This window comes from Bacillus salipaludis (assembly GCF_004358205.1).
The window spans coordinates 1-115,343 of the sequence record NZ_SMYO01000010.1 but is presented as its reverse complement, the minus strand read 5'-3'; the positions used below and the strand labels follow the sequence as shown (position 1 = coordinate 115,343).

Below are 115,343 nucleotides of genomic sequence, written 5' to 3'. Positions count from 1 at the left end.
AACAACAAAAAAACATCGACTGACCTAAAGGTGATGATGATAAATGGTGGTTAAAGAATTAGTAGTTCATGAAAAAAGAATACAGGCTGATTGGGCAGCCAAGTTACGAAAATGGTTCCTAATCGGAATTGCCCTTGTTTTTTTAGGTTTATTTATCCTGCTGCCATTGCTGACCGTGTTCTCTGAAGGATTGAAAAAAGGGATTCAGTTATACTTTTTATCCCTTATAGAGCCGGATGCACTGGCCGCGATTAAGTTAACGTTGCTCATAGCCGTAATTGCTGTTCCGGTTAATACCGTTTTCGGTGTGATTGCAGCTTGGGGGATTGCAAAATTCAATTTCAAGGGAAAAAATATCCTCATTACGCTGATTGATATCCCCTTTGCCGTTTCCCCTGTGATTGCAGGCTTAGTTTTTGTCTTGTTGTTTGGTTCTAGAGGCTTATTAGGTCCTTTTCTTGAAGCTAACAATATCAAGATTATCTTTGGTACACCTGGAATCGTTCTCGCTACTGTCTTTGTTACGTTCCCATTTGTTGTTCGGGAATTGATTCCAATCATGCAAGAACAAGGAATATCAGAAGAGCAGGCAGCTATTACGCTTGGAGCAAGCGGTTGGCAGATGTTTTTTCGTGTCACCCTGCCAAATATAAAATGGGGATTGCTTTACGGAGTGATTCTTTGTAATGCACGGGCCATGGGGGAGTTCGGAGCTGTTTCCGTCGTTTCGGGTCATATTAGAGGAGAAACAAATACGATCCCACTCCAGGTTGAAATTTTGTATAACGAGTATAACTTTTCTGCTGCTTTTGCGGTTGCATCTATACTGGCACTTCTTGCCTTGTTAACTCTTGTCCTAAAGAGCATCGTGGAGTGGAAGACCAAAAGGTAAGTATATGTTTTTGTATAATTGGGAGATGAAAAAATGGGGATTAGCATAAAGGCTGTTTCTAAATCATTTGGTACTTTTTCAGCAGTTAATAATGTAAATTTAGAAGTGCAAACTGGAGATTTTGTCGCATTATTAGGGCCATCAGGTTCAGGAAAAACCACTCTTCTTCGGTTAATTGCCGGGTTAGAGAATATCGATGCAGGAAATGTTCTGTTTCATGGTGTTGATTATACTAATAAAACCGTAAAGGAACGTCAGGTGGGGTTTGTTTTTCAAAACTATGCCCTGTTTGAACATATGAACATCTTTGAAAATGTAGCCTTTGGTCTAAAAGTAAGAGCTAGAAAATTACGTTTGTCCAAAACAAAAATAAAGGAAAAGGTCTTTGAACTATTAAAACTTGTTAAGCTTGAGGAGTTTGCTGACCGGTATCCATCCCAGCTTTCAGGAGGGCAAAAGCAAAGGATAGCGTTAGCAAGATCTCTTGCTGTCGAGCCGGAAGTTCTTCTGCTGGATGAACCGTTTGGGGCATTAGATGCAAAAGTTCGACTCGAGCTTCGGCATTGGTTAAGGGAAATCCATCAAAAACTCAACATTACCACCATTTTTGTCACGCATGATCAGGAAGAAGCCCTTGAAATGGCTGACACGGTCGTTGTTATGAATAACGGGAGAATTGAACAAATAGGCTCACCAGAAGATGTCTATTATCATCCTGTAAATGCATTTGTTTATAGCTTTTTGGGCAGAGTGAATGAATTTAGAGGAGAAGTCTTATTAAATATCAGTAATCAAATGGAGGTAACGGAGGAGGCAATAGGGTACATTAGGCCCCATGAAATTGTTCTTAGCAAGGTGGCGAAGTCAGGCAGCGTTCCATCTGAAGTTAGGCATATTCATACCGTCGGTTCCATTGTCCGGATTGAATTAAGGCGAGTTTTTTCGGAGGATTCTTTTGAAGTAGAAATGAATACGGATAAATACCGGGAAATCGGACCATTTGAAAAAGGGGAGACAGTTTACGCCGAGTTTAAAAATCTAGTAGTGTTTGGGAATAAGAAAGAGGGTCTTTCCATCGAAAATAAACTTCGGGCTATTTACTAAAAGACTAGTGAACTCAGTTTGGCAATCATTATTTAAGACATTACCCTATGGATAAATACCATAACTATAGATGAATATCCTGGTATCTTAGGGAGAACTCTAACTGTAAAGGAGGTTTTCCCTATGTGTGCCAATTTATTTAATAGAGATAAGGGCGAAGAAAAGGAAAAACTTGAAGAAGTTCTTGAGCATTCGATTGAGGTTGAAGAGGATCTAATGCGTACATATCTGATAGCAGCAGAGCGGGTCCATGATGATGAAGAATTGAAAGAACGCCTCGAAAATTTTGCAGAAGGAAATGCGAAAAGAACAAAACAGTTGATGGATGAACTGAATGAACAAAACGAGAAATAGATAAATGCTGCGGGACTATGGAATCTCGCAGCTTTTTTAATATAAAGCTCTGTTAAACTTGGTTGTTGATTTCCGCTCCAGGAGGCTCATCTGTCCCGCTGCTCCCGCAGGAGTCTCGCACCTTCCGCTCCAATCAACGTTTTTTAAAATCAACAGCCTAATTTAAAGAGAATTTTCCCGGGTAGAAGACAATTCCAAAAGGAAACGGAGTTATATTGTCGCCAATAAACCATATAATACCGCCTCAGTTCTTAAATTTACACCCTCTTAAAAATTAGTTAGCAAAATCTTTACAAAGGGAAAATGCTACCTTTACATTCATTTTATTAAATGAATATATAAATAATCGTTTTACGAGGGGGAGTAAAAATGAAGAAAAAACGCTTTAATAAAAAAGGGGCAGCATTGGCACTGGCATTCGCACTAACAATTCCAGCTTTAACACCTGCAGCCGCAGCAGGCAATGGGCATGTGACGATTGACTCTGTCCGTTTTAATGGGATGGATGCACCGAAGACAATTGATCAGATGGTTCAAACCTATACAAACGCATCGCTTGAAGTAAAGTATAGCAATGGTGAAGTGAAGCAATTCCCACTATCATATAAAAAGCTTTTTAAATCTGAAGATAAAGTGGCAATAAATAAAGGGCAGCTAATTCCGGCAGGAACACCAATTGATGTAAACGGTAATCCAATCATCGATACCAGTGTAGAAGGAAAACCTACATACTATGTATCAGATGCTCCCGACTCCAATAGTTTATTGAAACCAATTAATGGACAACTTTATATGGTGACCCATTATGAATATCAAACCATTGATGCTGCAGGTAAATCAGCATATGGTGTGGTTCCTGCATCGATGTCCTTATCAACACTTGAACAAAGTAAGAAAACAGGGGAATTAACACCAAAAGAGGTTAAGAAAATTGATTTTTCAAGTGTAAATGGACTTTGGATCCCATGTAACGGTTCACTGTCTCCTTGGAATACCCATTTAGGTTCAGAAGAATATGAACCTGATGCTCGAAATTTTGAAATGGATGCAAATTCATCAGCAAGAACTCAAACGGAAAGCTTTGCAAAACTTTATTTTGGTGACAAATCAAAAGCAAATCCTTACTTCTATGGATTTGTACCCGAAATTAAAGTCGACAAACAAGGGGATGCATCCGTTGAAAAACATTATAGTATCGGCCGTTTCTCTCACGAATTAATGAAAATGATGCCGGATCAACGGACAGCGTTCTTTGGTGACGATGGTTCTTATACGACGATGTTTATGTATGTAGCCGATAAAGCAAAAGATCTTTCTGCTGGAACGCTTTATGCAGCAAAGTTCCATCAAACTGGTAATGAAAACGGCGGTTCGGGAAACTTGGAATGGATCAAGTTAGGTCATGCATCTGACAAGGAAGTAAAAGCTATTATCGATAGCGGCATTAAATTCAGCGATATTTTCGAAACATCTGCCGAACCGAAAGAAGGTTTCAAAGCGATTAAACAATACTCCTATGGCAAAACTGAGTACCTAAAGTTAAAGCCTGGAATGGAAAAAGCGGCTGCGTTTTTAGAATCACGCCGATATGCAGCACTGCTTGGTGCGACATCTGAATTTAACAAAATGGAAGGTGTCACACTAAACGAAAAGGATAAAAAAGTTTACATCGCAATCTCCGACCAAAGCAATGGAATGCTGGCCAATGCTGCTGATCCAACGGATGATATTCAACTGCCAAAAATTAAATCGGGTGTAACTTATCAATTAAATCTGGCAGGCGGTCAAAAAGACAGTCAAGGACAAAAAATTAAAAGTAAGTATGTAGCCGCGTCGATGAATGGTTTAATCGTTGGTAAAGATATGCCGTCAGCGGATGCTTACGGGAATACAGCAGATGTAAATTCAGTGGCCAATACGGATAATTTAAGCTATTCCGAAGCATTAAGAACCTTATTTATCGGAGAAGATAGCGGCATGCATACGAATAACTTTGTATGGGCCTATAATGTTGATACAAAAGAATTATCGAGAATTCTATCGGTTCCTGCCGGGGCTGAATCGACAGGTTTGTTTGCAGCGGATAACCGGAACGGATTCTCCTATATCATGTCCAATTTCCAACATCCAGGTGATGAAATTGATGGCAAGAAGATTACAGCTGTAGATAAAGGCGATTTAGAAAAGGCAATGGAAGAACAAATCGGAATTAATCGTACGGGTGGAGTCGGTTATATTTCGGGTCTTCCTTCACTAGAAGATTTACAAAATAAAAATCGTGATGTAAAAAGCATCTTTTTAAAAAAATAGTTTTTAAATCAATCATTCAGGAACTCGATCTTTGACATCGGGTTCTTTTTTACTCTTTTTTATTCGTTTAAGCGACCTAAACTAGTCCGATCGTAATAGTTTAAAAGGATGAAATTTCTTTATTTGTAATTTACTTGAACTACATAAGAGATTAACAAATTAGGAGTAATCTATTTTTGTATTAAAAGATAGGAGTGGTGATAATGTTAAAGAAGTTTAGAAAAAAGAAAAGACTTCTGGCTGGATTGACCTTAGGAGCTTTCCTTCTTAGTTCTGCAGGTGTCTATGCTGCACAGGATGGGGCATTTGGAAGCAATTTTGTAGGGGAACAAGCAGATGGTTCTGTTCAGACCCCTGTAAACCAATTGATCACACCTGCGGGAAAACAAATTGAATTTGGCGGGAACCCAATTTCTGTTGCGATTCATCCAAATGGGAAGACGGCTGTAACAATCGTTGGTCGAAATAATTACGGCGGAAAAGGTATCAATGTTGTAGATTTGGCAACGGGAAAAATGGCCGTAACAGATTTTTCCATCGGCCTTACTACTATGTGGGGACTAGCTTATTCCAAAGACGGAAGCCAGCTTTATGCAACCGGTTCTAAGAGTGGTACAGGTAAAGTTGTCGTTATGTCCATTGATGAAAATGGTAATCCTTCAATTAAAAAAACTTATAATCTTCCAAAGCCGGCTGTAGGTGGAAATATCAACCCACTTGATCTGGCAGTGGGACCGCAAGGCCAGTTACTAGTAGCTCTCAACCGGGACAACAGCCTTGGAGTTTTAGATCCACAAACTGGAACATTAACTGCTAAAATTCCGGTAGAAAATGCCCCAACCAGTGTTTTAGTAGATGGAAATACGGCATACGTTACCAACCAGGGTGGTAGAATTGCAAAGAATAGCGACACGACAGTGGATTCCTCCGGAACACAAGTGGTTGTTGACCCGAAAACAGGTGCTACTACTACAGGAACTGTTTCTGTCATTGACCTTGCCACCAATACGGTAGAAAAAAATATTGAAGTCGGCGTCCAGCCAGAGCGGATGACCCAGTCGGGTCAGTACATATTTGTAACCAATACGAATAGTGACACCGTTTCTGTTATTGATACGAAATCAAAAAAAGTTGTCCAAACTATTGATATTAAACCATACCCGGATGCAGCAAAAGGAGCAGCACCGAATGCAGTCAAGGTAATCGATAACAAGTTAATGGTCAGCCTTGGCCGGGATAATGCGGTTGCCGTATATGACTGGCAGGGACCAGATAAAACTCCGGAACTACAAGGGTTATTACCTACTGCATGGTTCCCGGTAGATTTAGCAGTTGATCAGGAAAATAAAAATCTAGTAGTTGCGAATGCAGACGGAATCGGTTCCCGCGGTCCAGCGCGTGATTTAACGATTCAAGGAATCAAAGTATCAGGTCACTCTTCTTATGCACAAATTGGTTCTCTTTCGTTAATTCCTTTCCCAACAAAAGAGGCCCTCATTAAAGGAACCAAGCAGGTATATGCAAATAACAATTGGTTTGGCTTGAAAGACCTGAATGCAAAGCCAAGACATAACAAGAAACCAGTTGCCATGCCTGAGCGGGTGGGCGAGCCTTCTACTATTAAACACGTATTCTATATTATAAAAGAAAACCGTACCTATGACCAAGTCCTCGGGGATTTAGGAAAAGGAAATGGGGAACCGGCATTAACACAATTCCCTAGAGCTGTGACTCCAAACTTTCATAAATTAGCCGAAACCTTCCCGCTTTTAGATAATGTGTATGTTTCAGGCATCCAGTCCGCCAGTGGCCATCAATGGGTCATGCAAGGAACCAATACCGATTATGAAGATAAAGAGACCGATACAGCCAATATCCGAAGCTACCCAGGCGGTGCCGGAGACCCGATGGCATATGCCCCTACAGGACATCTATGGGACCAAGCGATTAAACATGGCGTTTCCGTAGAAAACTTTGGGGAAGATACAATCAGTTTTGTTGGATCAGAACCATTCGGAACATGGACAGATTGGTATAACGATGCCTTAAAGCTTTCTGGCCAAAAAGAAGGCGACTTGCATGTCCCAATTGGAAACTATCAAGCAACCTATGATATACCGTCGCTTGGACCAATTACGCATAAAACCTTTCCAACCTTTGATATGAACATCCCAGATCAGTATCGTTTTGAAATTTTTAAGCAGCAGTTTGAAAAGCATGTTAAAAATGATGATTTACCGGCATTGAATACATTATGGATTACCAATGACCATACTTCAGGTAACGCAACAGGATCCCCCACACCGCAAGCCATGGTAGCGGACAATGATTTAGCTGTTGGTAAAATTGTAGACCTTATCTCCCATAGCAAGTACTGGAAAGATTCCGTCATTTTTATTACTGAGGATGATGCGCAAAACGGTTTAGATCACGTGGATGGCCATCGAGAACCGGCGTATGTAATCAGCCCTTGGGTAAAAAGAGGCATTACGGACAGCCATTACTGGACAGTCATCAATATGGTCCGCAGCATTGAGCAGATTCTCGGGCTTCCTGCCATGAACCAAAATGATGCGGCTGCAGAACCGATGAGTGAGATTTTTACCAATAAGCCTGACTTTACACCGTACAATTTCGAAGCAAATCAAATTCCGCTTGATACCTTAAATGGTTCGCCAAATTCTAATACAGCAGCACTTGCTAATACAGATAAGGTTACACCGGAGGCAAAGGAACTTTCGAAAAAATGGACAGAATGGTCCAATAAGAACAAGAAGAAATTAACTGGACGTCATGCATCACCGGATGATGTGAATGCAAACATGTTGAACCATTCCGTTTGGTACGCGACAGAAGGATTTGATAAACCATATCCTGGTGAGAAAAAGGTTCACACACCGGATGAAGTGGCAGAACAGCCTGAAAGCTTTGCACCATCACCTGCTGATAATGACTAATGTGGCGTGATATTTAAACGAATATAACAATAGCTGCCCAATCGGGTAGCTATTGTTATAATTTGTATTTTAAAAATCTGGTAGTTTTAGTCAAAAAAAGGGGGGACTTTTCCGGCAGCCTTGCACGGAGAAAAGTAAAATGAGCCGAATTATAGATGAAACAATAAAACGTGCCGTTCTGATTGTAACCTTAATCGTCTTAATCCTCGTTTGGGGTGGGATGTCCGCCATACATATTCAACGGGATTATCTTCCCGAAATTAATAATCCAACCTTGATGGTCACAGTGCGTGCAGAGAATTACCAAGCACAGCAAGTAAGAGCAAAGATTACGGAGCCAATCCAACAGGCGGTACGGGTAGTGGACGGCCTGCAAGATATTGAGACAAATTCTTTTAATGGCGGATCACTGGTCAGTCTCAACTTTCCTATGAATTTTGATATGAAAAATGCTGAGGAACAGGTATCGAGAGCTTTAGAAGGGACCTCGCTTCCGGCAGGCATTGAAAAACCGTTAGTGACCAGACTAAGTACCCACTCTCTTCCAATCATGAGAGTAAGTCTAATGAGTTCTTCTGACAATATTACGGAAAATACACTCCGAACATCCATTCAAGAAGATATTGTCAATCGCTTAAAAACTGTTCCCGGTGTTAAAGATGTTCTTGTTTCCGGTGGTGGAATGGCAGGCTATGAGGTTCATCTTCGTACGGACGATTTAAAGAAATCAGGTATATCTATTGCTGACATAAAACAATCACTTGAAGAAAATTATACAACTGAACTGGAGGGCCAGGTGTCAAACCTACAAACTTCTATTCCCATCCAAGTTTCAGGTTGGGGGTTGACGAGGCAAGACTTGATGCAACTTCCAATTCATTCAAATGAAGGCAAAACGGTCCCTCTATCTTCTGTAGCTGACATCTCAAATTCGATTGTCAATTTGCAGACGATTTCAAGAACGGACGGGAAACCTAGTGTCCTTTTAGACATTTTGAAAACACCTTCATCCAATATTACAGATGTATCCAATCGCATTAAAAGCAGAATAAAGGATATTCCGGCATTGAAAAATAAGGATGTACAACTTGCTATTCAATTTGATCAAGGAGAACAGATCAATTCATCGTTAAAAGGACTCATAAAAGAAGGGGTGTTAGGCTGCTTATTCTCGGTAATATGCGTATATCTATTTTTCCGTAAAGTACGTTCAACACTATTAATCGCTATTTCATTACCCATCTGTTTATTGGCAACAACCGGCTTATTAAAAACAATGGGGATCAGTCTTAATCTGCTTACCGTATCAGGACTTATTGTTGCGATGGGTAGAGTGGTCGATGACTCGATTGTCGTTCTTGATAACATGAACCGAAAAGTATTTGAGACAAAAGAGAAACATAGCCTTCATTTGTTAACGAGCGCTGTTTCCGAAATGATTCCTGCGATTGTCTCGTCTACGGCTACAACCACTGCAGTTTATCTCCCAATCGCCCTAATTGGCGGCATGGTGAGTGCGGCATTTTCCGGTTTTGCTTGGTCGGTTGTCATTGCATTAGTGATTTCCTTGTTTGTTTCCATCATGGTGGTTCCGGCTCTTTATCATCTTTTTTGGAGGGGAGAACCTGTTGCCGTAAAAGATAATCTAGAACCATTTGGACATAAAATTTTTACATGGATGTTCAAACAAAAGGGGAAAGTGGCGCTGATTACGCTGGCTTTATTTTTGCTCACATCTCTGGGAGCAGCTTTTCTCCCAGTCAATTTTTTACCAACGACTAATCGTACAGGTCAACTGGGAATTCAAGTGGAAATGCCGCAAAATACTACATTAACAGAGGTTAATGCAGAAGTAAAAAGATTGGAAGCTTTATTGGCAGCAAACCCTAAAGTCGCTTCATTCTCTTCTGGATTAGGCTCATCATTTACACCTCAGTCCGATGATGTTTTTGATGCAGGAGGAGGATGGATTCAGAAGCCAAATATTGCAAATTTATCGATAACAGTTAAGCAGGATATTGATGCTAATTCCTTTATGCAGAATCTGCAGAAACAATTAAACTCCCTATCTAGTAAGGCTATTTACACAGTTTCAAATCAAAGTATTGCCGGCGATGATTCGCAATTAAAAATTAATCTTACAGGGTCGGATAGTCAAACATTGGAAACAATGGCGCAAACGATACGAAACCAGCTTAAGCTTGTACCGGGGCTGTCTGTACAAGGTGTTGCCGATGCAGATAATCAGATCACTCAGTATGAGGTTACACTGAATCGTAAGGCAATTGAAAAATATGGTATTAAACTGACCGATGTATTAACTCGAATCCAGCAATATACCGCGGAAGGAACAAAAGGAGTAATCTCAATTAACCAAGCTGCATTTCCAATTGTGATTCATTCCGATGTGCAAAAAAGCACCGGGAAAGATATTTTTTCTTTGATGGGCGGGGAGAGATTTCAGTCTAGGGACGGACAAGAAGTAACATTAGATCAGCTTGCAATCCTTATACCTTCAGGTTCATCCGTGATCGAAGAGAAGGATGGAAAACCTTATGCAGTTGTTACGGCCAACATCATTTCCAGTGATATTGGAAAGGTAACGAAGGAGGTTAAGAACGCGCTTAAGAGGATTTCGTTGCCTGAGGGGATTCACTATTCTTTCGCAGGTGCACCGCAGCAGGTTTATGAAATGATGTATGAAATGGCACTTGCTTTATTCTTCTCCATATTACTTGTAATGATCATCATTAGTGCTGTTTTCCGAGGATGGAAAGCGCCGCTATCGGTATTACTTTGTATTCCATTCGCGTTTATCGGTTCAGTGATTGGTATGTTTATGTTTAGATTGGAATGGAATCTGGCTGCATTAGTGGGACTCTTGATGCTTACAGGAATTGTTGTTACAAACGGAATTGTCCTTGTAGATAAAATTGAAAGGAATTTAGCAAGTGGGATAAAATTAGATGAATCAATTTTACAAGGAACACTGTCTCGTGTACGACCAATCCTAACAACAGCACTCACAACGGTTTTAACCCTGCTTCCACTTGCATTTTCCTCGAGATCAGATTCAGTGATCTCGCAAACGCTTGGAATTGTCGTTGTCGGAGGAATGATTAGTTCCACTTTTATCAGTTTATTTATGATTCCAATTTGCTTTCGCTGGTTATATCAACTGCGAAAAGGTTCTTCTGTATCGTATAGAAAAGATGAGCAATTAATTTCTTGAATCAATAAATAGTAAAGTATAGGAATGGCTTAATCCCTGAAAAAAATTCAGGGATTTTTTTCGTCTGTATTATTTACATTTTATTTACAATCCTTTTACACCAGGTTTAGAAAAATTCCCGAAAAATCAAATACAATAAAGATAAATAATGTTTGGAGGGATTGGATGAAGATTACCGTTGCAGGTGCAGGATTAGTTGGATTAGTAACTAGCGCTGGATTAGCAGAATTAGGCCATCAGGTGACATGCATAGACATACAAAAAAAGAAAATTGATTTGCTTCAAACCGGTCGTACTCCAATTAATGAGCCTGGGCTTGCTCCTCTTTTAGAAAAAAATCTGAATAACGGAAATCTACATTTTACTATGAGCCCTTATCAAGCCTATTCAAATGCTGAAGTCATTTTTATTTCAGTCGGAACAAAAAATAAACAAGACGATTCTATTGATTTAAGAAACATACATGTAGTTTCAAATACGATTGCCCATTTTATTGAAAATAATGTGGTTTTATGTATAATCAGCACCGTCCCTATAGGGACGAATGATTTAATTAATAAAATCATCGACAGAAGCAAACCTCCTAATCTTCGTTGTGATGTGGTATCGAATCCAGATTTTCTTCGGAAGGGGTCGGCCATTAACGATTTCTTCTATGGTGAACGAATTGTAATTGGGGCTGATAGCCTTGAGTCTGCATCGATAATAAAACAAATTTATGAGCCATTAAAAATCCCAACCATCATCACAGACATCCTAGGTGCAGAAATGATGAAATATGCAATTTAATCTTAAACAGTAGAGTAGAGATAGAATGATAACGGTTAAAAGGGGAATGGACTATGAGCAGAATGTTTCATGTGTTTTATGGATTTGAATGTAGAATATTTCAAAAGGTAAATCGTCATTTTGATAAGAAGCTATTAAATCTTTTTTTTCGTGCCATTACACACCTTGGAGGAGCGAAATTTACCATCATTTCTACTTTCCTCCTTCTGATTTTATCACCTAGAGAGACAAGACTGATTGCTATTTCAAGTGCAGTTGCATTATCAGCTAGTCACATACCTGTTCAAATTGTGAAGCAGATGTTCCCACGAAAAAGACCCTATTTAATGATCGAAAAAACAAAGTTTCCTGATAACCCATTACAAGACCATTCTTTTCCTTCGGGTCATACAACTGCAATATTTGCGGTTGTCACCCCATTTATAATTTTTGTTCCTCCATTAGCTTTTGTCTTTATTCCGTTAGCGATTTGTGTAGGAGTATCTAGAATTTACTTGGGTCTACACTATCCTTCAGACGTATTTGTAGGTGGCATCCTTGGAAGTTTAACTGGTATTCTTAGTTACTATATACTCTATTTTTGAAAGTATGATGAGGAGGGATTATATGAAAATAGCCATTTTCACAGATACCTTTTATCCGGACATTAATGGGGTGGCTCGAACCTTAAAAAGGTTCACCGAATATTTAGAAGCCAAAAACATCACCTTTAAAATCTTTGCGCCTGAATCTGACAATGAGGACTATGCTGCAAGCCATATTCATCGATTTAAAAGCCTATCCTTTTTCTTATATCCTGAATGCCGTTTAGCTTTGCCAAATCTTCTTCACATCAAAGCGGAATTACTAAAGTTTTCTCCGGATTTAATCCATGTCACAACCCCATTTAGTCTTGGCCTTTCTGGGGTTTATTTTGCAAAAAAGTTAAACATACCCCTTGTTGGTTCCTATCATACGGATTTCAATCAATATTTAAACTATTATGACCTTCAATTTCTTTCTAAATTCCTCTGGAAATACATGAATTGGTTTCATCACACATGTGCCAAAGTGTTCGTTCCCTCAAAAGAAACATTTTCCCAACTTAAACAACAAGGTTTTACAAATCTAGAAATATGGCCAAGGGGGGTAGATTGTAAAGTTTTTCAGCCTTTTTATCATAAAAAGACTGTTCGTGAGAAATATAGACTTTCAAAGAAATATCTCCTAACTTTTGTTGGCAGGTTAGCGCCTGAAAAAGACGTCGATAAGCTGCTGGCTATTTCTAAATCTATACCGGCTGAAATAAACGAAAATATTGAGTGGATGGTAATTGGTGACGGTCCGTTAAAGGAAGAACTTCAAGAAAAAGCTCCATCAAATATGAAATTTACAGGGTTCTTAACAGGAGAAAATTTAGCAGAGATCTATTCGGTTTCGGATCTGTTTGTATTTCCTTCTCCGACAGAGACGTTTGGAAATGTCGTACTTGAAGCATTAGCCAGCGGAACACCTGTGATTGGAGCAAATGCAGGTGGAGTGAAAAATATTATTAATCCGGGTGTTACAGGATTCTTATGCACACCGGGAAATGTAAAGGAGTTTACCAACAGAATTGTGGATTTATTAAGTCATGATAGTTTGCGAATTCAAATGGGTTGGGAGGGAAGAAATTTTGCATTATCCCAAAACTGGGATACGATTTTTGAACATTTATTAGGGCATTATTTTCTTGTCATCCAGGAGCAAAGTTTATCCAAATACGCCTGAAAATAAGTAGAAAACATCTTCTAAACAATCTGGCTTTTAAGTAAGCCAGATTGTTTTAGTTTTACATGGGTTGTTTTACCTATTTTTTGTAACTCTCTTTACAAAAAATTAACAATTTTAACGAAGATTCACAATTGTTCACTAACTCTTAATCCCAGCTCAACGAGTCCTCTAAATTCCCTCCTTATAATCTTTCATAACGGGCCGCTTAATGAATTAAATAATCTTTGAAGGTGGGTTTAATTGTGAATACACAAAGAAGCTTAAATCTTTTCCATGATTACACTATGACCCAAACCCCTAAACTGCTTTTATCGAAGGAAGCGGAGCAATATCTTTATTTAAAAAGAGCTTTAGACGTTTTCTTTGCTGTAATAGGGATCATTTTCGCATTACCGATTGTTGTTGTTTTTGCCATCCTTATTGTTCTAGAAACAACTGGTTCCCCGTTTTATGTCCAAGAAAGAATGGGGAAAAACGGAAAAATATTCAACATGATCAAGTTGCGATCGATGACCATAGATGCTGAAAAAGAGGGGGCTAAGTGGGCTGAGGTAAACGATCCGCGTGTTACAAAAGTCGGAGCGTTTATTCGAAAAACTAGGATTGACGAACTTCCGCAATTTATTTCTGTCTTAAAAGGGGATATGTCGATTATAGGTCCAAGACCCGAAAGGCCATGTTTCACCGAACAATTTGAGCGGGAAATTAAAGGATTCTCCAATAGGCTGCTTGTGAAACCGGGGCTGACAGGACTAGCCCAAATTAGCGGGGGATATGACATTTCCCCAAGAGAAAAGCTTCAATATGATTTGAAATACATACAAAATCTTTCGTTTTCACTTGAAATAAAAATTATCTTGAAAACTTTTAGAGTGGTTTTTACAGGTGAAGGTGCACGGTAATGGAGGCAGGGGAGACAAATGTCCGCAATTAGAAGAGAACTGCATAAAGGGATAAAGTGGACAGGAATTTCTACTCTACTTATTACAGGGATTCAAATCTTTCAGTTTGCTATCCTTGGAAAAATTATGAGTATATCCCAATTTGGCCTGGTTGGCATGCTGACTACCATTGTGGTATTTGCACAAATTGTATTGGATTTGGGGCTTGGTTCTGCCGTCATCCAAAAGGAAGAGGTCCATAAAAGGACATTATCAACTTTATTTTGGCTAAATCTGATGATGGGGCTTGGAGTTTGTTTAGTGCTTTTCTTTACAAGCCCGTTTTTGGCTAACTACTTTCATCGCAAGGATCTAACGGATCTTATTAAGATTCTTGCGATGATGTTTCTGATCGCTCCCATTGGACAGCAAAGCCAATATTTAATGCAAAAAGAATTACGGTTTAACATGCTTGGTGCAATTGAGGCAGCGGCAACGATAATCTCTTTTTTTACGCTTGTCATCCTCATTTTTATGATTTCTCCCATAAAAGCCTTTGTCATATCTCAAGTAGTGCTTTATGGGCTTAAAGGGATTCTTTACTTTATCTGTTACCAACGGGTATGGCGACCTTCATTGGTATTTGATCTTTCAGAATGCAGAAGCTTTCTCTCATTTGGAGCCTTTCAGCTGTTTTCAAGAATCGTGAACCGAATTGGATCAAATATCGATGTGATTTTAATCGGTAGGTTTATGGGGGCAGAAGCATTGGGGGTTTATAACCTTGTTTATCAAATCGTTACGATTCCGGTATTGAAAATCAATCCCATTATTACAAGGGTGGCCTTTCCCGTTTTTTCAAAAAATCAACAAAGTCATACTGCTTTAAATGATGGTTTCTTACACATGACAAAGCTTTTAAGTCTTGTTACTTTTCCGCTTTTAATGGGGCTAACGGCAGTTTCAAATGTTTTTATTCCTGCCATATTTGGTGAAAAATGGATGGATGCTGTTCCGATTTTGCAAATCATGTCGATCGTCGGCATTCTTCGGGTTTTGATGAACCCGAATGGCTCTATTATTCTTGCAAAAGGCAAAGCCAATATTGCGTTTTATTGGGACCTTGGTGTGCTAGTTCTTTATGGCTTATCGTTAAATTTTGCCGTTGCATCGAACAGCTTGAAGGTCGTTGCTTGGACTTATGTAATGGTAAGCATCGTGAACTTTCTAATTGGAAGGTGGTTATTAACATGGTTAATCCAGCTGCAATGGAAGCATTATCTGAAAACCATTATGGTTCCACTTTTATTCTCGATTCTAATAACAGCCATTGCGTATGTTACGAAAGTATTTAGCGCTTTGTTTTTTCAAACAACTGCCATTTTGCCGTTAACGATTTCAGTAGGATTTAGTGCTGGAGTATACTTGCTGCTTTTGTTAAAAGTGTATCCAAATTACTTCTTGAGGATTGTAAATAAACTAGCTAGAGGGCGATAAGAATGAAAGCATTATGGATTACAAGTGTGTATCCAAGTGGTTGTCAGCCAGGGAGCGGCGTCTTTCATGAAACGCAGGTGCAGGCGTTACACCGTTTGGGAGTAGAGGTTACGGTCATTAGCCCGGTACCACGCAGTCTGACATTTATTCGGAATTTTCGTAAAGCCGATAAGGCCAATAAACAAATCCCTGCGGTCTATGAGCGAAATGGAGTGAAGGTTTATCGGCCAAATTATTTAGCACTGCCCGGACAGCTTAGATGGGCGCAGCCAGACAGGCGGATTGCGGCAGCAGTTCTGAAGACCATAGAAGATTATGGGCTTGCTCCGGATTTAATTCATGCTCATTTTGCGATGCCATCTGGCGGGGCAGCAAGAATTGTTGCCTCTGAAAAAGGTCTGCCATGGATTTTAACGTTACACGGTAGTGATGTAAACGTATATCCGCATTACAGCTCTAGTGCAAAAAAGGCATTTCTTCAATCAGTCAATATGGCAGATTCGGTTTTAACGGTTGCCGAAAATTTACAAAGGAAAACGAAGGAGCTGGCAGGCAGGGAAAGTGCTGTACTCCCAATTGGGATTGATCTTTCCCAATTTCAGCAGCCGGAACAAACCAAGCAGCAAATGAGACGGCTGCTTGGGCTCCCTGAGGATAAAAAGATTATTACATTTGTTGGCAGGCTAACGGAAGCAAAAGGTGTATTTGAACTTGCCCAGACGCTTAAGTTTCTATCAAATGAAGTCGCCATTGTCTTCGTAGGGGACGGCCCCGCTAAAGATAAATTAAGCCGGAATCCGGAATTCAATAGCAGGCTTTTCATAACGGGGCAGGTTGCAAATGAAAGTGTGAGAGATTACTTGTTTGCTAGTGATTTATTTGCCCTTCCTTCCTATACGGAAGGAATGCCGACTGTAGTACTTGAAGCCATTGCTTTAAAAATCCCTGTTATTTGTACAGCGGTGGGCGGTGTCCCGGAATTATTTGGTGAACATCGTGATCTATTAATCGAGCCGAAGTCTGTATCAAGTCTAGTACAGAGAATTCAGGATGTATTAAACCGAAGTTTATATTCACCGAAAATTCTGCTGGATCTCTATGAGCAGGTACAACAAAATTATTATTCCCATAAGAACGCAATACAACTGAAAGAGAATTATAGAAACCTATTAAATTAAATGGAAGGATGATGAAAATTGAAGAAAGTTACGGTGGTTGGAACAGGTTATGTAGGTCTTGTATCGGGCACATGCTTTGCGGAAGCCGGCAACCAGGTTACTTGCTGTGATATTAATCAAATGAAAATTAATGATCTCCTGCAAGGCGTTATGCCGATTTATGAGCCTGGATTAAAAGAACTTGTCGATAAAAATGTAAAAAGGGGCACTCTTCATTTTACCTATCAAATTACCCAAGCCATTCAAGAAGCCGAGGTCATCTACATTGCGGTAGGAACTCCCATGACATCGTCGGGTAAAGCAGATCTTACCTATATTAAACAGGTGGCCAAAACCATTGGTGAAAATTTAAATGGTTATAAGGTAATTGTTACGAAAAGTACAGTGCCTGTTGGTACGGGGAAACTGATAAAATCTGTCATCCAAGAACATTCCTTTGAACAGATTCCTTTTGATATTGTAGCGAATCCTGAATTTTTACGTGAAGGTGATGCCATTAAGGATTCCATGAATATGGAACGTGCGGTAATTGGCGCAACCAGTGAAAAAGCGTTTCAAATTATTGCAGAGCTGCACCAGCCCTTTACATCCAATATCGTAAAAGCTTCTTTGGAAACAGCGGAATTAATAAAATATGCGGCAAATGCATTTTTAGCTACAAAGATCTCATTTATTAATGATATTGCTAATATTTGTGAACGTGTCGGGGCTGATGTCACCAAGGTTTCGGAAGGTATTGGGTTAGACAGCCGAATCGGCAATAAATTTTTACAGGCAGGAGTAGGCTTTGGCGGATCTTGTTTCCCAAAAGATACATCAGCTCTTCTACATATCGCGAAAGAGTGTGGATATGAATTTAATTTAATTAAGTCTGTAATTGAAACGAATGAGGGACAGCGGGTCCAATTAGTGAAAAAACTCGAGAAGGCTTTAGGAACCTTAAAAGGGAAGACGATTAGTATTTTAGGATTGGCCTTTAAACCAAATACAGACGATATCAGATCTTCACCGGCAATAGACATTATTCCATATTTAGCTGTTCATGGGGCAAATCTCCAAGCTTTCGATCCGATTGCCATTAAGGAAACGAAAAAGCAGCTGGGATACCAGTGTGCCTATTCTGAGAACATATATGAATCGATTCAAAATAGCGATGCCTGCGTGATTTTAACCGATTGGCAGGATGTCAAAGACTTGGATTTAATCAAAGTAAAGGAATTAATGAAACAGCCGCTTATTGTAGACGGAAGAAATGTCTTTGATTTGGAAACGATGAAAGATCTTGGTTTCACCTATCTTTCAGTTGGGAGGCCGGAAGTTCGACAGAAAACTGCCGCGTCAAAGTCACTTTAGGAGTTTTTCAAATGAAAAGATTTTATTTTGTGACAAGATCGAGATAAAAGGGAGAAAAAGGTTTTATGGAAGGTAATAACAGTGTTGCACGAGGAGTTGGTACGCCAGCTTTCCTAATGGTAAGACCTTATGTAGAAACGAACCGGCTGTTTTGTGGTGTGATGTTTTTATTAGTAGCGACCACCTTTCTCAATCAGTCTGTATTAAGTATTCATTTTGGTTTTTTTAGTTTGTTTTTATATCGATTGATATTGATCTCTGCGGCGACTCTCTTCATTGTTTCCATTGTAAAAGAAAAGAACCTCTCACAATATTGGAAGCAAATAAAAGTAAAAGAGGTTCTGCACTTTTTGATGTTTTGGCTTGTTTACGGAACCGTTTCGCTTTTATGGGCGAAATCATACGTTGATGGGATTAAGTATTTATTCCTGCTGGGGACGGGTATCTTATTTGTCTTTTTGGCAGTGCTTACGTTCACAAAAATATCTAGATTGCTCGTTTTTTATGGAATATGGCTATTCATGACACTGATTCTATTGTGTATTGGCTTAATCAATCATTTTACTCATATTCAGCTCCCAAGCTCAACGTTGTATGGAGGGCCGGAATATAAGTTGTCTTATCCAACTGCGGTGTTTTTTAATCAAAACGACTTTGCAACGTTTCTTACTATCTCGTTTTCTTTTTATGCAGCGGCAGCAAAAAATAGTCGGAATGTGTGGATTAAAACTTCAACAATACTACTTGGATTGTTATGTGTTTATATCATTTATTTAACTGAATCACGAGCTAGTTTGCTAGGGGTCTTCGTAGGTTTGATTTTCTATTTATTTATCCACCTGCCTTCCTATTTAAAGAAGGTGACATTGAACATCGGTTTGATTGCAATGGTTCTTTGTTCCGTGTTTTTTTTCAACAAGGTGTCAAATATCATTGCAGCGGATGATGGGCATTCATCGAATGTAGTAAGGCTGAATTTATTGAAAAATGCCTTCCACTTTATATTGGATACATTTGGATTTGGTGTAGGGGCGGGCAATATTCCATACTACTTGAAAAATGAAGCCATTTACGATACCAACCATGTTGTTGAAGTGCATAATTGGTTAATGGAAATTTTAGGTAATTTTGGGATTATTATATTTTTAGGTTATCTCTTTACGTATGTTTATCTATTTTGTTGCCTTTATAAAGCCTTCAAAAAAACGAGGGATGAGAAGGAAAAAGGAATCATTGAAGCATGCATGATTGGGCAAATTGCCTTCCTTATTTCCAGTATAAGTCCGAGCTCCGTAAGCAATCTATATTTCCATTGGGTTTTCCTGGGGTTTGTCATTGCTACGGTAAATGTATATAACAACAAAAGTAGAAAAATTAAGAGTGAAAATAAGCGAAGGAGTAAGCTTCGGAATGGAATTAATCGTTAATAGACTGGCACAAAGAAGTAAAAAATATCTTTTAATTTTAATAGCAATTCCAATTGTTCTCGGATTGGTGGGATGGTTACTTCCTGTTGGGAAAGAAGCAACCACGTATACTGCCGAAGCGACGCTTTCTTTAGGGAGTTATGATTATGATGATTTAAATAATTCCAAAAATGTAATGATTTTATTAACTAACCCTCCTTTCTATCGAGATAATTTATCAGATCTATCGAAAGAGGAACGGGCTGAGATTTTAAGCAAATTACAAGTAACGGCTGTAACGGATAAAATCATTAAACTTTCTTATACAGATTCTCCAAAAGAGAATGCAACTGAAGTAATAAACGATATTTCAAAGGCATTTTTAAAGATGGATCAATTACGTTTTCAAGAGAAAAAGAAAATCATTCAGGATTCCATTCAATCATTAAGCCAGGAGAAGGTCAGCGAAGATACAATAGTTGACCAACAACGCTTTCTTAATGAACTGAAAACGACACTTTTTGAAATTAAACCGGCGCTATTACTAGAATCTTCAGATCCAAGTGAGGTAATGACGGACAATAAGGCCCTCAACTCAAAGGAACGGGCGGTAGCAGGGATTTTAATTGGAATTACACTCGCTTGTGCTTGGGTTTTGATTCCTGAACTGGTTCGGGGACAGTCAGAATAAAGTGAAACTTCAATCAGTGGGGGTTTTTTTCATCCCCCACTGATTGTTAGTTGAACCAATCGGGCTTTTACGGGCAGTTGACCCCCACTTATGCTTCCTGTTTCCGCTAACCCTTGAAGTGGGGGTCTTACTGCCCGTTAATGCGGGATAAAAGGAGGATAACCTTATGATTCAAAAACAGCCAACTATTTCCATTATTACCCCGTCGTATAATGCCAGCAAATTTATCGATAAAACAATCGATTCTGTTTTAATGCAGACTTATCAAAATTGGGAAATGATTATTGTCGATGATTGCTCAACTGACGAAACACCGGATATATTAAACCGTTATGCTGAAGAGGATGAAAGAATACGAGTTATTTTTTCAAAAGAAAATAGTGGTGCTGCGATCGCCAGAAATCTTGCCTTACAGCATGCACAAGCAAGATATGTTGCTTTTTTAGATAGTGATGATTGTTGGAAACCAGATAAATTAGAGCGCCAGCTAACCTTTATGCAGAAAAATGACTATGCTTTCACTTTCACTGGGTACGAATTTATTAATAATGATGGTGTTCGTTTGAATAAATACGTATCAGCACCAGAAAAAATTACCTATGAGGATATGTTAAAGAATACAATTATCGGATGTCTAACGGTCATGATTGATCGCCGTAAAGTAGGCCGAATTCAAATGCCCAATATTCGAACAAGGCAGGATTTGGCAATGTGGCTTGCGATTTTAAAAAAGGGATTTAAAGCCTATGGATTAAATGAAAATTTAGCTGAGTATCGAATTGGAAATCCCTCGATTTCAAAAAACAAATGGAAAGCTGCCAAGATGAATTGGTTTGTGTATCGCAAGATTGAGAAGTTGAATTTTCTTAAAGCATTTTGGTGTTTCTCTCATTATGCTTATCATGCAGTAGTTAAAAGAATATAAAAGAGGTTTTGGATAAATGGAAAAAATTCATATTGTGGTAGCAACAGGGGAATGGGAAAATGATGGGCTCCGTTATCGAAGACATCGACTTGCAGAATTTTTGCAACAACAACCGGATACGAAAGAAGTGATTTGGGTTTGTCCAAGCCCAAATCGTAAGGAAGTTTCTGCAAAAACACTGTCAAACGGAATCGGACAATGGTCGGTACAAGATTTGCTGCCAAATAAGATGTTTCGGTTTGGACGCTATATGGATGGATTCTATAAATCAAAGTTGCTCCCTTTCCTTTCCTATTTAAAAAAATTCAAAGGACAGTATATGATCAATCTTTGGTACACCTTTCCCGGTTTCCCATTACTTTCAGATCTGTTTCCATGGGACAAGGTCATATATGATTGCAGTGATTTATGGGCTTCACCCATGAACGGGAAAAGTTCAGTCGTATCTACTCTTAGACAGAACATTATTGCAAAAGCAGAAAATCGGATTATTCAGAGGGCCGATACCATCTTTTGCACTTCTGAATATTTACGTGATCAAATGATAGAAAAAACAGGTTCGACTCAAAAAGTCTTTACATTTGAAAATGGGGTTGAATTCGAGCTATTTGCAAGCGAACATACTCAAGTTGAACATGTTCTTCCGGAAAACTTTAATGGCACTGTTTTGGGATTTATCGGGGGAATTAAACCGAAGCTTGATTTTGAGCTAATCCAGCAAGTGGCAAGAAAAAAGCGGGAGTGGCTATTTTTGTTCGTAGGTCCAGATGGAACAAATCAAGATTCTGATTTTAAAAAGTTACTAACGGAACAGAACGTATTATGGACCGGCAGTGTTTCTCCTGCTGATGTTCCGAAATATATGAATTTAATCGACATTGGGATCATGCCATATAAACCCTCCCAATACAATCAGGCCGTATTCCCATTGAAATTATTTGAATTTCTGGCAGCAGGTAAACCGGTTGTAGGGATTAATTTACCTTCTACCAAAAAGTATGTTCAAGAATCGGTTTATAGCTATATAGAAAACAATCAACCAAGTGAATTTATCTATGAATGTGAAAAATTAGCAAGTTATAAGAATCAAGATAACAATATGCTTATTCGCAAGCAGGTAGCGAAAGCGAAAAACTGGAGCGATGTATTCGAAAACATGCTTTCTTGTGTTTAGGTTTATTTTGGAAAAGGAGTGAGAGTAGTGAAGCAAATTCGTAAAGCAATTATTCCTGCGGCAGGATTGGGTACAAGATTTTTACCGGCTACAAAAGCTATGCCCAAGGAAATGCTTCCTATAGTGGACAAGCCAACTATCCAATATATCGTTGAGGAAGCAATGGAGTCTGGAATTGAAGATATAATTATTGTAACGGGAAAAGGAAAACGGGCAATTGAAGATCATTTTGACAACTCTTTTGAGTTAGAAGAAAACTTGGTTACAAAAGGGAAATTTGATCTTCTTGAAAAGGTAAAGGAATCATCAAAAGTTGATTTACATTATATTCGGCAGAAGGAACCAAAAGGACTCGGTCATGCCATCTGGTGTGCACGTAAATTTATCGGAGATGAACCATTTGCTGTTTTGCTGGGGGATGACATTGTACAAGCGGAAACTCCCTGCTTGAAACAAATGATCAATGTTTACAATAGAATTCAGACCTCTGTAATTGGTGTTCAAACCGTTTTAGAAAGCGAAACTTCTAGATACGGGATTATTGACCCATCAGAACAAGATGGTCTATTGTATCAAGTGAGGAATTTCGTGGAGAAGCCTTCCTTAGGATCAGCTCCTTCTAATTTAGCCATAATGGGTAGATATATTTTGACTCCTGAAATTTTTATGTTCCTAGATAAGCAAGAAGAAGGCGCTGGAGGTGAGATTCAATTAACTGATGCTATTCAGCAGCTCAACAAAATACAAAGGGTCTTTGCTTATGAATTTGAAGGAAAGAGATTTGATGTAGGAGATAAACTAGGGTTCATTCAAACAACGATTGAGATGGCTCTTCAAACGAATGAACTGCGATCAGAATTAATGACGTTTTTAGATGAAATTTTAATGAAGCAAAATTTAATGATTCCGAATGATTAATTTAACTTAATGGATGAACTCTCTTACATATAGGAGGGTTTTTTATTTTTGGGGCAAAAAAAAAAGAGTCACGCTAAATATTATTTGCATTAGATCCGCTTTTTTCGGGGAGCAAAAAAGGAGTAGTAAAAAATCTTACCAAAGCAAATCACCAGAAATAATTCGAACATACCATTAAGTAAATTTTGCATATTATTCCTCCCTATGGAAAGTTTGGTGAGAATGGGTATAAACTTAATACTGTTATGTCATTTGAACGCTTATGACTTTATCTATACTCTATATTCTAAATTGAAAATACTAAGGCATAGTTAAAGAGATGTAAATCTACTGTAAAAAAGAGACCATGAATCGTAAAAAAAATTTCTTATAATCATAAAAATGGAAGTATAAGGACGTGATTTAAATGTTCATTGCAGGGCAAAAGGAAATGCAGCAAATGGATCAATATACAATGGAAAAAATCGGGGTGCCTGGTATAATTTTAATGGAAAATGCTGGAGGGAGAGTAGTAGAAGAAATTCTCGCATGCACCCCATATGAAAATCCTAGAATTATTGTGCTTGCTGGGGGAGGAAATAATGGAGGAGACGGTTTTGTGATTGCCAGAAAACTGGTTGATGCAGGCCTGAAGCCGCTGCTCTGTTTGTTAGTAAAGCCTGAGAAAATAAAAGGTGATGCAAAAGTCCACTTTGATGTATACATGAATCGGAGGCTTCCAATTTTCTATTTACATGAAAATACGCAAGAGGCCCTTCGGATGAAGTTAGTTCAAGCTGACATTATCGTTGATGCGATTTTGGGAACGGGAGTGAACGGACCTGTTCGAGAGCCTTTCAATCAGGTTATTTCGATGGTAAATGAATTGTCCGATAAGAAATGGGTTATTGCAGTCGATATCCCTTCGGGGGTGAGCAGTGATACTGGAAAAGTAGAAGGAGCAGCAGTGAACGCTGCAAAAACAATAACCTTTGTTTTTCCGAAAAAGGGATTTTTCCTGCAAGACGGTCCCATGTATGTTGGTGCGTGGAAGGCAGTAGATATTTCCGTGCCTCCTTCGGCTTGTGAGGAATTGGGACTTGATATGCCAAGGCTAATTACAGAATCACTGGCTGAAGCTGCAGTGCCGGTGCGTCCGAAAAATGGTCATAAAGGAACATTTGGGCATGCACTTGTTCTAGGTGGATCTTGTCATTATGTGGGCGCGCCCATTTTTTCCGCCAAGGCTGCCCTCTATTCAGGGGCAGGATTGGTGACATTAGCCATTCCAGAATGCATTTACTCCATGGTGTCCGCACAGTGTCCGGAATCGTTAATGTTGCCATTATCTGCTGAAGATGGTCATTTCGCAGGCAGCTCCGTTGAAGAGATTAAGCCTCGTATGGGGCAGTTTGATAGTATTACAATTGGTCCGGGAATTAGTAGATTTTCCAGAGGTGAAGAATGGGTAAAGAATATAATTGGCGGGTTAACAGGTCAACCGATTGTAGTTGATGCGGATGCACTTTACCTACTTCGGAACGAGTTAGAATTCGTTCGTGAATATAATGGAAATGTTATTTTTACTCCGCATCCGGGTGAAATGGCGAGTTTATTAAATTCTTCGGTAAAAGAAGTGGAAGCAAATCGGATAGGGACGGCTAAAAGTTTTGCAAAAGATTTTAATGTTTTCTTGTTATTGAAGGGGCATCGCACGGTGATTGCTAGTCCAGATGGCGAGATTTATATCAATCCGTACGGTCATGACGCTCTTGGGAAGGGCGGCAGTGGGGATGTGCTCACTGGGTTAATTGTTTCATTTCTCGCTCAAGGTGCTACGCCGCTAGCGGCAATGATTGCGGCAAGTTATTTACATGCAAAAGCTGGAGAAGAAAAAGCTAAAACTTTATCCCATTATGGAGTCATGCCTTTTGATATAGTAGATGGGGTTAGAGAGCTTTTAAATAGGTTTTAGCTCTCATCCCCTATTAATAATTTTTTTATTTCACAATCTAAAGCATCGTTTTTTGAATTAAGCCAATGACCAGGAATTATCAGATGTTTGCTGGTGCTGCTTTTTATATAACTGTAGATAATTTGGGCTTCATCGATTTCATCTTTACTGATTTTGTGGGATTCATCTGAATCTCCCTTTTGAAAATAAGTCAAAATGTCTTTTTTAATGAGTGGACAAAGTTCAATTATGCTCGCAACGATATATTTGTCACTGTAAAGAACTCTGTTTCCTTTAATAAGAAAAAGCTTTAATGTGCGATCCTGTAAATATTCGATTACAGCAATATTTTTATTTGCTTCCGTAAATTCGATTACTTTTTCTTTATTTAAAATAAAATTGATGGAATCTATAAAATCCCGATATTTCGAGGCCGTTTCAAAGTCGAAATTTTCGGATGCCTGGGCCATTTTTTCATTCATTTCTCCCAGAATGCTTAGGTCAGTGCCATTTAATAAAGCAATGATGTCATTTATGCTGTTATTGTATTGTTCAAGGGCTGTGGGATGCCCGAGACAAATGCCATTACATAAACCTAATGAATAGTTCAGGCAAGGTTCGTTCCTTTTGGTTAGATTCGTACACAAGATTTTCTTAAATTCTTTTAAGTTTGAGATTGCTTTTTCAACAGTGTACTTGTTGATGTATGGCCCGAAATATAGGTGTTTGTGATTGAAGATTAGATTATGCGTAACATCTATACTCGGAACTTTCTTATCCGTTTTAATCACAATATAGGTATAGGATCGCGGGTTTTTCATTTTTCGATTAAAAAATGGCTTTATTTCCTTGATTAAATGACATTCGAGCATAAAAGCTTCGAATTCAGTGTCGGTAAGGATATAGTCAAGATCCTTTATGTTATTTTTTAGTTTTACAATTTTTTGTGAATGGGCTTTTGAGTTTTGGAAATAAGATTGAACACGGCGTTTCAGGTTTTTTGCCTTTCCAACATATATAATATTGCCGTGGGAATCTTTCATGAGATAGACTCCTGGAGATGTTGGGAGGCTTTTGATTTTATCTTTTAAAATTACGATCTCCACCGTTCACATGAAAATATTCTTTATTATTCTAGCACAAGATTTTTAGGAGTGATTTGATATTTATACGATTACCTTATTCATTTTAGCAGGGATTGCAGAAATCGGGGGAGGTTATCTGATCTGGCTTTGGCTGCGCGATGGCAAGCCTTTTTGGTATGGGATTATTGGCGGGATTGTTTTAATTCTTTATGGTATCATCCCGACGCTTCAGAAGTTTCCTTCATTTGGGAGAGTGTATGCTGCCTATGGCGGTGTTTTCATTATTCTATCTGTATTGTGGGGATGGGGTATGGATAAGAAAACCCCGGATACCTATGATTGGATTGGTGCGGTAATATGTATAATTGGGGTATCTGTTATGCTTTGGGGGCCGAGACACTAACAGTCGTCTAATTTAGGTATAGGGCAAACTTTGTTGAATAAGATTTAGGACAATACGCGTGAAGAGCCATAAAGAAATGCCCCAAAAAAGGATTTTAAGGACAAAACACGTAAAGAGCCAAGTAGAAATGTCCTAAAAAAAGATTTTAAGGACTAAACTCGTGAAGAAACTTGATAAAATGTCTTTAATGAATGGATTCATAGCTTTTCCATGCCTGTAATTAATACATATTCTTAATAAACCATTAGGAGTAAAACCATGAAAGAACATTTATATGACAAACAACTGAACATTAAGACCGGTGCGGTTCAAATGACTCCCACGAAATCATTTCATTATCATCGATACGAGCCAACTCCTTATCAAGCACTAGAAACATTTTTTGGCCAATATAAATTAAAAAGCAGTGATCGGGTTGTAGACTTTGGTTGTGGAAAAGGGAGGCTTCTTTTTTTCACCCATCATTTATTCCATTCAACGGTAATCGGCGTTGAAATGAACGAGGGATTATTTCAGGAGGCCATTGCGAATCGAGAGCGTTATTTGCAAAAAGCAAAACTGCGGACCGAAAAAATTCAGTTCCATTGCTGTTTTGCTGAAGAATACCAGATTAACCCATTAGACAATTGCTTTTATTTCTTTAATCCCTTTACGATTCAAATTTTCATCAAAATCGTAAATAATGTCTTACTTTCAGCAGAAAAATCACTGCGTGAAATCGATTTAGTTCTATATTATCCATCGGAAAACTATATTTACTATCTCGAAAACCATACCCCATTTGAACTCCAGGAGGAAATCGTACTACCGGGGCTTTTCGAACACAATCCGAATGAGCGATTTCTGATCTATCGGCTTAGAAAAATTAATTCTTGAAACCTTCCAAATATTAGAATAATCTTTAATTAATACTTCAATCGTTTGGCAGAAAGGAGTTTCATGTGAAAGGTCAATTAAAAATAATTACCGCTATGCTCATTTGGGGGAGTCTTGGCATTTTTGTGAAAAATATTAATCTATCCTCAAGTGAAATTGCACTCTTGCGAGGAATCATTGGTAGTATATTTCTTATTTTTTTCTTAGTGATTGCTAAACAGAAGCCCTCCATTCAAGCGGTTAAAAAGAATCTTATGCTTTTGATTTTTTCCGGAGCGGCCATCGGCTTTAATTGGATCCTTTTGTTTCAATCTTATCGCTATACAACCGTCTCTAATGCAACCTTAAGCTATTATTTTGCACCAGTTTTTGTCATGGCTTTATCTCCTTTTGTATTAAAGGAAAGACTGACTCCTGCTAAGGTGGGCTGCATCATCACGGCCATGATTGGCTTGTTCCTTGTAGTAAATATTGGGGGAGCTGATAGCGGGGAGAATTACCACCATGTGACTGGAATTCTTTACGGTCTATCAGCAGCAGCCTTATATGCGAGTGTGGTATTAATCAATAAGTTTATTAAAAACTTGTCTGGCTTTGAAACTACATTCGTTCAGTTACTCGTTGCATCTATAGTCCTTTTTCCATATGTTTTCCTAAAGGATCATTTGAATTTTTCTGGTATTACTTCAAATTCGATTGTATTTATTATCATCATTGGGATTATCCATACGGGGATTGCTTATTTCCTTTACTTTACGTCCATTAAAGAATTAAAGGGCCAAAGGATTGCCGTATTAAGCTATATTGATCCGATTTCAGCAGTAATATTTGCAGCGATTTTCTTAGGGGAAGGCATCGGCCTCATGCAAATGGTTGGCGGAATCCTGATCCTTGGTTCAACCTTCCTAAGTGAAAGAATCGAAATTCAGATTCAAAAGATTCATAACAGTAAGGCTTAAAGATTGGAGGAGCTTAAAATGGCAAGAAAAGCGTATAATGCTGAGGGTGCGGCAGCAATCGGTCCTTATTCACATGCTGTTGAGTCAGGTGACTTGATCTATCTTTCGGGTCAAACGCCAATTGACTCCGCAACAGGCGAATTGGTCAAAGGTGGTATTGGGGAGCAAACAAGACAATGCTTTTTGAATTTATTCAAGGTTCTCGAGGCTGCAGACTTAACGCCGGATGATGTGATTAAGGTGAATGTTTATTTAACTGATATGAAAAATTTTAAGGCAATGAACGAAGTATACGGAACACAGTTCAGCCAACCGTTTCCGGCAAGAACGACAGTCGCCGTTGCTGCCCTGCCGCTTGATGCAGAGGTTGAAATTGAATTGATTGCAAAGAAATCATAAGGTATGCTCTAAGTTTTGGGTGCAACATAACAATTCACCTTAAATACGAGAGCTAATCACAAGTAAATTTACGCTCATTTCACGCTTTGAATATCAACAAAAAAGGGCTTTGGACATTCCAAAGCTCATTTTTTGCCTGAATACATAACTAAATAAGGGAGTGACTGCATTGATCAAGTTTTTTGAGTATAACTGGCAAATAAGAGATGAATGGTTTGATTGGTGTAAGCAACTGCCGATAGAAGAATTGTTAAAGGAACGCAGTGGTGGAGTAGGGAGTATTTTATATACTCTTTTTCATATTATTGATGTGGAATATAGTTGGCTTCGTGGCAGTCAAGGTAAAGAAGATGTGGCAGTTCGGTTTGTTGATTATAATACACTTGATAAAGTTAAATTACTATCAGATTCGTATCGAAAAGAAATAGTTGAATTTTTAAAAATAGATTTTGCCAAATTAAAACAGAAACTTGTTAGTGTTCCTTGGGATGAACATACATATACATTTGATGAAATCCTACATCATATCATTTCTCACGAGATCCATCACATTGGTCAACTTTCCATTTGGGCAAAAGAATTAAAACTTAGTCCTGTTCCTGCTAACTTTATAGGGAGAGAGTTAAAATCTATCCATTCTTATTGAGGTAACGGCTACCTCCCTTGATATGATAAACTGTAATGGACTAAATATAGAACTATATAAGAGGTGGCAGAAGTGAAAACAGTCGTAGTAATCGGTGGCGGTATTACGGGGTTATCGGCCATATATGAATTACATAAATGGAAGAAGGCGAATGGGGCAGATGTCAGGCTGATTCTGATAGAAGCTTCCAATCAGCTTGGAGGGAAAATCCGAACCGTCAAACAAGATGGATTTGTAATGGAAGCAGGAGCGGATTCCATTGTCGCCCGTAAAATGGAGAACATAACGGTGATCGAAGAACTTGAGATGGAAAAAGAAGTGGTTTATAATGCGACAGGTATTTCCTTTATTTACAGTGATGGAGAATTGAATCCAATTCCAGAGGATGCAGTGTTTGGAATTCCGGCAAGCATTGAATCGCTGGCGAAGAGCACGCTCGTTTCTGCAGATGGAAAAGTGGCAGCACTAAAGGATTTTTATACAAAAAATGAAACATTTACAAAAAATGACTCCATCGGATCCTTTCTTGAGCATTTCTTAGGAACAGAATTGGTTGAAAAACAAATTGCCCCAGTCCTCTCCGGCGTCTATTCCGGAAAACTCAGTGACTTAACGATCAAATCTACTCTTCCATATTTGATTGATTATAAGGAAAAATACGGAAGCATCATAAAAGGACTTGAAGCTAATAAACAAAAATTTAAAGGCGGAGAAAGGAAGTTTCTTTCTTTTCAAAATGGTATAGGTTCACTGATTGACGCGTATGAGCAAAAGCTGGATGAAGCTGAAATTTTAAAAAATACAAAAGTCAATAAAATTGAAAAAGAGGGCAGCCGTTATCAGTTGTTTCTGAACAATGAGGAAATTATCGAAGCGGATTACATCTTGCTAAGTATTCCAAATACGGCTGCTGAATCGTTAATCGATGACCAGGATCTTCAAAGCAGGTTTTCAGGATTGAAAAATAGTTCGTTAATTAGTGCGTATCTTGGCTTTGATGTACCCGACAGTGTACTTCCAGCGGATGGAACGGGATTTATCACTGCAAATACGGATGAATTATCCTGCAATGCCTGTACGTGGACAAGCCGGAAATGGGACCACACTTCAAAATCCGGAAACCTGTTGGTCAGACTCTTTTATAAAAGCAGTCATCCTTCATTTGCTTCTTTAGAGGAAATGGATGAAGAAGAATTACTAGAGGTTGCGCTTGGCGACATTCGCAAAAGCCTTGGAATTCAAGCAAAGCCAGTTGCCAATGAAATCACCAAATGGACCGATCAAATGCCGAATTATTTAATTACCCATCCAAAAAGTGTTGAAGCACTTGAAAGCAAAATGGCGGCTGATTACCCTGGAATCATCCTTGCCGGTTGTTCTTATTATGGTGTGGGAATCCCTGACTGTATCGAAAATGGGGTGGATTCGGCAAGGAAAATCATTCAAATGTTTTAATATTGAAGAGGATAGCTGATGTGTTTAGCTATCCTTTTTCTTTTTTCTAGGCTTTGTAAAAGACAATGTTGATTTTTAAACAAAGTTGATTGGAGCGGAAGATGCGAGACTCCTCGAAAATGCTAACGCATTTTCTTCGTGCGTGGGTGGATTCAAGGATGTCATTCAATGTCCTGCGGGAGCAGCGGGACAGGTGAGACCCCACAGTCGCTAAAGCGCCGAGGATGCTCACCGCCCGCCCCGCGGAAAGAGAGCATCCTGGAGCGGAAATCAACAACCAAGTATAACACAGCCTCTAAAAAAGAAATCTATTAAGTACTTTTTCCTTTCACCCTATGAATTTGGCTAAATATGTATTTTAACGGTTGCGGAGTAATAAAATAATAAAAAATTATGATGGAGGGGGTGGTCCATGGCGAGCGGGACCTAAGGTAATTTACTATTTAAAGGGCATTATATTTTCTCATTGTTAAACTATTTTTTGATGTTAATTGGTTGTTAGCTTTCTAGAATCTTTTAACAGGAGGAATTAACATGAAGAAATATCTGCAGAGAATTGGTCGTTCCTTAATGTTACCTGTTGCTGTATTGCCGGCCGCAGCCATCCTCATGGGGATTGGCTATTGGATTGACCCAACCGGATGGGGGGCTGGCAGTCCAGTAGCGGCTTTCTTAATTAAAGCAGGAGGCTCAATCATCGATCATATCCCGATTCTTTTTGCCGTTGGAGTTGCATTGGGCATGGCAAAGGAGAGGGATGGTTCGGCGGCACTAAGCGGCTTGGTAGCTTACCTGGTCGTGACCACCTTGCTTTCAAGCAGTTCTGTTGCGATGTTACAAGGTATTGACGCAGCTAAAGTCGACCCTGCTTTTGGAAAAATCGAAAATGCCTTTGTTGGGATTCTCTCAGGTCTTGTCGCTGCCCGTACGTATAATCGTTTTAGCCATGTAAAATTACCGGATGCACTAGCCTTTTTTAGTGGTAAACGGCTCGTGCCGATCATGACCTCACTTGCCATGTTGCTCATTTCCCTCGTACTTTATTTTGTCTGGCCAGTAATTTTTACCGGTCTGGTTTCCTTCGGTGAAGCGATTAGTAAATTAGGTGCTCTTGGTGCTGGTCTATATGGATTCTTCAACCGATTATTAATTCCACTAGGATTACATCACGCCTTAAATATGGTCTTTTGGTTTGATATTGCCGGAATTAACGATATTGGGAACTTCTGGGCGAGTAAAGGGGTTAAAGGTGTTACCGGTATGTATCAAGCAGGCTTCTTCCCTGTAATGATGTTTGGTTTGCCTGCTGCAGGGCTCGCCATGTATCATACGGCAAAAACGAAGCATAAGAAACAAGTTGCCTCTTTAATGATGGCAGCAGGATTTGCTTCCTTTTTTACAGGAGTGACAGAACCAGTTGAATTTGCTTTTATGTTTGTCGCACCGGTCCTTTATTTGGTTCATGCTGTATTAACGGGTATATCTTTAGCCGTAGCAGCTTTATTCCATTGGACCGCCGGATTTGGCTTCAGCGCTGGATTGATTGACTTTGTTTTAAGCTTGAAAATTCCAATCGCCAATCAACCGTATATGCTCCTTGTCCAGGGGTTAGTTTTTGCCGTCATTTACTATTTCTTATTCCGCTTTATCATCGTGAAATTTAATTTGATGACACCTGGAAGAGAAGAGGATTTAGATGAAGAAGCCGTTGGGTCCGTTATAAGCGGAGGGAAATTTGCAGAGCTTGCAGCCAAAATTTATGAAGGCTTGGGTGGAGATGCAAATGTATCTTCTGTTGAAAATTGTGTAACCCGATTAAGAGTTGAAGTAAAAGATATGAGTGCTGTGGATCAAAACAAGATTAAGGCAACGGGTGTTCCGGGTGTGATAGTTGTTGGGCCGCAAAACATTCATGTAGTGGTTGGAACTCAAGTGCAATTTGTGGCTGATGAAATCGATAAATTGAGGAAATAAGATGATAAGGGTGTCCCGAAAGGAATTTTGGGACACTTATTTTTTATAGATTGCTAGATGATATATGTGTTATTGTAGTTTTTACTAGTTGTTAAAATATTCCTTTTTGTTATATGGGGAGGTGCTTCAACATAATAAAATTTGATTTTTCCTTTTCTATGGTCGGTTTATTAATGGGAGCAGTGTCATGGGCTATCATTGTCACCATTGCCTTGCAAATGTATAAAAAACGGACTGTTAAGCCAACGAAATGGAAAGCGATTGTTGCCATCGTTATCGGTATTTTTTCGTTTACGATTAATTGGAATATGTCTGGGACGCAGATTAAGTTTCCAATTTTGCCGCTTGGGGTGTGGATTTTATACTGGATATTAAAAGGAAGGGGGGATTCCTGGACGATTTATCGTCATTTTGCTTGGCTGGGGTTTTGGGCGAATTTTATATTTTTACTTACATCTTTTGTTGCCATCCCTGTTCAGCAAATGTTATATCCTCAAAAAGAGGTATCAACCTATATTTCCAATATTAATCAGGCTTCGCTGGTTAAAATTTATTCCCCAGCAAAAGATGATTCTCTAAATAAGGAGAACTTACAAAAGCAGCTTGATACTATGACACAAGAACCTCTCTATAGTGAAGAATGGTTTTATTCCAACATGGATACAAAGAAAAAATATGAAAGATTTCCTTACCAGCTTATTGGCTCCTCACCTAAGTTTGGCAGCGGCTTGAAAGTAATAGTTTATGTTAAAAATGAAGGTAAAGGATTACTAATTGTTACACCGAATGAACAGCTTTATTTTCGCTCCCAAAATTCGTTGTTAGAAAGGGGGAATTAAGTTGTTGAAAAAAAGTTTATGGGTAGCTGGAAGTCTAGTCTTATTAGTCTTCGCAGCTGTCATGGTTTATGGGTATTACTTTCAAATTCTAAGCCCATTCCCTGCAAAAAAACAATTAATTAGCGAGATTAATAAGCTTTTCCCCGAAGCTGCGGCAAGCAAGATTCAAGATACAATCACCCTTGATAAAAAACATGTATTTGTGCCGTATATATCAAAAGGAGACAAATACGGTGCAAGTTCATGGGCGTGGAATCAGCGTAAATGGGAACTTGAATCGATCAATACAACAGGTGAACCACAATTATGGAAAATTAACCTCGAAGACCCGTCAACGTACTATTTTACTTGGAATATGGATCCGGATAGTAAATTGAGTGATGGTAAGTTTTATATGTTGAGAGACAGGGGATTTTTTATAACAGACGGGAAAGAACATTATTTACCTAGGATTCAAATGGAGAAGAACATCTCATTCCAGACCAAACCATATGGGGTGTTGAAAATCCCAAGGGAATGGGTGGTAGTATTGAATTCATTTATTGACCAGGGTACATCTAAAAATGATCAGCTGAATTTTGGCTGGGTTCCCTATGATTCTAATAACAAGGTGCTGTCTCCTAAAGATCTAATCGGTAATGGATTTTCAAATTATGGAGATCACATTGAAATGGTAAGATTTTTGGCTAAAGATGAAATCGAATGAGGAACAGGACTTGAGAACCTGTTTCTTTTTTTAAGCCTCATCAGCGCGAAGAAATTGACTCCAATCACTGTGGAAATTCTGAAATCAAAATAGCTATACTTATGCGGTACTGCATAGAAAAAGAAATTCCCCATATTTTGAGGGGAATTTCTTTGCTTTAATCTACCTTTTGAAATAAATAAAAAACGTATCCATAATACTCATGATAGTTTTGATATAAATCGATTTCCTGTTGGATATGGTTAATTACTTTTAGAGCATCCTCATGGTCTTTGTATTTTTCACGAAGCAATGAGAGCCGTTCTTCCAAAGGAGTATAGTAATCTTCCCACCAAGCGGACTCAGGTAAAACAAAGGAATCAATGAGTCGATATCCCAGCGACTTAGCCAATTGTACATTCGAGTCAATGGTACCCGCTCCAGGATAGGCTTCGTCCCAAAAATCTCTTGCTTCCTTTGGGGCATTGTCTTTCAACCAGGTAAATTCCGTAACGGCCACAATCCCATCCTGTTTAACAAACCGTTTCCATTCCTTTAATCCCTTTTCAAAACCAATAATGTAAATGGCTCCTTCCGACCAAATTACATCGAATTTTTCCTCTTCGAATGGAAGATTGCACATATCAGCTTTTTGAGGGTCAATTTTTTTTTGAAAATCCTTGTTGTTCAGCACGCACAGAAAGGACCTTCAAAAAATCTTCATTTAAATCAGCAGCTAAAATACTGCCGTCCGTTATACCGGCAAGCTCAATCGTTTGCATACCAGGACCACAGCCAATATCTAAAATTACGGGTTGAGAAACATACTGTTCAATTAATTGATAGGCTTTTCTAGTAGACTCATTATTTCCAGGACCTTCTCTAGGAATATCTCTGTGTATTTCAAAAAAATCTTCATTTCTGACTCTCCAATCGTTTACACTTATTTTACAATGGGTGTCCGAAATAATGACGGATTCTATCTAAAATCGTTCAAGGATTTTTCTAGTAAAAAAGCAATTATGCATTTTTACATATATTATTTAATTATGCATAACTAAGGGGCTCGAAATATAAAATGTTTTCTGAAAAGTCAGTCACCTATTACTTTCTTGGGATTGGCACAAAAATTGCATTTTTATTTTTAGGCTGTGTTAAAGGACATTGTTGATTTTGAACAACGTTGATTGGTGCCTGGAGCGGAAATCAACAACTAGGTTTAACAGAGCCTATTTTTAAAAAGGAGGAATGATAGATGCAAAAACCCGTTCAATTACAACGGTCGTTAACTTTCTTTCATCTTGTATTGTTAGGCCTTGCTTACATGGCTCCATTGACCGTCTTTTCCACCTTCGGAATTGTTGAGTCCATTTCGAAAGGTGCAACACCCTCTGCTTACATAGTTGCCCTTATTGCCATGCTGTTTACCGCTTACAGCTATGGAAGAATGGGAAAGGTTTTTCCGATTGCAGGTTCTGCTTATTCCTACACACAAAAATCGATCAGCTCACACCTAGGCTTCATGGTTGGCTGGGTTATTCTAATGGATTATTTATTTATCCCGATGATTAACTTTCTCATCATAGCTCTTTACTTGACAGATTATTTTCCGTCCATTCCCTTTAGTGTCTGGATAATTAGTATGATTGTTCTTGTAACCGTCTTCAATGTGATTGGTACGAAGGTAACGGTGACCATGAACATGCTTCTTCTCGGATTCCAATACCTCGTACTGATTTTTTTCGTTATCCTAAGTGTAAAGGCTCTTTTAGGTGGAACAGGGCAAGGAACGTTGTTCTCAGTAACACCATTTGCGACTGAACATACTTCATTGATTGCCGTATTTTCAGGGGCATCGATTCTCTGTTTATCGTTTTTAGGGTTCGATGCCTTAACGACGTTTGCCGAAGAAACGATTAAACCGGAAAAAACGATCCCGAAGGCCATCATGTTTGTAACACTTTTTGCCGGAGCTTGTTTTATCTTCATTTCATATCTTTCACATTTAATTCACCCAGATTTTACTTCATACAAAAATCTTGATACGGCTGCGATTGAAGTAGCAAAATTGATTGGCGGAACCTTTTTTAATGCACTTTTTATCGCTGCAATGGTCGTTTGTGCATTTACCTCTGCAATGGCTTCCCATGCGAGTGTATCAAGAATTTTATTCGCAATGGGCAGAGATTCCGTTATTCCGAAAAAGTTTTTTGCTTATATCCATCCAAAATTTAAAACACCTGTTAACAATATTGTCTTAGTGAGTATTTTTGCCTTAGCGGCGTTGTTTACTGACCTTGTCACAATTACTTCCTTTATCAATTTTGGGGCCTTAATCGCTTTTACCTTTGTAAATTTAAGTGTAATTGCTCATTATTTTATAAAAGGGAAGCAAAGGTCGTTAAAAGGAATTGTATTGTATTTGATTGTTCCACTAATTGGAGCCGTCATTTCGATAAAACTATGGAGTGATTTGGATAGTAAATCAATGACTTTAGGAGGAATTTGGACTGCTGTAGGGATTGCCTATCTGGCATATAAAACAAAATTATTCCGTGTTCAGCCGCCACAACTTGATTTTACTGAAGATTCTAGCAATGATTTAACTATATAGGGAGAGATAGAAATTGGAACTTAAAGCAGACATTGTGATTCGTGGGAACGCAGTTTTCACAGGTACCTCAGATGTACCGGTACCAGCGTCCATCCTCATAAAAGAAAATAAAATTGTTAAAGTCATAGAATCAGAGGATGTTTCTGATTATATTGATCATCAGACGAAGATTTACGATTTTGAAGATCAATTAATTATGCCTGGTTTTCATGACTTTCATATTCATCTCCTAATGGGAGGTTTATTGAATGATAGTGTCAGACTTCATTTAGCCAGATCGGCAAAGGAAGCGGCGCAGATGGTTAAAGAATATGCCGATTCAAAAAATGATGATCCCTTTGTTATTGGCTGCAGCTGGGAGCAGAATGAATGGGACGAAGGGGAACCACATCGATTCTATTTGGACGAGGTTATTCCAGATCGCCCAGTCCTTCTGTATCAAGCAGAATTCCATAGTGCCTGGGTGAATTCAAAGGCACTGGAATTAGCGGGTATCGATCGATATACGGAAAATCCGCCATATGGGGAAATCGTTAAAGATGAAAACGGTGAGCCGACTGGATTATTACTAGAACATGCTGTTGGACTTGTTACGAAGGTACTGCCGATTAGTCTCGAAGTAAAAGAGAAGCTGCTAAATAACTTTTTATCGGAGGCCGTAAAATGCGGGGTGACTTCGGTACATGACTTATTGCGGATTCCGGAAATGAGTACAGAAGAAGCAGAACTCTACGCCGGCTATGAAATAGAAGGAAAACTGACGACACGGGTTCATTTCGTTGCTCCGTTAAACGGTGATCTGGAGCTCGCTAAAAGTTTACGAGAAAAATATAAAAGTAATATGGTTCAATTCTGCGGTTTTAAGCAGTTTGCTGATGGCGTAACCACCAGCTATACTGCTTATTTGCTAGAACCTTATACCAATAATCCGGAAACCAAAGGGAGCACGGTTTTTCCGGAGGAAACAATTAAAAGGTGGACAGTTGAGGCGGATAAGGAAGGGTTCCGGGTGCGGTTCCATTGTATTGGGGATGGCGCTGTTCAATTGGCTTTGGATTCATTTGAAGCAGCACAAAAGGAAAATGGGGAAAGAGATTCCCGCCATGCGATTGAGCATGTGGAAATGATTGATCCGAATGATATTGAACGTTTTCATCAATTAGGTGTGATTGCCTCCGTACAGCCAGAGCATATTAATGTGACAGCAAGAGATGTTTATGAGGAATTAATTGGGCCGGAAAGAATGAAACATAATTATTTATTAAAGACGATGCTGGATCAGGGTACAAAGGTTATTTTTGGCACGGATTATCCTGTCGTTAAATTGGATCCGTTTCCAGGAATCTATCGCGCGGTTACTAGATTGGATGATGATGGAGTAGTGTGGGATGGGAAGGAGAGAATTTCTCTAAAGGATGCACTCCTTTCCTATACGTCTGTACCAGCATATGGCTCATTCCGTGAACATGAACTTGGGACGATAGAAGCTGGTAAATTAGCAGATATTATTGTCCTTGACCGGAATCTATTTGAGGTTCCGTATGAGGAAATCAAAAATACAAAAGTAGTTTTTACCATGGTTGACGGAAAGGTTGTCCATGAAATAGTTGAGGAGGTTTCTTTATGAGTACTGTGAAAATTGGATTGGTGCAAATGACGTGTGATGAGAGAGTCGAAATCAATATCGAAAAGGCAAAAGCAAAGGTGAGGGAAGCAGCAGCCCAAGGTGCAAACATTGTCTGTTTGCAGGAACTCTATCATGCGCAATATTTTGCCCAGACAGTTTCGGTGGATCATTATCAGTTAGCTATCCCCCATGATCATGAAGCGATTGTGGAAATGCAGGAGCTTGCCAGAGAACTTGGAGTCGTGTTAATTGTCCCATTCTATGAATGGGCGGCAAAAGGAGTTTATTTTAATAGTGCAGCAGTTTTTGATGAAGCAGGCAATCATTTAGGAACAACCCGAAAAAATCATATTCCGGATGGTCCGCAATATCATGAAAAGTATTATTTTACACCGGGAGATACTGGTTACCCGGTATATGATACGAAATTTGGAAAAATCGGGATCGGTATTTGTTGGGACGAGTGGTTTCCTGAAGTTGCTAGGATTTTGACATTGAAGGGTGCGGATATCCTTTTCTATCCATCTGCAATCGGATCCGAGCCGGATCATCCGGAGCTTTCGACAAGGACTGCATGGACGAAGGCGATTTCCGCACATGGAATTCATAATGGTGTCTTTGTTGCTGCAGTCAACCGGGTTGGCCAAGAAAAAGACATGAACTTTTACGGGGGCAGCTTCATCAGCAACCCGATGGGAGAAATCATCCTTTCCTTGGATGAACAAGAAGGAATACTAGTTCAAAGCATCAATTTAAAAGAAATCGAATTTGCCAGAAACCTATTACAGTTTTTACGAGATCGACGAACCGATACTTATGGGCCGATTCTTGAAAAGTCATTGGTGCCTGTCACCACTCGAAATTTGTAGGTTTATGTCAAAAAAATCCCCCTTGGCAAAGGGGGATTTTTCAATTTGGATTCCGATTATATAGAACAATAAGCAGGATTAGCATGACAATATCCAAGCGTGCATTGAAGGCAAACTGTAAAATACTTGTGTGGATAGTTGGTACTTTGGTTAGAATGATAGCAGCGATCATGATAGCGATTAACGGAATCACTGCATTTCGAACGCTCTTGTTGAGCATGATTAGGATCCCGCAGACAATCTCAAGGAGAATAACAGTGTTCAGTAGAATATACGGATAAGGCAAGCCTAATCCGATAAAATGATTGGCTAAGTCTGTATTCAGTAATTTCATAAAACCGGAAGTAATAAATACGTAGGCGACAGCATAACGAATAAGTTTAAAGGTTGTAAATGAACGAAACATGGCAATCCCCCTTTATAAAAGGGTATGCAATAAGGAGGACAAACCATTACAGAAAAATTATTTGAATGATTTCTGATCATACTGGAGTGAAAAAAGTTGAAGAATGAGAAGAAATGGGTTATTTTTTAACATTAACAAAGGAATAATAAAAGATTTTAAAAAAACATGAGGCGACATACGTTAGGAAAAGAACATTCAGAAATTGGTGCAAGCCCCTATCCCTCCTTAGAAATCTATCTTTATAGTTTCATTTTAACCAGAAAATGCAAATTAATAATCAAAGCAATGTAAATATTTGGTTAAGTTTAGCTGAGGATAGGAAAATAAATTGATTGAGAGGACCCAGAGAAGGATGAATATTCTGTCTTCTTTAATATATACCTTATTCATTAGTTTTATAGAACTGTTATATCTTGTAGGAGCTATAATTGTTGTCGGTTTGATCCTTGGGATACTTGAGAAATACTCGAACAAATTTTTGATTCGGACTTTTGGAGTAAGAGGTGTGCTTTGGACAGCCTGGATTGGTACACCGATTCATGAACTCGGTCATCTAATCATGTGCTTTATATGGGGGCACAAAGTGTCTAGAGTGAAATTCCTGCAGTTTAATAGCCCGGATGGTGTCCTAGGATATGTAGAGCACTATTACAATCGCGATAGTACCTATCAACAGATAGGGAACTTTTTTATTGGTTTAGGGCCAATCTTTAGCGGTATTGGTTCCTTGCTTTTGGGAATGTACCTTTTGCTGCCGCAATCCTTTGACGCCGTAAGATCTGAAATACATTTGCATGTTTCTTTTGAAACCATAGACGTAAATGTTTTAAAAGCAGTAGGAGCTTCCGTTATTGCAATCATCAAAAGTATTTTTACTCCTGAAAATTTAATCAATCCATTGTTTTGGATTTTCCTAGTTCTTGCTGTCTGTATTTCCGGGCATATTGGCTTAAGTAGGGCAGATATCCAAAATTCAACAAAAGGACTTCTAATGATCTTCTTTGTATTAGTTTTAGTTAATTTTGCTGCAGGAATTTTACAGATGGATACGTTTACAATTATTAGCAGAATCTCAGAATACAATGCCTATGTGCTTGCATTCTCAAGTATCGCCGTAATCCTTTCACTTCTAACCTTTTTGCTCAGTTTCGCTCTTTATAGAAGTTTCATTTACGCGAGGAAGATTTAAATTAGAAAACAGTTGTGGGAACTTTTTCAGAATTATCAATTGTTTTTACTATCATCCAAGGCTTATACTTTATACAAGTTGCTATTTTAGGCTTTCGGGAGTGAAAAATTTTGCAAAAAGAAGAAAAAAGCATTGTTTTAATCGGTTTTATGGGTGCTGGAAAAACCACGGTTGGAAAAATCCTAGCTGAAAAATTGAATCGGGAATTTATTGATATAGATGAAGAAATCGAGAATGAATTCAATCTACCTGTATCGCAAATATTCAAGCAATATGGAGAGAGTACCTTTCGTTCAAAAGAAAAAAGTCTTATCACGGAAAAATGTAATCTGGGCAGACAGATTATTTCGGTTGGAGGTGGGGCATTCCTGCAAGAGGAAATCCGTAAAATCTGTTTATCCACTTGTACGGTTATATTCCTAGATATATCCTGGGAGTGCTGGAAGGGCCGCATTAGCCTTATTATCGATAGCCGTCCTGTATTGCAAGGAAAGTCTTTGGAGGAAATGGAAGAACTATTTTATAAACGGCAGGAAGTTTATGTACAGCACCATGTTAAAATTCAAACGGATTATAAGGGGCCGGAAGAAGCTGCCGATGAAATCATCGACTTATTAAAGTTAGTCGAAAAAGGGAATGGGTTGTAATGAAAAAAACGATAACGGTTCGGGGGATTACACTTGGAGAAGGCGCTCCAAAGATTTGTGTGCCATTAGTGGGAACCACATTAGCGGAATTAATGGAAGAAGCCAGATATATAGACACAATTGATGCTGATCTCGTGGAATGGCGTGTTGATTTTTTTAATCATGTTGAGCAGATTGAAAAAGTGAAGGAAGCACTTAGTGAAATCCGAATACTTCTTAAGAATAAACCGCTAATTTTTACCTTTCGAAGTGCCAAAGAAGGCGGAGAAAAGGAAATCAGCCTGACTGATTATCTAGAATTAAACAAAAGAATTGCTGAAACAGGTTTAGTTGATATGATTGATGTTGAGTTATTTAATGAGGAATCAACGGTTAAAAGCTTAATTGAATTTGCCCAAGCACATAATGTGTTGGTCATTCTATCAAATCATGATTTTGAAAAAACGCCGCCAAAAGAAGAAATCATAGCAAGATTGCAAAAAGCTCAGAAATTAGGTGGTGATTTACCGAAAATCGCCGTAATGCCAAAAAGTCCTGCAGATGTATTAACTCTATTAGATGCAACCAACACTATGAATGAACAGCATGCTGATCGCCCTTTTATCACTATGTCAATGGCTGGAAAAGGCGTAATCAGCCGTTTAGCAGGAGAACTGTTCGGTTCAGCACTGACTTTTGGAGCCGCAAAGAAATCTTCTGCTCCAGGTCAAATTGATGTGAATGAATTAAGAAAAGTATTATCACTTTTACACAATAATTTATAATCAGTAGGTTAAAAGAAAAAACTCCATTTTTAAACGTTATATCAGAATTAGATTAAAGATTAATCCACTAGAAAATAATAGAAAAAAACAATTAGATCTGTCTCCAGCGCTTTAAAGTGAAAACGCGTTGGAGCAGGTCTTTTTTATTTTATTCAAATAAAAATAATTATATTTTTAAAATTATTGCTATATTCAGAAATTGTCGATATAATAAATTATGTCATAATTCCCACAATAATCATTATATTATAATATCTTCAAAGCTCAGAAAGACATAAAATAATTTACTTACAGGTAGGTGTAAACGTGAGCAAAGACCCTATTCTAAAAATTAAAGACCTAAAAGTTTCCTTTCTATCAGGAAAGAAATACGTACCTGCGGTAGATGGAATCAGCTTCGAGTTAAAAGAGGGAGAAATTCTTGGAATTGTTGGGGAGTCAGGCAGTGGAAAAAGCGTAACCTCCTTAACCACCATGGGCTTAATTCCAATTCCTCCGGGAAAAATTGAAGCCGAAGAAATTTCCTTTGAAGGAAAGGATCTAACATCCTTATCGGAAAAAGAGTGGCGAAAAATCCGCGGGAATCAAATTTCAATGATCTTCCAGGAACCGATGACATCACTAAATCCGTTATTTACGATTGGGAATCAACTGATTGAAGCCATTCAATTACATACTGATCTTTCCAAAAAAGAAGCAAATCTGAGATGCATTGAATTATTAAAGCTAGTTGGTATTCCACGGGCTGAGGGAATTCTTAAAGAGTATCCACACCAGCTCTCCGGTGGGATGAGGCAGCGTGTGATGATTGCGATGGCCATGGCCTGTAACCCAAGAATGCTGATTGCCGACGAACCGACAACTGCTCTGGATGTAACCATTCAGGCACAAATCCTTGCATTAATGAAGAATTTAAATAAAAAAACAGACACATCCATCATTCTTATTACCCACGATTTAGGAGTAGTAGCCGAAATTTGTGAACGAGTCATTGTAATGTATTCCGGCCAAATCGTCGAACAAGGCGATGTACGAACCATCCTTAAAAATCCGCAGCATCCGTATACAAAGGGATTACTAAAATCCGTACCAGATCTAAGAGGAAAAAAAGAAAGATTGTACAGCATCCCAGGAAATGTTCCAGCACCCGGAACGATAAATAAGGGATGCCAATTTGCGGCGAGATGTTCGGAAGCGTTTTCACAATGTTTTGAAGAATCACCGAAATTGTACAAAATGGAAAAAGATGGGCATGTTGTGAGATGTTTATTACATTCATCAGGGGAGAGGAGTGACAAACATGTCGGAGTTACTTCTTGAAGTTAACGGTTTAAAAAAATACTTCCCAATAACGGGCGGCCTTCTCGGCAGAAAAGTAGGAGAAGTTAAGGCAGTTGATGATGTTTCTTTTTATGTTAGAAAGGGAGAAACGCTAGGAATCGTCGGCGAAAGCGGCTGTGGCAAATCCACAACCGGAAGGCTGTTGATGCGTCTGATTGAGGCTAGTGATGGGAAAATTATTTTTGAAGATAAAGAGATTACCAGCATGTCGAAATCTGATTTGCGAAGAACGCGTAGGGACATCCAAATGGTGTTCCAGGATCCCTATGCATCTTTGAATCCCCGCCACTCTGTTGAACAGATTCTTGAGGAGCCGTTGATTGTTCACGGCATTGGAACAAAAGAAGAAAGACAGAAGCGGGTAAAAGAAATGCTTGAAGTAGTCGGGTTAAGCAGCTATCACGCAAAGCGCTATCCACATCAATTCAGCGGCGGCCAGCGTCAGCGGATTGGGATTGCAAAAGCATTGATGACGAAACCGAAGCTGATTATCGCTGATGAACCTGTATCCGCTCTCGATGTATCGATCCAGGCTCAGGTATTGAACCTGATGAAAGATATCCAACAGGAATTTGGCCTTACATACATATTTATCGCCCATGACTTAGGGGTTGTCCGGCATATTAGTGACCGGGTAGGCGTAATGTATTTGGGTAGATTAATAGAATTAGCAGATAGTGAAGAACTATACGAAAATCCATTGCATCCTTACACAAAAGCACTTCTTTCAGCCGTACCCATTCCGGATCCTGATATTAAACGGGAAACCATTTTAATTGAGGGGGAGCTGCCAAGTCCGGCCAATCCTCCTTCAGGTTGTGCTTTTCACACAAGATGTTCGGAATGTATGGACATTTGCAAAACAGCTAGACCAGAAGAACGAAATGTGAATGGTCATTACGTAGCATGCCACTTGTTTAACGAGTAAAGCATGAGGCGTTTATGATAAAAATTTTTAAAGAGAAACCGGGGGTAAAAGAACGCATGAAGAAAACAATGAAATTGTTACTGATTTCGATTTTGGCCATCAGCATGTTCCTTGTTGGCTGCAGCAGTAAAACAAGCAATAATACTGATGGCAAAAAAGACACTGCAGCGAGCGGCGGGTCGAAGAAAGATACGCTTGTCTTTGCGCGCGGCGGTGATTCCACTTCATTGGATCCAATTACGACAACTGAAGGGGAAACGTATCGTGTAACTGAAAACATTTTTGAAACTCTTCTAGATTATGGTCCACAGGATACAGTTGTACAACCAGGATTAGCTGAGAAGTGGGAAGTGTCGAAAGATGGGTTAACCTACACATTCCATCTTCGTCAAGGAGTTAAATTCCATGACGGTACAGACTTCAATGCAGATGCTGTTGTGTTTAACTTTGACCGCTGGATGAATGGGGATGCTGATAAATTCCCTTACTATACAATGTTCGGCGGCTTTAAGAAGGACAAAGGCCATGTGATTAAAGAGGTAAAAGCAGTTGATGCAAATACCGTTCAATTCGTTTTAAAAAGACCACAGGCTCCATTCTTAAAGAACTTAGCGATGTCGCCATTTGGAATTGCCAGCCCGGCAGCTGTTAAAAAATATGGTGATAAATTCAGAGAACATCCAGTTGGTACAGGTCCATTTAAGTTTGTTGAGTGGAAGCAAAATGACCGTATTGTTCTTGAAAAGAACCCTGACTACTGGCAAAAAGGTTTACCTAAGTTAAACAAAGTGATTATCCGTGTTATTCCTGAAAATACTGCGCGTCTTAATGCTTTAGCAAATGGTGAAATTGATATCATGGATGGATTGAACAACTCTGATGAAGAGCAAGTAAAATCCAATGCGAATTTGCAGGTAATCGAGCGCCCTTCTATGAATGTAGGTTACATCGGTTTAACTGTGACACGTAAACCATTTGATAACAAGCTTGTCCGTCAAGCATTAAACATGGCAGTTGATAAGAAGGCGATTATTGATTCCTTCTACGGCGGTAAAGCAGTTGCGGCGAAAAATCCAATGCCTCCTTCCATTGAAGGCTATGATGATGCGATTCAAGAATATCCATATGATTTAGAAAAAGCGAAAAAACTATTGGCAGAAGCAGGATATCCAAATGGATTTAAAATGGATCTTTGGGCAATGCCTGTAGCTCGTCCTTACATGCCTGAAGCACAAAAAGTAGCTGAGGTTATTCAAGAAAGCTTTAGTAAAATTGGTGTAAAAGCTGAAATTAAATCAGTTGACTGGGCTACTTACCTGGACAAGGCAAACAAAGGTGAATTTGACGCCTATATGCTTGGCTGGACTGGTGACAACGGAGATGCTGATAACTTTATTTACACATTATTAGATAAAGACAGCATTGGAAGTAATAACTATTCACAGTACAGCAATGACAAATTACATGACATTCTAATCAAGGCTCAACAAGAAAGTGATCAAGCAAAACGTAATGAGCTTTACAAACAAGCTCAAGAAATCATTCACGAAGATGCACCGTGGATCCCACTTGTTCACTCAACGCCATTAATGGCAGCTGCAAAGGATGTTGCTGGATATCTTCCACATCCAACAGGATCTGAGCCATTTACAAACGTATACTTCAAGTAATTTTGTTGCGGAAGGGGAGCGTGGCCTCCCCTTTTGTTAACTACAGCATCGGACTCATAAACCATCATTGAAAAAAGAGGGTGAGAAAGTGTTTACATATACGGTCCGCCGTGTCTTTTCATTAATCCCAGTATTATTTGGAATGACTCTAGTCGTTTTTGCCATTATCCACGCTATTCCCGGAAACCCTGCACAGGTAATCCTCGGCCAAAGAGCAACAAAAGAAGCGATCGCTACGCTTACCGAACAATTAGGCTTGAATAATCCTTGGTACATACAATATTTTGACTATATTAAAGCACTCCTTCATGGTGACTTGGGAACTTCATTACGGACAAGGGGTCCAATTAATGAAGAAATTTGGCCCTACCTAGCAGCAACGATTGAACTTGCCGTTGTGGCAATGATTATCGCTGTTGTTGTTGGGGTGAATGCAGGGATTATCAGTGCATGGTTTTCAAAATCATGGTTTGATTATGTAGCAATGGTCCTTGCCCTTGTAGGAGTATCCCTTCCGATCTTCTGGCTTGGTTTAATGGAGCAATGGGCGTTTTCTATCCACTTAGGCTGGTTTCCAACCACTGGACGCGAAGATGTCAGAGACCCGGTTTCGGCAATTACAAATTTATATCTGGTCGACACCTTACTGCAAGGTAGGTTTGACCAATTTGCTACCGTTTTAAAGCATTTGGTTTTACCAAGTTTCGCCCTGGCAACCATTCCAATGGCCATCATCGCAAGGATGACACGGGCTACTATGCTTGAGGTTATGCGGTCTGATTATATTCGAACAGCGCGGGCAAAAGGGCTTAGAATGTTTTGGGTAGTGTACAAGCATTCATTGAAAAATGCCGTTATCCCTGTTTTAACTGTAATCGGTTTACAAATGGGACTTTTGTTAGGCGGAGCAATCCTAACCGAAACCATTTTCGGCTGGCCTGGAATTGGACGTTACTTATACGATGCCATTGCCTATCGGGATTATCCGGTAATACAGTCAGGAATCCTGATCATCGCTGCAATCTTTGTTTTAATTAACTTAATTGTCGATCTGTTGTATGTATTTGTTGATCCACGAATAAAGTACACGAAGTAGGAGGGATTTTAAGTGGCTGAACTTGCAAAGAATACAGTCGAGATCAATTCGGCAGCCGTTGAAGAAGAAAAGCTTACACCTCCGTGGAAGGAAGCAGTACAAGCGTTTTACAAAAATAAATTAGCTGTTATTGGTTTGGCGATTGTTCTATTTTTCATTGTTTTAGCGATAGTAGCGCCTTTAATCGCACCTTATAGCTATAAAGAGCAGGTGCTGGCTGAAAGGCTGCAGGCTCCATCCGGAAAACATTGGTTTGGAACGGATGATTTTGGACGCGATATTTTCTCACGGATTGTCTATGGAGCAAGAATCTCTTTATGGGTAGGATTTTTCTCTGTGTTAGGATCCGTAGTTATTGGGACACTTTTAGGAATTGTCGCTGGATATTACGGCCGCTGGGTAGATACGATTATTTCTCGTATTTTTGATATTATGCTGGCTTTCCCTAGTATTCTATTAGCGATTGCGGTTGTGGCAATTTTGGGACCTTCATTGCAAAATGCGTTAATTGCGATTGCAGTTATTAATATCCCAAACTTCGGCCGACTTGTACGTTCAAAGGTTCTTAGTGTTAAACAGGAAGAATATATTATGGCGGCACGGGCTGTAGGAATGAAGGATACGAGAATTTTGTTAAAGCATATTCTGCCAAACAGTATCTCGCCAGTAATTGTACAGGCAACACTTGCAATTGCAACAGCGATTATCGAAGCGGCAGCATTAGGTTTCCTTGGTCTGGGTGCTCAAGCACCAACGCCAGAATGGGGGAAAATGCTTTCGGATTCCAAGCAATATCTTGTACAGGCACCGTGGACATTGTTTTTCCCTGGTATCGCCATCATGCTGACTGTACTGGGATTCAACCTAATGGGTGATGGACTGAGGGATGTCCTGGATCCGAAGATGAAGCAATAAAAAAAGAGACTCGATGAGAGTCTCTTTTTTTATTTGGCTAAATCTAAGATTTCCACTCAATAAGGGAGAAGCAGAAGGTATTTTACCAAAAGCGGTGAGTAAAAGAGGAGAACCGGTTTGTAAATGCTCCAAAGTGGTAGGTAAAGAGACAAAACTGGTGGGTAAACGAAATGAGGTTTCAAAATCCCAATGTTATTTTACTAAAAATGGTGATTTTCTATTCGAAAAGGTATTTAAATAAGAAAGATAACTTAGTTTTCAATAGATTAAATGATAAGCGGAAGGTATTTTACTAAAAGCGGTGGGTAAAAGGAGAGAACCGGAATGTAAATACTCTAAAGTGGAAGATAATGAAGAAAAACCGGTGGGTAAACAAAATGCGTTCAAATTCTAAACAGATGTTTACTAAAAATGGTAATTGTCTCCTTCAAAAGTAACTTTAAAAGAAAAGATGCTTTGGTCTTAAAAAAACTAAATTGGATACAAATAAAAATAATTGTATCCAATATTATAAAAAATATATTGAAAATTGCCATTTTTGCTGATATATTGATTATATTGTATCCAATCTAAAGAGGAGTGGATAAAATTTTGGGTAAAACAAGTGAAGATAAGTCAACAATCGTAAAATTTGTAACGAAGAGCCTCCGAAAAGCGATTTTGAATGGAACATTGAAAAAAGGCGACCGTCTAATCCAAGAAGAGTGGGCAGAACGACTAGAAGTTAGCCGAATGCCGATTCGTGAAGCGCTAACACAGCTTCAGATGGAAGGCTTAGTAGAAATGATTCCCCATAAGGGAGCCGTAGTTACTCCGATTACAAAAGACAACATTGAAGAAATCTACCATACACGTGCATTATTAGAAGGATTGGCTGTTGAAAAATCACTTCCTTTTTTAACAGAAGATGATAAAAAAAGATTAAAAGATATCCTTATCCAAATGGAAGAACTGGAAATATCAGATGCTACCAATGATCAATATATTCAGTTGAATGCTGCTTTTCACGAAACATTGCGGAAGGATTGTCCATGGCCGAGGGTTCAAAAAATGGTGGAAACTCTTGGAATCTCACCAATTGCACCGAATCTACTAGTTGATTATTACTGTGAAACACAGCGGGAGCATCGGATGATTTATGAAGCTGTTTTACGGGGGGATGCTGCAGAACTCCGTGCAGCCGTGGAATTTCATATTTTACGAACTAAGAATAATTTAATTCAGTATATGGAAGAGCTGAATAACTAAAAAGGGGGATTAGCAATGTTTGATTTTGCGATTATTGGAGGGGGAATTGTTGGTCTATCAACAGGTATGGCCATTTATCAACGTTTTCCTGATGCAAGAGTGGTTGTAATTGAAAAGGAGTCCGCTGTTGCACAACATCAAACCGGGCATAATAGCGGGGTAATCCATTCTGGTATTTATTATAAGCCAGGCAGCTTTAAGGCTCGCTTTGCGCGCCAAGGAAGCCAATCGATGAGGGAATTCTGTGAAACGCATGGGATTGAACATGATATTTGTGGAAAAGTCATTGTTGCTACCAAACAGGAAGAAATTCATCTTCTAGAGAATCTACATAAACGGGGACTAGAAAACGGTTTGAATATACAGCGCATTGGATCCGATGAATTAAAAGAAATTGAACCCCATGTAAATGGAGTTGGTGCTATACGAGTACCGATGGCAGGGATCGTAAATTATCGCCAAGTCAGTGAGAAATTTGCTGAGATCATTAAAGCAAACGGCGGTGAGATTCAATTAAATACAAAAGTAGAAAAAATCCACGAGGAATCAGATCAAGTGACGATTGAAACCTCACGAGGCACAATTAAAGCAAATATGGTTATCAATTGTGCCGGACTGCACAGTGACCGTGTTGCTGAAGCTGCAGGCTATAAAACAGACATGAAAATTGTCCCGTTCCGTGGTGAATACTTTAAATTAAAACCGGAAAAACGCTACCTTGTAAAACACCTTATTTATCCTGTTCCTAATCCTAAATTCCCATTCTTGGGTGTTCATTTTACCAGGATGATATCCGGTGAAGTCGATGCAGGTCCTAATGCTGTATTAAGCTTTAAACGGGAAGGGTATAAAAAAACGGATTTTAACGCGAAAGACCTTGCCGAAGTTTTAAGTTACGGAGGGTTTTGGAAACTTGCTGGTAAATTTATGAAAGAAGGATTAGAAGAATATGTCCGTTCCTTTAGTAAAAAGCAATTTACCAAAAGTCTTCAAGAATTAATACCTGAAATTCAGGAAGATGATCTGATTCCGGCTCCGGCGGGTGTGCGTGCCCAGGCCTTAAAGTATGATGGGAATATGGTAGACGACTTCAATATTATTATGGGAAAACGCTCTATCCATGTATGTAATGCTCCATCGCCGGCAGCAACAGCTTCGATTGAGATTGGGAAAGAGATCGTAAGGCGGATTCCTGCAGAAACAAAAATAATAAAATCCGCTATAATCGTTTAAATATTAAAAAGAGTTTGACAAGTAAGTTTTTAAGGTTTATACTATAAGTAACTTATATTTATAGTATGCTTTCCTTTTGAAAACTACCATTTCAAATTCGGGAACAATTATAAATAATCGAAAACAGGAAAAATAATAACAGACTGCCTATTCGCTACGATTCTATTTCCGTAGAACGACCAAGTGAACCCAAGCCAGTTGCAAAAAAGTAAATTCCTTATTGTTTAGGAATCCTTTTGCAACTGGCTTTTTTATATTTCCTGTTTTTAAAATATTAAATTCATTAAAAATCGGAGGAATGAAAGATGAGTATTGCACAAAAAACATTTGCGAAATTTGAAAGGGTTACGGAAAACTATGAAGTAAAGGTTCATCCACAGACGAACCGTTTATACCACATTCAGCTGTCAAAAGATAGCATTGTTAAATTCCTTAATCGTGTAGCCCAGGAAAATTATTCTGTTCAGCACTTGGAATACACACCATATGCTCGTATTCTTGTAGCTTCCTATTTATTAGACCAGGTAGGAGAAGAGTTTGGTGAAATCCTTCGCGGCATTGTTCATGACAGGGAATCAGGTGGCTTTACCCTTGGTTTAGAAGGTGTCACCGAAAATACAGACGAATATGTTATTTTTGCAACAGCCATCTCTCATTTATTAGGAAGTCCTAACCATGATTCTATGTCAGGAAAATATTATGCACGGTTTAGCGTAAAGGATACAGATAGCAGTGATTCGTATTTGCGCCAAGCGTATCGTTTATTTACCCTCCATACGGATGGTACGTTTGTGGATGAACCTACCGATTGGTTATTAATGATGAAGATGGTGGAAGAAAATGCAGTTGGCGGGGAATCACGATTATTACATCTTGATGACTGGAAGGAGCTCGACTATTATACTAGCCATCCGTTAGCAAACTACAAATTTACCTATAAAGCACCAAGAAGTAAAAATGTCGACCAAGAGATTGAGCGCCTAACTTTTTTCAATTATAATAACAAACCTGGTATGTGTTTTATCGATCAATTTGTGTACCCTGAAACAATTGAACAAGCAAAATATCTTCGTGACTTGTCTGCCTCAATGGAAAATGACGAGAGTGTAACGGAGTTGGAACTTCCAGTTGGAGATCTTGTTGTTGTTAATAATATTTTCTGGCTTCATGGCCGTGCAGCGTTTGAAAAGAATCCAAACTTAAATCGGGAATTACTTCGTCAGCGCGGACGATTTAATCAATAAAAATCATTATTTTGTACCCAACCCCTTTGGGTAAATATACAGACAAATTCATTTTCCTGGACCTTTGTTCAGGAATTGAATTTGTCTTTTTTATTTAGCTGTGTTAAAGGACAATGTTGATTTCGAACGACGTTGATTGGAGCGGAAGGCACGAAGACTCCTGTGGGAGTACGGGACAGGGGAGACCCCGCAGGAGCGAAGCGACGAGGAGGCTCCCCGAACCGCCCACGGAAAGCGAAGTGCCTGGAGCGGAAATCAACAACCAAGTTTAACATAGCCTTTAAAGAAACATTTGTTGAAAAATAGAACACAATAATATATTGTATTTTTAAAATATTTTTATTGAGTAAAAATACATATAGTTGTATATTTATAATATTATTGCAAAAGGAGCAATCAGATGGATATTTATCATGCAGTTACCAGTGATGTAAAAGATATTTATAAATTAATTCAAATTTATGCGGAAAAAGAAATTGTATTGCCGCGTACGTACTTATCACTTTATCAGCACTTACAATGTTTATATGTTATGAAAGAGAATAATAAAATACTAGGTGTAGCTGGTTTACATGTTTTAGGTCAGGATCTTGCAGAGATTCGTTCTTTAGTTGTATCTCCGGAGCATGCCGGGAAGGGGATTGGCCGTAAACTGGTAAATCGCCTTGTAGAGGATGCACCTGAACTTGGAATTAGCCGTGTAATGTCCTTCACCTATGAAACTGAGTTTTTCAAAAAGTGCGGCTTTGAAATTGTGGCAAAGGAGACTTTGCCTGAAAAGGTTTGGGTGGATTGTATGAACTGCCCTAAGTTTAATTGCTGTGATGAAGTAGCCATGATCAAATATATCGGATAAACGAAACACCTCATTTAGAACGAATGAGGTGTTTTTCATAACTAGGTTTATTAGAAATTATCTAAGTCTTCTTTGTGTTTTTTTAGTTTACGAATAACCGATGGCTGGCTGATACCAAGATATTTAGCTATTTCATAAGTGGATTTACAATGCTTTTGAGCTTTTTCCAGCATCCATTTTTCCACCAGATCTAATACAGTTTTAAGATCCGTTTCTTCTGTTATCAGATTTTCAATTAGGGAGACATCCTCCTCGTGTGTGGATCCATCACCCAAAATGGAAGTGGGGAGTGAATGCTGACGAATAATGGGTTCTTCGGTAGTTAAAACAAGTCTTTCAAGTAAGTTCTCTAATTCCCGAACATTCCCAGGCCATTTATAATTAAGTAGTTTTTCAAATAAGGAAGGGTGTAATTTTTTCGCCGTTTTATATTTCTTGTTCATTAACTCGATATAATGGTTAATTAATAGAGAAATATCTTCCTTTCGATTGCGTAGGGGAGGTATGGGAAGAGGAATTACATTTAATCTATAATATAAATCAAGACGGAATTCCCCTTTTTGCACCATTTCTTCTAAATTTTTATTTGTAGCTGTTACTAACCTAAAATCAACATGCCGCTCTTTCGTTCCGCCCACTCGGATAAACTTTTTTTCTTGTAAAACCTTTAATAATTTTGCTTGGATAGACAAGGGTAGTTCACCGATTTCATCTAAAAATAGCGTCCCTTCATGGGCTTGTTCAATCAATCCTGGTTTCCCATTTTTTTGTGCGCCTGTAAAGGAACCGGATTCATAACCGAACATTTCCGATTCAAATAAACTTGCTGGGATGGTTGTGCAATTTACTTCGATAAAAGGCTTCTTATGCCGGTTGCTATAAGAATGCAGTTTTCGGGCTAGCATGCTTTTTCCAACTCCAGACTCTCCTAACATCAACACTGTAGCATCGGTAGGGGCTACCCTCTGGATGGTTTTCGCGATTTGCTGCATTTCCTTACTTCGATAGAGGATATCCTCTCTGCCCTTTAATTCCTCCATCTCGATTTGATACTCTTTTAACTTTCTTTCTAATTGTTCGTATTGAGCCTGAAGGCTGCTAATTTCCGTTCGGTCAAGAGCGTAACTAATAACGCGGATGATTTCCCCCTTATCATTGTAAATGGGATAAGCGGTCGACATGATGACTTTTCCTTTTTTTGTGTTTTGCATAATTTGAATGGGTTTTTGTTCTGTGAGTACTTTTGCTGTAATCGAGGGCGTTAAGATCCCTAGTTCCTGAAGTTCAAAAATAGATTTCCCAATGTATTCTTTTGGTCCGTCTTCATAAACCGTCCAATGCTCACTATTGGTATACAAAATAACCCCTTTTTCATCCGTGATGGTGATATTGTTATTGGAAGTTTTTACAATGGTCTCTAAAATAATTTCTGCTATCGACATGGGCGCTCCTTTTCTACCTTGTAATCTACTATAAATATAATTCAGAATCGAATTAATAATCAATAAGTGAATCAAAATAATCTACTTTTAATTCGAAAATGAATCGATTTTTTAAAAAAGTTCGACTTTTTTGTCTAAATTAAGGGAAATTACTGTTGGCACGGTAATTGCATTAAATATAGATGTATATCGATAAAATTGGGGGGGGATGTTTAGTGGGGATTCAAAATCATGAACTGAAACATGATCTGAAGACAAGGCATGTAACCATGATTTCGATTGGCGGTGTTATCGGTGCCGGCCTATTTATAGGAAGTGGAACGATGATTATGTCGGCAGGACCGGGTGCATTGATTTCTTATATCATTGCAGGATTAATGATTGTTCTAGTCATGCGGATGCTGGGAGAGATGGCAGTTGTAAACCCTGATAGTGGTTCGTTTGCTACTTACGCGCAGCAGGCCTTTGGTCCGTGGGCCGGGTATACGATTGGCTGGTTATACTGGTTCAATTGGGTGATTATTGTAGCGATTGAAGCAACCTTATTGGGAACGTTTGTTCACAATTGGATTCCTTCCATACCTGCGTGGGTGGCAAGTTTAGTCTTTCCTATTTTAATGACTGCTACGAATGTCTTCTCGGTTAAAGCCTATGGGGAGTTTGAATACTGGTTAGCTTTTATTAAGGTTTCTGCCATTATTATTTTTCTATGTGTAGGTACAGTAATCATTTTTGGTTGGTTTCCAGGAGTTAAAGCGACAGGGATTACCAGCCTGATGTCAGGTTCAGGCTTCTTCCCGCATGGATGGATGCCTGTACTACTAAGTGTCATCTTTATTACCTTCTCACTATCAGGGAGTGAGGTAGCAGCGATTGCAGCGGGAGAGTCCGAAAATCCGGAAAAGAATATTATTAAGGCGATCAATGCTGTAGTTTGGCGGCTTCTGCTTTTCTTTGTCGGTTCCGTAGCTATTTTAGTTATGATTATTCCGCAAAATGCCAAGGATTTGTTGCAATCACCTTATGCCAGTGTTTTCGATATGGCCGGTCTTCCCGCTGCTGCTCAAGTCATGAATGGAATTATTTTCATTTCGCTTCTTTCTGTTTTGAATTCCGGACTTTATACAAGTTCGCGGATGCTATACTCTCTATCAAAAAAGGGAACGGCGCCAAAATTCCTATCACGAGTCAGCAAAAGGGGGATTCCGCTTTGGGCCTTAGCTGTAAGCGTTATCTTTACCTATATATTCACAACGTTTAAATTTGTCTCGCCGAATGGATTGTTTGTATTTTTGGCTAATGCTTCTGGTGGTGTAACCATCGTGATGTATATTTTTATAGCCTTCTCCCATATACGCTTGAGATTAAGAGCAGAAAAAAATGATCCTAAGAAACTTAAAGTGAAAATGTGGTTATTTCCTCACTTAACCTATGCTACGATTATCGCCCTATTTATTATATTTGTTGCCCAAGCTTTTATCGATTCAATGCGTGAACAATTCTATCTTACTTCACTTCTTACGATCCTCGTAATTGGTTCTTACTTTCTTTTTTTTCGAAAAAAGGAGAAGGTCAAAAACCAGTCGGATATTGGATTTAATTCTGAAAAAATAGTAAATGATTAATTATTTTATGAACGAAAGGATGAGCATAATGAGTTTTGCAAAAATGAATACAAATTTACCAGGGGAAAAATCAAAAAGTTTAGTTGAAAGACGTGAAAATATCGTACCAAAAGGCGTGAGCTATGGGGTTCCGGCTTTTGCTGAATCAGCCGATGGGGCGCTGATCAAAGATGTGGATGGGAATACCTTTATTGATTTTGTTGGAGCAATCGGAGTACAAAACGTAGGACACAGTCATCCGAAAGTGAAACAAGCATTACATGAACAAGTGGATCAATTTATCCATACAGGTTTTAATGTAATGATGTTCGAATCCTATATTGAGCTTGCTGAAAAACTTGCTAGTCTCGCACCAGGGCAACATGAGAAGAAAGTACTTTTACAAAATAGCGGTGCAGAAGCGGTTGAAAATGCCGTGAAAATTGCACGAAAGTATACTAAAAGACAAGGGATTATTTCTTTTTCAAGGGGATATCACGGCCGGACCTTAATGACGATGACCATGACAAGTAAGGTTAAGCCTTATAAATTTGAATTTGGACCGTTTGCTCCTGAGGTTTATAGAGCGCCGTTTCCGTATATGTACAGACGCCCTGATGGGTTAACAGAAGAGCAGTATGAAGATTTTGTGCTTGAGGAATTTCGTAATTTCTTTGTAAGTGATGTGGCACCGGAATCAATTGCAGCCGTTGTGATGGAGCCGGTCCAAGGTGAAGGTGGATTTATTGTTCCTGGAAAACGCTTCGTACAGGGAGTCTCTCAATTGTGTAAAGAAAATGGAATTCTTTTTATCGCAGATGAGATTCAAACTGGATTTGCCCGTACCGGCCGTTACTTTGCTATTGAGCATTTCGATGTGGTTCCAGACCTGCTTACGGTATCAAAATCCATGGGAGCGGGCGTACCAATCAGCGGTGTGATTGGACGTAAAGAAATTATGGACGCAGCAGATCCAGGGGAACTTGGCGGAACCTATAGCGGCAGCCCATTGGGATGTAAAGCGGCCTTAGCTGTCTTGGATATTATTGAAGAAGAAGGGTTAAATCAGCGCGGGGAAGAAATCGGAAAAATCGTCATGGATAAGTTTAAGGTATTCTATGACAAATTTGATTGCATTGGTGATATAAGAGGACTTGGGGCCATGTGTGCCATTGAGATTGTAAAGGATCGGAAAACAAAAGAGCCGGCAAAAGATTTGACCAATCAGATTATTAAGGAAGCGAACAAACGAGGATTGTTAATCTTAAGCGCGGGTATATATAGCAATGTCCTTCGTCTGCTTATGCCGCTGGTCATTACCGATGAGCAATTGGCGGAAGGGTTAACCATTTTAGAGAATTCCATTGAGGCAGCGCTCGTTTCTTCTGGCAGCGTTAGTTTAGTATAAACGTATAATTTTTATGAGAAATAATAGAAAAGGAGAATTCTTATGAGCACACATTTAATGCAGATCAACGGGGAAAGTGTTGAAAGTGAAAGTAAGGAAATGATTAAGGTAATTAACCCCGCGAATAATCAGGTGATCGCAGAAGTTCCAAAAGGGGGAATGGTTGAAGCGAAAAAGGCGGTAGATGCAGCATTTGCCGCTTTTAAGGAATGGTCTGTTAAAACGGCTGAGGAACGCAGTCAATTATTAATGAAATGGTTTCAATTGATAGATGAAAATAAAGAAGAACTCGCACGGATTATGACAGAAGAGCAAGGGAAGCCCTTGAAAGAGGCGTTGGGTGAGATTATTAATGCGAACAGCTATGTTTCCTGGTATGCAGAAGAAGGAAAACGGATTTATGGCGAAACGATTCCATCCTCCCATCCGAATAAACGAATTCTTATTCAGAAACAACCGGTAGGTGTAGTTGCAGCGATTACACCATGGAATTTCCCTGCCTCGATGATTACTAGAAAGGTAGCACCTGCACTGGCAGCCGGTTGTACGGCTGTTATTAAGCCGGCCACTCAAACTCCGTTAACGGCCTTAAAGATGGTTGAGCTTGGACATTTGGCTGGAATTCCAAAAGGCGTGTTAAATGTCGTGACTGGAGATTCCCGGGCAATTGGTGATGCTTGGCTGCAAGATGAGCGCGTTCGTAAACTAACATTTACCGGTTCGACAGAGGTTGGTAAGATGCTAATGAAGGGTGCGGCAGATACCGTTAAGAAAATTTCTTTAGAATTAGGCGGTCATGCGCCGTTTATCGTGATGGATGATGCAAATATTGATAAGGCGGTTGAAGGGGTTGTTGGCTCGAAGTTCAGGAATGCCGGTCAAACTTGTATTTGTACGAATCGTATCTATGTTCATGAATCAATTGAAGCCGAATTTAATGAAAAATTCCGTGAAGCCGTTGCAAAATTAAAGATTGGAGATGGATTAGATCAAGGAACAGACATTGGTCCAATGATTGATTCACATGCAATTGATAAAGTAAAGGAACAAATTGATGATGCTCTTAGTAAGGGCGGGAAACTGCTTCAAGGCGGCAGCAGAGCTAATATTGCAGAGGGTTACTTTTTTGAGCCGACAATTATCACAAATGCTGGGGATGAAATGCTTTGTATGAAAGAGGAAACGTTTGGACCGCTGGCACCGGTGGCAACGTTTAAAACAGAAGAGGAAGTACTTGAGAGAGCGAATAATTCAATATACGGATTGGCTGCCTATGTTTATACGGAAAGCCTAAGCAGAGCGATTCGGATTAGTGAAAAGCTTGAGTATGGAATCGTCGGGCTAAATGATGCACTTCCAACGGTTGCACAGGCACCGTTCGGAGGATTTAAAGAAAGTGGTCTAGGACGCGAAGGCGGACATTACGGGATTGATGAATATCTCGAAGTAAAATATGTATCGATTGCGTTTTAAAATATTAATGCAAGGAACCTCATATATATAGGGGTTCTTTTTTTTATGGGAATAAAAAGGGGAGAACTAAATATTGACTAAAATTGAAATACTCAATATAATCAGAAAAAAGTAACATTTCATGTGAGGAGATATAACATGGACGTCATTGATGAATTATATCGCACTTTAGAATTTCAATTTGATCCCAAAGAATTAGTTCATATCTTGCAAGAAATAAAGATTTATAAGGAAAAAGAAATAGTTCAAATTAAAAACAAAATTATAAAGTACGAAGAAAAAAGAAGAACACATGAGGCTTGGTATCAATCATTACCAGCTATAAAAAAGTTTTTCACAGGACGTCCCCCCAGCCATCATCAAGCAGTTGAGTACCTTGTTAATGTGAAACAGCGATTAATGAACATAGAAGATATTAAGAGAAAAATTAATGATTTAGAGAGAATTATAGTTATGGTGCAAAACGAGGAGAAACAAGCTATTGTTCTTTCTCATAGTGTTATAGAGGAACTTAAAAGCTATAAAGGAATAGGGGGACAATCGTAATGACAATACATGCCATTCATACAGGTCTTGATACGATCTGGGTTGTTCTGACTGCAGCCATGATTTTATTAATGGAAGGCGGATTTGCTCTGCTTGAAGCAGGCTTTGTTCGCTCGAAAAACAGTGTGAATATTATTATGAAGGTATTTGCCGATATTACGATTGGTACACTTTGTTATTACTTAGTCGGCTTTGCACTTATGTATGGTTCAGACCTTTTGGGTGTAATTGGTACGGATGGATTCATGTTAAAAGGGAATTTTACCCATTTAAAATTATCTATTTCGACGGATACCTTTTGGCTTTTTCAAGGTGCTTTTGTTATCGCAGTAATTTCCATTGTTTCTGGTGCTGTAGCGGAGAGAATTAATTTCCGTGCCTATCTTTTATATGTCCTATTGATGACGATGTTCATCTACCCCATTGCCGGGCATTGGGTGTGGGGAGGCGGCTGGTTAGGGAAATTGGGGATGGAAGATTTTGCAGGCTCAGCCGTTATACATGCGTTGGGAGGATTCTCGGCATTAGCCGCAGCCATTTTAATCGGACCAAGGAAAGGTAAATTTACGTCAAAAAACTCCTCGTCCATTGCTTTGCCTAGCAACCTGCCTCTTGCTTCAGTAGGAGCATTTTTATTATGGTTCGGCTGGTTTGGATTTAATGCTGGAAGTACACTGACAGCTACTGATGTGAGAATAGGTCACATCGCGATTGTAACCATGTTATCAGCTGCTGCAGGCGGAGCAACCGCATTAATCTATACTTTATTCCGATACGGTCGCTCGGATGCCCCGTCTGTCATTAATGCCTCCCTCGCCGGGCTTGTGGGAATAACAGCTGGCTGTGCCTTTGTAAGCGACCAGTCATCCATCTTAATAGGGGCAATTTCTGGTTTGTTGATGATGGGTGCGGCGAATTGGTTGGAAGCAAAGCGGATCGATGACCCAGTTGGCGCATTTCCAGTGCATGCTGTTTCTGGTGTATGGGGAACAATTGCTGTCGGTCTTTTCGCAACAAAAGGGGGCCTTTTAGAAGGAGGGGGCTGGCATTTATTATTGATTCAGTTGTTAGGATTAATCATATTATGCGGATGGGGATTCCTGCTTACATGGGCAGGTTTAAAGCTCATCAATAAATGGGTACCAATTCGAGCCTCAAATGATGAAGAAGATCTTGGTCTGGATATAAGTTACCATGGTATCATGGCAACCCATACATCCCCTGAGTTCCTCCAAGTGAATGATTATTTAAATAGAAATGAAGATTAAAGGTAAAAATGAAAAAATCGTTAAAGCTCCAAGCTTTAACGATTTTTTTATTCGCCTCTCTAAAAAGTGGAAAGTTTATTGTGTGTACAAAACGAGATAAAATGGATAAAATATTAGTAATATTAAACCGATAAATCCAATAAGAAAGGTTAGATTAAATTGTCAAAATCTATCCGCTCTATACCACGACCGCTTGTCAGGACAAATCAATCGGTCATTGTTATATGTTCTGTTTTAACATTATTTTCGGGCCAAGAATGGTTTTTACTGATACCATTTATATCTGGTCTCCTTGGACTGTTTTTTGGGTTTAATCCCATTATGCAGATTGCAAAGAGATTTTTGCGTAAAGAGCCAAAGGCTTACATTCCTGAAGATTGGGATCAACAGCAATTTAACCAAAAAATTGCCGTTATATGTTTAGGATTAAGCTTCATAGGCTTTATTACAGGATGGAATACAGTCGGTTATGTATTTACTATTCTTGTTGCAATAGCAGCTTTCGTTGCAATATTAGGATTTTGTATTGGATGCTTCATCCATTATCAATGGAAAATGTACTCTTATAGAAGAAACAAAAACCACTCTAATTAGAAAAGAGAAAGCAGAATCCTGCAAACTGTGGGCGTTCTGCTTTTTTATTTGTATAAAAAATGTATAATCTAACAAGGAAAAATGAAAGCGTTTTCAGTATATTTTTATTAAAATTTCAATTAAAACTGATAATTTAGTACTTTTGATATTGAATAATTATTAATCTGTAAGTATAATAATTCATTAAGAAGACGAATTCGGGAGATGAAAAGATTGAAGGTTGCGATTATCGGTGGAACGGGATACGGGGCAATTGAATTAATCAGATTAATTAATAAACATCCATATTTAGAAATTGGTACCGTTGTATCTAACTCGCAAGCAGGTACCCAATTTAGTGAAGCATATCCGCACTTGTTGAATATAGTAGATTTATCGCTCGAAACATTTGACCCAAGTGAATTAAGCAAAAATAATGAAATGGTTTTTCTTGCAACTCCTTCAGGTGTAAGTAAGGACATGGTTCCGCAGCTTTTAAAAGCCGGAATCAAATGCGTAGACTTATCCGGTGACTTCCGACTAAGGTCTACTGTTGAATACGAATCGTGGTATAAACATTCACCCGCAGATGAAAATTATTTAAATCAGGCTGTCTATGGACTTAGTGAAATTTACACAGAAAATATAAAGAATGCTAATCTGCTTTCCAATCCGGGGTGCTACCCAACGGCAGCTACACTTGGGCTTTTACCAATTTTGAAAACAAGTTTAGCAGATTATAAGTCTATTATCATTGATGCAAAATCGGGGGTATCTGGAGCAGGAAGAGGGCTTTCATTAACCTCACACTACGGAGAAATAAATGAAAACATAAGGGCCTATAAACTTGGAGCCCATCAACATATACCGGAAATTGAGCAAACTCTTAGTGATGAAGCGCAAACACCGATCACAATCTCCTTTACAACTCACTTAGTGCCCATGACAAGAGGAATCATGTGTACGACTTATATAAACTTAAAGGATAATATTTCAACTGAAGAAGTGCATGAATTATATGATGAATTTTATAAAAATAAGCCGTTTGTAAGGGTAAGACCAATAGGTAACCTTCCTTCAACTAAAGAGGTCCTTGGCAGTAATTATTGTGACATCGGGTTGCATGTTGATCCACGGACCGCCCGTCTAACCATTATTTCGGTGATTGATAACCTAGTAAAAGGGGCTGCAGGGCAAGCAATTCAAAATGCAAACATTATGAACGGTTGGGATGAACAGACTGGGCTTAGCGATATTCCAATGTATCCATAGAACATTATTTTTGGGAAGCACAGGAGGGAAAACTTGATGCAAGCAATTTCTAATCATAAAGTGGTTGTCTTAAAAGAAAAAGGCGTTACCTTACCAAAGGGATTTAACGCAGGCGGGATGAATTGCGGGATTAAAAAGGGAAAACTGGACTTAGGCTATATCGTTTCGGAAGTTCCCGCTACAGCGGCCGGGGTATATACAACAAACATCTTTCAGGCAGCGCCGTTAGTCGTTACACAAGAAAGCATTGCGAAAGAACATAAAATTCAGGCTGTGCTTGTGAATTCTGGTAATGCCAATGCTTGCACAGGGGAACAGGGACTAAAAGATGCCTCCACAATGCAAAAGGCTTTTGCCAATGAATTGGGAATACCTGAACACCTTGTTGCTGTAACTGCAACGGGCGTAATCGGAGAATTGCTTCCAATGGAAAAAATCAATCCGGGAATCGGCCAAATTTTACAGGCAGAAAATGAGGCTGAAGAAAACTTTATACAAGCGATTTTAACAACAGATACGGCTGTGAAGCATATTGCGGTCCAAACTCAAATTGACGGGAAAACAGTCAGTATTGGCGGAGCTGCAAAGGGCTCGGGAATGATACATCCAAACATGGCAACCATGCTTGGTTTTATTACAACTGATGCAAATATAGCCCATGAGGATCTTCTTTTTGCCCTTAAAGAGGTGACAAATCAAACCTTTAATATGATTACCGTTGATGGGGATACAAGTACAAATGATATGGTGTTGGTTATGGCCAACGGACTTGCAGAAAACAATCTACTAACTAAAGATCATCCTGATTGGGATGGATTTGTAACGGGTTTAAAAATCGTTTCCGAGGAGCTGGCTAAAAAGATTGCCCGTGATGGTGAAGGAGCAACAAAATTAATCGAGGTAACCGTTGAAGGAGCACAAAATCAGAAGGATGCAAGCATAGTCGGGAAATCTATTATTTCTTCCAGTCTGGTTAAAACGGCTATCTTTGGAACGGACGCAAACTGGGGCAGAATTGTTACGGCGATTGGTTATAGTGGTGTGCAAATTCAGCCTAATGCCATCAAGGTAGCGATTGGGCCTTACCAAGTGTTTGAAAATGGCTTGCCTTGTCCATTCGATGAAGCGGAAGTTAAAAACTATTTAGAGCAGGAAACCATCAAAATTTTTGTTGAATTAAATCTAGGAAATCACAGTGCTACAGCCTGGGGATGCGATTTAACCTATGATTATGTCAAAATCAATGGATCCTATCGCACATAGAGGAGGGGCACAAAAGTGAAATACCTAGTTATCAAGTGTGGCGGCAGTGTGTTAGAAAATCTGCCGAGATCATTTTATGAGGATATCGTAAAAATCCACGAATCGGGCGAGTGGACTCCTATTATTGTCCACGGTGGAGGCCCTTTAATTACAGGATTACTTAAAAACTTAAATGTTGAAACCACCTTTGTGAACGGCCTGCGCGTAACGAGCCTTCAGGTTCTGGATATCGTGGAAATGGTACTAAGCGGGTCAGTTAATAAACAAGTGGTTAGAAATATTATTGAAGCGAGCGGTAATGCTTATGGTGTCAGCGGGGTAGATGGCTCTCTTTTAAAGGCGAAACCGGTGGGGAATTCCGAAGTAATTGGTTTTGTCGGCGAAGTTGTCGAAGTGAACAAAAGTGTAGTGGAAGGCATCATTGATCAGGGATATATTCCCGTCATATCACCAATTGGAATTGATGAAAATGGGCAGCGTTACAACATAAATGGGGATATTGCTGCAAGCGCCGTTGCGAAAGTGTTAGAAGCAAACCTTTGCTTTATCAGTGATATTCCAGGAATTTTAATTGAAGCAAATGGTGAAAAGAAGAAGCTTGATCAAGTATCGAAGGCGGCAGTTGAGGAATTGATTCAAAATAAAACCATCTATGGAGGAATGATTCCAAAGGTTACCGCCGCAATTGACGGACTTGTTCACAATATACCAGAGGTTGCCATTATCAACGGCTTTGAGAAAAATAGTCTAATAGACTATGTAAACGGTAAAAAGATTGGTACGAAAATCGTTCTAGAAGAGGAGATTGTGTAATGGCAAATAACACTTCCGTTTCCCTTGAATCGCCACTAATGGCTACATACAATCGTTTCCCAGTTACATTAGTAAAAGGAAAAGGAAGCTATGTGTGGGACGACAAAGGAATTCAATTTTTAGATTTCACTTCTGGTATTGCTACATGTAATTTAGGTCATGTACCGGATTCAGTTAAAGAAAAACTTGAGGAACAAGTCCAAAATTTATGGCATTGCTCCAATCTCTATAATATACCGAATCAACAGGAACTTGCTGCCCTTTTAACAGAAAACAGCTGTGGGAATCAAGTTTTCTTTTGCAACAGCGGCGCGGAAGCAAATGAGGCAGCCATTAAATTGGCACGTCGATATGCACAAAAGGTAAAAGGGACGGACTCTTATGAAATTGTCACTTTCGAGCAATCCTTTCACGGCAGAACCTTGGCGACCCTCTCAGCTACGGGCCAAGAGAAAATTCAACAGGGATTCTTGCCTTTGGTTCAAGGCTTCCGCTATTTACCTTTTAATGATAACGAAGCAATTGAACAGCTGGCGGAAATCAAACCTGCTGCCGTTTTACTTGAACTTGTTCAAGGTGAAGGAGGAGTCATTCCAGCAAACAAGGAATGGGTAAAGAAACTCGCATTAATTTGTGAAGCGAACGATATTTTATTGATGGTTGACGAAATCCAAACGGGCATCGGACGGACCGGTACATTGTTTGCTTATGAGCAATACTCCATTGAACCGGACGTAATAAGTGTTGCCAAAGGTCTTGGCTCCGGTTTTCCAATCGGGGCAATTATCGCTAAAGAAAAGGCGGCAAAAGGGTTTGATCCGGGCAGCCACGGCAGCACCTTTGGTGGAAATCCTTTGGCCACTGCTGCAGGTGTTGCAACCATCACCCATATTGTAGAAAGCCAATTATTAAAACATGTTGAAGAAATCTCAACTTACTTGGATGTTGAGTTCCAAACTTTAAAAGATAAGTATTCGTTTATAAAAGGTATTCGTGGAAAAGGCTTGCTGAAGGGGATTGTCGTCGAAGTGAATGCGGCGGAAATCGTACAAAAAGCAATCGGCAACAAGCTTCTTATTCTTACAGCGGGGCCAAATGTGGTTAGGGTACTGCCACCATTAACGGCAACAGTAGAAGAAATCAATGAATTTATCAACAAGTTAGAAAAGACATTCCAAAGTATATAGAAAGGCGAGTGAGGAAAGTGGAGCAAGGATATCTTACTTTGGAAACTGGAGAAGTTTTTGAAGGAATTTTAATTGGTGCAAATAAGGACTCTCTTGGAGAAGTCGTTTTTAATACAAGTATGACCGGTTATCAAGAAATCATCACCGATCCATCCTATGCAGGACAGATCATTACCTTTTGCTACCCAATCATCGGGAATTATGGAATTAACGCAAAGGATGATGAAAGTGTCCATCCGGCCCTTTCCGGGGTAATCATTGGGGATTTGTGTGAAACGCCAAGTCACTATCAGTCTATCAGTAAATTCTCAGAAAAGCTGATGGAGGCAGGTGTTCCCGGGATTGCAGGGGTAGATACAAGACTCTTAGTCAAAACCATCCGCAGCCGCGGAACAGTAAAAGGTTTTTTAAGTACTAAAAAGGTGGAAGGGATTGCTTCAACACTGAATTCTTCCCTCTGGGTGGAAAAAGTATCAACGAAAAAAATTCAATATTTTAAAAACAATGGACCACATGTAGTGTTAATGGACTTTGGATTTAAAAAGTCGATTTTAACAGCATTGTTAGCGGAGAATTGCTCGGTGACCATCGTACCTTATAACACTCCTTTTGAAAAAATAAAAGCCTTAAATCCAGATGGAGTTCTTTTTAGTAATGGACCTGGAGATCCAATGGAATTGAAAAAGTGGTTCCCGGAAATCAAGAAAATTTGCCAGCACTTCCCGACATTAGGGATTTGTCTTGGGCACCAGCTAATAGCGCTTGCCTTCGGTGCAAAAACGGAAAAACTTGCATATGGACACCGCGGAGGCAATCATCCAGTGAAAGAATTAATGACTGGAAAGGTGAAAATCACTGCACAAAACCACGGCTATGTAGTGGTTGACAATAGTATTGACACAGATGTATTTGCTGTAACCTATCGCAATGTCAATGACAAGTCTATCGAAGGGCTAAAGCACCATCAGTACCCTATTCAAACGGTTCAATTTCATCCGGAGGCACATCCTGGACCAAGCGATACAGCACATATCCTTACAGAGTTTGTAAAAGAAATTACTTCCTTGGGAGAGACACGTTATGCCGTTAAATAAAAATCTAAAGAAAGTTCTCGTCATTGGCTCTGGACCAATTGTGATCGGTCAGGCCGCAGAATTTGATTATGCGGGAACACAAGCATGTATAGCCCTTAAAGAAGAGGGAATCGAGGTTGTTTTAATCAATAATAATCCGGCTACAATCATGACGGATGAAACGGTTGCTGACAAGGTTTATATTGAACCACTCAATGTTACAGCCATTGAAAAAATTATTATGAAAGAAAAGCCGGATGGTATTATCGGAACACTTGGCGGGCAAACAGGTTTAAACCTGACTGTTGAGCTATATGAACAGGGCATTTTACAAAAATATGGTGTGGCGTTGTTAGGGACTCCTGTCGAATCGATTAAAAACGGTGAGGATCGTGAAAAATTCCGTAATTTAATGATTGAAATCGATGAGCCGATTCCTGAATCAGCCATAATTCATAGCTTTGAAGAGGGAGTACAATTTGTCAAAGAAATCGGCTATCCAGTTATTATTCGACCTGCCTATACCCTTGGAGGGGATGGCGGTGGTTTTGCCCATAATGATGATGAACTCGAAAGTGTTCTTAAAAAAGGGCTAGCAGCTAGTCCAATCCATCAAGTGTTGGTAGAGAGAAGCATCAAAGGTTGGAAAGAAATTGAGTACGAGGTTATGCGTGATGCAAATGATACCTGTATCATTGTCTGCAATATGGAAAATATGGACCCTGTTGGCGTTCATACGGGTGATTCAATTGTAGTCGCTCCATCGCAAACCTTGACAGATGTACAATACCAGATGCTCCGTGATTCTTCGGTCAAAGTCATTCGTGAATTGGGGATTATCGGCGGCTGTAATATTCAGTTCGCTCTTCATCCTGAATCCAATCAATATTATATTATCGAAGTAAATCCGAGGGTCAGCCGTTCATCTGCATTAGCCTCGAAAGCAACCGGTTATCCGATTGCCCGGATGGCAGCAAAATGCTCAATTGGCTACCATTTAGATGAGATTATCAATCCGATAACAGGAAATACCTTTGCTTCCTTCGAACCAGCAATTGATTATATCGTTGTCAAACTGCCGCGTTTTCCATTTGATAAATTTCCCGAGGCAGATCGTACATTAGGCACGCAAATGAAGGCAACTGGGGAAGTAATGGCGATTGACCGCACGTTTGAAGGGGCTTTAAATAAAGCAATTCGCTCGATGGAAATGAATATTTTTGGGCTTTGCACAAAGACTTATCAGCACCTAGGAGAGGCTGCTCTGTTTGAAAAACTGAAGACAGCCAATGATCAGCGTCTATTTGTCATTGCAGAGGCGTTTAAAAGGGATATTTCTTTTAATAAAATTCAGGAACTTACCCAGATTGATCCGTGGTTTTTATATAAAATTTGCTTGATTGTTGATTTAGAAAAGGATTTAGCTTCCTATACCTGGGATGAGGTTCCGGCCTCACTGTTAAAGGATGCGAAACGGAAAAATATTTCTGACAAACTGCTTTCGCAAATTTATGATATTCCGGAAAAACAGATCAGACTTAAATGGAAGGTTCTTAACTGGAAACCAGGCTATAAGATGGTTGATACCTGTTCGGCGGAATTCGATGCCGTTACACCATACTATTATTCTACTTGGATGGGCTATGACGAGGTTGAGGTGTCTAATAATAGAAAGATTCTTGTTATTGGGTCCGGTCCGATTCGAATTGGCCAGGGAATTGAGTTTGATTACTGTTCGGTTCATGCTGCAAAAGCAATAAAGAAAATGGGCTATGAAGCGGTTGTGATTAATAATAATCCTGAGACTGTCAGTACAGATTATTCTGTTGCGGATCGTCTTTACTTTGAACCGTTGGCTGCAGAGGATGTTCTCCATGTCATTGAAAAGGAGAATATCGAAGGAGTTCTCATCCAATTCGGCGGGCAAACAGCGATTAACTTGGCACATACTTTACAAGAAGAAGGAATAAAGATTCTTGGAACGCCAGTTGAAAATGTCGATCGCTTGGAGGATCGTAAAGAATTTTATCAGCTTCTTGAAGACCTGAAAATACCTCATATCGAAGGTAAAACGGTCTCCCATGCAGATGAGCTGGTGGAAGCCGCAGAAAAATTAGGCTATCCTGTTTTGGTTCGTCCATCTTATGTCATCGGCGGGCAATCGATGTTTACGATTTTTTCAGAAGAGGAACTTCAAAGTTATATCGAACAATTACAGGAAAATTCGCAGGAGAGTATGTGGCCATTATTAGTTGACCGATATTTGCCAGGATTAGAATGTGAGATTGATGTCATCAGCGATGGCGTAAATATTGTCGTTCCGGGAATATTTGAACATATTGAAAAAGCCGGGGTTCACTCTGGGGATAGTATCTCGATTTTCCCACCGATTACGATGTCTCATTCGGTGAAGGAAACGCTCATTGACTATGCAAACCGAATTGCAATGTCTGCTGAAATTATTGGGATGATGAATATCCAATTTGTCATCTATGAAAATCAAGTTTTTGTGCTTGAAGTAAACCCACGTTCATCAAGAACGGTGCCGATTATCAGCAAAGTAACAGGAGTATCGATGATTGAATGGGCGGTCAAGGTCCAGCTTGGTGTTTCTCTTACTGAAATCAGTGCCATATCGGGGCTGCTGCCGGAACCAAATTATTATTCAGTCAAAGCACCGGTGTTTTCTTCTACTAAATTAAAAGGTGTTGACCATGTTCTTGGACCGGAAATGAAATCGACGGGTGAGATTCTAGGTCTAGGTGCCAGTTTCAAAGAGGCATTGGCAAAGGCTGTCCCTTTCAAATCGCAAGATGAGGAAAAATATATTTTCTGTTCAATTTCAGACCGGGAAAAGTCCGCCAGCCTGCCAATCATACAGGGAATGGTGAACAATCAATATAAAATTGCTGCAACGGAAGGAACAGCATTATTTCTCGAAAAAAATGGTGTTGCCGTTGCAAATATCATAAAAGATGAAAAAGATGTAAATGAACTTTTCCGCCATCAAAAAGTAAGTGCGGTTATTAATATTCCAAATCAGGGACGGAACAAACTGAAATTTGGTTTTTATATCCGTGAACAAGCAACCCGCTACAATGTAAAAGTATTTACACATTTAGATACGGTAGAAGCGATGATGGGGCTTGATGATCAATTACGATCAGATTTTGAAGTTCTTACTGTAAGCGAATATTATAAAATTGGGATAGAGGTGTAATCGATGATTGAGACAATGCAAAAAAATGATTCAAAACAGTTTAACTTTAAAGGGAAAAACTTTTTGCAACTCTCGGATTTTACTACAGATGAAATTCTGTATTTACTAGATGTCGCCGTGGAACTAAAAGCTATGCAAAAACAAGGAAAGCCACATCCATACTTAAGCGGACAGGTATTAGGAATGATTTTTGACAAGTCCTCTACACGTACAAGAGTTTCCTTTGAAGTAGGGATGATGCAGCTAGGTGGACAGGCAATTTTCTTGAGCTCGAAGGATAGTCAGTTGGGAAGAGGGGAAAGCATTTCAGACACTGCGAAAGTGCTTTCCCGTTATGTGGATGCATTAATGATTCGTACCTTTACCCATGAATCGATTGAGGAATTTGCCCATCATGCTGAAATTCCAGTCATCAATGGCTTAACGGACTTACAGCATCCAACCCAGGTGATGGCAGATCTTCTTACGATTCTTGAACACAAAGGCAAGTTAGCCGGTTTAAAGATGTGCTATATTGGTGATGGGTATAATAATATGGCCCATTCCTTGCTTGAAGGGGCGCTTAAGGTAGGAATCGATATCAGTATTGCTAGCCCTGAAGGATATATGCCAAATCAAACGATTGTTGAGAATGCAAAGCAAATTGCCAAGGAAACAGGGGCACAAATCACGATTACTCATAATCCGGTTGAAGCCATTCAAAATGCTGATGTTGTGGTAACAGATGTCTGGACCAGTATGGGGCAAGAAGCTGAAACAGAAAAACGTCTAAAGGCATTCGAAGGCTTTCAGGTAAACGGAGATCTTTGTAAACATGCAAAAAGTGATTTCATCTTTTTACACTGTCTGCCGGCACACCGCGGGGAGGAAGTTACAGCTGATCTTATTGACGGTCCTCATTCAGTTGTTTTTGATGAAGCAGAAAATCGTCTTCATGCACAAAAAGCGATTTTAAAAGAATTCTTGCAAAAATAGTCTTTATTTTTTTGAATATTGATGTATAATAATACTATCAAATGAATTTAAATACAAAGATAGTGCGAGGAGATTAGTCATGGCAAAGGAAAAAATCGTATTAGCCTATTCAGGCGGTTTAGATACATCAGTATCAGTTAAATGGATTCAAGAAAAATATGGGTATGATGTTATTGCTTTAGGTCTTGATGTAGGGGAAGGAAAAGATCTTGAGGCAATCAAAAACAAAGCGTTAAATGTCGGCGCTATTAAAGCGATTATGATTGATGCCAAAGAATTGCTAGCAAAAGAATATATTTTACCAGCTTTAAAGGCGAATTGTTTATATGAAGGAAAATATCCACTTTCTTCTGCGATTTCTAGACCACTCATTTCTAAATTATTGGTCGAAGTTGCTGAACAAGAAGGGGCAGCAGCTGTTGCACACGGTTGTACCGGTAAAGGGAATGACCAGGTCCGTTTCGAGGTTTCGATTCAAGCATTAAATCCAAGCTTAAAGGTTGTAGCTCCAGTACGTGAATGGGGTATGACCCGTGATGAAGAAATTGAGTATGCCGAGAAAAATGGTATTCCAATTCCAGTAGATTTAGATAATCCTTTCTCGATTGATGCAAACATTTGGGGACGTGCTTGTGAAGCGGGAGTTTTAGAAGATCCTTGGGCGGAAGCTCCGGAAGCAGCTTATGACTGGACCAATCCAATTGAATTAGCGCCAGATGAAGCGGAATATATTGAAATTGAGTTTGAACAAGGTGTTCCTGTAGCTCTAAACGGTGAAAAACTTCCATTGGTTCAATTGATTGAAGCTTTGAATCTACTTGGCGGCAAGCATGGTATTGGTCGTATCGATCATATTGAAAATAGATTAGTAGGAATTAAATCAAGAGAAGTCTATGAAAATCCGGCAGCATTAATTTTAATTAATGCACATAAAGAATTAGAATTTTTAACCTTGCCTCGTGAAGTAACCCAATTTAAAACACAGGTTGACCAGCACATGGCAAAAATTGTTTATGAAGGTCTTTGGTATTCACCACTTAAAGGTGCTCTTGATGCATTTATTGATGAAACGCAAAAAGTAGTTTCTGGTACTATCCGCGTTAAGCTTCATAAAGGCAATCATATGGTTGTCGGCCGTAAGTCTGTGCACAGCCTTTACAATGAAGAATTGGCAACTTATGCAAAAGGCGATGCATTTGATCATAATGCAGCGGTTGGTTTTATCAAACTTTGGGGTCTTCCAACAAAGGTGTACTCTGAGGTTAACCAAAAGGACACAGTAGTAAAATAATTTTTTAGTCTGCTGAAATACGTTTTTTCAAATAATCATTTGAAGCCCTCGAAATATTTCGGGGGCAATCTTGTTCATATTTAAGGGGGAGCAGCAATGTCTAAGCTTTGGGGCGGCCGTTTTACAAAGGAAACAAATAAGCTCGTTGAGGAATTCACAGCCTCTATTCCATTTGATCAAAAATTAGCATTAGAGGATATTGCAGGGAGTATGGCACATGTGCAAATGCTCGGGGAGTGCGGCATTATTCCGGTAGAAGATGCGGAAACAATTAAACAGGGGCTTCTTTCCATTAAACAAATGGTTGAAAATGGGGAAGTTGAATTTTTAGTAGAAGATGAAGATATTCATATGAATATCGAGAAACTATTAATTGAAAAAATCGGACCTGTTGGCGGAAAGCTGCACACAGGGCGGAGCCGTAATGACCAAGTAGCTACAGATATGCATCTTTATTTACGAACAAAAACAACTGAATTGATTACGTTAGTTGAAAATGTTCAACAAGCCTTAGTTGAGCAGGCGAAAGTGCATGTAGAAACATTAATTCCTGGATACACACATCTGCAGCGTGCTCAGCCTGTATCGTTTGCGCATCATTTAATGGCTTATTTTTGGATGTTTGAGCGCGACAAAGAAAGATTGATTGATAGTTTAAAAAGAATCAATTGGCTGCCTCTTGGTTCAGGAGCTTTGGCTGGAACAACCTTCCCGATTGACCGAGAAAAAGTGGCGGATCTATTAGGGTTCGAAACCATCTATCCAAACAGTATGGATGCTGTCAGCGACCGCGATTTTATCCTGGAGTTTTTATCAATCGGTTCTATTATTATGACACATATCTCGCGTTTTTCTGAAGAGCTTGTGATTTGGTCAAGCCAAGAGTTTCAATTTGTTGAACTCGACGATTCATTCTGTACAGGCTCAAGCATCATGCCGCAAAAGAAAAACCCGGATGTACCAGAGTTACTAAGAGGAAAAACCGGACGTACGTATGGGAATTTAATTGGGCTGTTAACCGTTTTAAAAGGCTTGCCGCTTGCTTACAATAAGGATCTTCAAGAAGACAAAGAGGGTATGTTTGATACGGTTGAAACCCTTGAAGGTTCACTAAAATTATTAGCTCCTATGATTGAAACGATGACCGTCAATAAGGATGTCATGCGCAAGGCCATTAATAACGATTTTTCCAATGCTACCGATATTGCCGATTATTTAGTGCGTAAAGGTTTGCCGTTCCGTGAGGCGCATGAGGTGATTGGGAAGACTGTATTATATGCCATTCAACAAGGAAAGTTTTTGCTTGATTTAACGATGGAAGAATATCAAGAATTCAGCCCGTTATTTGAAGATGATATTTATACAGTCTTAGCACCTGAGCATGTGGTGGCGGTTCGTAACAGCTTTGGCGGTACTGCACCTGAGCAAGTTCTAGGACAAATTAAGCTTGCTGAAGGAAAACTGCAGAAATAATCGATTTGAGAACAGAATAGTGATAGCAAGCCGGCAGCCAGGGGCTGCCGGTCTTTGTTATGTATTTATTACTGAAATGTGGAAAAGGATTTATTCAAATGTTACAGGTTAATTAGTAATTTAGATCAGCGATGGCATATGCTAATCGCTGTTTTTTCTTGGGGGGATTTTTTTGAAATGGAGCATAAAGCAGGTGTTTCATATTGTGGAAGAAGGCTGGGGGCGCTGATAAGAGCGCCATTTCGATGTCTTTACGGGAATCGAAATTTACCCAGGAAAATCATTTGACTTAAATTACTTTTCTAGTAAATCATTTAACCGGCCCCATATTTTATATCATATCGATATGAGTTATTTTCCAATGTTCATTCTTAATCAGGTGCTCCAAGTTTTCTTTGTCTTTATTCTTAAAGTAATCAATAATTTGTCTATGCTGTTCATTCATTTGTTCTAATGCTGTAAAGAGTTTCTCTTCATCTTTACTTAAATAAATCTGCCTGACAAAACTATTCTGTAAAGAATCAAGAAGCTCAATTAATGTAGGGTTGCAACACTTCTCAATGTATACTTTATGGAATTGGTTTTGGTATTTTTGATAATCTGAATAATTTTTCTGAGAAATGGAAAGGTCGATTTTCCTAACCAACTCTTCCATTAGTTCCATATCATCTTCGGTCAAATTCTCCAGAGCTAAAGTTGCTGCAAAGGCATCTAGTACACCAACAACACTAAAAACATCTAGCTTTTTCTTTGTGTCAATTTCCTTAACGATAAATCCTCTTCGGGGAAAGAACTCTAGTAAATTTTCAGAAGCTAGTTGGATTAAGGCTTCCCTCACAGGGGTTCTGCTTACTTCTAATTTCTCGCTTAGTGCTATTTCATTTATTTTTTGTTTGGGAAGTAATGTTCCATTCTGAATTTCTGCGGCGATATAATCATATACATGGTCTTTTAGTGATCGGTACCTCTTTTTGATAGTTATTCCCCCTAAGTAAAAAAAGTGGAAATTCTTGTTTTTTATATTAGCATGAGCATCCAAATCCTTCAATATCGTCCCCAAAGTAACTCATTATTCTTTTAAATCTATTATCTTCAAGTCTATTATGTTTTAAAGTAGATTCCTATTTGAGGAAAGTTAAAAGAATAGCAGAAGAAACGAAGCGGTGGTTTTTTAAGACCGGTTAATACAAATATATCTTAATTATTAAAACAAGACAGTTAAATTTTAAAATATTTTTTTAAAATTTAACATTGAAAATACAAAAGGTCCATTATATAATTTTTACATGGACAATTTTCAGATAATTCAGCGTATTATACATTACGCAATATATTGTATAATTTAAAGTGTCTTAATTAGAAGGTGTCCAAAGAACGCACTGCATTAAAAAAAGAAGTACAAAATTTAGCATAAAGGGGGTACTTTTTTAAACGAAATTTAGTTGGGATTCAAAAGTACATATTTTTAGTTTTATAAAAAATGAGAGGTGGTAGAAACATGAGCAAAAGAAACTTTAAAGATATACAAGACGGTACAAAAGCTGTATGGGCAGGAGAAAAGGAATCTCTTGCTTACAATGCAACCCAAGTACCGGTGGTGCTTAGTGTAGCCTACAATTACGATGACGTGGATGAGTGGCAAGAAGTTGCTATCGGAAATAAACCTGGACATATTTACAATCGAATGACAAATCCAACTGTACAAGCTTTTGAAGAAAAGGTACGAATTCTTGAGGGGGCAGAGGAAGCGATTGCTTTCTCATCGGGAATGGCTGCTATTAGCAGTACTTTATATACCTTTTTAAGACCAGGCGACCGGGTAATATCCGTGAAAGATACATATGGAGGGACCAATAAAATCTTTACTGAATTCTTGCCGAATATCGATGTAGATGTAACGTTATGTAACACTGGAAATCATGAAGAAATTGAAGCAGAAGTGGCCAAAGGATGTAAGGTTTTATATTTGGAATCTCCTACCAACCCTACCATGAAAATTACGGATATTGAAAGAATGGTGAGAGCTGCAAAATCGATGGGGGCATTGGTGATAATAGACAATACTTTTGCTACTCCTATTAATCAAAATCCAATTCAATTAGAAGTTGATATCGTCATCCATAGTGCCACTAAATTTTTAAGCGGGCATGCCGATGCGTTAGGGGGTGTGGTGTGCGGCTCCAAAGAACTGATGAAAAGAGTATATCACTATCGCGAAATTAATGGAGCAACCATGGATCCATGGTCAGCTTATCTGATTTTAAGAGGGATGAAAACGTTAAAACTTCGTGTCAGACAACAAGAAAAGAGTGCAATGGAGATTGCAAAGTATTTGCAAAAGCAAAAGCTTGTGGAAGCAGTTTATTATCCTGGATTAGAAACACACCCACATCACCATATTGCAAAGAAACAGATGAAGGGATTTGGCGGAATTTTAAGTTTTGTATTGAAAGATGAAATGGAGGCGATAAAAATTTTATTGCCAAAATTACAGTATGCAAACAAAGCTGGAAATCTTGGAGCTGTCGAAACAATATACGGACCGGCAAGAACCACTAGCCATGTTGAATGTACTCTTGAAGAACGGAAAGCTCTTGGTATTCCAGAAGGTTTGGTTCGTATCTCCGTAGGGATTGAAGATACAGAAGATCTTATTTCGGATTTAGAACAAGCTTTTTCCCTTTTAGAATCGCAATTGCCTGTTAATAGCAGCAAGTGAAAATATAACAATGGAAGAGGTATTGAGTATGACACATAAAATTGCGTTGCTTGGTTTTGGTGTAGTTGGTCAAGGATTTGCAGAAATTTTAGAAGAAAAAGGTGAATTGTTACGCAGCGGACTTGGCTTTGATGCCAAAATTGTTGCGATTTCCGATTTTGTTAAGGGATCTCTTTATCATCCAGAAGGCTTAGATATTGCTAAAGCATTGCAAGCTGTAAAGGAAACTGGGAAACTTGATTGCTATCCGGAAAGCCCTGGTTTGGTAAGAGGATGGGATAGTTTTCAGACCATTCGTGAAAGTAATGCTGACACCGTTGTAGAAATTACTTTTACAGATGTAAAAACAGGCCAACCTGCCATCAATCATTGTAAGGCAGCATTTGAAAGTAGAAAGAATGTAGTAATGAGCAATAAAGGTCCAGTTTCTTTAGCTTACCAAGAGCTGATTGGGTTAGCCAGAAAGAATCATGTTCGATGGGGCTTTGAAGGAACCGTTATGAGCGGAACACCTGCATTGAGAATGCCCCTCGTGGCATTGGCAGGAAATAATATTACAGAAATACGTGGGATTTTAAATGGAACGACCAATTATATTTTAACCAAAATGGAAGAAGGCTTGAGTTATGAGGCAGCATTGGCTGAGGCACAAACTCTTGGCTATGCAGAGGCAGATCCTACAAGTGATGTCGAGGGGTATGATGCCCAATATAAAGCTACTATTCTAGCTAATATTGTCATGAACGTTCCGATGAAACGAAAAGAAGTAGAATGTGAAGGAATTAGTCATCTTACACTACAAGATATCCAATGGGCAAAATCTGAGGGTAAAAAGTGGAAACTTATTGCTAAATGTATAAAAGATGGTGATAAAGTCATCGCAAAGGTGGGTCCCGAAGCGATACCGATTACAGATCCTTTAGCTGGAGTCTCAGGTGCACAAAATGCCATTACATATGATTGCGATTTAGCCGGTCCAATCACGCTTATTGGTGCCGGAGCCGGCCGAAAGGAAACCGGATTCTCGATTCTTATTGATTTAATTAATATTAGCCGCGGTCAATTGTAATCTTTTACACTATTAATTTACAAAATGAAAAATTAGTTATATGAGGTGGTTACACAATGACATATATAGAGACACAGACAAAAGAAAATAAGATGTTTCTGGCTGGAAAGTGGGTATCCCGATCCAAAAGCATTAAAGTCTTCGACCCCCAAGATAATCGATTAATCGCAACTGTCCCTGCCGCTAATGAGGAAGATGTACTTCATACTATAGGGGAGGCAAAAAAGGGAGCAAAAATTGCTGCTGACATGTCGACGCACGAAAAAATCACCATTTTAAATCGTGCTGCTGACTGGATTTATGAGCATAAAGAAAAGTTCGCAGCCACCATTGCATGTGAGGGAAGTAAAACAATTAAAGAGGCAAGGAAAGAAGTATTGCGCTGTATTGAGACTCTTCGTATTAGTGCTGAAGAGGCAAGGAGAATAAATGGAGAAACGATTTTATTTGACCAAATGCCGGGAAGTGAAGATCGCATGGGATATTATTATCGTTTTCCTATTGGAATCATTTTGGCGATCACGCCTTTTAACGATCCATTAAACCTTGTTGCACATAAAGTGGGGCCAGCTATTGCTGCTGGAAATGCGATCATCGTTAAACCAGCACCAGCTACACCATTAAGTGCTCTATTATTGGCAGAAGCATTTGAAAAAGCAGGTTTGCCTCCTAAAGTTTTATCCGTCATTACTGGCTATCCAAGTGATATGGGAGAAAGCCTGATTACCCATCCAGCGATAAGAATGATATCTTTTACAGGGGGACTTTCCACTGGCCAAGAGATTATGCAAAAGGCGGGCATGAAAAAGTTCAGTATGGAGTTAGGATCGAACTCACCGGTTATCGTTCTGGAAGACGCTGATTTAGAAGAAGCCGTTGAATCAACTGTTTCCGGAGCCTTTTGGGCTGCAGGTCAAAATTGCCTCGGAGTGCAAAGAGTCTATGTTCAAGAAGGGATTTATCAAAACTTTGTCGGAAGGTTCCTTGCTCGTACTCTAAAATATCGAGTGGGTAATAAATTTTCAGAGGAAACCGATATGGGGCCAATGATATCAGAAAAGGAAGCAAAGCGGGTGGAGAGTTGGGTTAATGAAGCCGTTGAAAGTGGAGCAAAATTGCTTTGTGGCGGCAAACGAAAGGGATCTTTTTATTATCCAACTGTTCTAGAGAATGTACCAACTGATTGCAAGCTGGCAACGGAAGAAGTGTTCGGACCAGTTGTTACCCTTTATAGTGTTCCTGATCTTGATACAGCTATTTTTCAATCTAACAACGTGGCTTTCGGCTTACAAGCAGGTATTTTCACTCAAAATTTAGATTATGCTTTGGGGGCTGTACGTAAGCTGGATGTAGGCGGGGTTATTGTAAATGACAGCTCCGATTATCGAATAGATGCGATGCCTTTTGGGGGTGTAAAAGGATCTGGTATAGGTCGTGAAGGAATTAAATTTGCACTTCAAGAAATGACAGAACCAAAAGTTGTTTGTTTTAAGGTTGCCGTTAAAAGATAATAAAGCAATGGAGTGGTAAATGCTAGTTTAATAGGAATTGACCTAATAGGTTTTGAACACGCGGTTACCTATACCAAAGGAGGAAACTGGATGCTACAGGTAAAAAATTCTGATCAAAATCAGTTAAAACGTACAATGAAAAGCAGACATTTGTTTATGATTTCGCTAGGAGGGGTAATTGGCACAGGCCTTTTTCTAAGCACGGGCTATACCATTAATCAAGCTGGACCAGGAGGGACGATTCTCGCTTATTTGGTTGGGGCACTCATTATGTATCTTGTTATGCTTTGTCTTGGTGAATTAACTGTAGCCATGCCGGTAACCGGTTCATTTCAAACCTATGCTACAAAGTATGTCGGTCCTGCTACCGGATTTACTATTGGTGTAATGTACTGGCTTACCTGGGTTGTAACAGTAGGATCGGAATTTACCGCCTCCGGTCTATTAATGAAGAGATGGTTCCCTGATACCTCCGTTTGGATATGGAGTGCCATCTTTGCGATTGCCCTTTTTCTACTAAATGCCTTTTCAGTAAAATTTTTTGCCGAAGCAGAATTTTGGTTTGCCGGAATTAAAGTAATTACCATTATTTTATTTATCGTATTGGGGGGAGCTGCGATGTTTGGTTTCATACCAATGAAAGGCCATGCATCTGCCCCGATGCTCTCACATTTTACTGGTGAAGGAGGTCTTTTTCCTAATGGGATGCTTCCAGTTTTAATGGCTATGATTTCCGTAAACTTTGCCTTTTCAGGAACAGAGCTTATTGGAATTGCCGCTGGAGAGAGCGAAAATCCGGAAAAAGACATTCCCCGTTCCGTCAGAAATGTAATTTGGAGAACCGTTTTTTTCTTTATCGGAGCTATATTTGTATTATCTGGATTAATCTCTTGGAAAGAAGCAGGAGTTATTGAAAGTCCGTTCGTTATGGTCTTTGATAATATAGGAATTCCTTATGCAGCTGACATCATGAACTTCGTTATTCTTACAGCTTTATTATCCGTAGCAAATTCCGGTCTCTATGCATCTACTCGTATGTTATGGTCTCTTTCCAACGGAAAAACAATAAGCCCCCTCTTAGGAAAGGTAACATCAAAAGGAGTGCCGCTTAATGCGTTAATTTTAAGTATGGCAGTAGCCTGTTTGTCGTTATTCTCTAGTGTAGTTGCACCAGATACAGTTTATTTAGTGCTTGTAGCTATTTCAGGATTTGCCGTGGTTACTGTATGGATGGGAATTGTGTTATCGCAGTATATGTTTCGAAAGCGTTTTATTAAAGAGGGAGGGGATATCACACATTTGAAATTTCGTACACCTCTGTATCCCTTTGTGCCCATTACTGCTTTTGTTTTATGTTTTGCTTCTTGTGTAGGCCTTGCTTTCGATCAAAGCCAACGAATTGCTCTATATAGTGGAGTACCCTTCATTGGCTTATGCTATTTTTTCTACTATATTAAACATCGCGGAAAAAAGAATCTATTAGATTCTTATGATCAACACAATCAGTATATAGATAATATTAAGTAGAGAGGGCTTGGTTTAAAAGATCTATTAAACTGGAAAATACTATTAATAGTGTTGTGAAAAAATTCAATTAAAAATACTACAAATATCTTGCGGTTGTCAGACTGTTATTCTATTAATCCAATCCATTGCTGAATGAATTTCACCTGCCCTTGGACAGACCTCTTTCGCAGGAGGATCTGTCCTTTTTAACCAAATTCATCGCCTCGACGCTACCTAAAATCTGTTTAACTTAAGTACGGCTAAGACATTTTTCTAACTTAGGTCTATATTGATGAACTCAATGAACACTGATTATATAAGAAATAAAAAGTTCTCGTCTTTTCATCATTTCTACGGAATCACAGAAAATTAACTGTATCGGAGGTACTATAATGAATCCTATTGAAAACATATTAGAGAAATTCCCGTTAGTTATATTAGATGGTGCAATGGCAACTGAACTTGACCGTCATGGCTGTAATTTGAACGACAGTCTTTGGTCGGCAACCATACTTATCGAAAATCCTGAGCTTATCAAACAGGTACATACGGATTATTTTAAAGCGGGAGCTGACTGTGCTATCACTGCAAGTTACCAGGCAACTGTCGAAGGATTCTCCCGGCGCGGTTTAAGCGAGGCTGAAGCGCTCATTCTCATCCAGAAATCCGTGCAGATAGCCTTAAAAGCACGCGATGAATTCTGGGGAATACCCGAGAACCGCTCAAACCGGCCGAAGCCTTTAGTAGCCGGTTCTGTAGGGCCATATGGCGCATTTCTTGCTGATGGATCTGAATATCGAGGAGATTATACGTTGACCGAAGAAGAACTTATGAATTTCCATAGGCCCCGTATGAAAGCCTTGATCGATGCCGGTTCCGATATCCTGGCCTGCGAAACTATTCCATGTCTGATGGAGGCCAGAGCAATCGTTAGGTTACTAGAAGAGTTTCCCAAAACCTATGCATGGATTAGCTTCAGTGCAAAAGACGGGCTTCATATTAGTGATGGAACCCTGGTTGCTGAGTGTGCAGAATGGCTGGATAAATATGATCAAGTGGCTGCCGTCGGCATAAACTGCACGCAGCCCCAGTACATTTCTTCGCTGATAAATAAAGTGCACAGTCATACAGTTAAACCTATCATCGTATATCCAAATTTAGGCGAGCAGTACGATGCAGTCACTAAAACTTGGAATGGGGCATCATCTGATGAAACTTACGGCGACAGTACCCTTCACTGGTATGAATGCGGTGCCCGATTGATTGGTGGCTGCTGCAGGACAAAACCGGAGAATATAACGACCATTTCTGCATGGGCGAGGTAAGATATAAAAGGGCAAGGATTTTGGTTTTGGAGATTGAGTTAATGCACTTAAATGTAGTGTTTTAGGAAGTTTATAAGTTATATTAAAATATTCCAATATGATGTTAATAAGGACTTCATAAAAAGCCGCTAAAATTAGCCCAAAGAGATTTAGAAATCCTCCCCCTTTTTTATAATCATTCCCATTGAAGAAAATACCAAAATGATAGATAATTCTCATAAGTGTCATTTTAAATCAGTAACAGGGGGAGAAAAATGAAATTAAGAGTTTCAGCGGTCCAGTACCATCTGCATACCATACAATCCTTTGAAGAATTCGCCCAACAATGTGAGCATTATATAAAAACTGCTGAAGAATTTGGTGCCGAATTCGTCCTTTTTCCCGAATTCTTTACCACTCAGCTCCTATCCATCGGAAAGGGAAAGAAAATTGACGAACTTCCAAGCTTTACAGACCAATACCGTGAACTATTTTCCAACTTCGCAAAACAAACCAACATGCATATCATCGCCGGAACCCAAGTTTTGGAAAGGGACGGCAAGCTTTTTAATACCGCTCATTTATTTTATCCGGATGGAAGAATTGGCGAACAGGCGAAGCTCCATATTACACCGACTGAAGTAAACGAATGGAATATGGAAGCAGGGGAATCCTTTCAAATTTTTGAAACGGAAAAAGGGAAGATTGCAATCCTTACCTGCTACGATATTGAATTTCCAGAAATCGTACGGATGGCAAAAGCAAAGGGTGCGGATGTTATTTTCTGTCCATCCTGTACCGATGACCGTCATGGATTTCACCGCGTTCGTTACACAAGCCATGCTCGTGCGATTGAAAATCAAGTCTATGTTGTTTTAACAGGAACGGTCGGCTCCCTTCCGACGGTCGATTTTATGCGCGCAAATTTTGGCCAGGCAGCCATTATTACACCAAATGATATACCTTTTCCACCCCAAGGAATCTTAGCAGAAGGCGAAATCAATCATGACATGATCGTCACGGCTGACCTGGACCTTGAGCTCCTTTATGAAGTGAGAGACCGTGGCTCAGTCACAACTTGGCGTGACCGAAGAACGGATTTATATACGGATTGGGAAAAATAGGGGGGATCCTATTGTATCGGAGTGAATTTTATGTTTTTGATAAAAATCTGCCTGTTCCGGTGATAGTCCGCAATTACACAAAGAATGATTTTTCCCAGCTCATTGACATTCAAAAAGAATGTTTCCCACCGCCATTTCCTTCAGAATTATGGTGGAACGAGGAACAATTAATAAATCATGTAACCCTTTTTCAAGACGGAGCATTATGCGTTGAAGTGAATGGTGAATTAGCAGGATCCCTGACGGGGGTGTGCGTCGATTTTGATCCCAACCATCCAAGCCATAAGTGGGAGGAGATTACTGACCACGGCTATATCCGCAATCACCAACCGAATGGAAACACGTTGTACATTGTCGACATTGGTGTCCGCCCCAAATATCGTAAGCTGGGAATTGGTAAATTAATGATGCAGTCCATGTATCATATTGTGATTCAAAAAGGCCTTGATCGGTTGCTTGGCGGCGGGAGAATGCCGGGCTATCGTAAACTCGCAAATAAAATGACGCCGGAAGAGTATTTGCAGGCAATCATAAAGGGAGATGTTAAGGACCCTGTAATCACTTTCCTGCTGCATTGTGGCAGAGTTCCAATCGGACTTGCAGAAAACTATCTTGAGGATGAAGAATCCTGTAATTATGCTGTTTTAATGGAATGGAAAAACCCATTCAAATAAAGGGGGAATGAATGAAAATGGATTATAAACGCATTACGAGTATTAAGGATCCGAATTTTAAAAAGTTGCATCAATTAATGGGAGAAATTTTCCCCCAAGAAGAAGTATTAGAGTATGAGTTATGGAGAGAACCATTAGAGGATCCAAGTATTCGGGTGTTTGTTGCGTTACAGGAGGATGAGGTTGTAGGAGCAACTGAATATCGATATTATCCCGAATGGAATATTGCTATGACAGATTTTACGATTATCGGTAAGCCTGGGCTTGGACTTGGCCGATTCTTAGCTCAAAATAGATTAAAAGACTTAAAAAAACTAGCACTAGACAATGGAAACGAACTATTTGGTATGTTTGCTGAAATCTATGACCCGTATCGTGTTCAAAATCACGAGTTTGGCGGAGTAAAAGTGATGGATCCTTATGTTCGCAGGGAGGTATTGTCTCATTTGGGCTACAAACGTCTTGACCTTTCCTATGTCCACCCTTCATGGGAGAATAATGGCGAAGCGGTAAAAGGATTGGATTTATGCTTTATGCCAATGGATGATGAATTGGAACATTTACAGGCAGCTTTAGTAGTAGAGTTTCTGACTACCTATTACTCAATTCTTTCAAATAAACCTAAAGAATGGCTTGAAATGATTAATCAAGTGAAGGAACGGGACATAATTTCTTTATTACCCCTGTAAAAGGAATTTTCAAAAAAGATTGACAGCTTTGCAGGAATCAACTACAATTTCATTCATAACATGGAAATTCAACTAACAATTTTATAAATACTCTTATCCAGAGCGGCGGAGGGACTAGGCCCGATGAAGCCCGGCAACCTTCAAGGTAATCCTTGAAAAGGTGCTAATTCCTGCAGGTTATGTTTAACCTGAAAGATAAGAGGAGGATGACGACCCTCTTCTTATGAAGAGGGTTTTCTTTTTTCCATTTTTTAATAGCGGGGGGATCAATCATGACAGTAAAGGTAGCCATTTTAGGGTTCGGAACAGTAGGCGAAGGAGTTTATCGAACCATTCAAACACATGAAAGTGAACTGGAAGCACTATTGGGAAAGAAAGTGGAGGTTGCGGCCGTTCTAATTAAAAATAATCAAAAAGAAAGAAAAATCGCAAAGGATGTTCTTATCACAACGGATTTCAATGAAATTATCAATCTTTCACAACTTGATATTGTGGTTGATGCGATTGTGGGCAAAGACCCAGCCTTTAACTATTTAAAACAAGCAATTGAAAGAGGCTGCCATATTATTACTGCGAACAAAGAAATGTTTGCACACCATGGAAAAGAGCTATTGGATCTTGCTGAAGAACACCAAGTATCGATTGGCTTTGAAGCGACTGTTGCGGGTGGAGTTCCAATCATTCAAACCTTAAGACAATTGTTAAAGGTCAATCGTGTTCAGCAAATTCAAGGAATTGTTAACGGGACATCTAATTTCATTTTGACTGAAATGCGTGAGAAAAAGCAGTCATTTGCTGATGCCTTAAAATTGGCTCAGGAAAAGGGATTTGCGGAAGCAGACCCAACCAATGATGTGGAAGGCTTTGATGCTTTTTATAAATTAATGGTTTTAAGCAGAGTGGCCTTTGGAAATGCACCGAATTGGAAGGCTGTGGAACGAGTTGGAATCACTTCTATTACAAGTGACTTAATTGAAACGGCAGACCAGCTTGGTTTTCGGTTCAAGCATGTTGTGAGTATTCAAAAAGAAGGGGATAAACTTATTGGAAGTGTAAGGCCAGTGCTTGTCAGTAAGTCCCATCCATTCTATCATGTGGAAGGGGTAGAAAATGCGGTAAATGTATTCTCAGACATCGTGGGCAGGATAACTCTGCAAGGTCCTGGCGCGGGAATGTTTCCGACCGCAAGTGCAGTTATCGAGGACCTAGTTTATGTAAGCCAAAGTAATCAGCAAAATAAGCTTCAGACTAATCCTGTAATAGAAGTTTTACCCCTTGCTGCCGGTTCAGTAAATAATTTCTGGCTAATAAGCGGGGTGAGTAAAACGGAATTAAGCCCATCCATCCACCCTGTAGATCAAGTGTCAGATCAAACTTTTATTGTGGAGACCACTGATGAGGAGATCTTACAGAAAGCTAAAGAGTTTCCATCATTAAGTTATTACCCAATCCTGGATGGAACGCAAATCCTTCAAAATAAAAAAGAATACCTAACCGTTACAATATAAAAAATTTCCTTAGACAGCAGGCCTTATTTTGAGGCTGCTGTCTTATTTTTTTTATGAAAAAATAAAAACCAACAGATAAATGGGAGATAGTCTAGTCCAATTTATACCCTTGTACATATTGTGTAAAAGCTATACTAAATCGGACGTGGTTTAGCATAAAGAAGGAAAAGGGGTGCAACATGTCAGGAAACATCACTGACCGATTGATCAGAAATATAAAAAATTCGTTTACCTATGAATTTATGGTTAAGCCTGGAAACATACATCAAATCGATAAACAGTCCAGGGAAGTTCCAGTAAACAGCAATGGAAAAAATTATATTATTGGGCCTGCTAGAGGAGAGGACCAAAATAGCTCCGGAATCTTCGTCTCCATTGGCATGAATGGAGTATCTGTCTATGAATATACACAAAACAATATTTACGCCACTTTAGTTTATGAGACCTCCATTAATGAGTGGGTACATGTGGCAGTTGTTTATAAGGAGAAAAGACCCTTTCTTTTCATAAATGGTACTTTCGTAAAAGAAGGGGAAAAGAGTCCTAAAAAGTATGTCTCTCCATCAGGTTCCATTGTTTATCCGCCTGGAGTGTTCTTTATAGGGGATATTAAAGAAGTTAGAATTTGGAATCATTGCAGAAGCGAAAATCAGCTGAAAGTAAATATGAATGTTAGAATGAAGGGGCGAGAGAACGGTCTATATGCCATTTGGCCTAAAAAAATCACTAGAGAAATTAAGAGAGAACCAGTATCAGCGAATAATGAAACAAAGACTGATAATTATAGAGGTTTGACGAATAATCAGAATAAAAAAATAGAGGTAAGTATTATTATCCCTTCCTACAATAAGTATCCACTAAACCTATTCACCCTATATTCTCTTGAAAACCAGACATTCAATTCGGAAAAAATGGAAGTTATTTTCATTGATGATGCCTCTACAGATCAAACCGAAGACTCCCTTAAAAACTATCAAGCGCCATATCAATTCAAATATATTCGAAACAATGAAAATCTTGGAAGGGCAAAGGTGCGCAACTTAGGAATTCAAGCATCGAGTGGAAACATCCTGATATTTTTAGACGCTGAAATGCTTGTTGACCCTAATTTTGTTACCAATCACGTTAAGTATCACCAAGCAAAAAGTAATCTTATTATGTCTGGGGTTATGTATTCTAGGAATATAATTACTTGTATTTTTCCAAAATATGATCGTGATAAACTTGGCCAAATCGCTGAGATGGTAAAAGGGAATGAAAACCTTAAAAGTAAATTCGATAATTATGAAAAAACAACTGAAAAGCCTTATCCTCTCATTAATAAAAGTGATATTACAAATCAGGCCTATGGTGCTTTAATTAAGGATGCGAACTCGTGGTTTCGCAACCTTACCAGCAAATATGGAACGGATTTAGAAGGGTTTGAATTTCCATGGATGGCCTTCCTGACAGGGAATGTTTCTTTGAGAAGAGAGCTTTTAAATAAAGCAGGGGTTTTTGATGAGGAATTTGTGAAATACGGTTATGAAGACTGGGAATTAGGATACCGCTTATATAAGGCAGGGGCGAAGTATCTTAATGCCGAGAATGTTATATCCTATCACCAAGAACATCCAGTCGCAAAAAGCAAGTGGAAAGAGGCCATCGAGAATTATCATTTATTTATTAAGAAGCATCATGAAGTGGACATCCTTATTCTTGGTTTAGAACTATCGAGGATAACGGGTTTAACAACCATGAATGATATTCTGCAAGAATATAAGAATTTGGTTGAAAAATACGGCGATAAAACCAAAAAATTTCAAAACAGATTCATCTTGGTCCTTGAAACGATTGCGATCTTACTGAAAGTGGATATTCGCCATTTTAATATTTTAGGAGCTGCCGGTTTTGGAATAGACCAAATAAACGGCCTTAAATCTGATCTCCGGAAACTAAGTAACCTAGGCAAATATAAAAACCTGGCTAATTTCATTGAAAAAGTTATTGCTTCCTAAAAGCATTCGGAAGGAAAGGAGGAGAAAAATGGTTTCCATTATTACTTGTACCATAAGAGATGAATTTATCAATAATGTATTTAAAAATTATCAACAGCAAACATGGAAGGATAAAGAGTTAATCATTGTCCTTAATAAGGATTCAATGAGTATAGACAAATGGATGGAAAAAGCAAAGAATTACCCAAATGTACGTGTTTTTCAACTTCATGAAAAAGCAACATTGGGAGATTGCTTAAATTTTGGGGTTTTAAAGGCAACTCATGATATTATTGCTAAATTCGATGATGACGATTATTATGGCCCAGAGTATATTACCAGTTCCATGCAGGCCTTTAAAAACGAAAAGGTTTCGATTGCCGGCAAAGGTTCATATTATATTTATTTTAAGAATAAAAAGGCCTTGGTCTTAGTCCCTGGTGAAGAAAATTCATTCTCAGACACGGTTGCCGGAGCAACGTTAATGTTTCGAAAAGCAGTTAGTGAAAAGGTTCAATTTGAAAAAGTAAATCGTGCGGAGGATTACTTTTTTATCGATCAATGTAAAAAAGCCGGCTTTGAAATTTATTCTACTGATTGTTTTCATTTTGCAGTAGTCCGTCACGATACAGAAAAACATACCTGGAAGGTGTCGGATGAGGATTTTATGGGGTGGGGGGATATCGTAGCCCATACCGAAGATTTTTACCCAATTGTCTCGAATTCCAATTAATGTTTATTTTAAATTGTAATAAATGAATGAAAATTCATTTATTAACTGTACTATCCACATCAAAGGTCCTATATTATAAGCATTCCACAAACTTATGCACATTATCCACAGGGTTACCCACAAAATTTGTTAACAAAATGTGAAAAGCTTTATAGCTTGTATTTTAAGAGGTTTTTACGCTGAATCCACATTATCCACATTATCCACAAAATAGAACGAAAAAGAAGCAGGGCACCTGCTTCTTTTTCAAATTCAAACTTTTTTAAAAGAGGTTAGCTATTTCTTTTGGTATTTACACGCTGATTTGCTGCATTTGCTCGTGCTTGTGCCTCTAAATCTGCCTGATCGGCTAATTCAGCAGAATACTCTTCATCGATTCCATCTGATTTAAGATTTTTTGGCACCTGTGGAAGTGATGCTTTATTTTTACCACGAGACCCATGCCCACGTGAACGACCCATTACGAAAACCCCTTTCATTGATAACTTTCAGGAACCTCCTTGGTTCCTTTCTTAGTGTTAGCAAAAAACAAAGGGCCATGAATGGGAAATGCTTCAAAGTTTTAATTACAGTCTGGTTTTTCTGTCTGAAAATCCTCCAGCCCGATCTGCCATTTTAAATTCCCTTTGATAGCTTACTTCCTGCATACTGGTTAAGGAATATTTTCCCCGATCCTTATCCTTTTTCTTTTTTTCCGCCATATTTGCTCATTCCTTTCAACATATTTTTGCTAAATGTCATTAAGCGTAGTGGATTTTAATTAAGCACAATATGTACTTATTTCCATTTTTACCTTATAGGGGAGGAATGATACTGTGTATTTTCAATTCTTTGCGATATTTCATGAAAAACATGGTAAAGTAGTATTGAGGTGAGGAAAAATGGCAATCATTACGAAAATCACCACGCAGCAGAAAAATCAGGATCGCTATAATGTTTTTATGGATTATGGAAAAGGCGAGGAATTTGCATTTAGTGTTGATAGTGATGTCTTAATAAAATTTCAGCTAAAAAAGGGTATGGAGCTCGATGACTTTTCCTTTCTAGAAATTCAGTATCAGGACGATATTCGTAAAGCTTATCATCATGCTATCCAATATTTATCCAAAAGAATGCGGTCCGAAAAAGAAATAATGGATTATTTAACGAAAAAAGAAATTGATGAGCCCATTATTAACGAGGTTCTTTATAAATTAACCTCCCAAAAATATATTGATGACTGGGAATATGCTCACGCATTTGTCAGAACCCAAGTAAATACAACCGACAAGGGACCAGATTTAATTTGGTTGGAATTAAAAGACAGGGGAATAAAAGAGGACTTTGCAAGACAAGCCCTACAGGATTTTCCTTATGAACTGCAGGTTGAAAAAGCTTCGATACTTGCTAGGAAATTTTTTGAAAAGAATACAAAGGACTCTGAGCGGATTGTAAAGCAAAAGCTTGAAGGATTACTGCTTCGAAAAGGGTATCCATTTGGGATTATTCAAATTGCTGTAAATGAAAGTGAACTGGACAAGGATAATGATGCAGAAATGGATGCAATCAGGTTTCAAGGAGAAAAGGTTTATCGGAAATACTGTCATTTTAGCGGTTTTGAGTATAAACAAAAGATGAAACAAGCCCTATATCGAAAAGGTTTTTCGATGGATTTAATTGAAAAATTCTTAGCCGAAAAAGAAGAATCATGACAAAATGTCATGATTTTTTGCTTTCAATGATAATGGAATCTTGATTGATTTGTTGGACAATTATTTCAGCTACTTCTCTTGGGGAACGGAAACGGGAAGGGTCTTTCACATGATTGCCCTCATTCCAAAATGGAGTATTCATACCACCCATGTAAACGGCGGTAAATTGGATCTTGCTTCCCTCAAATTCTTTTTGAAGACTTTCAGTAAAGCCGCGTATCGCAAATTTACTAGCTGCATAAATGGCTTCATTAACCTTACCGCGAAGCCCGGCTGTTGAAATAATATTGATAATTTTTCCTTCACCTCGATGAATCAAGTAGGGTAAAACTGATTTTGTCATCAGGATGGTTCCAAGAACATTCGTGTCCAGCATCTCCGCAATTTCCTGCTGTGTCATCTCCGGGAAAGGCCCAAAATGTCCTACTCCTGCGTTGTTGACCAATCCATAAATTTCATAAGACTGGCTAATATCAGCGATTTTTTCTTGTACCTCTTTATGGTTACGAATATCTAATTGGAGATAATCTGCACTCCCGCCAGTTGCTTCAATTTCCGTTTTCGTGCTCCTTAATTTTTCTTCGTTCCGCCCCGTTAATATCAGATGATAATTTTGCTCAGAAAATAATAAGGCCATTTCTTTCCCTAACCCTGAACCAGCACCGGTAACCATGATTGTTTTCATTTGCTAAACTCCTTTATTAATTCTACAAAAATAATTATACTTAAATGTGGTGGATAACGAAACTTTGGGAGTGGATTACATGCACCAGGAGAAACGATATAGTGAATTGAGCGAACATGAATTACGCCAAGAAATTGCGACTCTTCAGGAGAAAGCACGGAAAGCGGAGCAATTAGGAAGGGTAAATGAGTTTGCTGTCCTTGAAAGGAAAGTATTGATGGCTCGTGCCTATTTAATAAGTCCCGATTCCTTTGAGCCGGGTGAAATTTATGAACTTGAAGGGGATCCGGGGCAATATTTTAAGATCGATTATCTAAATGGAGTTTTTGCCTGGGGATACCGTTTGAAAGGTGATGGAAAAGAAGAAGCTGTGCCAATTTCCATGTTAAGGCGGGTAAAATAAAACACAAACCAGAGAGCAGCTCTCTGGTTTGGTTGTTTTCTAGGACTGCTTTCTGGTTTGGTGCTTTAAAATAATGAGGTCTTGGGTAAGTTTGCTTTCGCCATTTATCTGAGAATGTTGGTGTTTTGCACTCGCCCATGGTGTTGAAAATGGCTTATTTTGAAAAAATTTCTGTTTACCCATAGTAACGCCTCCCTAGGTTAAAGAATCAGGTGTATCATTATCATTGGCACGCTGACCAGAAGCCCGCATCCGTTCCTGTGGATGCGTATTAGTGGTTCCATCTGCTCTTTTTGAAGCATACTCTGCTTTTGCTCTTGGCTCTCCCTCTAACTTATTGTTATTTTGGTTTGGGAAATTTTTTGCTTTGTTTCTCATGCTATACCTCCATCTAAAGGAATGAGAAATCGTGAAAAGCAAAGCATCCAAAAGATCAATGCTAACCACGTAACAATATTATTTGCTTAATTAGATTCAGTTATGTTATAAGAAAATGGCAAAGGAGTGAATGTATGAACGAGTATCATGAGCGATTAATCGATTATTTGCTGGCTAAAAATAACCAACTCACCTATGACGAGGCCCAAACATGGATTGAATTATTATGGGATGATTTTGAAACGACCTCAGCAAAAGCAGGCAGAGACTATCTTGGCAGCGAAATGACGGAGCGGATTGTAAAACAATGGATTGAAAATTATGGAAATCGACTTCATGACTTTATCGCAACGAATCCGAAATATAAGGATTTTATAAATAAAAAGCGATGACAAAATAAAATGTCATCGCTTTTTTATTTATCAGCTTGGTATAATACTTAATTTTTTCCGCAGTTTCTTTTCGCTGAAGACCCATCCAGTATAGGAGCTGATTCGGTTTAGGTCACAATCTAATTGGACAACTGCAACGAAAGGGTAATGGCCATTGCTTCGATACCTGAGATCAATAAACCTGACTTCATAAAAATCATCATATTCATCCACTTCCCAGCGATAAACAGGTGAGAAGGATAAAAATGCAGAAAGGTTTTTGTCTTTTTTAGCTGCCTTAATGACGGGGGTTTCAGGTACTGGGATCCGATTAAATAAATCTAATATCTCCACTTTATCCTTTACGGCTTTTCCGACAAAGAATTGTTTCTCATTCATCGCGGCAATCCGCCATTGGTGGAATTTCATTGTTGGTGCAATGATAATTTCCGTTGCATCCGGAACAATTCTACGGACCTCCAATAAAACCTTATGTCGGACACGGAACCTTAGTAGATAATAACCAATAATAACAAAATACATAATCAAAAAGGTGTATCCTGGATTTGCTCCAAATATCCAAATAAAAATCCCCACAACATGAATCGCAAAAATATAAGGATCGAATGTATTAATGACACCTAACGCCACCCATTTATTCGAAAATGGTCTAAGGGCCTGGGTGCCGTAAGCATTAAAGATATCAACAAATACATGGAGAAATACTGCAAAAAATGTCCATGCCCATAAATGCAGTAAATTGACGGCTGGGAAAAATGGGAAAATCACAGCTAAAAGTACAAGCGGCCAAAGAATCACTGCCGGGATGGAATGGGTAACCCCCCGATGATTGCGAATATAAATCGCATTATTTCTAAGTTTTAAAACAGTATCAATATCAGGTATTTGTGACCCTGCAATTGTGGCAATTAAAACGCTGGTTGTTGCTGCATGGCTGCTTGCTACAACGGGGTCAAGTGTTGCCAGACCTCCAAGTGCAATCCCCATGACAACGTGAGTTCCTGTATCCAAAAGGAAGTTCCTCCTTTAATCTAATCAATTCTTGTCAAAAAGACTAATATGGATTATCGTAATACAATGCATACTATTATATTCCCTCATTTTGTAGTGTTTAACAAGTTGGAGGCCCAAATGTAATGAAAAATGTTCTGAATAATTTAACGAAAGTAAATATAAAAGAATTTCAAGATGATTTAATCACTTGGTTTAAAAATGAGCAGCGTGACCTGCCTTGGAGAAAGGATCAGGATCCATACAAAGTATGGGTATCTGAAATCATGCTACAGCAAACAAGAGTGGATACGGTTATACCTTATTTCAACCGTTTTATTGAGTGGTTTCCAACGATCGAGACCTTAGCCGAGGCAAATGAAGATAAGGTTCTGAAGGCATGGGAAGGTCTTGGGTATTATTCAAGGGTAAGAAATTTACATTCCGCAGTTAAGGAAGTAAAAGTAAAATATGATGGGGTTGTTCCTAATACACCAAAGGAAATATCCACTCTTAAAGGGGTTGGACCTTATACGGCTGGAGCGATTTTAAGCATTGCATATGGAGTACCCGAGCCTGCAGTGGATGGGAATGTGATGAGAGTTTTATCAAGAATTCTCTCCATTTGGGAGGATATCGCCAAGCCCTCTTCCCGAAAGGTTTTTGAGCAAGCTGTAAGAGAACTCATTTCCCATGAAGAACCATCAGAATTTAATCAGGCATTAATGGAATTAGGTGCATTGATTTGTACTCCAACCTCCCCGTCTTGTTTGCTTTGCCCTGTACGTGAACATTGCCATGCATTCCATGAGGGAGTACAGACGGAACTTCCAATCAAATCTCAGAAAAATAAACAGCGTGAAGTACAGCTTGCTGCAGTTGTTCTCGCTAATGAAAAAGGAGATTTGCTTATTCATAAACGACCTGAGTCCGGACTTCTCGCTAATTTATGGGAATTTCCGAATTTGGAAATCAACCATCCGATTCAAAATAACCGTGATCAAATCACCCGCCTTTTTGAACAGGATTTAAGTCTCAATCTTCATTTGGATAAGATGATTGGTCAAGTGGAGCATGTTTTCTCCCACTTAATTTGGAAGATAAAAGTCTATACTGGAATGATTTCAACGGATTTTACTGAAAGTCAAGAGTGGAAATTTGTTTCACTAGATCATACAGATGATTACGCCCTTCCAGTTTTTACCCAAAAAATCTTGAAGCTTTATCAAGAATATAAAAAAGAATGAACGCCGTACAATTACGGTGTTCATTCTTTTTTTAGTCCCCCGCGATCCATGATTTCTTCGATAATTTCCCGATGAATCGTTTGTCCTTCACTATTTAAGTATGGGACCATTTGCTGCAATGAATGATGAAAAAAGGATAATTCTTGATCATCCCACTCTTTAATCGACATCATTGAAAGTTCTGTCATATCCCGCCCATTATACATTTACCTCTTCCTTTCAATCATGTTATTCAACTTAGTGTTTTGTTATCAATTGTCTTCTATTCATGGAAAAGATAAAATAAATAGAAAAGCGGAAGGGCCCGTTTAACACACGACAGGACTGGAGCGAGTCGACTGAGATAAAGGAAACAGGGAGCTCAAGTCGATTCGATGTTAACCTATCGTGGGAAGGCGAGTGAAGTACACTAGTCACTGGGTCTGGAGCTAGACAGTAATCAAATTAGAGTGAAGGGGACAAATACATATGTCACAAAAAGTAGCATTAATTACAGGTAGCAGCAGGGGAATTGGAAAAGCAACGGCTCTCAGATTAGCCAAAGAAGGATATGATATTGTCATCAATTATGCCAGAAGTAAGAGTGGTGCCCTAGAGACCGCCGAACAAATCGAAGCACTTGGTAGAAAAGTACTGGTCATTAAAGCCAATGTTGGGGATGTAAATAAAGTAAAAGATATGTTTGCTCAAATTGATCAAGAGTTTGGACGGTTAGATATTTTTGTTAACAATGCTGCATCAGGTGTACAGCGTCCGTTAATGGAGCTTGAAGAATCTCATTGGGACTGGACGTTGAACATTAATAGTAAGGCATTATTATTTTGCGCGCAAGAAGCAGCAAAGTTGATGGAGAAGAACGGTGGCGGAAAAATTGTCAGCATAAGCTCACTAGGTTCCATTCGCTATCTAAAAAATTATACGGTAGTCGGTGTATCTAAAGCTGCACTTGAAGCTTTAACAAGATATTTAGCGGTCGAGCTTTCTTCGAAAAATATTGTCGTGAATGCTGTTTCCGGTGGAGCGGTTGATACCGAGGCACTGAAGCATTTTCCAAATCGCGAAGAACTCCTTCAGGAAGCAAAAGACAAAACACCTGCGGGAAGAATGGTCGAAATTGATGATATGGTGAATACGGTTATGTTCTTATTATCAGATGCATCAAGCATGATTAGAGGACAAACCATTATTGTGGATGGCGGTATTTCCTTATTGGTTTAAGAAAAAGTTATTTTTAAAAAATAATTTGGATAGTCCACGCACCTCGGGGGTATATTAATCTCGTGGAGGTGATTAAAGTTGGCAAAATTCAACCAACAAGCTAACAGAACATCTGCTGGAACTAACATCCAGGAAGTAAGACAACAAAATGCACAATCTCAAGCAGGTGCAGGTGCTGCAGGATCATTTGGAACTGAATTTGCGAGTGAAACAAATGCTCAAGAAGTAAGACAACAAAATGCTCAATCAGCTCGTGCTAATGCTGGTGCAGGTGCAGCAGGTGCAGCAGGTGCAGCTGGAGCATTTGGTACAGAATTCGGTAGCGAAACAAATGCTGCAGAGGTTAGAAAGCAAAACCAAGCTGCAGAAGCTCGTAAAAACCAGGGTTCTGGCCAATTTGGTCAAAGCTAATATAAGTTAACACAGATGGAAGGCGCTCTCAATCGGAAGAGTGCCTTCTTCTTTTTGTATTTATCACAGGAAGCTGGGGGATATGGTCTTCATCATGTACAGGAAGACCAAAACGAAGCGGGAAGCTGGAAGATATGGTCTTCATCATGTACATGAAGACCAAAACTAAGCGGAAGCCGGGAGATAGGGTCTTCATTACGTACATGAAGGACAAAACTAAGCGGAAGCCAGGAGAAATGGTCTTCATCACGTACATGAAGGCAAAAACGAAGCGAGAAGCTTGAAGATATGGTCTTCATCACATACATGAAGGACAAAACGAAGCGGGAAGCTGCAAGATATGGTCTTCATCTCGCACATGAAGGATAAAACTAAGCAAGAAGCAGCGAGATTTGGTTTTCATCACGTACATGAAAGCCAAAACGAAGCAAGAAGCCGCGAGATTTGGTTTTCATCACGTACATGCGGGACAAAACTAAGCGAAAAGCTGAGAGAAATGGTCTTCATCACGTACATGAAAGCCAAAACGAAGCAAGAAGCCGCGAGATTTGGTTTTCATCAAGTACATGAGGGACAAAACTAAGCGAAAAGCTGAGAGAAATGGTCTTCATCAAATACATGAAGGACAAAACTAAGCGAGAAGCTGGAAGATATGGTCTTCATCACATACATGAAGGACAAAACGAAGCGGGAAGCTGGAAGATATGGTCTTCATCTCGCACATGAAGGACAAAACTAAGCAAGAAGCCGCGAGATTTGGTTTTCATCACGTACATGAAAGCCAAAACGAAGCAAAAAGCCGCGAGATATGGTCTTCATCACGTACATGAGGGACAAAACGAAGCGAAAAGCTGAGAGAAATGGTCTTCATCATGTACATGAAGACCAAAACGAAGCGAGAAGCCGGGGGATATGGTCTTCATCACGTACATGAAGGCCAAAACGAAGTGGGAAGCTTGAAGGTATGGTCTTCATCATGTACAGGAAGGCCAAAACGAAGCGGAAGTCGGGAGATATGGTCCTCATCACGTAGATGAAGGCCAAAACGAAGGGAGAAGTTGTGGGATATGGTCTTCATCAGGTAATCGTAAAATAGATCAAATAAGTCCCTTTTAGAAACATCTTCTCAAATTCGACAAATGTTCCATAAAGTTTACATAAATAGTCAAAGGATAAATGGATTTGTTCAAGAATATTTATAAAGTACAAAATATAAGGCGGTGAGGGAAATGGATCAATTTAACCGATTAGTTTCCGAACAAATGATCACAATGGAAAAATTATTATACCTTCAAGCCGAGCTGGAACGCTGTCTTGAGATTGAAGCAGAATTGCAAAATCTGCAAAATGAAACGGAGCTTGAGAGTATTCAGACTGATATTCAACAAATGAAAAAGGAATTAAAAGAGATTCAATTAATATTTGAAAAACAAACAGAAGAAGTCATCCAGTCCTATCAAGTAACAAACTTAACCCCTTCAAGGTAGAGAAAAAAGGATAAATATAAGAAAATACGTAAATTTTTCCTTAAGAGTCATTGAATTCAATGGCTCTTTTGTTTTAAAATCCTTGTTCAACCGTTATAATAATATAAAAGAGGAATTGTACTTTGTTGCCATTTACCGGTATTTAAAAATTTTTTCGAATAGGTTACAAAGCGTTCAGGAATGAAGGTAGGGGAGAATATGGGCGTACCCATCGAAGGAGAACCAGTACAAATACATAGCTATAAACACAATGGGCACATCCATCGGGTCTGGGAAGAAACAACCGTTTTAAAAGGATCGCAAAATTTAGTGATTGGCGGAAATGATCGGACGATTGTAACAGAATCAGATGGAAGAACATGGATTACTAGGGAACCGGCTATTTGTTACTTTCACTCCCAATGCTGGTTCAATGTGATTGGAATGATTCGGGAAGACGGGATTTATTATTATTGTAACTTAAGTTCTCCGTTTATTTTTGACGGGGAAGCGCTGAAATATATTGATTATGATTTGGATATAAAGGTGTATCCTGATATGACATTCAATTTATTAGATGAAGATGAATATGAGCGCCATCGCCGAGAGATGAAATACCCTGAAGTAATCGACCAAATTCTGAAGAAAAACGTAGATAAGCTCATTCGCTGGATTCGTCAGCGAAAAGGTCCTTTTGCGCCAGACTTCATTGATATTTGGTACGAACGTTATTTAACATATCGACGCTAGATAAAAAATGCTTTTTAGACCTGTTGAAACAATCATCAACAGGTTTTTATTTGGATGGAAAAGCATATGTAGAACAGGGGAGAATTCTTTGAATAGTATACGCAGGTACCTACAGTTTGTTAAGCCATACAGGGTGCAAATCCTTGGAACCATTATGATCGGGGTTATAAAATTCGGAATCCCGTTAATCATCCCAATGCTGATTAAATACGTGGTCGATGATATTATTAACAATCACTCATTAGCCGATGAGGCGAAAATTCATAAGTTAATGACCATGCTGGGAGCAATGATTGTAATTTTCGTCATTCTTAGGCCGCCAATTGAATATTATCGACAATACTTTGCACAATGGACTTCAAGTAAAATTCTCTATGATATCCGCGATCAGCTATATACCCATATTCAAAAATTGAGCTTTAGATATTATGCAAACACAAGAGCCGGTGAAATTATATCTCGTGTGATAAATGATGTCGAGCAAACGAAAACCTTCGTTATTTCCGGTTTGATGAATCTATGGTTGGATATTGCAACCATTGTCATTGCCATTATTATTATGTTTTCGATGAATGTGAAGCTGACGATTGTATCCATCCTGCTATTCCCGCTTTACGCTATTTCTGTAAGATACTTTTTTGGAAATCTGCGTAAATTTACCAGAATTCGTTCACAGGCTCTTGCTGAGGTCCAAAGCTATTTACATGAACGGGTCCAAGGGATGCCTGTTATTAAGAGCTTTGCGATTGAGGACTACGAGCAGACTCAATTTGATAAGCAGAACAAGAACTTTTTAGAAAAAGCACTACAGCACACAAGCTGGAATGCAAAGGCGTTCTCTGCAGTTAATACGATTACGGATATTGCCCCCTTAATTGTCATTGGTTATTCTGCCTATTTGGTCATCCATCATGATCTTTCTTTAGGGACAATGGTGGCCTTTTTCGCTTATATCGATAAGCTTTATAATCCATTAAGAAGATTGGTTAACTCTTCAACAACCATTACTCAATCATTCGCATCGATGGACCGTGTGTTTGAATTTATGGATGAAAAATATGATATTGTCGATGCACCGAATGCCATTGACTGTACAACCGTTAATGGAGACCTTTCATTCGAAAAAGTTAATTTTTCGTATGGAGCAGCAGAAGAGAAAGTATTAAAGAATATTTCCTTAGATGTTAAAAAGGGGGAGACCATTGCCTTAGTTGGGATGAGCGGCGGTGGAAAATCAACCTTCGTAAGCTTAATCCCTAGGTTTTATGATGTAACAGAAGGAAGAATCATTCTAGATGGGGTTGATATCCGTCACTTTAAAGTTCAATCCTTACGAGACAAAATTGGAGTGGTTTTTCAGGATAATATTCTTTTTAGTGAATCGGTGAAAGAAAATATATTGTTAGGAAAACCAGATGCTTCAGATGAAGAGGTCATTCAAGCGGCAAAAGCGGCAAATGCTCATGAATTTATATTAAATCTTACAGAGGGGTATAACACTCGGGTAGGGGAAAGGGGTGTAAAGCTTTCTGGCGGCCAGAAACAACGAATTGCGATTGCCCGCGTATTCTTAAAGAATCCGCCTATCTTAATTTTGGATGAAGCAACATCAGCCCTTGATTTGGAAAGTGAACATCTTATTCAAGAATCCCTTGAGGAGCTTGCAAAGGACAGGACTACCTTTATTGTTGCTCACCGATTATCAACGATTACCCATGCCAATCGGATTGTTCTCATCGAACATGGTGAAATTGTCGAAATAGGAAGCCATGAAGAATTAATGGCGAAACAAGGGAATTATTATAAATTATTCCAGGTACAACAGCTGGATCAAAAGGAAAAAACCGAAGCATAAATCTGCTTCGGTTTTTTATTCATGGCTTTTTTCTTCAATGGGAACCTCGTTATCATGATAGGAATAGAAGCTCGAGATTAATGTGTCAAGATGCTCAAGTTGTTCTCCGTAGTCAATAATAAAGGCAGTGATTTGCATGATATGGTAAAGATGCGGATTATCTGGATCTGTGTACTCCTTTTGGTGAGTGATAAAAAGATCGTAAAGCTCTTTTTTATTTAGAAAATCATTTCCGCCTGATTCGGTTGCAGGTTCCGGCACTTTCCCAATAAATCGAAGCATGAGTTGTTCATGGTGGTAAATGAGGTTATCCAGCTGCTCTTGAATCGCCTGTTGAAAATGTTCCGGCAGCAGGAGAATTTCATTTTCAAAGCGATGAAGTTTTCTTAAGGTATCGACACCTTTTTTTGCCGTAAAAATCATTTGCCGGTAAACCACCAGCTTGCGTGATTTTTCCAAGTTTTTTTTCTTAAAATAATTATGTTCTTCCTTGTACATCCCATAAAACTGTTCCATTTTAATGAGACTATCTTTGAGCTTTTCAATCTCTTCTTTCAGAAGATGATGTTCAAAATCATGCCGGGTACTTAGGCGAATCCACCGGATTAATTCCTCGGTGGTGCTCGATATTTTAAAATAAAGCTTACTTTCATACTTTGGCGGCATAAACACTAAATTGACAATAAAAGCTGAAAATACCCCGATCATGATGGTAGAGAACCGGATGGCCGCAAACGGTATGAAATTCCCGCCAGTGGTTTCCATAATCGAAACCAATGTGACGAGGGAAAGACCGATGGTATTTTCTAGTTTCAGCTTAAGATTGATACTTATGGCAATAATGGCTGCTAATCCAATGACAGTAAAATGATTTCCTAATGTGAGAACGAAAAATACCGCGAGTAATGCCCCGATGATATTTCCTTGAATTTGTTCAATAATAGTTAAATACGAACGATAAATGGTTGGCTGAATCGCAAAGATGGCAGAGATGCCGGCAAATACCGGTGATGGCGAATGCAGCAGCTGACCAAGATAAAGGGACAAAATGATTGCTATTCCCGTTTTTAAAATGCGGGCGCCTAACTTCATAAAAAAATGAATTCCTTTCAAAAAATTGTCTAATACTAGTTTGTTCAATGTGAAACAATAAATGACTATACATGGATTAAAACATATAATCAAGAGAATTAATATGAATTTTATGTTATATTTTTCTACAAAAAAAACGTCCGCTGTATGATGCGGACGTTTTTTGTATCATTCTGTTGAAACGGATGGATCTGCTTGCTCTTTAACCGGAACAATTTGTACGAAATGGCCTTCGAGATTAGCGAGAAGGGATTGAAGCTGTTTTGCTTCTTCAACCTGGCCATCATTCTCGAGTAAGCTGATGTATTGACCTAAAAGTTCATTCACATCATTTTTTCCATTTTCGTTTAATGGGTTAACAGAAACCTTAGCCCCTTTGGCAATTCTTCTTTGAATCGCCTCTTTTGTTAATCCCATTTCAGGTTGAAGGCGTGTATACACGACACCGCCGGTCATACCTGCGCAAATCCATGGACCTGGGTCTCCTAGAACAAGACCACGGCCGTTTGTCATATATTCAAATGCAAATCCCTTAATGTTTGCATTGGCGCCGATGTTTCCATTTTCCTGCTCAGGGATTTGTTTTTTAACTGAACCGCCGATGATTAAATCAGCCCCTGACAGACGAATTCCAGCACGGGCATCAGCATTCCCCTGTGCAATTAAAAGTCCTTTTTGGGCACCGTATCCAAAGCCTTTTCCAACTGAGCCATTGTAATAACGGCCATTCTTACCTTTCGCTTTCAGGATTTGAATATTACCTCCGAAGGATGTCTTACCAACACCATCTTGACCGCCGCCATTAACGGTTATTACGATGCCTTCACTGTTATATGCCCCTAATCCATTTCCTGGAATGGAACCTTCCCGATATTTCAACTGTACAGGCTTTAACTGTTTGTATGAACCATCAAGTCTGCCTCTAACACGGTGGCAAGATACACGGCTTCCCAGTACCCTTTGCTCTGATGTAACACTTTCAAACTCACGGGAACTATGCAATTGATCAATGCTTGCATCAAGATATTCTGCACCAACGGCTACCTGCATATGTGCTTCAGCAATTGTTTTTGATACCTCGGCCTTCGTAAATTGGCTGATTTCAAGAGTTTTTAGCAAATAAGAAAGGTCTAAGTTTTGGTGTCCGCTTGTTTGGACTAATAAATCCGAGCGGCCGACTGCTTCCTGCAGGTCACGAATTCCAAGGGAAGCTGCAAGCACCTTTAATTCCTGCCCGAAAGCAGTGAAAAGATTCATAATTCCTTGTACAGCTAAATCCAATTGGCGTGGAACAAAACGTCGTAGTCCATGTTCCTTCGCTTGAACCTCTGATTCAATTTGAGTTGCAATCCCAACATGACAAGTATCTAAGTGGCATCCGCGGCATGTTGTACAGCCGATTGACAGCATGGCTAATGTTCCAAAGCCAACACGGTTTGCCCCTAAAAGCATGATTTTGATTACATCCATTGCACTCTTCATACCGCCATCTGCCCAAATTTCAACTTTATGGCGGAGGCCGCTTTCTAATAGGGCGTTATGTGCTGCTTTTACACCAATTTCTACTGGCAAGCCAACATGTTGTAAAGCATGAATTCTTGCGGCACCTGTACCACCGTCAAAACCACTTAATGTAATAATATCTGCGCCTGCTTTCGCAATTCCAACTGCAATCGTACCGATATTTGGAACAACAGGAACTTTAACAGCAATTTTTGCCTGATCGTTTGCTGTTTTTAATTCTAGAATCATTTGCGCTAAATCTTCAATCGAATAAATATCATGGTTGTTTGATGGCGAAATCAAATCAGAGCCTAATGTTGCATTACGTGCAGCAGCAACCTTTGCTGTTACCTTTGAGCCAGGTAAATGTCCGCCTTCACCAGGTTTTGCACCCTGACCAATTTTAATTTCTAACAGGTTCGAAGAGTTTAACAGCTCGGCATTTACTCCAAAACGACCGGAGGCGATTTGCTGTCCCCGCGTTTTTGGATATTTACCAAGCATATCTTTAATTTCGCCGCCTTCACCATTTAAGCTCACCATATTTAAACGGTCAGCGCCTTCTGCATATGCTCTAAAGGCAATTTCATTCTGCGACCCGAATGACATGGATGAAATTAAAAACGGTAAATCATGATCACCTACACGAATATCTACTTCATCAGGTGAAATTGGATGATTGGATACTTTTAAGCTAGCCAAGTGACGAATGGTCGTTGGATTTTCCAACTCCTGCTCTGAGATTTTATCCCGGTACAGATTATAATCACCGGTTGCGGCTACTTCACCGATTGCTTTCCAAATCCGCGGGAAGAGGTGGAAGGTCTTTCCGACTCTTTCCTTTTCATTCTGGTAATCTTCAGCCCTAGAAAATGCATCCAGTTTCATAGCCTCGTAGCCAAATTCGAGTTCCTTTGAACCAAAGAAGTTTACAATATTTAAAACTTTTGCGATATCTTCGTGAAGACCGATACTTGAAAACAGTCTTCCATAACCACGCAACTCATGAATTCCAATGGTTGAAATTACTTTTTCCAGTCCTTTTGTTAATGCACTGTACAAATTGGTCAATGGCTTAGTCGATTCATCGAGAACAGTCATAAACATGTAGTAAGGACTAATTAAATCAGCGCCTAACCCTAAAACAGTGATAATATCGTGCAAGGAACGGATAGCAGCAGAACGTAAAACTAAAGAGCAGTCTCTTCTTAGTTCAGCTTTTACCAATGCCTGATCGATTGCTGAAGTTACTAAATGTGGATCAATCCAATAAAAATCGTCTTGATGTGCTTTGGCATCATCGAGAACAAGTAATGTTTTTCCCGATTGAACAGCCTGAACCGCTTCAGAGGCAATTCTTTCAAGTGCCAAGTTGATTTCTTCATCTTTACGGAAGGTCGTTGAGATAAACGAAGCTAGTTTTTGTTCATTAAAATATTGAATCACTTGGTCAAAGCTTGGCTGTCCGATTTCTCCAGAACAATTAAAACCTGCTTTTCCTTCTACTAAGACAGGAGTGATTAGTTCTAGAACGGTATTCGTTTCCTCTTTTACGAAAAGAGAAGGACGTTTGCCAATTACCACACGTGTCGAAAAATGTTCTGTTTCACGATCCCGGTCAATCGCAGGGTTTGTAACAACCGCTACACTTTCTTTAAAGTAATCAGCGATATTTTTTCGTTCTGGGTTTAAAGCTGCTAGTGGTGCATCATGACCTAATGAACGGATTGGCTCGACCCCTTTTTCCGCCATTTGTTCGATTAATTGGATATGGTCACGTTCCCATCCGAAAGCCTTATATTGTCCATTATGGATTTTATCCGGATAATTCATGGTTACTGTTTTATTTAAGCTAGGTGCTTGTAATCGATTCCGTGAACTAGCAATTGTTAACCGCTTAGAGATTCGATTATAGACTTCATTTTGGAAACGATTTTGCTCATATACATCCAATTGATCTCCATGCCATTTAAAGCCAACCTTTTCACCAGGTGCAAGCGGTTTTGGATCATTTACATATTCGCTTGAAGGAATAATCCCTGGTTCTGAGGAAAACAGATAGGAGGTTTCCGTTTCAAGCATCCATAGCGGTCTGAGACCAAGTGCATCCACACTAAATACAGCTTCATCGCCATATCTTGAGATGATTCCGGCAGGACCTTGTGCGTAATGCCCCCAAGCTTCGCGAAGGTAGGTATATAAATCCTGCAGTTTTTCAGGATAGGCTTTGATTTCATTAATAATTGGCGGAAATAGAAGATCCATGGCTTCAAATAAAGAATATCCATCCCTTGAGATTAAGGTTTCCATTGTCCGGCTTAAATCCTGTGAGTCACTGCCATCCTTTACAAGTGGAATCCCAATCATTCTTGCTTCATCCCGAAGCTTAGCAATTGTATTGATTTCACCATTATGTCCAAGTACACTAAATGGCTGGACTCTGAAGAAGCTGGAAAGGGTATTTGTTGAATAACGATTGTGCCCTAAAGTGATAGTTGAAGCGGCAAGCGGGTTAGAAAGGTCCTGATAATAACGCGGGAGAATATCACCTGCCCCCATTACTTTGTAAACTACATGGCTCTGACTAAGTGATGCAACATGGATTTGATCGTTGATTTCAAAATCAACCAATGCCTCAAAGAGGACCTTTGTTAATTCTTGGCCGCTTTTTTTAGAAAGACATGCAAATTGCCAGAAAACAGGGTTTTCCTGGATGGCAATGGGTCCAAGTGCAGAAGGGTCTGTAACTTCTGTTGTTTCAAAAATCATTTCTAATTCATATTTTGCAAGTTTTTGAAGCAATTCATTTTTAGTAGAATTCCAGTTTGCTTTTTGACTGATAAAAACATGCCCGACAGCAAACTCCTCTTTTTCAGCGAGCACAGGATCAATTCCTGCGTTTTGTAATTTTTCTTTCCAAAGGGCAACAGGGATATCCATATGAATACCAACGCCATCCCCTTCACCGTTAATAAAGCCGGCCCGGTGATTCATCGTTACAAGAGCATTGATACAATCGAAGATATTCTTTCTTGTTGGGATCTTGCTTTTTTCAAGGCAGGCAACAATACCACATGAATCGTGTTCATGTTTATGGAAATCTTTAAAAATGGAAGGATTATATTTTTGTGTCATTTGTGGTCGGGCTTTAAAAGGGTGTCCTCTAAAGCCGATTCACCTCCTAAGAAATTTCTAGATTGAGAATGATATTTGTGGTAAGCCACTGATCTGAGGCGTAAAGTATAATGGGAAAATTAATAATCTTATAGTATCATATGAATTTTCAGAAATCAAATAAATATACAGAAAATTGCATATCAATATTAGATTAAAATCATATCAGATTGAGATGGTAATATATTGTTGTAAACGTTTTCATGGGGTTTTTAAGAAAAAGGGAGTGGGAAATACTCCCTTTTGGTGCATAAAAAATGTATAATTATTCATTTCGAAGTGAGGAAAATGCATTGTGAACCGCGTGTAACGTTGCTTCAACATCTTCTGCTGTATGAGAAATGGTTAAGAACCATGCTTCATATTTAGAAGGTGCTAGATTAATTCCTTGGTTAAGCATTAGCTTGAAAAACTTGGCAAATGTTTCGCCGTCGGTATTTTCCGCCTGCTCGTAGTTTTCAACTTTTTCTGTTGTAAAATAAACGGTTAAAGCCCCTTTTAATCGATTGATCGTGATTGAAACTCCGTGTTCCTTTGCTGCCGCTAAAATTCCCTCTTCAAGTTTCGCTCCTAATCTGTCTAAATAATCATATACTCCATCTTGTTTCAACACTTCAAGGCATGCGATTCCAGATAGCATTGAAGCGGGATTTCCTGCCATTGTTCCAGCTTGATAGGCAGGGCCAAGCGGTGCCACTTTCTCCATAATTTCTTTACGTCCGCCATAGGCTCCAATTGGCAGACCCCCGCCGATAATTTTTCCAAGTGCAGTCAAATCAGGCTGGATTCCTAAAAGGTCTTGTGCACCGCCATACATGAAACGAAACGCCGTGATGACTTCATCATAGATGACAAGAGCACCTGCTGCATGCGTTAACTCATTAACCTGCTGTAGGAAGCCCGGTTTTGGTTCAACAATCCCGAAGTTACCGACAATCGGTTCTACTAGTACTGCCGCAATTTGGTCGCCCCATTTTTCTAATGCTTCTTTAAGTGGCTCAATCTCATTAAATGGAACAGTTATGACTTCTTGAGCGATACTTTTTGGCACTCCGGCTGAATCAGGTGTTCCTAGAGTGGAAGGTCCGGATCCTGCTGCAACAAGGACCAAGTCAGAGTGGCCGTGGTAACAACCGGCAAATTTAATAATTTTATCTCTTCCTGTGTAGGCACGCGCTACGCGAATGGTTGTCATAACCGCTTCGGTTCCAGAATTGACAAAGCGGACTTTATCCATTGATGGTATGGCTTCCTTTAGCATTCTTGCAAGCTTTACCTCATGGAGTGTAGGAGTACCGTAAAGTACGCCTGTTTCAGCTGCACGTTTGATTGCTTCCGTAATATGTGGGTGTGCATGTCCTGTGATAATGGGGCCGTATGCTGCCAAATAATCGATATACTGGTTGCCATCGACATCCCAAAAATAAGCGCCTTGACCGCGTTCCATAACCACTGGGGCACCACCACCTACAGCTTTGTAGGAACGGGACGGGCTGTTTACACCGCCAACAATGTGCTCAAGCGCTTCACTATGTATTCGTTCTGAATTAGTAAATTGCATAATATTTCCTCCTGAAATTCGATTCTTTCTTATTTTAGCACTTATTTTAGTGTTTTCCTGCTATTTTTTTGATCATTGCATTGGCGGATTTGTGATTAAAATGAAACAGCATTGGGGGTTCGGTTGCCAATGGGGGGCTGTGCAACCGAAAGAAGGTTTCTTTTCCCTTTTTCGGGTGAAACCAGCACTGAAGGGCAATGAACCAAAGTTCCTTTTCCCTTTTTCGGGTGAAACCAGCCGGAACGGGCAATGAACCAGAGTTCCTTTTCCCTTTTTCGGGTGAAACCAGCACGGAAGGGCAATGAACCAAAGTTCCTTTTCCCTCTTTCGGGTGAAACCAGCCGGAACGGGCAATGAACCAGAGTTCCTTTTCCCTTTAATAGGTGAACCAGCTGGAACGGGCAATAAAACCAAGGGGTAGCCAATTGGGGGTCGAAGCGACTGAAACCACAAACCATAAGGGGTTTGGGGATCAAGCCAGTTTCCCTTATAAAATCAATCCTAAAATCAAGCAGAACGGTTGTTTTACTGTTGTGATTTGGCTAAACTAACACATTAGGGAAAGTTTCAGGAGGAAGATCGATGGAAAATGCAATAGAAGTTAATAAATTACGAAAAGAGTTTAAAGCGTATTCAAGTCGAACGGGGTTAAAAGGTGCCTTCCGAGATCTTTTTACCCGTAATTATAAAGTGGTTCCTGCAGTCAATGATATCCACTTCACCGTAAAACAGGGAGAAATGGTTGGATATATTGGCGAAAATGGAGCAGGGAAATCGACGACAATTAAAATGCTGACAGGGATTTTAACGCCAACGTCCGGTCAAATCACTGTCAATGGAATGAACCCGCATAAGGAGCGGGAGAAATTTGTTCAAACGATTGGTGTTGTTTTTGGCCAGCGCTCACAGCTTTGGTGGGATATTGCTGTTCAGGAATCCTTTCGTCTTTTGAAAAAGGTCTACAAAGTATCGGACGAAGATTACGACAACCACATGGGACACGTGATTAAAACATTGGATATTGAACCGCTTTTAGATAAACCAGTACGGAAATTATCGCTTGGCCAAAGAATGAGATGTGAACTCGCTGCAGCACTCATCCACAATCCGCCGTTATTGTTTTTAGATGAACCGACGATTGGGCTGGATGTGCTGGTTAAATTAAAAATCCGGGAATTTTTAAAGGAAATAAATGAGAAATATAATACAACCATCCTTTTAACGACACACGACTTGTCAGATATTGAAGCGCTGTGTGAACGGGTGATTATGCTCGATGAGGGGAAAATCATTTATGACGGTGCTCTTAGAAACCTTAAAGAAAAATGGGGGGAACGTAAGGAATTGCAATTTCAATTTCTTGAAAAGATTGAGATTGCGAAACTTAAAGATATAACTGGGGGACTTCCTGTTAAATGGGAGTTAGATGAAAAGGAAGCCATTTATATTGCCAATATTGAGGATACGGAAGAATTGATTTCCCTGCTGATCGCTAGAGTGGTCAGTGCATTTAAAATTAAGGACATTAAAATTAATGAAATCTCTACTGAGGAAATTATCCGTAATATTTATGAAAAAGGTATGGTGGAAGTAGAAGGGGGCAATTAATCTTGGATAAATATCTTGAAATGATCCGCATCCGTTTTTTAATGATGCTTGCCTACCGGACTAATTATTATACGGGGATTGTGATTTACAGTATTAATATTGGTGCCTATTATTTTTTATGGTCTGCTATATATGGGTCGAAGGAGCATATTGAAGGCCTTTCCGTTGTTCAAATGACTACCTATGTTGCCGTTTCATGGATGGCCCGTGCCTTTTACTTTAATAATCTGGATCGGGAAATGGCGCTAGAAATTATGGAAGGAAAAGTGGCCATTGAATTAATTCGTCCCTACAGTTATCTTGGCATGAAAACGATGCAGGGATTGGGCGAAGGGATTTTTCGGCTTTTCTTTTTCTCGATTCCAGGATTAATCATTGTTTCGTTTATTTTTCCAATTAAATTCACTTGGGACCCGGGGATTTGGGGGTTATTTGCGTTATCTACGATATTAAGTTTTTTCATTAATACACAACTGAATTTACTAACTGGAATTACAACCTTCTTCTTATATAATAATGCTGGATTGATTCGGGCTAAACGAGTGGTTATTGATTTATTTTCCGGTCTCCTCCTTCCCATCAGCTTTTTCCCTGGATGGGCGCAGGGAGTCATGAAATATCTTCCTTTTCAGGGGATTAGCTATATTCCAAGTATGATTTTTACTGGCGGTTTTTCCCATTCACAGGCAATGGAGGCCATCTTTCAACAGATCCTCTGGGTAGTAATCTTAATTATTCCTATTCAGTTCCTGTGGTCTGTGGCAAAAAAACAGCTAATCATACAAGGGGGGTAAGCAAGTGTTTTACACATCCATGTTTTTTCAATATATTTCTCAATATTTAAAGACAAGATTTCAATATCGTGGTGATTTATTTGTAGAATTTTTCTCGGATTTATTATCTCAAGCGATCAATCTAATCTTTATATTAGTGGTATTTGGTCATACAAGTTTACTAAACGGCTGGAATCGAGATGAAATTATTTTTATTTATGGCTTTTTCCTTGTTCCGTATGCTGTTTTTTCAGCCTTCTTTAATATCTGGGATTTTAACGAACGCTATATTGTGAAAGGGGAGCTAGACCGGATTTTAACAAGACCTATTCACAGTCTTTTTCAAATTATCCTTGAGCGGATCGAACTCGAATCGTTATTAGGTGCTATTACCGGTCTTGCTGTTATGTTTTACTCGGGGGCTAAACTCGGTCTTGATGTGAAATGGTATGATCCCTTCTTGTTCCTGATTTTTGTCGTTGGCGGTGCCCTAGTTTATGGTGGAGTCTTTATCATGATCGCCTGCATCAGTTTTTGGGCAGATGCAAGAACTTCACTTATGCCGATGATGTACAACATTAGTAATTATGGCCGTTATCCTGTTGATATTTACAATAAAATTATTCGTTTTGTGTTAACATGGGTGCTTCCGTTTGCCTTTGTGGGAGTGTATCCGGCGGCGTATTTTCTTGGAAAAAAGGAATGGTTCGTTTATGCCTTTTTAACTCCAGTAATCGGTATAATCTTTTTTGCCCTTTCCATCCTGCTTTGGAATCAAGGAGTAAAAAAATATCGGGGAGCAGGGAATTAAATACATTTGGAGAAAACCAGGCAAAATGTCTGGTTTTTGATATTTTATGGGCCAAGCCTGCATAGAGATAGTGTAACGGATGTTTCTTATAGAGGTGGTTTAACATGATCTATTTCTTGCTTCCGATTGTGGTGTTTTGTATTTTTATGAGTTTAAAAACTCTCTTTGTTCCAAATACAGTAAAAGGGAAATTTGTTTCTGTAGAAAATTTTTTATACCTGGGGTGCATTTATTTAACAGTCATCATCGGTTATGGTTTGATTTATGTGCTTTTCGAGCTAAAGGGTATACCACTACTTAAAGAAATCAATCATGAACACGGGAATAATATATTTGAATCCAGTTTTTACTTTAGTGCGATGATGCTGTTCTCAGTTGGAAACGGGGACATTATACCTTTGGGGATTGGGAGAATTATTGCGGTAACGGAAGCGTTAATCGGCTATACCCTTCCTGCGGCATTTGTGGCAAGAGCGATGCTTAATCGGGAGAAGTGATTATCGTTTGCATTGTTTCCTATAATTGGATAGTCTATCAATATAAACGAATGAATTGGGGTGTTTTTAATGACTGTAGAATTGGGTGTAACTGCGCCGGATTTTGAGTTGGAGGCCAGTAATGGTGAAAAAGTAAAGTTATCGGATTTCCGCGGAACAAATGTCGTTGTTTATTTTTATCCAAAAGATATGACCCCGGGATGTACGACAGAAGCTTGCGATTTTCGTGATCGAATTCAAGACTTTACAGATGTAGATGCTGTAATATTAGGAATCAGTCCAGATCCGATTGATAAGCATCAAAAATTTATTGAGAAATACGGACTGCCATTTTTACTTCTTGCGGATACAGAACATGCAGTCGCCGAAAGCTTTGATGTATGGAAGCTAAAGAAGAACTTTGGAAAAGAGTATATGGGGATTGAGCGTTCAACTTTCATCATTGATAAACAAGGAAAATTGGTGAAGGAATGGCGAAAGGTGCAAGTAAAAGGCCATGTTGACGCAGCATTAAGCTACATACGCGAAAATCTTAAATAATTTTATTTCAATTTCAAGCCTATTTTCATCAGTAAAGGCATTTGTCCAATGCAATAATACAAGGTTTGAATATCATTTTATTAGGGCATACCTCCTCAGATAAAAATTTCGGGTCCATAGTGGCCCCTTTTTTTATGCCGTTCTATTCAATCATGATTTCAAGCTTTATAATATGTTTATAAAAGTATTCATGACGAATTGTTTTTTTTTGATATTACATCATACATATAAAACAGGAGTAAAAGGGGGTACAAGGAATGAAAATTTATACAAAAACAGGGGACAAGGGAACTACCTCGTTAATTTACGGTCAAAGGGTGGCTAAAAACGATCTGCGCGTCGAAGCTTACGGAACCTGTGATGAAACCAATTCGATGATTGGGCTTGCAATAAGCTATTTAAACAAGGAAATTTTTCAAGGGAAAGAAATAATTGAAAAAGCGTATCATAAAATACAAACAAATCTTTTTCATGTCGGTGCAGAATTAGCTACACCAAAAGGAAGGGAAGTAAAATGGTCCCTTTCAACTGCTGATATCGAAGAGATGGAAAAACAAATCGACGAATGGAATGAAATTCTCCCACCATTAACCAATTTTATTTTACCAGGGGGACATCCCGCAGGAGCTGCCTTTCATGTGGCCAGAACCACGGCAAGACGTGCTGAAAGATGTGCTGTAACGCTAGGGGAAGATGTGAATCCGATTGTTTTGGCCTACTTGAATCGTCTTTCGGATCTGTTGTTTGTAACAGCGAGGTATGTGAACCATCAGCTCGGACAAAAAGAGCAAACCTTGCATTCTTGATCAAATGTGGACCTATTTGTGAGGTAACAATATTGACAAAAGTATAAAAAAATTAGTAAACTAATTATAACAATTATAATCTAATAATATTTTTTAAGAAAAGAGGTGCATGGCGATGAATCAGCTAAAAGAAGCGTTGGATACCTTGAAGGAAACTGGGGTAAGAATCACTCCGCAACGTCATGCGATACTTGAATATTTAATAAACTCGATGTCACATCCTACTGCAGACGATATTTATAAAGCTTTAGAAGGGAAATTCCCTAACATGAGCGTGGCGACGGTTTACAATAATTTACGAGTATTTCGTGAGGTTGGTCTTGTCAACGAATTAACATATGGTGATGCCTCTAGTCGTTTTGATTTTATAACCACACAGCATTACCATGTTATTTGTGAAAGTTGTGGAAAAATTGTCGATTTTCACTATCCTGGCCTAGATGAAGTGGAACATTTAGCTTCACATGTAACAGGCTTTAAAGTAGATAACCACCGTATGGAAATTTATGGAATCTGCCCGGAGTGTTCCGATAAAGAAGTTCATTAATAAAAGCAAAGAACTAATTCGATGGAATTGGTTCTTTTTTATGGAAAAAGATGTCCCGAAAGTATAACTTTTAAGGGCACCCCTTTTTGTGTATGGTTCTCTTAACTTGTCCGTTGATTTCCGCTCCAATCACCTTGGTTTTAAAATTCAACATTGTTATTTAACACAGGGATATGAAAAAAGGTGTCCTTTTTATGTGGACACCTTTAGTTTATGTTCTTGATTTTCTATTATAGGATTCGTCGAATTCTTTTCCTTCGAGGTTTTGGTCGAGGGTAAGAGGTTCACGGCAATACATGCACATATCCACCCGGCCTAGCATTTTTGTAGGTTTGCCACAGCTGGGACATTTTACTTGAATGGTTTTCGTTGATAACATTCCAATCCAAAAATATACAACCGTGCTTGCTATAATAAAAAGAAGACCAAAAAGCATAAAGATGGTCATAATAAGTGGTGAAGTTCGAAAATAAATTCCTCCGTACATAACAATGAATCCAATAAAGATTAGAGCTAGAGCAAAGGTTCTTATTTTATTTATTTTACTTGAATATTTAGCCATATTACCCCTCCTAATGAAACTATACCATATTTATGAAAATAGAAAAATTACTACGGGAAAGAAATGTCGAAATTTGTCTCAATTTTAAGAAGGAGTTTTCGTGTTATTGTCGAAAATATTATGCTACCTGAAAAAAATGGAGGAATTAAGAATGGAAGATATCCTTCGGCCGATTTATCAAGAAAGAGCAAGCCAAGCCAATACTCTTGGAGTTTTGATGGTGGAGAAAAAACAAAAATCAAGCCATACAACCGACTCGTTTGACGATATTCTTTTGATTATTGTAAAAAAGGCAGAAAAGCCGTTACTTATAAAGCATTATACTTATCAAGACAAAAAAGCGGCCATGCATATAATAGTTGAGGATTTATTAAAGGAATGGATCCTACTTGGTTCGAATCGGAAGATATTTGAATGGATCGATGATGCTAGAATTTTATTTGATCGTAATGAATATGTTGTAAATCTAAAAAAAGAGTTGCGGGAATTTCCGTTTTACGGAAGAAAAATTAAAATGGGGATGGAATTCGCCAAATTAATTCGGCGGTATGTGGATGGAAAAGCGTTATTTGAAAATCATCTATATTTAGATGCTTATAACTATGTTGTTCACTCTTTGCACCATTTAGCAAGATTAGCCATTATTGAAAATGGACTTCATCCGGAATTAACGGTTTGGCACCAGGTAAAGCAAATTGAGCCGGAAATCTTTAAACTATATGAAGAACTTGTCAATAGTGAAGAAACGCTTGAAAAGAGATTAGAATTACTCTTCCTTGCCAGTGAGTTTATGATTCATTCCAGAACAAAGATTGGTTCTACTCATTTATTAGATATTCTTAGTGAGAAGGAATTTTGGTCATTTAATGAAATCATGAATGAAAAAGAATTAATCCCTTATTCTGTTGATATGGCTGTGCTCCTTGAATATTTGATTGATAAACATTTAGTAGAAGTGGTGAATGTGGAGACAAAAGGGGCAGGGATTTTTCACAGATGTTATCGTGTTAATAAAAAATGATCGTAAAAAAACAAAAAACATATTGACCTTTTTCTAGATCCTTGGTATATTAATAACCGTCGCTGCGAAATGATTGCTTAAAACTTTTCGTGGGTGACGGTTTTAAAAAAAGTGTTGACATTAAGTAACACGCTGTGATATATTAATAAAGTCGCTTCTGAGCGATGCTTGAGAAATATTGATCTTTGAAAACTAAACAAACAAAAACGTCAACAAACAATAATATTCATTTCTTTTGAAATGAAGCCAACGTAACATTCGAGCTAAATCAACTTTCTTGGAGAGTTTGATCCTGGCTCAGGACGAACGCTGGCGGCGTGCCTAATACATGCAAGTCGAGCGAATCGATAGGAG

At 39.0% G+C, this 115,343-nt stretch carries 105 protein-coding genes, 1 rRNA gene and 1 riboswitch (1 of these 107 running past the window's edge); of the genes, 89 read left to right on the top strand and 17 right to left on the bottom strand.

The window, feature by feature from the left end; translation table 11 throughout:
* From cysT to E2K98_RS20460, 20 genes are all read left to right on the top strand, one after another.
* A protein-coding gene (cysT, locus tag E2K98_RS20555; RefSeq protein WP_133337437.1) for a sulfate ABC transporter permease subunit CysT crosses the window boundary here: on the top strand, positions 1–28 show its final stretch. It extends 809 nt beyond the left edge of the window; 28 of the gene's 837 nt are visible here — the last part of the coding sequence; its start codon lies beyond the left edge, outside the window; its stop codon occupies positions 26–28.
* Between the two features lie 15 nt (positions 29–43).
* The gene (cysW, locus tag E2K98_RS20550; RefSeq protein ID WP_133337435.1) at positions 44–892 is read left to right on the top strand and encodes a sulfate ABC transporter permease subunit CysW; all 849 of its coding nucleotides are present in this window, start codon (positions 44–46) and stop codon (positions 890–892) included.
* 33 nt (positions 893–925) lie between these two features.
* Complete coding sequence (locus tag E2K98_RS20545; protein WP_133337433.1) at positions 926–1,996, top strand: sulfate/molybdate ABC transporter ATP-binding protein; 1,071 nt, start codon at positions 926–928, stop codon at positions 1,994–1,996.
* Positions 1,997–2,119: 123 nt separating this feature from the next.
* Positions 2,120–2,350 carry a hypothetical protein gene (locus E2K98_RS20540; RefSeq protein WP_133337431.1) on the top strand — a complete coding sequence of 77 codons (231 nt, stop codon included), beginning with the start codon at positions 2,120–2,122 and terminating at the stop codon, positions 2,348–2,350.
* A 369-nt stretch (positions 2,351–2,719) separates the two neighbouring features.
* Positions 2,720–4,660: a PhoX family protein gene (locus E2K98_RS20535; protein WP_133337429.1), complete on the top strand. Its 1,941-nt coding sequence runs from the start codon at positions 2,720–2,722 to the stop codon at positions 4,658–4,660.
* A 203-nt stretch (positions 4,661–4,863) separates the two neighbouring features.
* The gene (locus tag E2K98_RS20530; protein ID WP_133337427.1) at positions 4,864–7,617 is read left to right on the top strand and encodes a bifunctional YncE family protein/alkaline phosphatase family protein; all 2,754 of its coding nucleotides are present in this window, start codon (positions 4,864–4,866) and stop codon (positions 7,615–7,617) included.
* A 139-nt stretch (positions 7,618–7,756) separates the two neighbouring features.
* Entirely contained in the window at positions 7,757–10,849 is a 3,093-nt protein-coding gene (locus E2K98_RS20525; protein WP_133337425.1) for an efflux RND transporter permease subunit, read from the top strand.
* Between the two features lie 165 nt (positions 10,850–11,014).
* Positions 11,015–11,638 (top strand): nucleotide sugar dehydrogenase, encoded by a 624-nt coding sequence (locus E2K98_RS20520; RefSeq protein WP_133337423.1) that lies wholly within the window; start codon positions 11,015–11,017, stop codon positions 11,636–11,638.
* A gap of 62 nt (positions 11,639–11,700) precedes the next feature.
* A complete protein-coding gene (locus E2K98_RS20515) occupies positions 11,701–12,222 on the top strand; it encodes a phosphatase PAP2 family protein (RefSeq protein ID WP_235824896.1) in 522 nt (173 codons plus the stop codon).
* A gap of 22 nt (positions 12,223–12,244) precedes the next feature.
* Complete coding sequence (locus tag E2K98_RS20510) at positions 12,245–13,387, top strand: glycosyltransferase family 4 protein (RefSeq protein WP_133337419.1); 1,143 nt, start codon at positions 12,245–12,247, stop codon at positions 13,385–13,387.
* Between the two features lie 287 nt (positions 13,388–13,674).
* Positions 13,675–14,292: a sugar transferase gene (locus E2K98_RS20505; RefSeq protein ID WP_133337625.1), complete on the top strand. Its 618-nt coding sequence runs from the start codon at positions 13,675–13,677 to the stop codon at positions 14,290–14,292.
* 18 nt (positions 14,293–14,310) lie between these two features.
* Positions 14,311–15,768: a teichuronic acid biosynthesis protein TuaB gene (gene tuaB / locus E2K98_RS20500; RefSeq protein ID WP_133337417.1), complete on the top strand. Its 1,458-nt coding sequence runs from the start codon at positions 14,311–14,313 to the stop codon at positions 15,766–15,768.
* 2 nt (positions 15,769–15,770) lie between these two features.
* Positions 15,771–16,946 (top strand): teichuronic acid biosynthesis protein TuaC, encoded by a 1,176-nt coding sequence (tuaC, locus tag E2K98_RS20495; protein WP_133337415.1) that lies wholly within the window; start codon positions 15,771–15,773, stop codon positions 16,944–16,946.
* Positions 16,947–16,964: 18 nt separating this feature from the next.
* Positions 16,965–18,299: a UDP-glucose 6-dehydrogenase TuaD gene (gene tuaD / locus E2K98_RS20490; protein ID WP_133337413.1), complete on the top strand. Its 1,335-nt coding sequence runs from the start codon at positions 16,965–16,967 to the stop codon at positions 18,297–18,299.
* Positions 18,300–18,364: 65 nt separating this feature from the next.
* Entirely contained in the window at positions 18,365–19,726 is a 1,362-nt protein-coding gene (gene tuaE, locus E2K98_RS20485; RefSeq protein WP_133337411.1) for a teichuronic acid biosynthesis protein TuaE, read from the top strand.
* Positions 19,710–20,396 (top strand): YveK family protein, encoded by a 687-nt coding sequence (locus E2K98_RS20480; RefSeq protein ID WP_133337409.1) that lies wholly within the window; start codon positions 19,710–19,712, stop codon positions 20,394–20,396. The genes tuaE and E2K98_RS20480 overlap by 17 nt, the downstream gene beginning before the upstream one ends.
* A 166-nt stretch (positions 20,397–20,562) precedes the next feature.
* Positions 20,563–21,321 (top strand): teichuronic acid biosynthesis protein TuaG, encoded by a 759-nt coding sequence (tuaG, locus tag E2K98_RS20475; protein ID WP_133337407.1) that lies wholly within the window; start codon positions 20,563–20,565, stop codon positions 21,319–21,321.
* 16 nt (positions 21,322–21,337) lie between these two features.
* A complete protein-coding gene (gene tuaH / locus E2K98_RS20470; RefSeq protein ID WP_133337405.1) occupies positions 21,338–22,495 on the top strand; it encodes a teichuronic acid biosynthesis protein TuaH in 1,158 nt (385 codons plus the stop codon).
* A 27-nt stretch (positions 22,496–22,522) separates the two neighbouring features.
* Positions 22,523–23,413 carry a UTP--glucose-1-phosphate uridylyltransferase GalU gene (galU, locus tag E2K98_RS20465; RefSeq protein WP_133337403.1) on the top strand — a complete coding sequence of 297 codons (891 nt, stop codon included), beginning with the start codon at positions 22,523–22,525 and terminating at the stop codon, positions 23,411–23,413.
* 406 nt (positions 23,414–23,819) lie between these two features.
* Positions 23,820–25,367, top strand: coding sequence for an NAD(P)H-hydrate dehydratase (locus E2K98_RS20460; RefSeq protein WP_133337401.1), 1,548 nt, complete (start codon positions 23,820–23,822; stop codon positions 25,365–25,367).
* On the opposite strand, the gene E2K98_RS20455 is transcribed toward E2K98_RS20460, so the two are convergent.
* Positions 25,364–26,452, bottom strand: a complete 1,089-nt coding sequence (locus E2K98_RS20455; protein WP_328591988.1) for a GIY-YIG nuclease family protein — start codon at positions 26,450–26,452, stop codon at positions 25,364–25,366. The two genes, E2K98_RS20460 and E2K98_RS20455, sit on opposite strands and share 4 nt — an antisense overlap.
* A gap of 58 nt (positions 26,453–26,510) precedes the next feature.
* On the opposite strand from E2K98_RS20455, the gene E2K98_RS20450 reads away from it, so the two are divergent.
* The 9 genes from E2K98_RS20450 (at position 26,511) to E2K98_RS20410 (ending at position 34,688) form a co-directional block, all read left to right on the top strand.
* Complete coding sequence (locus E2K98_RS20450; protein WP_133337396.1) at positions 26,511–26,834, top strand: YnfA family protein; 324 nt, start codon at positions 26,511–26,513, stop codon at positions 26,832–26,834.
* Positions 26,835–27,092: 258 nt separating this feature from the next.
* Positions 27,093–27,710: a class I SAM-dependent methyltransferase gene (locus E2K98_RS20445; protein WP_133337394.1), complete on the top strand. Its 618-nt coding sequence runs from the start codon at positions 27,093–27,095 to the stop codon at positions 27,708–27,710.
* A 65-nt stretch (positions 27,711–27,775) separates the two neighbouring features.
* Positions 27,776–28,669: a DMT family transporter gene (locus tag E2K98_RS20440; protein ID WP_133337392.1), complete on the top strand. Its 894-nt coding sequence runs from the start codon at positions 27,776–27,778 to the stop codon at positions 28,667–28,669.
* A gap of 18 nt (positions 28,670–28,687) precedes the next feature.
* The gene (locus E2K98_RS20435) at positions 28,688–29,068 is read left to right on the top strand and encodes a RidA family protein (RefSeq protein ID WP_133337390.1); all 381 of its coding nucleotides are present in this window, start codon (positions 28,688–28,690) and stop codon (positions 29,066–29,068) included.
* Positions 29,069–29,237: 169 nt separating this feature from the next.
* Entirely contained in the window at positions 29,238–29,714 is a 477-nt protein-coding gene (locus E2K98_RS20430; RefSeq protein ID WP_133337388.1) for a DinB family protein, read from the top strand.
* Between the two features lie 72 nt (positions 29,715–29,786).
* Positions 29,787–31,169 carry a protoporphyrinogen oxidase gene (hemG, locus tag E2K98_RS20425; protein ID WP_133337386.1) on the top strand — a complete coding sequence of 461 codons (1,383 nt, stop codon included), beginning with the start codon at positions 29,787–29,789 and terminating at the stop codon, positions 31,167–31,169.
* Positions 31,170–31,703: 534 nt separating this feature from the next.
* Positions 31,704–33,143, top strand: coding sequence for an N-acetylglucosamine-specific PTS transporter subunit IIBC (nagE, locus tag E2K98_RS20420; protein WP_133337384.1), 1,440 nt, complete (start codon positions 31,704–31,706; stop codon positions 33,141–33,143).
* A 173-nt stretch (positions 33,144–33,316) separates the two neighbouring features.
* Entirely contained in the window at positions 33,317–33,982 is a 666-nt protein-coding gene (locus E2K98_RS20415) for a hypothetical protein (RefSeq protein ID WP_208025399.1), read from the top strand.
* 1 nt (position 33,983) lies between these two features.
* Positions 33,984–34,688: a hypothetical protein gene (locus E2K98_RS20410; RefSeq protein ID WP_133337382.1), complete on the top strand. Its 705-nt coding sequence runs from the start codon at positions 33,984–33,986 to the stop codon at positions 34,686–34,688.
* A gap of 157 nt (positions 34,689–34,845) precedes the next feature.
* Here the strand turns inward: E2K98_RS20410 and E2K98_RS20405 are convergent, their stop codons facing one another.
* Both E2K98_RS20405 and E2K98_RS31770 read right to left on the bottom strand, forming a co-directional pair.
* A complete protein-coding gene (locus E2K98_RS20405) occupies positions 34,846–35,361 on the bottom strand; it encodes a class I SAM-dependent methyltransferase (RefSeq protein WP_235824884.1) in 516 nt (171 codons plus the stop codon).
* The gene (locus E2K98_RS31770; RefSeq protein ID WP_235824883.1) at positions 35,327–35,449 is read right to left on the bottom strand and encodes a hypothetical protein; all 123 of its coding nucleotides are present in this window, start codon (positions 35,447–35,449) and stop codon (positions 35,327–35,329) included. The genes E2K98_RS20405 and E2K98_RS31770 overlap by 35 nt, the downstream gene beginning before the upstream one ends.
* 473 nt (positions 35,450–35,922) lie before the next feature.
* Between E2K98_RS31770 and E2K98_RS20400 the strand changes: the two genes are divergently transcribed.
* The 3 genes from E2K98_RS20400 to E2K98_RS20390 are packed head-to-tail and all read left to right on the top strand — an operon-like array spanning position 35,923 to position 39,777.
* A complete protein-coding gene (locus tag E2K98_RS20400) occupies positions 35,923–37,281 on the top strand; it encodes an APC family permease (protein WP_133337380.1) in 1,359 nt (452 codons plus the stop codon).
* Positions 37,282–37,294: 13 nt separating this feature from the next.
* Complete coding sequence (locus E2K98_RS20395; protein WP_133337378.1) at positions 37,295–38,908, top strand: amidohydrolase; 1,614 nt, start codon at positions 37,295–37,297, stop codon at positions 38,906–38,908.
* Positions 38,905–39,777 (top strand): carbon-nitrogen hydrolase, encoded by an 873-nt coding sequence (locus tag E2K98_RS20390; protein ID WP_133337376.1) that lies wholly within the window; start codon positions 38,905–38,907, stop codon positions 39,775–39,777. Before E2K98_RS20395 ends, E2K98_RS20390 begins: the two co-directional genes overlap by 4 nt.
* A gap of 40 nt (positions 39,778–39,817) precedes the next feature.
* On the opposite strand, the gene E2K98_RS20385 is transcribed toward E2K98_RS20390, so the two are convergent.
* On the bottom strand, positions 39,818–40,183 hold the full coding sequence (locus E2K98_RS20385; protein WP_133337374.1) for a DoxX family protein: 366 nt from the start codon (positions 40,181–40,183) through the stop codon (positions 39,818–39,820).
* 505 nt (positions 40,184–40,688) lie between these two features.
* Here E2K98_RS20385 and E2K98_RS20380 point away from each other — a divergent pair.
* From E2K98_RS20380 to E2K98_RS20325, 12 genes are all read left to right on the top strand, one after another.
* Positions 40,689–41,372 carry a hypothetical protein gene (locus E2K98_RS20380; RefSeq protein ID WP_133337372.1) on the top strand — a complete coding sequence of 228 codons (684 nt, stop codon included), beginning with the start codon at positions 40,689–40,691 and terminating at the stop codon, positions 41,370–41,372.
* A 149-nt stretch (positions 41,373–41,521) separates the two neighbouring features.
* A complete protein-coding gene (locus tag E2K98_RS20375; protein ID WP_133337623.1) occupies positions 41,522–42,019 on the top strand; it encodes a shikimate kinase in 498 nt (165 codons plus the stop codon).
* Complete coding sequence (gene aroD, locus E2K98_RS20370; protein WP_133337370.1) at positions 42,019–42,783, top strand: type I 3-dehydroquinate dehydratase; 765 nt, start codon at positions 42,019–42,021, stop codon at positions 42,781–42,783. Before E2K98_RS20375 ends, aroD begins: the two co-directional genes overlap by 1 nt.
* Positions 42,784–43,089: 306 nt before the next feature.
* Complete coding sequence (locus tag E2K98_RS20365) at positions 43,090–44,103, top strand: ABC transporter ATP-binding protein (protein ID WP_133337368.1); 1,014 nt, start codon at positions 43,090–43,092, stop codon at positions 44,101–44,103.
* A complete protein-coding gene (locus E2K98_RS20360; RefSeq protein ID WP_133337366.1) occupies positions 44,084–45,052 on the top strand; it encodes an ABC transporter ATP-binding protein in 969 nt (322 codons plus the stop codon). The genes E2K98_RS20365 and E2K98_RS20360 overlap by 20 nt, the downstream gene beginning before the upstream one ends.
* A gap of 56 nt (positions 45,053–45,108) precedes the next feature.
* Positions 45,109–46,722 carry an ABC transporter substrate-binding protein gene (locus E2K98_RS20355; protein ID WP_133337364.1) on the top strand — a complete coding sequence of 538 codons (1,614 nt, stop codon included), beginning with the start codon at positions 45,109–45,111 and terminating at the stop codon, positions 46,720–46,722.
* An 88-nt stretch (positions 46,723–46,810) separates the two neighbouring features.
* Entirely contained in the window at positions 46,811–47,818 is a 1,008-nt protein-coding gene (locus E2K98_RS20350) for an ABC transporter permease (protein WP_133337362.1), read from the top strand.
* A 12-nt stretch (positions 47,819–47,830) separates the two neighbouring features.
* Positions 47,831–48,733, top strand: a complete 903-nt coding sequence (gene nikC, locus E2K98_RS20345) for a nickel transporter permease (RefSeq protein WP_133337360.1) — start codon at positions 47,831–47,833, stop codon at positions 48,731–48,733.
* A 591-nt stretch (positions 48,734–49,324) separates the two neighbouring features.
* Positions 49,325–49,981 (top strand): GntR family transcriptional regulator, encoded by a 657-nt coding sequence (locus E2K98_RS20340; RefSeq protein ID WP_235824882.1) that lies wholly within the window; start codon positions 49,325–49,327, stop codon positions 49,979–49,981.
* Positions 49,982–49,996: 15 nt separating this feature from the next.
* Entirely contained in the window at positions 49,997–51,214 is a 1,218-nt protein-coding gene (lhgO, locus tag E2K98_RS20335) for an L-2-hydroxyglutarate oxidase (RefSeq protein ID WP_133337358.1), read from the top strand.
* A gap of 305 nt (positions 51,215–51,519) precedes the next feature.
* On the top strand, positions 51,520–52,458 hold the full coding sequence (gene glaH / locus E2K98_RS20330) for a glutarate dioxygenase GlaH (RefSeq protein ID WP_133337356.1): 939 nt from the start codon (positions 51,520–51,522) through the stop codon (positions 52,456–52,458).
* Positions 52,459–52,858: 400 nt separating this feature from the next.
* Positions 52,859–53,314, top strand: coding sequence for an N-acetyltransferase (locus E2K98_RS20325; RefSeq protein WP_133337354.1), 456 nt, complete (start codon positions 52,859–52,861; stop codon positions 53,312–53,314).
* A 50-nt stretch (positions 53,315–53,364) separates the two neighbouring features.
* On the opposite strand, the gene E2K98_RS20320 is transcribed toward E2K98_RS20325, so the two are convergent.
* On the bottom strand, positions 53,365–54,756 hold the full coding sequence (locus E2K98_RS20320; RefSeq protein WP_133337352.1) for a sigma-54 interaction domain-containing protein: 1,392 nt from the start codon (positions 54,754–54,756) through the stop codon (positions 53,365–53,367).
* Between the two features lie 215 nt (positions 54,757–54,971).
* On the opposite strand from E2K98_RS20320, the gene E2K98_RS20315 reads away from it, so the two are divergent.
* The 15 genes from E2K98_RS20315 to argH all read left to right on the top strand — a co-directional run bounded on the left by E2K98_RS20315 (position 54,972) and on the right by argH (position 74,195).
* Positions 54,972–56,381, top strand: coding sequence for an amino acid permease (locus tag E2K98_RS20315; RefSeq protein WP_268884122.1), 1,410 nt, complete (start codon positions 54,972–54,974; stop codon positions 56,379–56,381).
* A 19-nt stretch (positions 56,382–56,400) separates the two neighbouring features.
* Positions 56,401–57,768 (top strand): 4-aminobutyrate--2-oxoglutarate transaminase, encoded by a 1,368-nt coding sequence (gene gabT, locus E2K98_RS20310; protein ID WP_133337620.1) that lies wholly within the window; start codon positions 56,401–56,403, stop codon positions 57,766–57,768.
* 57 nt (positions 57,769–57,825) lie between these two features.
* Positions 57,826–59,241, top strand: a complete 1,416-nt coding sequence (locus tag E2K98_RS20305) for an NAD-dependent succinate-semialdehyde dehydrogenase (protein ID WP_133337619.1) — start codon at positions 57,826–57,828, stop codon at positions 59,239–59,241.
* A 138-nt stretch (positions 59,242–59,379) separates the two neighbouring features.
* The gene (locus tag E2K98_RS20300) at positions 59,380–59,787 is read left to right on the top strand and encodes a hypothetical protein (protein ID WP_133337348.1); all 408 of its coding nucleotides are present in this window, start codon (positions 59,380–59,382) and stop codon (positions 59,785–59,787) included.
* Positions 59,787–61,055, top strand: a complete 1,269-nt coding sequence (locus E2K98_RS20295) for an ammonium transporter (protein WP_133337346.1) — start codon at positions 59,787–59,789, stop codon at positions 61,053–61,055. The genes E2K98_RS20300 and E2K98_RS20295 overlap by 1 nt, the downstream gene beginning before the upstream one ends.
* 159 nt (positions 61,056–61,214) lie before the next feature.
* A complete protein-coding gene (locus E2K98_RS20290; RefSeq protein ID WP_026573485.1) occupies positions 61,215–61,649 on the top strand; it encodes a DUF4395 domain-containing protein in 435 nt (144 codons plus the stop codon).
* 213 nt (positions 61,650–61,862) lie between these two features.
* Positions 61,863–62,900, top strand: coding sequence for an N-acetyl-gamma-glutamyl-phosphate reductase (gene argC / locus E2K98_RS20285; RefSeq protein WP_133337344.1), 1,038 nt, complete (start codon positions 61,863–61,865; stop codon positions 62,898–62,900).
* A 36-nt stretch (positions 62,901–62,936) separates the two neighbouring features.
* Positions 62,937–64,163, top strand: a complete 1,227-nt coding sequence (argJ, locus tag E2K98_RS20280) for a bifunctional ornithine acetyltransferase/N-acetylglutamate synthase (protein WP_133337342.1) — start codon at positions 62,937–62,939, stop codon at positions 64,161–64,163.
* A 15-nt stretch (positions 64,164–64,178) separates the two neighbouring features.
* On the top strand, positions 64,179–64,976 hold the full coding sequence (gene argB, locus E2K98_RS20275) for an acetylglutamate kinase (protein ID WP_026573488.1): 798 nt from the start codon (positions 64,179–64,181) through the stop codon (positions 64,974–64,976).
* Positions 64,976–66,163: an acetylornithine transaminase gene (locus E2K98_RS20270; protein WP_133337341.1), complete on the top strand. Its 1,188-nt coding sequence runs from the start codon at positions 64,976–64,978 to the stop codon at positions 66,161–66,163. The genes argB and E2K98_RS20270 overlap by 1 nt, the downstream gene beginning before the upstream one ends.
* 17 nt (positions 66,164–66,180) lie before the next feature.
* Positions 66,181–67,257, top strand: a complete 1,077-nt coding sequence (locus E2K98_RS20265; protein WP_133337340.1) for a carbamoyl phosphate synthase small subunit — start codon at positions 66,181–66,183, stop codon at positions 67,255–67,257.
* On the top strand, positions 67,244–70,456 hold the full coding sequence (carB, locus tag E2K98_RS20260; protein WP_133337338.1) for a carbamoyl-phosphate synthase (glutamine-hydrolyzing) large subunit: 3,213 nt from the start codon (positions 67,244–67,246) through the stop codon (positions 70,454–70,456). Before E2K98_RS20265 ends, carB begins: the two co-directional genes overlap by 14 nt.
* 3 nt (positions 70,457–70,459) lie before the next feature.
* Positions 70,460–71,431, top strand: coding sequence for an ornithine carbamoyltransferase (gene argF / locus E2K98_RS20255; RefSeq protein WP_133337336.1), 972 nt, complete (start codon positions 70,460–70,462; stop codon positions 71,429–71,431).
* A gap of 79 nt (positions 71,432–71,510) precedes the next feature.
* Positions 71,511–72,722, top strand: a complete 1,212-nt coding sequence (locus E2K98_RS20250; protein WP_133337334.1) for an argininosuccinate synthase — start codon at positions 71,511–71,513, stop codon at positions 72,720–72,722.
* A gap of 96 nt (positions 72,723–72,818) precedes the next feature.
* Positions 72,819–74,195 (top strand): argininosuccinate lyase, encoded by a 1,377-nt coding sequence (gene argH / locus E2K98_RS20245; protein WP_133337333.1) that lies wholly within the window; start codon positions 72,819–72,821, stop codon positions 74,193–74,195.
* A 331-nt stretch (positions 74,196–74,526) separates the two neighbouring features.
* Here the strand turns inward: argH and E2K98_RS20240 are convergent, their stop codons facing one another.
* Positions 74,527–75,243: a GntR family transcriptional regulator gene (locus E2K98_RS20240; RefSeq protein WP_235824881.1), complete on the bottom strand. Its 717-nt coding sequence runs from the start codon at positions 75,241–75,243 to the stop codon at positions 74,527–74,529.
* 450 nt (positions 75,244–75,693) lie between these two features.
* Between E2K98_RS20240 and E2K98_RS20235 the strand changes: the two genes are divergently transcribed.
* The 11 genes from E2K98_RS20235 (at position 75,694) to E2K98_RS20185 (ending at position 89,008) form a co-directional block, all read left to right on the top strand.
* Positions 75,694–76,914: a cystathionine gamma-synthase family protein gene (locus E2K98_RS20235; protein ID WP_133337331.1), complete on the top strand. Its 1,221-nt coding sequence runs from the start codon at positions 75,694–75,696 to the stop codon at positions 76,912–76,914.
* A 28-nt stretch (positions 76,915–76,942) separates the two neighbouring features.
* A complete protein-coding gene (locus E2K98_RS20230; RefSeq protein ID WP_133337329.1) occupies positions 76,943–77,983 on the top strand; it encodes a homoserine dehydrogenase in 1,041 nt (346 codons plus the stop codon).
* A 56-nt stretch (positions 77,984–78,039) separates the two neighbouring features.
* Positions 78,040–79,494: an aldehyde dehydrogenase family protein gene (locus tag E2K98_RS20225; protein ID WP_235824880.1), complete on the top strand. Its 1,455-nt coding sequence runs from the start codon at positions 78,040–78,042 to the stop codon at positions 79,492–79,494.
* Between the two features lie 90 nt (positions 79,495–79,584).
* On the top strand, positions 79,585–81,021 hold the full coding sequence (locus tag E2K98_RS20220; protein WP_133337327.1) for an amino acid permease: 1,437 nt from the start codon (positions 79,585–79,587) through the stop codon (positions 81,019–81,021).
* 371 nt (positions 81,022–81,392) lie between these two features.
* Positions 81,393–82,325: a homocysteine S-methyltransferase gene (mmuM, locus tag E2K98_RS20215; protein ID WP_133337325.1), complete on the top strand. Its 933-nt coding sequence runs from the start codon at positions 81,393–81,395 to the stop codon at positions 82,323–82,325.
* Positions 82,326–82,579: 254 nt separating this feature from the next.
* Positions 82,580–83,428, top strand: a complete 849-nt coding sequence (locus E2K98_RS20210; RefSeq protein ID WP_133337323.1) for a carbon-nitrogen hydrolase family protein — start codon at positions 82,580–82,582, stop codon at positions 83,426–83,428.
* Between the two features lie 11 nt (positions 83,429–83,439).
* On the top strand, positions 83,440–84,102 hold the full coding sequence (locus E2K98_RS20205; RefSeq protein ID WP_133337321.1) for a GNAT family N-acetyltransferase: 663 nt from the start codon (positions 83,440–83,442) through the stop codon (positions 84,100–84,102).
* Between the two features lie 17 nt (positions 84,103–84,119).
* Positions 84,120–84,791: a GNAT family N-acetyltransferase gene (locus E2K98_RS20200; protein WP_133337319.1), complete on the top strand. Its 672-nt coding sequence runs from the start codon at positions 84,120–84,122 to the stop codon at positions 84,789–84,791.
* Between the two features lie 90 nt (positions 84,792–84,881).
* A riboswitch (SAM riboswitch) is annotated at positions 84,882–84,993 on the top strand.
* Between the two features lie 70 nt (positions 84,994–85,063).
* Positions 85,064–86,299 (top strand): homoserine dehydrogenase, encoded by a 1,236-nt coding sequence (locus E2K98_RS20195; protein ID WP_235824879.1) that lies wholly within the window; start codon positions 85,064–85,066, stop codon positions 86,297–86,299.
* A 179-nt stretch (positions 86,300–86,478) separates the two neighbouring features.
* On the top strand, positions 86,479–88,296 hold the full coding sequence (locus E2K98_RS20190; RefSeq protein ID WP_133337315.1) for a glycosyltransferase: 1,818 nt from the start codon (positions 86,479–86,481) through the stop codon (positions 88,294–88,296).
* Positions 88,297–88,324: 28 nt separating this feature from the next.
* Positions 88,325–89,008 (top strand): glycosyltransferase, encoded by a 684-nt coding sequence (locus tag E2K98_RS20185; RefSeq protein WP_133337313.1) that lies wholly within the window; start codon positions 88,325–88,327, stop codon positions 89,006–89,008.
* Between the two features lie 272 nt (positions 89,009–89,280).
* Here the strand turns inward: E2K98_RS20185 and E2K98_RS20180 are convergent, their stop codons facing one another.
* Together E2K98_RS20180 and E2K98_RS20175 are read right to left on the bottom strand one after the other, a co-directional pair.
* Entirely contained in the window at positions 89,281–89,469 is a 189-nt protein-coding gene (locus E2K98_RS20180) for a YfhD family protein (protein WP_133337311.1), read from the bottom strand.
* A gap of 105 nt (positions 89,470–89,574) precedes the next feature.
* Positions 89,575–89,709: a YfhE family protein gene (locus tag E2K98_RS20175; RefSeq protein ID WP_081810689.1), complete on the bottom strand. Its 135-nt coding sequence runs from the start codon at positions 89,707–89,709 to the stop codon at positions 89,575–89,577.
* Positions 89,710–89,889: 180 nt separating this feature from the next.
* On the opposite strand from E2K98_RS20175, the gene recX reads away from it, so the two are divergent.
* A complete protein-coding gene (gene recX / locus E2K98_RS20170; RefSeq protein WP_133337309.1) occupies positions 89,890–90,699 on the top strand; it encodes a recombination regulator RecX in 810 nt (269 codons plus the stop codon).
* A 7-nt stretch (positions 90,700–90,706) separates the two neighbouring features.
* On the opposite strand, the gene E2K98_RS20165 is transcribed toward recX, so the two are convergent.
* On the bottom strand, positions 90,707–91,384 hold the full coding sequence (locus E2K98_RS20165) for an SDR family NAD(P)-dependent oxidoreductase (RefSeq protein ID WP_133337307.1): 678 nt from the start codon (positions 91,382–91,384) through the stop codon (positions 90,707–90,709).
* Between the two features lie 79 nt (positions 91,385–91,463).
* Here E2K98_RS20165 and E2K98_RS20160 point away from each other — a divergent pair, with 79 nt between their 5' ends.
* Positions 91,464–91,787, top strand: a complete 324-nt coding sequence (locus tag E2K98_RS20160; RefSeq protein WP_026573508.1) for a YfhH family protein — start codon at positions 91,464–91,466, stop codon at positions 91,785–91,787.
* 39 nt (positions 91,788–91,826) lie between these two features.
* On the opposite strand, the gene E2K98_RS20155 is transcribed toward E2K98_RS20160, so the two are convergent.
* On the bottom strand, positions 91,827–91,970 hold the full coding sequence (locus E2K98_RS20155) for a YpzG family protein (protein ID WP_133337305.1): 144 nt from the start codon (positions 91,968–91,970) through the stop codon (positions 91,827–91,829).
* 12 nt (positions 91,971–91,982) lie between these two features.
* Positions 91,983–92,165, bottom strand: a complete 183-nt coding sequence (locus E2K98_RS20150; RefSeq protein WP_133337303.1) for a small, acid-soluble spore protein K — start codon at positions 92,163–92,165, stop codon at positions 91,983–91,985.
* 134 nt (positions 92,166–92,299) lie between these two features.
* Between E2K98_RS20150 and E2K98_RS20145 the strand changes: the two genes are divergently transcribed.
* The gene (locus E2K98_RS20145; RefSeq protein WP_133337301.1) at positions 92,300–92,557 is read left to right on the top strand and encodes a YfhJ family protein; all 258 of its coding nucleotides are present in this window, start codon (positions 92,300–92,302) and stop codon (positions 92,555–92,557) included.
* Positions 92,558–92,587: 30 nt separating this feature from the next.
* Here the strand turns inward: E2K98_RS20145 and E2K98_RS20140 are convergent, their stop codons facing one another.
* Complete coding sequence (locus tag E2K98_RS20140; protein ID WP_133337299.1) at positions 92,588–93,568, bottom strand: metal-dependent hydrolase; 981 nt, start codon at positions 93,566–93,568, stop codon at positions 92,588–92,590.
* Between the two features lie 125 nt (positions 93,569–93,693).
* On the opposite strand from E2K98_RS20140, the gene mutY reads away from it, so the two are divergent.
* Entirely contained in the window at positions 93,694–94,794 is a 1,101-nt protein-coding gene (gene mutY / locus E2K98_RS20135) for an A/G-specific adenine glycosylase (RefSeq protein ID WP_133337297.1), read from the top strand.
* A 20-nt stretch (positions 94,795–94,814) separates the two neighbouring features.
* Here the strand turns inward: mutY and E2K98_RS20130 are convergent, their stop codons facing one another.
* Positions 94,815–95,000 carry a hypothetical protein gene (locus tag E2K98_RS20130; protein WP_133337295.1) on the bottom strand — a complete coding sequence of 62 codons (186 nt, stop codon included), beginning with the start codon at positions 94,998–95,000 and terminating at the stop codon, positions 94,815–94,817.
* 262 nt (positions 95,001–95,262) lie between these two features.
* Here E2K98_RS20130 and fabL point away from each other — a divergent pair, with 262 nt between their 5' ends.
* The 6 genes from fabL to E2K98_RS20100 all read left to right on the top strand — a co-directional run bounded on the left by fabL (position 95,263) and on the right by E2K98_RS20100 (position 100,494).
* The gene (gene fabL, locus E2K98_RS20125) at positions 95,263–96,012 is read left to right on the top strand and encodes an enoyl-[acyl-carrier-protein] reductase FabL (protein WP_133337293.1); all 750 of its coding nucleotides are present in this window, start codon (positions 95,263–95,265) and stop codon (positions 96,010–96,012) included.
* A gap of 78 nt (positions 96,013–96,090) precedes the next feature.
* Positions 96,091–96,423: a gamma-type small acid-soluble spore protein gene (locus E2K98_RS20120; protein WP_133337291.1), complete on the top strand. Its 333-nt coding sequence runs from the start codon at positions 96,091–96,093 to the stop codon at positions 96,421–96,423.
* Positions 96,424–96,763: 340 nt separating this feature from the next.
* Positions 96,764–97,006, top strand: a complete 243-nt coding sequence (locus E2K98_RS20115) for a hypothetical protein (RefSeq protein ID WP_133337289.1) — start codon at positions 96,764–96,766, stop codon at positions 97,004–97,006.
* Positions 97,007–97,652: 646 nt separating this feature from the next.
* The gene (locus E2K98_RS20110) at positions 97,653–97,910 is read left to right on the top strand and encodes a YgaB family protein (RefSeq protein ID WP_133337287.1); all 258 of its coding nucleotides are present in this window, start codon (positions 97,653–97,655) and stop codon (positions 97,908–97,910) included.
* 198 nt (positions 97,911–98,108) lie between these two features.
* Positions 98,109–98,639 (top strand): nucleoside tri-diphosphate phosphatase, encoded by a 531-nt coding sequence (gene ntdP, locus E2K98_RS20105; RefSeq protein ID WP_026573517.1) that lies wholly within the window; start codon positions 98,109–98,111, stop codon positions 98,637–98,639.
* 88 nt (positions 98,640–98,727) lie between these two features.
* Positions 98,728–100,494, top strand: coding sequence for an ABC transporter ATP-binding protein (locus E2K98_RS20100; RefSeq protein ID WP_133337285.1), 1,767 nt, complete (start codon positions 98,728–98,730; stop codon positions 100,492–100,494).
* Between the two features lie 15 nt (positions 100,495–100,509).
* Here E2K98_RS20100 and E2K98_RS20095 read toward each other — a convergent pair whose 3' ends face one another.
* The 3 genes from E2K98_RS20095 to E2K98_RS20085 form a co-directional block, all read right to left on the bottom strand.
* Positions 100,510–101,586 carry an FUSC family protein gene (locus E2K98_RS20095; RefSeq protein ID WP_133337283.1) on the bottom strand — a complete coding sequence of 359 codons (1,077 nt, stop codon included), beginning with the start codon at positions 101,584–101,586 and terminating at the stop codon, positions 100,510–100,512.
* Positions 101,587–101,754: 168 nt separating this feature from the next.
* Positions 101,755–106,224: a glutamate synthase-related protein gene (locus E2K98_RS20090; protein ID WP_133337281.1), complete on the bottom strand. Its 4,470-nt coding sequence runs from the start codon at positions 106,222–106,224 to the stop codon at positions 101,755–101,757.
* A gap of 304 nt (positions 106,225–106,528) precedes the next feature.
* Complete coding sequence (locus E2K98_RS20085) at positions 106,529–107,824, bottom strand: glutamate-1-semialdehyde 2,1-aminomutase (protein WP_133337279.1); 1,296 nt, start codon at positions 107,822–107,824, stop codon at positions 106,529–106,531.
* 582 nt (positions 107,825–108,406) lie between these two features.
* Here E2K98_RS20085 and E2K98_RS20080 point away from each other — a divergent pair.
* From E2K98_RS20080 to perR, 7 genes are all read left to right on the top strand, one after another.
* The gene (locus tag E2K98_RS20080) at positions 108,407–109,432 is read left to right on the top strand and encodes an ABC transporter ATP-binding protein (RefSeq protein WP_133337277.1); all 1,026 of its coding nucleotides are present in this window, start codon (positions 108,407–108,409) and stop codon (positions 109,430–109,432) included.
* A 2-nt stretch (positions 109,433–109,434) separates the two neighbouring features.
* Positions 109,435–110,226 (top strand): ABC transporter permease, encoded by a 792-nt coding sequence (locus E2K98_RS20075; RefSeq protein ID WP_133337275.1) that lies wholly within the window; start codon positions 109,435–109,437, stop codon positions 110,224–110,226.
* A 4-nt stretch (positions 110,227–110,230) separates the two neighbouring features.
* On the top strand, positions 110,231–111,016 hold the full coding sequence (locus E2K98_RS20070; protein WP_133337273.1) for an ABC transporter permease: 786 nt from the start codon (positions 110,231–110,233) through the stop codon (positions 111,014–111,016).
* Positions 111,017–111,120: 104 nt separating this feature from the next.
* Positions 111,121–111,513: an ion channel gene (locus tag E2K98_RS20065; protein WP_133337271.1), complete on the top strand. Its 393-nt coding sequence runs from the start codon at positions 111,121–111,123 to the stop codon at positions 111,511–111,513.
* A 69-nt stretch (positions 111,514–111,582) separates the two neighbouring features.
* On the top strand, positions 111,583–112,053 hold the full coding sequence (bcp, locus tag E2K98_RS20060; protein WP_133337269.1) for a thioredoxin-dependent thiol peroxidase: 471 nt from the start codon (positions 111,583–111,585) through the stop codon (positions 112,051–112,053).
* Positions 112,054–112,310: 257 nt separating this feature from the next.
* Positions 112,311–112,859: a cob(I)yrinic acid a,c-diamide adenosyltransferase gene (locus E2K98_RS20055; protein ID WP_133337267.1), complete on the top strand. Its 549-nt coding sequence runs from the start codon at positions 112,311–112,313 to the stop codon at positions 112,857–112,859.
* Positions 112,860–112,968: 109 nt separating this feature from the next.
* The gene (perR, locus tag E2K98_RS20050) at positions 112,969–113,406 is read left to right on the top strand and encodes a peroxide-responsive transcriptional repressor PerR (protein ID WP_133337265.1); all 438 of its coding nucleotides are present in this window, start codon (positions 112,969–112,971) and stop codon (positions 113,404–113,406) included.
* A gap of 211 nt (positions 113,407–113,617) precedes the next feature.
* Here perR and E2K98_RS20045 read toward each other — a convergent pair whose 3' ends face one another.
* Positions 113,618–113,968: a YgzB family protein gene (locus E2K98_RS20045; RefSeq protein ID WP_133337263.1), complete on the bottom strand. Its 351-nt coding sequence runs from the start codon at positions 113,966–113,968 to the stop codon at positions 113,618–113,620.
* Between the two features lie 151 nt (positions 113,969–114,119).
* Between E2K98_RS20045 and E2K98_RS20040 the strand changes: the two genes are divergently transcribed.
* Together E2K98_RS20040 and E2K98_RS20035 are read left to right on the top strand one after the other, a co-directional pair.
* On the top strand, positions 114,120–114,989 hold the full coding sequence (locus E2K98_RS20040) for a nucleotidyltransferase-like protein (RefSeq protein WP_026573530.1): 870 nt from the start codon (positions 114,120–114,122) through the stop codon (positions 114,987–114,989).
* A gap of 274 nt (positions 114,990–115,263) precedes the next feature.
* Positions 115,264–115,343: ribosomal RNA gene (locus tag E2K98_RS20035) — 16S ribosomal RNA — on the top strand; the annotation flags it as partial.

Excerpts from the sequence above, each read along its gene's own strand:
- cysW (WP_133337435.1), top strand. The coding sequence starts at position 44 with ATGGTGGTTAAAGAATTAGTAGTTCATGAAAAAAGAATACAGGCTGAT.
- E2K98_RS20545 (WP_133337433.1), top strand. The coding sequence starts at position 926 with ATGGGGATTAGCATAAAGGCTGTTTCTAAATCATTTGGTACTTTTTCA.
- E2K98_RS20540 (WP_133337431.1), top strand. The coding sequence starts at position 2,120 with ATGTGTGCCAATTTATTTAATAGAGATAAGGGCGAAGAAAAGGAAAAA.
- E2K98_RS20535 (WP_133337429.1), top strand. The coding sequence starts at position 2,720 with ATGAAGAAAAAACGCTTTAATAAAAAAGGGGCAGCATTGGCACTGGCA.
- E2K98_RS20530 (WP_133337427.1), top strand. The coding sequence starts at position 4,864 with ATGTTAAAGAAGTTTAGAAAAAAGAAAAGACTTCTGGCTGGATTGACC.
- E2K98_RS20525 (WP_133337425.1), top strand. The coding sequence starts at position 7,757 with ATGAGCCGAATTATAGATGAAACAATAAAACGTGCCGTTCTGATTGTA.
- E2K98_RS20520 (WP_133337423.1), top strand. The coding sequence starts at position 11,015 with ATGAAGATTACCGTTGCAGGTGCAGGATTAGTTGGATTAGTAACTAGC.
- E2K98_RS20515 (WP_235824896.1), top strand. The coding sequence starts at position 11,701 with ATGTTTCATGTGTTTTATGGATTTGAATGTAGAATATTTCAAAAGGTA.
- E2K98_RS20510 (WP_133337419.1), top strand. The coding sequence starts at position 12,245 with ATGAAAATAGCCATTTTCACAGATACCTTTTATCCGGACATTAATGGG.
- E2K98_RS20505 (WP_133337625.1), top strand. The coding sequence starts at position 13,675 with ATGACCCAAACCCCTAAACTGCTTTTATCGAAGGAAGCGGAGCAATAT.
- tuaB (WP_133337417.1), top strand. The coding sequence starts at position 14,311 with ATGTCCGCAATTAGAAGAGAACTGCATAAAGGGATAAAGTGGACAGGA.
- tuaC (WP_133337415.1), top strand. The coding sequence starts at position 15,771 with ATGAAAGCATTATGGATTACAAGTGTGTATCCAAGTGGTTGTCAGCCA.
- tuaE (WP_133337411.1), top strand. The coding sequence starts at position 18,365 with ATGGAAGGTAATAACAGTGTTGCACGAGGAGTTGGTACGCCAGCTTTC.
- E2K98_RS20480 (WP_133337409.1), top strand. The coding sequence starts at position 19,710 with ATGGAATTAATCGTTAATAGACTGGCACAAAGAAGTAAAAAATATCTT.
- tuaG (WP_133337407.1), top strand. The coding sequence starts at position 20,563 with ATGATTCAAAAACAGCCAACTATTTCCATTATTACCCCGTCGTATAAT.
- tuaH (WP_133337405.1), top strand. The coding sequence starts at position 21,338 with ATGGAAAAAATTCATATTGTGGTAGCAACAGGGGAATGGGAAAATGAT.
- E2K98_RS20460 (WP_133337401.1), top strand. The coding sequence starts at position 23,820 with ATGTTCATTGCAGGGCAAAAGGAAATGCAGCAAATGGATCAATATACA.
- E2K98_RS20445 (WP_133337394.1), top strand. The coding sequence starts at position 27,093 with ATGAAAGAACATTTATATGACAAACAACTGAACATTAAGACCGGTGCG.
- E2K98_RS20435 (WP_133337390.1), top strand. The coding sequence starts at position 28,688 with ATGGCAAGAAAAGCGTATAATGCTGAGGGTGCGGCAGCAATCGGTCCT.
- nagE (WP_133337384.1), top strand. The coding sequence starts at position 31,704 with ATGAAGAAATATCTGCAGAGAATTGGTCGTTCCTTAATGTTACCTGTT.
- E2K98_RS20415 (WP_208025399.1), top strand. The coding sequence starts at position 33,317 with ATGGGAGCAGTGTCATGGGCTATCATTGTCACCATTGCCTTGCAAATG.
- E2K98_RS31770 (WP_235824883.1), bottom strand. The coding sequence starts at position 35,449 with ATGCAAACGATTGAGCTTGCCGGTATAACGGACGGCAGTATTTTAGCT.
- E2K98_RS20400 (WP_133337380.1), top strand. The coding sequence starts at position 35,923 with ATGCAAAAACCCGTTCAATTACAACGGTCGTTAACTTTCTTTCATCTT.
- E2K98_RS20390 (WP_133337376.1), top strand. The coding sequence starts at position 38,905 with ATGAGTACTGTGAAAATTGGATTGGTGCAAATGACGTGTGATGAGAGA.
- E2K98_RS20385 (WP_133337374.1), bottom strand. The coding sequence starts at position 40,183 with ATGTTTCGTTCATTTACAACCTTTAAACTTATTCGTTATGCTGTCGCC.
- E2K98_RS20375 (WP_133337623.1), top strand. The coding sequence starts at position 41,522 with ATGGGTGCTGGAAAAACCACGGTTGGAAAAATCCTAGCTGAAAAATTG.
- aroD (WP_133337370.1), top strand. The coding sequence starts at position 42,019 with ATGAAAAAAACGATAACGGTTCGGGGGATTACACTTGGAGAAGGCGCT.
- E2K98_RS20360 (WP_133337366.1), top strand. The coding sequence starts at position 44,084 with ATGTCGGAGTTACTTCTTGAAGTTAACGGTTTAAAAAAATACTTCCCA.
- E2K98_RS20355 (WP_133337364.1), top strand. The coding sequence starts at position 45,109 with ATGAAGAAAACAATGAAATTGTTACTGATTTCGATTTTGGCCATCAGC.
- lhgO (WP_133337358.1), top strand. The coding sequence starts at position 49,997 with ATGTTTGATTTTGCGATTATTGGAGGGGGAATTGTTGGTCTATCAACA.
- glaH (WP_133337356.1), top strand. The coding sequence starts at position 51,520 with ATGAGTATTGCACAAAAAACATTTGCGAAATTTGAAAGGGTTACGGAA.
- E2K98_RS20325 (WP_133337354.1), top strand. The coding sequence starts at position 52,859 with ATGGATATTTATCATGCAGTTACCAGTGATGTAAAAGATATTTATAAA.
- E2K98_RS20320 (WP_133337352.1), bottom strand. The coding sequence starts at position 54,756 with ATGTCGATAGCAGAAATTATTTTAGAGACCATTGTAAAAACTTCCAAT.
- gabT (WP_133337620.1), top strand. The coding sequence starts at position 56,401 with ATGAGCATAATGAGTTTTGCAAAAATGAATACAAATTTACCAGGGGAA.
- E2K98_RS20305 (WP_133337619.1), top strand. The coding sequence starts at position 57,826 with ATGCAGATCAACGGGGAAAGTGTTGAAAGTGAAAGTAAGGAAATGATT.
- E2K98_RS20300 (WP_133337348.1), top strand. The coding sequence starts at position 59,380 with ATGGACGTCATTGATGAATTATATCGCACTTTAGAATTTCAATTTGAT.
- E2K98_RS20295 (WP_133337346.1), top strand. The coding sequence starts at position 59,787 with ATGACAATACATGCCATTCATACAGGTCTTGATACGATCTGGGTTGTT.
- argJ (WP_133337342.1), top strand. The coding sequence starts at position 62,937 with ATGCAAGCAATTTCTAATCATAAAGTGGTTGTCTTAAAAGAAAAAGGC.
- E2K98_RS20270 (WP_133337341.1), top strand. The coding sequence starts at position 64,976 with ATGGCAAATAACACTTCCGTTTCCCTTGAATCGCCACTAATGGCTACA.
- carB (WP_133337338.1), top strand. The coding sequence starts at position 67,244 with ATGCCGTTAAATAAAAATCTAAAGAAAGTTCTCGTCATTGGCTCTGGA.
- argF (WP_133337336.1), top strand. The coding sequence starts at position 70,460 with ATGATTGAGACAATGCAAAAAAATGATTCAAAACAGTTTAACTTTAAA.
- E2K98_RS20250 (WP_133337334.1), top strand. The coding sequence starts at position 71,511 with ATGGCAAAGGAAAAAATCGTATTAGCCTATTCAGGCGGTTTAGATACA.
- argH (WP_133337333.1), top strand. The coding sequence starts at position 72,819 with ATGTCTAAGCTTTGGGGCGGCCGTTTTACAAAGGAAACAAATAAGCTC.
- E2K98_RS20235 (WP_133337331.1), top strand. The coding sequence starts at position 75,694 with ATGAGCAAAAGAAACTTTAAAGATATACAAGACGGTACAAAAGCTGTA.
- E2K98_RS20230 (WP_133337329.1), top strand. The coding sequence starts at position 76,943 with ATGACACATAAAATTGCGTTGCTTGGTTTTGGTGTAGTTGGTCAAGGA.
- E2K98_RS20225 (WP_235824880.1), top strand. The coding sequence starts at position 78,040 with ATGACATATATAGAGACACAGACAAAAGAAAATAAGATGTTTCTGGCT.
- E2K98_RS20220 (WP_133337327.1), top strand. The coding sequence starts at position 79,585 with ATGCTACAGGTAAAAAATTCTGATCAAAATCAGTTAAAACGTACAATG.
- mmuM (WP_133337325.1), top strand. The coding sequence starts at position 81,393 with ATGAATCCTATTGAAAACATATTAGAGAAATTCCCGTTAGTTATATTA.
- E2K98_RS20210 (WP_133337323.1), top strand. The coding sequence starts at position 82,580 with ATGAAATTAAGAGTTTCAGCGGTCCAGTACCATCTGCATACCATACAA.
- E2K98_RS20200 (WP_133337319.1), top strand. The coding sequence starts at position 84,120 with ATGGATTATAAACGCATTACGAGTATTAAGGATCCGAATTTTAAAAAG.
- E2K98_RS20195 (WP_235824879.1), top strand. The coding sequence starts at position 85,064 with ATGACAGTAAAGGTAGCCATTTTAGGGTTCGGAACAGTAGGCGAAGGA.
- E2K98_RS20190 (WP_133337315.1), top strand. The coding sequence starts at position 86,479 with ATGTCAGGAAACATCACTGACCGATTGATCAGAAATATAAAAAATTCG.
- E2K98_RS20185 (WP_133337313.1), top strand. The coding sequence starts at position 88,325 with ATGGTTTCCATTATTACTTGTACCATAAGAGATGAATTTATCAATAAT.
- E2K98_RS20180 (WP_133337311.1), bottom strand. The coding sequence starts at position 89,469 with ATGGGTCGTTCACGTGGGCATGGGTCTCGTGGTAAAAATAAAGCATCA.
- E2K98_RS20175 (WP_081810689.1), bottom strand. The coding sequence starts at position 89,709 with ATGGCGGAAAAAAAGAAAAAGGATAAGGATCGGGGAAAATATTCCTTA.
- recX (WP_133337309.1), top strand. The coding sequence starts at position 89,890 with ATGGCAATCATTACGAAAATCACCACGCAGCAGAAAAATCAGGATCGC.
- E2K98_RS20165 (WP_133337307.1), bottom strand. The coding sequence starts at position 91,384 with ATGAAAACAATCATGGTTACCGGTGCTGGTTCAGGGTTAGGGAAAGAA.
- E2K98_RS20160 (WP_026573508.1), top strand. The coding sequence starts at position 91,464 with ATGCACCAGGAGAAACGATATAGTGAATTGAGCGAACATGAATTACGC.
- E2K98_RS20155 (WP_133337305.1), bottom strand. The coding sequence starts at position 91,970 with ATGGGTAAACAGAAATTTTTTCAAAATAAGCCATTTTCAACACCATGG.
- E2K98_RS20150 (WP_133337303.1), bottom strand. The coding sequence starts at position 92,165 with ATGAGAAACAAAGCAAAAAATTTCCCAAACCAAAATAACAATAAGTTA.
- E2K98_RS20145 (WP_133337301.1), top strand. The coding sequence starts at position 92,300 with ATGAACGAGTATCATGAGCGATTAATCGATTATTTGCTGGCTAAAAAT.
- mutY (WP_133337297.1), top strand. The coding sequence starts at position 93,694 with ATGAAAAATGTTCTGAATAATTTAACGAAAGTAAATATAAAAGAATTT.
- E2K98_RS20130 (WP_133337295.1), bottom strand. The coding sequence starts at position 95,000 with ATGTATAATGGGCGGGATATGACAGAACTTTCAATGATGTCGATTAAA.
- fabL (WP_133337293.1), top strand. The coding sequence starts at position 95,263 with ATGTCACAAAAAGTAGCATTAATTACAGGTAGCAGCAGGGGAATTGGA.
- E2K98_RS20115 (WP_133337289.1), top strand. The coding sequence starts at position 96,764 with ATGGTCTTCATCTCGCACATGAAGGATAAAACTAAGCAAGAAGCAGCG.
- E2K98_RS20110 (WP_133337287.1), top strand. The coding sequence starts at position 97,653 with ATGGATCAATTTAACCGATTAGTTTCCGAACAAATGATCACAATGGAA.
- ntdP (WP_026573517.1), top strand. The coding sequence starts at position 98,109 with ATGGGCGTACCCATCGAAGGAGAACCAGTACAAATACATAGCTATAAA.
- E2K98_RS20095 (WP_133337283.1), bottom strand. The coding sequence starts at position 101,586 with ATGAAGTTAGGCGCCCGCATTTTAAAAACGGGAATAGCAATCATTTTG.
- E2K98_RS20090 (WP_133337281.1), bottom strand. The coding sequence starts at position 106,224 with ATGACACAAAAATATAATCCTTCCATTTTTAAAGATTTCCATAAACAT.
- E2K98_RS20085 (WP_133337279.1), bottom strand. The coding sequence starts at position 107,824 with ATGCAATTTACTAATTCAGAACGAATACATAGTGAAGCGCTTGAGCAC.
- E2K98_RS20080 (WP_133337277.1), top strand. The coding sequence starts at position 108,407 with ATGGAAAATGCAATAGAAGTTAATAAATTACGAAAAGAGTTTAAAGCG.
- E2K98_RS20065 (WP_133337271.1), top strand. The coding sequence starts at position 111,121 with ATGATCTATTTCTTGCTTCCGATTGTGGTGTTTTGTATTTTTATGAGT.
- bcp (WP_133337269.1), top strand. The coding sequence starts at position 111,583 with ATGACTGTAGAATTGGGTGTAACTGCGCCGGATTTTGAGTTGGAGGCC.
- E2K98_RS20055 (WP_133337267.1), top strand. The coding sequence starts at position 112,311 with ATGAAAATTTATACAAAAACAGGGGACAAGGGAACTACCTCGTTAATT.
- perR (WP_133337265.1), top strand. The coding sequence starts at position 112,969 with ATGGCGATGAATCAGCTAAAAGAAGCGTTGGATACCTTGAAGGAAACT.
- E2K98_RS20045 (WP_133337263.1), bottom strand. The coding sequence starts at position 113,968 with ATGGCTAAATATTCAAGTAAAATAAATAAAATAAGAACCTTTGCTCTA.
- E2K98_RS20040 (WP_026573530.1), top strand. The coding sequence starts at position 114,120 with ATGGAAGATATCCTTCGGCCGATTTATCAAGAAAGAGCAAGCCAAGCC.